The sequence below is a fragment of the Bartonella sp. AP1QHHD genome, from assembly GCF_042196265.1.
Taxonomy (GTDB): Bacteria; Pseudomonadota; Alphaproteobacteria; order Rhizobiales; family Rhizobiaceae; genus Bartonella.
The window spans coordinates 1-101,643 of record NZ_JBHIPW010000001.1 but is presented as its reverse complement, the minus strand read 5'-3'; the positions used below and the strand labels follow the sequence as shown (position 1 = coordinate 101,643).

The 101,643-nt window shown below is 37.5% G+C and carries 83 protein-coding genes and 4 pseudogenes; 38 read left to right on the top strand and 49 right to left on the bottom strand.

All coding sequences use genetic code 11. From position 1 onward, the window contains the following. The 3 genes from ACFIME_RS00435 to ACFIME_RS00425 all read right to left on the bottom strand — a co-directional run. Window positions 1–738 (bottom strand): BA14K family protein (locus tag ACFIME_RS00435; RefSeq protein ID WP_375684339.1); only part of this gene is annotated, 738 nt, incomplete at its 3' end. A gap of 628 nt (window positions 739–1,366) precedes the next feature. Continuing rightward, a complete protein-coding gene (gene uvrB, locus ACFIME_RS00430; RefSeq protein ID WP_375684338.1) occupies window positions 1,367–3,676 on the bottom strand; it encodes an excinuclease ABC subunit UvrB in 2,310 nt (769 codons plus the stop codon). A gap of 260 nt (window positions 3,677–3,936) precedes the next feature. Further along, the gene (locus tag ACFIME_RS00425) at window positions 3,937–4,251 is read right to left on the bottom strand and encodes an SH3 domain-containing protein (RefSeq protein WP_375612971.1); all 315 of its coding nucleotides are present in this window, start codon (window positions 4,249–4,251) and stop codon (window positions 3,937–3,939) included. 338 nt (window positions 4,252–4,589) lie between these two features. Between ACFIME_RS00425 and greA the strand changes: the two genes are divergently transcribed. Together greA and ACFIME_RS00415 are read left to right on the top strand one after the other, a co-directional pair. Then, entirely contained in the window at window positions 4,590–5,063 is a 474-nt protein-coding gene (greA, locus tag ACFIME_RS00420) for a transcription elongation factor GreA (protein WP_375661803.1), read from the top strand. Window positions 5,064–5,080: 17 nt separating this feature from the next. After that, complete coding sequence (locus tag ACFIME_RS00415) at window positions 5,081–6,139, top strand: glycosyltransferase family 4 protein (RefSeq protein ID WP_375661804.1); 1,059 nt, start codon at window positions 5,081–5,083, stop codon at window positions 6,137–6,139. 1,208 nt (window positions 6,140–7,347) lie between these two features. Here the strand turns inward: ACFIME_RS00415 and ACFIME_RS00410 are convergent. After that, entirely contained in the window at window positions 7,348–8,742 is a 1,395-nt protein-coding gene (locus tag ACFIME_RS00410; RefSeq protein WP_375634194.1) for a TrkH family potassium uptake protein, read from the bottom strand. 310 nt (window positions 8,743–9,052) lie between these two features. Between ACFIME_RS00410 and trxB the strand changes: the two genes are divergently transcribed. Together trxB and ACFIME_RS00400 are read left to right on the top strand one after the other, a co-directional pair. Next, window positions 9,053–10,009 (top strand): thioredoxin-disulfide reductase, encoded by a 957-nt coding sequence (trxB, locus tag ACFIME_RS00405; RefSeq protein WP_375684337.1) that lies wholly within the window; start codon window positions 9,053–9,055, stop codon window positions 10,007–10,009. 42 nt (window positions 10,010–10,051) lie between these two features. Then, complete coding sequence (locus ACFIME_RS00400; RefSeq protein ID WP_273791217.1) at window positions 10,052–10,957, top strand: LysR family transcriptional regulator; 906 nt, start codon at window positions 10,052–10,054, stop codon at window positions 10,955–10,957. A 1,060-nt stretch (window positions 10,958–12,017) separates the two neighbouring features. On the opposite strand, the gene ACFIME_RS00395 is transcribed toward ACFIME_RS00400, so the two are convergent. The 4 genes from ACFIME_RS00395 to ACFIME_RS00380 form a co-directional block, all read right to left on the bottom strand. Further along, window positions 12,018–13,220, bottom strand: a complete 1,203-nt coding sequence (locus tag ACFIME_RS00395) for a pyridoxal phosphate-dependent aminotransferase (RefSeq protein ID WP_375661805.1) — start codon at window positions 13,218–13,220, stop codon at window positions 12,018–12,020. A 321-nt stretch (window positions 13,221–13,541) separates the two neighbouring features. Beyond that, on the bottom strand, window positions 13,542–13,751 hold the full coding sequence (locus tag ACFIME_RS00390; protein WP_012754908.1) for a cold-shock protein: 210 nt from the start codon (window positions 13,749–13,751) through the stop codon (window positions 13,542–13,544). A gap of 247 nt (window positions 13,752–13,998) precedes the next feature. Then, window positions 13,999–17,484: a carbamoyl-phosphate synthase large subunit gene (gene carB / locus ACFIME_RS00385; RefSeq protein ID WP_375636246.1), complete on the bottom strand. Its 3,486-nt coding sequence runs from the start codon at window positions 17,482–17,484 to the stop codon at window positions 13,999–14,001. Between the two features lie 167 nt (window positions 17,485–17,651). Continuing rightward, a complete protein-coding gene (locus tag ACFIME_RS00380; protein WP_375654985.1) occupies window positions 17,652–17,852 on the bottom strand; it encodes a hypothetical protein in 201 nt (66 codons plus the stop codon). A gap of 447 nt (window positions 17,853–18,299) precedes the next feature. Between ACFIME_RS00380 and ACFIME_RS00375 the strand changes: the two genes are divergently transcribed. Beyond that, complete coding sequence (locus ACFIME_RS00375) at window positions 18,300–18,821, top strand: methylated-DNA--[protein]-cysteine S-methyltransferase (RefSeq protein ID WP_375661806.1); 522 nt, start codon at window positions 18,300–18,302, stop codon at window positions 18,819–18,821. On the opposite strand, the gene ACFIME_RS00370 is transcribed toward ACFIME_RS00375, so the two are convergent. From ACFIME_RS00370 to thiC, 9 genes are all read right to left on the bottom strand, one after another. Continuing rightward, complete coding sequence (locus ACFIME_RS00370) at window positions 18,818–21,139, bottom strand: ATP-binding protein (protein ID WP_375661807.1); 2,322 nt, start codon at window positions 21,137–21,139, stop codon at window positions 18,818–18,820. The two genes, ACFIME_RS00375 and ACFIME_RS00370, sit on opposite strands and share 4 nt — an antisense overlap. Before the next feature lie 286 nt (window positions 21,140–21,425). Then, the gene (pepN, locus tag ACFIME_RS00365; protein WP_375661808.1) at window positions 21,426–24,053 is read right to left on the bottom strand and encodes an aminopeptidase N; all 2,628 of its coding nucleotides are present in this window, start codon (window positions 24,051–24,053) and stop codon (window positions 21,426–21,428) included. A 73-nt stretch (window positions 24,054–24,126) separates the two neighbouring features. Beyond that, window positions 24,127–24,966, bottom strand: a complete 840-nt coding sequence (locus ACFIME_RS00360; protein ID WP_375661809.1) for a uracil-DNA glycosylase family protein — start codon at window positions 24,964–24,966, stop codon at window positions 24,127–24,129. A 454-nt stretch (window positions 24,967–25,420) separates the two neighbouring features. Next, window positions 25,421–26,179, bottom strand: coding sequence for a hydroxymethylpyrimidine/phosphomethylpyrimidine kinase (locus tag ACFIME_RS00355; RefSeq protein ID WP_375661810.1), 759 nt, complete (start codon window positions 26,177–26,179; stop codon window positions 25,421–25,423). Then, on the bottom strand, window positions 26,170–26,775 hold the full coding sequence (locus ACFIME_RS00350) for a thiamine phosphate synthase (RefSeq protein WP_375634178.1): 606 nt from the start codon (window positions 26,773–26,775) through the stop codon (window positions 26,170–26,172). The genes ACFIME_RS00355 and ACFIME_RS00350 overlap by 10 nt, the downstream gene beginning before the upstream one ends. Then, a complete protein-coding gene (locus ACFIME_RS00345; RefSeq protein WP_375617625.1) occupies window positions 26,772–27,545 on the bottom strand; it encodes a thiazole synthase in 774 nt (257 codons plus the stop codon). The genes ACFIME_RS00350 and ACFIME_RS00345 overlap by 4 nt, the downstream gene beginning before the upstream one ends. A gap of 4 nt (window positions 27,546–27,549) precedes the next feature. Then, window positions 27,550–27,747 carry a sulfur carrier protein ThiS gene (gene thiS / locus ACFIME_RS00340; RefSeq protein ID WP_273791115.1) on the bottom strand — a complete coding sequence of 66 codons (198 nt, stop codon included), beginning with the start codon at window positions 27,745–27,747 and terminating at the stop codon, window positions 27,550–27,552. Window positions 27,748–27,750: 3 nt separating this feature from the next. Continuing rightward, window positions 27,751–28,701, bottom strand: coding sequence for an FAD-dependent oxidoreductase (locus ACFIME_RS00335; protein WP_375642831.1), 951 nt, complete (start codon window positions 28,699–28,701; stop codon window positions 27,751–27,753). Next, window positions 28,698–30,533 carry a phosphomethylpyrimidine synthase ThiC gene (thiC, locus tag ACFIME_RS00330; protein ID WP_375661811.1) on the bottom strand — a complete coding sequence of 612 codons (1,836 nt, stop codon included), beginning with the start codon at window positions 30,531–30,533 and terminating at the stop codon, window positions 28,698–28,700. The genes ACFIME_RS00335 and thiC overlap by 4 nt, the downstream gene beginning before the upstream one ends. Before the next feature lie 1,856 nt (window positions 30,534–32,389). Here thiC and ACFIME_RS00325 point away from each other — a divergent pair. Next, the gene (locus tag ACFIME_RS00325) at window positions 32,390–33,364 is read left to right on the top strand and encodes a tail fiber protein (RefSeq protein ID WP_375679824.1); all 975 of its coding nucleotides are present in this window, start codon (window positions 32,390–32,392) and stop codon (window positions 33,362–33,364) included. Between the two features lie 1,124 nt (window positions 33,365–34,488). On the opposite strand, the gene ACFIME_RS00320 is transcribed toward ACFIME_RS00325, so the two are convergent. From ACFIME_RS00320 to ACFIME_RS00300, 5 genes are all read right to left on the bottom strand, one after another. Continuing rightward, complete coding sequence (locus ACFIME_RS00320; RefSeq protein WP_375661812.1) at window positions 34,489–35,322, bottom strand: heme ABC transporter ATP-binding protein; 834 nt, start codon at window positions 35,320–35,322, stop codon at window positions 34,489–34,491. Then, entirely contained in the window at window positions 35,319–36,416 is a 1,098-nt protein-coding gene (locus ACFIME_RS00315) for a FecCD family ABC transporter permease (protein WP_375661813.1), read from the bottom strand. Before ACFIME_RS00315 ends, ACFIME_RS00320 begins: the two co-directional genes overlap by 4 nt. A gap of 5 nt (window positions 36,417–36,421) precedes the next feature. Beyond that, a complete protein-coding gene (locus ACFIME_RS00310; RefSeq protein ID WP_375634174.1) occupies window positions 36,422–37,324 on the bottom strand; it encodes a hemin ABC transporter substrate-binding protein in 903 nt (300 codons plus the stop codon). 18 nt (window positions 37,325–37,342) lie between these two features. Further along, window positions 37,343–38,386, bottom strand: coding sequence for a hemin-degrading factor (locus ACFIME_RS00305; protein WP_375661814.1), 1,044 nt, complete (start codon window positions 38,384–38,386; stop codon window positions 37,343–37,345). Window positions 38,387–38,649: 263 nt separating this feature from the next. After that, window positions 38,650–40,827, bottom strand: coding sequence for a TonB-dependent hemoglobin/transferrin/lactoferrin family receptor (locus ACFIME_RS00300; protein WP_375684336.1), 2,178 nt, complete (start codon window positions 40,825–40,827; stop codon window positions 38,650–38,652). A gap of 243 nt (window positions 40,828–41,070) precedes the next feature. On the opposite strand from ACFIME_RS00300, the gene ACFIME_RS00295 reads away from it, so the two are divergent. Then, complete coding sequence (locus ACFIME_RS00295) at window positions 41,071–41,841, top strand: energy transducer TonB (RefSeq protein WP_375661839.1); 771 nt, start codon at window positions 41,071–41,073, stop codon at window positions 41,839–41,841. Window positions 41,842–42,854: 1,013 nt separating this feature from the next. Here ACFIME_RS00295 and ACFIME_RS00290 read toward each other — a convergent pair. Next, window positions 42,855–44,945, bottom strand: coding sequence for a lytic transglycosylase domain-containing protein (locus ACFIME_RS00290; RefSeq protein ID WP_375661816.1), 2,091 nt, complete (start codon window positions 44,943–44,945; stop codon window positions 42,855–42,857). 251 nt (window positions 44,946–45,196) lie between these two features. Between ACFIME_RS00290 and dapA the strand changes: the two genes are divergently transcribed. Both dapA and smpB read left to right on the top strand, forming a co-directional pair. After that, window positions 45,197–46,081, top strand: a complete 885-nt coding sequence (dapA, locus tag ACFIME_RS00285) for a 4-hydroxy-tetrahydrodipicolinate synthase (protein WP_375612952.1) — start codon at window positions 45,197–45,199, stop codon at window positions 46,079–46,081. Window positions 46,082–46,099: 18 nt separating this feature from the next. Beyond that, the gene (gene smpB / locus ACFIME_RS00280) at window positions 46,100–46,576 is read left to right on the top strand and encodes an SsrA-binding protein SmpB (protein ID WP_012231306.1); all 477 of its coding nucleotides are present in this window, start codon (window positions 46,100–46,102) and stop codon (window positions 46,574–46,576) included. A 48-nt stretch (window positions 46,577–46,624) separates the two neighbouring features. Here the strand turns inward: smpB and ACFIME_RS00275 are convergent, their stop codons facing one another. Continuing rightward, window positions 46,625–47,293 (bottom strand): uracil-DNA glycosylase, encoded by a 669-nt coding sequence (locus tag ACFIME_RS00275; protein ID WP_375684341.1) that lies wholly within the window; start codon window positions 47,291–47,293, stop codon window positions 46,625–46,627. 566 nt (window positions 47,294–47,859) lie between these two features. Here ACFIME_RS00275 and rpoZ point away from each other — a divergent pair. From rpoZ to panB, 11 genes are all read left to right on the top strand, one after another. Further along, window positions 47,860–48,258, top strand: a complete 399-nt coding sequence (gene rpoZ / locus ACFIME_RS00270) for a DNA-directed RNA polymerase subunit omega (protein ID WP_375617635.1) — start codon at window positions 47,860–47,862, stop codon at window positions 48,256–48,258. A 128-nt stretch (window positions 48,259–48,386) separates the two neighbouring features. Continuing rightward, entirely contained in the window at window positions 48,387–50,612 is a 2,226-nt protein-coding gene (locus ACFIME_RS00265) for a RelA/SpoT family protein (protein WP_375684335.1), read from the top strand. A gap of 16 nt (window positions 50,613–50,628) precedes the next feature. Next, on the top strand, window positions 50,629–51,207 hold the full coding sequence (pyrE, locus tag ACFIME_RS00260) for an orotate phosphoribosyltransferase (protein WP_375661840.1): 579 nt from the start codon (window positions 50,629–50,631) through the stop codon (window positions 51,205–51,207). Between the two features lie 92 nt (window positions 51,208–51,299). Beyond that, window positions 51,300–51,890: a DUF2062 domain-containing protein gene (locus ACFIME_RS00255; RefSeq protein ID WP_375661818.1), complete on the top strand. Its 591-nt coding sequence runs from the start codon at window positions 51,300–51,302 to the stop codon at window positions 51,888–51,890. A gap of 20 nt (window positions 51,891–51,910) precedes the next feature. After that, entirely contained in the window at window positions 51,911–52,312 is a 402-nt protein-coding gene (gene acpS, locus ACFIME_RS00250; protein ID WP_375634162.1) for a holo-ACP synthase, read from the top strand. Between the two features lie 79 nt (window positions 52,313–52,391). Then, the gene (lepB, locus tag ACFIME_RS00245; RefSeq protein WP_375611213.1) at window positions 52,392–53,204 is read left to right on the top strand and encodes a signal peptidase I; all 813 of its coding nucleotides are present in this window, start codon (window positions 52,392–52,394) and stop codon (window positions 53,202–53,204) included. Then, window positions 53,185–53,892, top strand: coding sequence for a ribonuclease III (gene rnc, locus ACFIME_RS00240; protein WP_375634160.1), 708 nt, complete (start codon window positions 53,185–53,187; stop codon window positions 53,890–53,892). The genes lepB and rnc overlap by 20 nt, the downstream gene beginning before the upstream one ends. Then, window positions 53,885–54,790 (top strand): GTPase Era, encoded by a 906-nt coding sequence (gene era / locus ACFIME_RS00235; protein ID WP_012754937.1) that lies wholly within the window; start codon window positions 53,885–53,887, stop codon window positions 54,788–54,790. Before rnc ends, era begins: the two co-directional genes overlap by 8 nt. 25 nt (window positions 54,791–54,815) lie before the next feature. Beyond that, the gene (gene recO, locus ACFIME_RS00230; RefSeq protein ID WP_375617640.1) at window positions 54,816–55,562 is read left to right on the top strand and encodes a DNA repair protein RecO; all 747 of its coding nucleotides are present in this window, start codon (window positions 54,816–54,818) and stop codon (window positions 55,560–55,562) included. 23 nt (window positions 55,563–55,585) lie between these two features. Further along, window positions 55,586–56,446, top strand: a complete 861-nt coding sequence (gene panC, locus ACFIME_RS00225) for a pantoate--beta-alanine ligase (protein WP_375684334.1) — start codon at window positions 55,586–55,588, stop codon at window positions 56,444–56,446. Beyond that, window positions 56,443–57,258 carry a 3-methyl-2-oxobutanoate hydroxymethyltransferase gene (gene panB, locus ACFIME_RS00220; protein ID WP_375661820.1) on the top strand — a complete coding sequence of 272 codons (816 nt, stop codon included), beginning with the start codon at window positions 56,443–56,445 and terminating at the stop codon, window positions 57,256–57,258. The genes panC and panB overlap by 4 nt, the downstream gene beginning before the upstream one ends. Window positions 57,259–57,350: 92 nt before the next feature. Here the strand turns inward: panB and ACFIME_RS00215 are convergent. The 3 genes and pseudogenes from ACFIME_RS00215 to ACFIME_RS00205 form a co-directional block, all read right to left on the bottom strand. Continuing rightward, window positions 57,351–57,499 (bottom strand): annotated as a pseudogene (locus tag ACFIME_RS00215) (integrase); the annotation flags it as partial. A 351-nt stretch (window positions 57,500–57,850) separates the two neighbouring features. Then, complete coding sequence (locus ACFIME_RS00210; RefSeq protein WP_375661821.1) at window positions 57,851–58,468, bottom strand: YfbR-like 5'-deoxynucleotidase; 618 nt, start codon at window positions 58,466–58,468, stop codon at window positions 57,851–57,853. Then, entirely contained in the window at window positions 58,461–59,333 is an 873-nt protein-coding gene (locus ACFIME_RS00205) for a YgfZ/GcvT domain-containing protein (protein WP_375661822.1), read from the bottom strand. Before ACFIME_RS00205 ends, ACFIME_RS00210 begins: the two co-directional genes overlap by 8 nt. Window positions 59,334–59,397: 64 nt before the next feature. Between ACFIME_RS00205 and ACFIME_RS00200 the strand changes: the two genes are divergently transcribed. After that, window positions 59,398–60,726 (top strand): dihydroorotase, encoded by a 1,329-nt coding sequence (locus ACFIME_RS00200; protein ID WP_375684333.1) that lies wholly within the window; start codon window positions 59,398–59,400, stop codon window positions 60,724–60,726. Window positions 60,727–61,136: 410 nt separating this feature from the next. Here ACFIME_RS00200 and ACFIME_RS00195 read toward each other — a convergent pair whose 3' ends face one another. After that, the gene (locus ACFIME_RS00195; RefSeq protein WP_375617646.1) at window positions 61,137–61,505 is read right to left on the bottom strand and encodes a TIGR02301 family protein; all 369 of its coding nucleotides are present in this window, start codon (window positions 61,503–61,505) and stop codon (window positions 61,137–61,139) included. A gap of 498 nt (window positions 61,506–62,003) precedes the next feature. On the opposite strand from ACFIME_RS00195, the gene cysS reads away from it, so the two are divergent. The 5 genes and pseudogenes from cysS (at window position 62,004) to pssA (ending at window position 67,887) form a co-directional block, all read left to right on the top strand. Further along, a complete protein-coding gene (gene cysS / locus ACFIME_RS00190; protein ID WP_375661824.1) occupies window positions 62,004–63,512 on the top strand; it encodes a cysteine--tRNA ligase in 1,509 nt (502 codons plus the stop codon). 39 nt (window positions 63,513–63,551) lie between these two features. Beyond that, window positions 63,552–64,222 (top strand): annotated as a pseudogene (locus ACFIME_RS00185) (DUF421 domain-containing protein). 117 nt (window positions 64,223–64,339) lie between these two features. Beyond that, a complete protein-coding gene (locus tag ACFIME_RS00180) occupies window positions 64,340–66,223 on the top strand; it encodes an ABCB family ABC transporter ATP-binding protein/permease (RefSeq protein WP_375634144.1) in 1,884 nt (627 codons plus the stop codon). A gap of 117 nt (window positions 66,224–66,340) precedes the next feature. Next, entirely contained in the window at window positions 66,341–67,039 is a 699-nt protein-coding gene (locus ACFIME_RS00175; RefSeq protein ID WP_375661826.1) for a phosphatidylserine decarboxylase, read from the top strand. Window positions 67,040–67,047: 8 nt separating this feature from the next. After that, on the top strand, window positions 67,048–67,887 hold the full coding sequence (pssA, locus tag ACFIME_RS00170; RefSeq protein ID WP_375661827.1) for a CDP-diacylglycerol--serine O-phosphatidyltransferase: 840 nt from the start codon (window positions 67,048–67,050) through the stop codon (window positions 67,885–67,887). Between the two features lie 70 nt (window positions 67,888–67,957). Here pssA and ACFIME_RS00165 read toward each other — a convergent pair whose 3' ends face one another. The 10 genes and pseudogenes from ACFIME_RS00165 to rpsF all read right to left on the bottom strand — a co-directional run bounded on the left by ACFIME_RS00165 (window position 67,958) and on the right by rpsF (window position 78,411). Next, window positions 67,958–68,707: an SDR family NAD(P)-dependent oxidoreductase gene (locus ACFIME_RS00165; protein WP_375641507.1), complete on the bottom strand. Its 750-nt coding sequence runs from the start codon at window positions 68,705–68,707 to the stop codon at window positions 67,958–67,960. A gap of 2 nt (window positions 68,708–68,709) precedes the next feature. Further along, window positions 68,710–70,203 (bottom strand): amidophosphoribosyltransferase, encoded by a 1,494-nt coding sequence (gene purF, locus ACFIME_RS00160; RefSeq protein ID WP_375661828.1) that lies wholly within the window; start codon window positions 70,201–70,203, stop codon window positions 68,710–68,712. An 82-nt stretch (window positions 70,204–70,285) separates the two neighbouring features. Beyond that, the gene (locus ACFIME_RS00155; RefSeq protein ID WP_375634135.1) at window positions 70,286–70,861 is read right to left on the bottom strand and encodes a CvpA family protein; all 576 of its coding nucleotides are present in this window, start codon (window positions 70,859–70,861) and stop codon (window positions 70,286–70,288) included. Between the two features lie 127 nt (window positions 70,862–70,988). Continuing rightward, complete coding sequence (radA, locus tag ACFIME_RS00150; RefSeq protein WP_375612937.1) at window positions 70,989–72,365, bottom strand: DNA repair protein RadA; 1,377 nt, start codon at window positions 72,363–72,365, stop codon at window positions 70,989–70,991. A 6-nt stretch (window positions 72,366–72,371) separates the two neighbouring features. Beyond that, window positions 72,372–73,316 (bottom strand): annotated as a pseudogene (locus ACFIME_RS00145) (DnaB-like helicase C-terminal domain-containing protein); the annotation flags it as partial. A gap of 603 nt (window positions 73,317–73,919) precedes the next feature. Beyond that, window positions 73,920–75,410, bottom strand: a complete 1,491-nt coding sequence (locus tag ACFIME_RS00140; protein ID WP_375617652.1) for a replicative DNA helicase — start codon at window positions 75,408–75,410, stop codon at window positions 73,920–73,922. Window positions 75,411–76,003: 593 nt separating this feature from the next. Continuing rightward, the gene (rplI, locus tag ACFIME_RS00135) at window positions 76,004–76,600 is read right to left on the bottom strand and encodes a 50S ribosomal protein L9 (protein ID WP_375617653.1); all 597 of its coding nucleotides are present in this window, start codon (window positions 76,598–76,600) and stop codon (window positions 76,004–76,006) included. A 25-nt stretch (window positions 76,601–76,625) separates the two neighbouring features. Next, on the bottom strand, window positions 76,626–77,606 hold the full coding sequence (locus ACFIME_RS00130) for a hypothetical protein (protein ID WP_375634326.1): 981 nt from the start codon (window positions 77,604–77,606) through the stop codon (window positions 76,626–76,628). 149 nt (window positions 77,607–77,755) lie between these two features. Then, window positions 77,756–78,004: a 30S ribosomal protein S18 gene (gene rpsR, locus ACFIME_RS00125; protein ID WP_012754957.1), complete on the bottom strand. Its 249-nt coding sequence runs from the start codon at window positions 78,002–78,004 to the stop codon at window positions 77,756–77,758. Further along, window positions 78,004–78,411, bottom strand: a complete 408-nt coding sequence (gene rpsF / locus ACFIME_RS00120; RefSeq protein ID WP_375612935.1) for a 30S ribosomal protein S6 — start codon at window positions 78,409–78,411, stop codon at window positions 78,004–78,006. The genes rpsR and rpsF overlap by 1 nt, the downstream gene beginning before the upstream one ends. Before the next feature lie 335 nt (window positions 78,412–78,746). On the opposite strand from rpsF, the gene ACFIME_RS00115 reads away from it, so the two are divergent. The 7 genes from ACFIME_RS00115 to gmk all read left to right on the top strand — a co-directional run bounded on the left by ACFIME_RS00115 (window position 78,747) and on the right by gmk (window position 85,163). Further along, window positions 78,747–79,334 carry an undecaprenyl-diphosphatase gene (locus tag ACFIME_RS00115; protein WP_375679821.1) on the top strand — a complete coding sequence of 196 codons (588 nt, stop codon included), beginning with the start codon at window positions 78,747–78,749 and terminating at the stop codon, window positions 79,332–79,334. A 77-nt stretch (window positions 79,335–79,411) separates the two neighbouring features. Next, on the top strand, window positions 79,412–80,356 hold the full coding sequence (gene fabD, locus ACFIME_RS00110; protein WP_375612933.1) for an ACP S-malonyltransferase: 945 nt from the start codon (window positions 79,412–79,414) through the stop codon (window positions 80,354–80,356). Window positions 80,357–80,374: 18 nt separating this feature from the next. After that, window positions 80,375–81,112 carry a 3-oxoacyl-[acyl-carrier-protein] reductase gene (fabG, locus tag ACFIME_RS00105; protein ID WP_375684332.1) on the top strand — a complete coding sequence of 246 codons (738 nt, stop codon included), beginning with the start codon at window positions 80,375–80,377 and terminating at the stop codon, window positions 81,110–81,112. 260 nt (window positions 81,113–81,372) lie between these two features. Continuing rightward, complete coding sequence (locus ACFIME_RS00100; protein WP_004860281.1) at window positions 81,373–81,609, top strand: acyl carrier protein; 237 nt, start codon at window positions 81,373–81,375, stop codon at window positions 81,607–81,609. A 101-nt stretch (window positions 81,610–81,710) separates the two neighbouring features. Continuing rightward, window positions 81,711–82,973, top strand: a complete 1,263-nt coding sequence (fabF, locus tag ACFIME_RS00095) for a beta-ketoacyl-ACP synthase II (RefSeq protein WP_375631722.1) — start codon at window positions 81,711–81,713, stop codon at window positions 82,971–82,973. A 96-nt stretch (window positions 82,974–83,069) separates the two neighbouring features. Then, window positions 83,070–84,179: an endolytic transglycosylase MltG gene (gene mltG, locus ACFIME_RS00090; RefSeq protein WP_375634125.1), complete on the top strand. Its 1,110-nt coding sequence runs from the start codon at window positions 83,070–83,072 to the stop codon at window positions 84,177–84,179. 306 nt (window positions 84,180–84,485) lie between these two features. Beyond that, entirely contained in the window at window positions 84,486–85,163 is a 678-nt protein-coding gene (gene gmk / locus ACFIME_RS00085) for a guanylate kinase (protein WP_375684331.1), read from the top strand. A 29-nt stretch (window positions 85,164–85,192) separates the two neighbouring features. Here the strand turns inward: gmk and rsmA are convergent, their stop codons facing one another. The 6 genes from rsmA to lptF all read right to left on the bottom strand — a co-directional run bounded on the left by rsmA (window position 85,193) and on the right by lptF (window position 92,732). Next, window positions 85,193–86,023, bottom strand: a complete 831-nt coding sequence (rsmA, locus tag ACFIME_RS00080; RefSeq protein WP_375684330.1) for a 16S rRNA (adenine(1518)-N(6)/adenine(1519)-N(6))-dimethyltransferase RsmA — start codon at window positions 86,021–86,023, stop codon at window positions 85,193–85,195. Further along, window positions 86,014–87,027: a 4-hydroxythreonine-4-phosphate dehydrogenase PdxA gene (gene pdxA, locus ACFIME_RS00075; protein WP_375684329.1), complete on the bottom strand. Its 1,014-nt coding sequence runs from the start codon at window positions 87,025–87,027 to the stop codon at window positions 86,014–86,016. Before pdxA ends, rsmA begins: the two co-directional genes overlap by 10 nt. Next, on the bottom strand, window positions 87,027–87,983 hold the full coding sequence (locus tag ACFIME_RS00070; RefSeq protein ID WP_375634117.1) for a SurA N-terminal domain-containing protein: 957 nt from the start codon (window positions 87,981–87,983) through the stop codon (window positions 87,027–87,029). The genes pdxA and ACFIME_RS00070 overlap by 1 nt, the downstream gene beginning before the upstream one ends. A 109-nt stretch (window positions 87,984–88,092) precedes the next feature. Then, window positions 88,093–90,453, bottom strand: coding sequence for an LPS-assembly protein LptD (locus tag ACFIME_RS00065; RefSeq protein ID WP_375661834.1), 2,361 nt, complete (start codon window positions 90,451–90,453; stop codon window positions 88,093–88,095). Then, on the bottom strand, window positions 90,454–91,545 hold the full coding sequence (gene lptG / locus ACFIME_RS00060) for an LPS export ABC transporter permease LptG (RefSeq protein ID WP_375634113.1): 1,092 nt from the start codon (window positions 91,543–91,545) through the stop codon (window positions 90,454–90,456). Beyond that, window positions 91,542–92,732, bottom strand: coding sequence for an LPS export ABC transporter permease LptF (gene lptF, locus ACFIME_RS00055; RefSeq protein WP_375634111.1), 1,191 nt, complete (start codon window positions 92,730–92,732; stop codon window positions 91,542–91,544). The genes lptG and lptF overlap by 4 nt, the downstream gene beginning before the upstream one ends. A gap of 405 nt (window positions 92,733–93,137) precedes the next feature. On the opposite strand from lptF, the gene ACFIME_RS00050 reads away from it, so the two are divergent. From ACFIME_RS00050 to ACFIME_RS00040, 3 genes are read left to right on the top strand one after another with little or no spacing between them, the layout of a single operon-like run. Next, window positions 93,138–93,584, top strand: a complete 447-nt coding sequence (locus tag ACFIME_RS00050) for a DNA polymerase III subunit chi (RefSeq protein ID WP_375634109.1) — start codon at window positions 93,138–93,140, stop codon at window positions 93,582–93,584. Next, entirely contained in the window at window positions 93,584–93,763 is a 180-nt protein-coding gene (locus ACFIME_RS00045) for a hypothetical protein (RefSeq protein WP_375661836.1), read from the top strand. The genes ACFIME_RS00050 and ACFIME_RS00045 overlap by 1 nt, the downstream gene beginning before the upstream one ends. Beyond that, entirely contained in the window at window positions 93,753–94,016 is a 264-nt protein-coding gene (locus tag ACFIME_RS00040; RefSeq protein ID WP_375661841.1) for a hypothetical protein, read from the top strand. The genes ACFIME_RS00045 and ACFIME_RS00040 overlap by 11 nt, the downstream gene beginning before the upstream one ends. On the opposite strand, the gene ACFIME_RS00035 is transcribed toward ACFIME_RS00040, so the two are convergent. Next, window positions 94,013–95,302, bottom strand: coding sequence for an MFS transporter (locus ACFIME_RS00035; RefSeq protein ID WP_375634107.1), 1,290 nt, complete (start codon window positions 95,300–95,302; stop codon window positions 94,013–94,015). The genes ACFIME_RS00040 and ACFIME_RS00035 overlap by 4 nt on opposite strands. A 573-nt stretch (window positions 95,303–95,875) precedes the next feature. Here ACFIME_RS00035 and ACFIME_RS00030 point away from each other — a divergent pair. Both ACFIME_RS00030 and ACFIME_RS00025 read left to right on the top strand, forming a co-directional pair. Beyond that, the gene (locus ACFIME_RS00030; RefSeq protein WP_375684328.1) at window positions 95,876–97,951 is read left to right on the top strand and encodes a pertactin-like passenger domain-containing protein; all 2,076 of its coding nucleotides are present in this window, start codon (window positions 95,876–95,878) and stop codon (window positions 97,949–97,951) included. A 215-nt stretch (window positions 97,952–98,166) separates the two neighbouring features. Continuing rightward, window positions 98,167–98,926: pseudogene (locus tag ACFIME_RS00025) on the top strand (portal protein); the annotation flags it as partial. A 157-nt stretch (window positions 98,927–99,083) separates the two neighbouring features. On the opposite strand, the gene ACFIME_RS00020 reads toward ACFIME_RS00025, so the two are convergent. The 4 genes from ACFIME_RS00020 to ACFIME_RS00005 all read right to left on the bottom strand — a co-directional run bounded on the left by ACFIME_RS00020 (window position 99,084) and on the right by ACFIME_RS00005 (window position 101,601). Next, window positions 99,084–99,407, bottom strand: coding sequence for a helix-turn-helix domain-containing protein (locus ACFIME_RS00020; protein ID WP_015856199.1), 324 nt, complete (start codon window positions 99,405–99,407; stop codon window positions 99,084–99,086). A 1-nt stretch (window position 99,408) separates the two neighbouring features. Continuing rightward, window positions 99,409–99,759, bottom strand: a complete 351-nt coding sequence (locus ACFIME_RS00015) for a type II toxin-antitoxin system RelE/ParE family toxin (RefSeq protein ID WP_041581387.1) — start codon at window positions 99,757–99,759, stop codon at window positions 99,409–99,411. A gap of 577 nt (window positions 99,760–100,336) precedes the next feature. Further along, entirely contained in the window at window positions 100,337–101,050 is a 714-nt protein-coding gene (locus tag ACFIME_RS00010; RefSeq protein WP_375684327.1) for a hypothetical protein, read from the bottom strand. A gap of 110 nt (window positions 101,051–101,160) precedes the next feature. Next, window positions 101,161–101,601, bottom strand: coding sequence for a hypothetical protein (locus tag ACFIME_RS00005; protein ID WP_375684340.1), 441 nt, complete (start codon window positions 101,599–101,601; stop codon window positions 101,161–101,163). Between the last annotated feature and the right edge of the window lie 42 nt (window positions 101,602–101,643).

Sequence of the window (101,643 nt, the reverse complement as noted above, 5' to 3'; positions counted from 1 at the left end):
GTCTCGAAAGGTCCCTGTTTTAGGGTTAAAGGAACGGTATTTTTTCTTGCAATATTGAAGCCAATCAGATTCTAATGATTGCTGGAGTGGCTCATATGCCACCGTTTGCTGCACTTGATAAACTCTTTGATTTTGCGGAACTTTTTGATAAATTACCTGATTTTGTGGTACTATTTGATAAATCACTTGTGGCTGTTCTGGTTTTTTTAAAATTGTACCAAGAATCGTACCTGTTGCAAGACCAAGAATACCCACCGCTAAAGCATCTCCTGAGTTGTCTATATGAATATTACTGTGTTTTGTCTTTTTGCGCTCGACGTAATGATATGTTTTGTTTTCAACATGATGATAATGGTGGTGGTGATGATGATGTTGTTGTTCCGTCTTACTATGTTTGGCTACAGACCTTTCATGTTTGGCTTTAAATCTTCTCTTGTCGTCATCAGAACTCTTGTGGAAATCATCAACAAACTTTTGGAAATCATCAGATAAAAAGCTACGTTTTTTATCAGAACAATGGGAGCGAGAAAAACCGCAAGGCAGAATATCAGCTTTCTTCCTCATTTCCCTTATCGCATCATCTGTTTCTTTACGCATCTTCCTCATCATATCATCTATTTCTCTCGAGATAGAGTCACTACGATTCCATGCCATATCCGCAAGCGTTGCATTTAGCGGCATCAAAACGGTCACAGTTGACATTGCTGATAATACCGCTAACCTGATCACTTTTTTCATAATGATGCTCCTTGTGTAAATTCGTATTTTTCACATCCTACACGTTTCAAACTGAATAGAGCCTGAACAATTTTGGACTTTATTGTGACAAAAAAAATAAAAATTTATTTAGTTAAATCTGTCGCGGAGACAGTAAAATGAAATCATAACAGAATTTTGATTTCAATTAATGTACTCTGCTTGAGGTTAAATAATAAGTTTGTATTGATAGTACCCGATTTTTACTATGGGATATAAACTCTTTATTTATGGGTACTTTTTTATTGTTTGGTACAATATGAATTGAACAATAGATGTATGAATAAAAGTTATCATTTTTTATCATAGGCTTATGGTGCTATGATAAAGTCTTGTTTTACTTTATTTGTATTATAGAACAGTGTCTTATTTGAATATTTTCTTGTAAGGACAAATAATATTGAGTTAGATATCAGAGTATAACTGTATAAGATAATATATTTTAGGATTTTTTTGTAAAATGTTCTTTCTCATGTTGTCTTAGACAAATTGGAGCACCCTTGATGTTGGAGGTTGTCTATTTTTCGGATAACGCTGTTTGCTTTTGAGCTTTCGTCTTTTTTTAGAAGAGCTGAAGATTATTTTATGCGGTTTGAAATTTTTTGCTCCTTCATTGATTGCGTTTTTTTCGTTTTATTGTTGCTTGATTAGGGGTGTTTTTACGAGATTTTCCTTTTTGATTTTCCAAAATACCAGTGTCCATGGTTGGTCCCATGTGTGCAAGGTCTGGTTTGGAGAAAAGACTTGGTTGTAATACGCGCTCATGGGTGGATTGTTCGCTATGATGTGTTAAGGGATTTTCCGCGAGTTCTAGTTCTATCTTTTGTAATTGTTTGATTTCATCGCGAAGGCGTGCTGCTTCTTCAAAATTAAGATCAGCAGCTGCTTCATGCATTAATTTTTCGAGGTGTTTAATATGAGATGCTAAATTGTTGCCAACCATATTTTTTTTCTCGATGACATCAGGGATATTTGTATGAATATGGTTGTTTTCATAGCCTGAATTAAGAATATCTCCGATATTTTTTTTGATACTTTTCGGTGTGATATGGTGTTCTTCATTATAGGCTATTTGTTTTTGTCGACGTCTTTGTGTTTCCAGTAAGGCTCGTTCTATGGAACCAGTGATCGTATCTGCATAGAGGACAACACGGCCATCTACGTTACGTGCAGCACGTCCGATTGTTTGTATGAGGGAAGTTTCAGAGCGCAAAAAGCCCTCTTTATCGGCATCTAGAATGGCAACAAAACCACATTCTGGAATATCTAAGCCTTCTCGGAGCAAGTTAATACCGATGAGGACATCAAAGGTGCCAAGCCGAAGATCGCGTAGAATTTCAATGCGCTCTAATGTATCAATGTCAGAATGCATATAGCGGACACGAATGTCTTGTTCGTGGAGATATTCAGTTAAGTCTTCGGCCATACGCTTTGTGAGAACTGTCACCAATGTACGGTAGCCTTTTTGAATTGTTTTACGAATTTCATTCACAACATCATCGACTTGATTTTTGGCTGGACGAACCTCTGTTGGTGGGTCAACAAGCCCTGTGGGGCGAATAACTTGTTCTGCAAAAGTGCCGTGAGATTGTTCTATTTCCCACCGTCCAGGTGTTGCGGAGACAGCAATCGTTTGTGGGCGCATAGCATCCCATTCTTCAAAGCGCAAAGGACGGTTATCCATACAAGAAGGGAGGCGAAAACCATATTCTGCTAAGGTTGCTTTTCTACGAAAGTCACCTCGGTACATGCCACCAATTTGGGGAATGGTTACGTGGCTTTCATCGATAAAAACAAGAGCATTATTTGGAATGTATTCGAACAAGGTTGGTGGTGGTTCTCCGGGTTTTCGTCCCGTTAAATAGCGTGAATAATTCTCGATTCCAGAGCATGAGCCGGTAGTTTCCAACATTTCTAAATCAAAAATTGTACGTTGTTCTAAACGTTGTGCTTCTAAAAGACGTCCAGCCGCATTTAATTCATCGAGGCGTTGAACGAGTTCCATTTTGATCGATTTCATCGCTTGGTTAAGTGTTGGGCGTGGTGTTACGTAGTGTGAGTTGGCATAAATTTTAATCGATTGAAGATCACCTGTTTTTTGACCCGTTAGAGGATCAAATTCCGTAATTGTTTCCACTTCATCGCCAAAGAGCGAAATACGCCAAGCACGATCTTCGAGGTGGGCAGGGAAAATTTCGATTGTATCCCCTCGAACACGAAAGGAACCACGAATGAAATTGATATCTTGTCGATAATACTGTTGAGAGACTAAATCAGCCAAGAGTTTTCGTTGATTGAGTTTGTCCCCTTTTGCTATTTGGAAGGTCATAGCAGTATAAGTTTCTACTGAACCAATCCCGTAGATACAGGATACAGATGCGACAATAATGACGTCATCACGCTCTAAGACAGCACGTGTTGCAGCATGGCGCATACGGTCGATTTGTTCATTAATTGAGGATTCTTTTTCAATATAGGTATCAGAGCGTGCAACGTAGGCTTCTGGCTGATAATAGTCATAATAGGAAACAAAATATTCGACGGCATTATGGGGAAAAAAACTTTTAAATTCCCCATAAAGCTGCGCTGCTAGAGTTTTATTGGGAGCTAATATTAAAGCTGGACGCTGTGTTTTTTCAATGATATTGGCCATTGTATAGGTTTTTCCTGAGCCGGTAACACCCAAAAGCACTTGTGTACGTTCATTTTTTTGAATTCCCTCAACCAGAGTTTTAATGGCTTGAGGTTGATCCCCCGCTGGTTTAAAAGATGTTTCGAGTTGAAATGGAATACCACCTTCAGATTTTTCGGGACGAATAGGGCGGTGAGGTGTCCATAATGCACCATTCTTAAAAAGAGGATTACCTGAAGCAATAAGAGCAGAAAGAGCTTCTACTGTTGCAGTAACACCATTTTTCATTGTTGTATCCTTTGATAGAAAAGTGCTGGTGATTTTAAAGAAAATACTAATTTTTACAATTTCATTACGACAACAGCAAAACGTTATTGAACAGATTTGTTTTGGTTTATTGAAGCCTTCATTAGGATATTGATCAAGTTTTTTCTATGAGACAAATTCTTCGAAGTATTTCTTTGGAGGGAGCATATTTGTGGTTGTTCGTGAACACTATTGCATTTTTACCATGATGATATTCAAGAGGGCATAAGTTATTATGGCTGTTATGGAGAATAATCGGTACGTTTGGGCATTAAAGACATTGTATATGTGTGATAAAGATCATTTCCATCTTTAAATGAAAGATAACGAGATGACACCCAACCTATTTGAGTGTTATATCGGATATGGCACCAATTTCCTTCACAGTTTTTAACAAAAACTAATTCTCCAGCAGAGATTAAGCCGCAAAGTGCATACTGAGTGCTGGGACCTGTTCTAAAATTAAGATTTCTCGTAACAAAAGCATCTGCTGCCTCTGATATTGTTGTGGCTAAAAAGAAAGAGCCAAACATAAAAAAAATGACGATTTTTTTCATTTTTCTGTAAAGAATTTCTTTAGAGATTTTCTATCCTTCTCTCTTCATATTCCATATAATTTCTTTTACTAGATTATGATAAAACAGAAAAAAATACAATTCTTTCTTCTTTAGGATACTTTAAAGAGAAGAGTGAAGTTTAACGTTTTAAACACCAAAATGAGATGTTTTAATCACTATTTGTGCATGTTTTGTTTCCTTTATTTATTTTTGTATGGAAAACAGCGATACTGTACTATATAATAAAAAAGATCGTAGTTTTCGGATTCCAAAAGTAATTTTGGAAGCCGTTTTTTGTATTTTTATTAAACCTTCCGTGTAATAGAAAGGGACGGATTATGGAAAAAGTTCCGATGACTACAGCTGGTTTTGAGAGTCTTAAAGAAGAGTTGCGTTGGCGTCAACAACAGGAGCGTCCGCGAATTATTGAAGCAATTTCTGAGGCGCGTGCGCATGGTGATTTATCTGAAAATGCTGAGTATCATGCAGCTAAAGAAGCGCAAAGTCATAATGAGGGGCGTATAAATGAGCTTGAAGATTATATCGCACGAGCAGAAGTTATAGATGTCTCGCGTCTTTCAGGTAACAAAATAAAATTTGGCGCAACCATTAAACTCTTGGATGAGGACACTGAAGAAAAAAAAGTGTATCAGATCGTAGGAGATCAAGAAGCTGATGTAAAGGTTGGTAAAATCTCTATTTCTTCGCCTATCGCACGTGCACTTATTGGCAAGCAAGAAGGTGATGTGATTGAGGTGAATGCACCAGGTGGTGCGCATAATTACGAGATCATTAAGGTTCAGTACATCTAAATAACATATGGATTATTATGCGTGTATCTTTGGACGAAACTGAGATTATTGCGCCTCACTTGAAAAGGCGTTTATCGGGAGTAACATCTACGATTATTCAGCTTATTCCACTGCAACGCGAACAGGGTGTGCGTATATCCACTTTGGGGTTTGGTTTACCACGAACTTTACCGACACTTGCCTTTAAGGACCTTTTCGGACTTTGGAAAAGTCCGAAAGGGAAGCCATTTCGTATTTGGCATGCACGACGCAATATTGAGATGCTTTGCGGGGTGTTTTTACGCGATGTTTTGCGAATGAAGCTTAAACTCATCTTTACTTCGGCATCTCGACGCGAACACAAGCCTTTTACCAAATGGTTGCTTCGTCGTATGGATAAAGTTATCGCTACTAGTGTATGTACGGGAACCTATCTAGAAGTGCCTCATAAGGTTATTATGCATGGAGTGGATATTAGGCGTTTTTCACCCCCCAAAATTCCTGATGATTACTTTCCAGCAACTGGGGTGCCAGGAAAATATGCGGTAGGATGTTTTGGGCGCGTGCGCTATTTAAAGGGTACTGATTTGTTTGTGGACGCGATGATAGCATTATTGCCTGACTATCCCGAATGGACAGCACTTATCGCTGGTCGGACTACAGAACAGCATTATGGTTTTGAAAAGAAATTACGACAGAAGATTGCTGAAGCTGGTTTAAACGACCGCATTATTTTTCTTGGTGAAAGGCTTGATATACCTGTGTGGTATCGCCGTTTATCACTTTATGTAACTCCTTCTCGTTTGGAAGGTTTTGGTCTGACACCATTGGAGGCAATGGCATCACAGACGGCTGTAGTGGCGAGTGATGTAGGAATTTTTAAAGAATTGGTGGTCGAGGGAACAGGAACGGTTGTTCAAGCAGGAGATGGAGCGGCTTTAACAGCAGCAATTGAACCTTATTTTGCTGATGTAGAAAAAACATTGGCAGCCGGAAAGAAAGCTTTAACCCATGTTCGTACTCACTTTCCTTTGGAAAAAGAGGCAAGCAAGATTGAAAGTGTTTACAAAGAACTGTTTGCAGAAAAAACACTTTGATTATTATATCAAAAATCTTTTTGAGGAATGATAAAAGTATTTTCCTTAAAGGTTTTTCATAGTCATCAAGAAAACAGCTCAATGATATAAATGTTATTTTACAAAATTTATATTGTCTTTAGTAGCACGCTATAAAAAGTTCTCAAAATTTTGGATAAAATATTAAAAATGTATACGCTTGAGAGCGATATGTAGTTTATGATAAAGCATACTAAGAGAGAGGAAAGCTACTTTTATTCATTGATATTTTAGAATAAGAAAATAATGCTTTAACTCAAGTCTGGGGATTTATGCACTATCTTATACGGTGTCGTACTGATATTGTTCGTTTTGTAAGACTTAAATAGATAGCAAAAAAACGTTTTCTTGTCTTAAAAAGATAATGATGGTATCTCCATGAATAAAATAGTCGTACATATTTTCAATAAATTCATAATAAGATGGATTTAAGATCAATATATATATATGATTTTTATAGATAATTTACCTTTTCAATTTGAATAAGAGCTTTGAGTACCGTAAGATTTTCTCATGTAAAATCTGTTGATATTAAATTAATGAGAGCTATCTTCTTGTACATCACAATTGGAAGAAGGCATGTGGTGGATAAAAACTATTGAAGACAGGGTGTAAAGAGATTTCTTATAAATTGTCTGAAATGCAGGCTGTTACGATATTAGCAGAAAGAAAATAATATGGTGGTACTAATTTATATCTTGTTTTGTAGTAGCGACTTGCACCTTTATTATTTAAGTAAAAATGATGGTGCCCATTTTATATCTTTCATAAGGGCTGTCGTGAAATGGGGGTGATGAGTATTGTGAGATGTTTTTTACAAGCTTGTGAGTTCGTAATATAATAGCATTTTATTTTCTATAAGGGTGTAACTCTATTAAAAAGAAAAACACTTTTATCAGCAAATGTTCATATTTTTTCATGAGAGATTATTCGTAAAAAAGAATGTTCTATGCGTCCACTTTATTTGATAAAGAAGATCAATAAAGTGAAGTTTTATATGTTATGGCTTTGAGAATATCGGTATTTGATTGTTTTTGTTGAATTATTTTTATATCATTGATATGATGTTTTGTATGAAATTTTAGGAAATCTTCAGTAGATTGGGTGAGGAGTGAATATTATGACGCATACTGTTCTCGCCTTTTTATCTTGTCAATTTTTTATCATGGTAGCATAAAATACTCTATACATTAGAATTGTTCACGCCAGAAAGCGGGAATAAAAAGGACGAATATTGTTATGATTTCAAGGCGTCCAGCTAACATTAGAAAACTTAAAATCCATAAAGCATGATCGTTGATTGTAGAGAAATTACCAGTAGGGCCAATAATATCTCCAAAGCCTGGACCAACATTTGAAAGTGCGGTTAAGACCCCCGTAAAGGCAGAGGTAAAGTCAAGACCGGTTGTAAGCAAAAGTGCAGTGCCGATAACAAGGCAAAACATATAAAGACAGACAAAAAACAAAACGGCTTGAGCAACATCATTTGATATATTTGAGTGATCGTAGCGCGCTTTTACAACGACATTAGGAGAAAGAAGTTTTTCTATATTTGTTTGTGTAATACGCCAAAGAATAATGAGGCGATTGATTTTCATGCCACCAGAAGTAGAACCAGCACATCCGCCTGTAAAAGAAACAATAAAGAAAATTCCAAGCGCAAACGCTCCCCAAAGTTGATAATCTTCAGCGCTGTAACCGGTGGTGCTAATAATGGATGAAAGGTGAAAAATGACATCAAGAAAAATCAAGTAGAACGCGCGATGATCATAAAACCGTAGCCATGCCGCTAAAGCAAAGCTGAAAAGGAGAACGATATGGAGAAAAACAATCACTTGTGGGTCAAGGAAGCGTTTGGAGTGTCCAGGAAGGACTAATTTAACATAAAGTACGAAGGGTAAAGCAGAAAGCAACATGAAGATTGTTGAAATAATTAAGATGGCTGGTGTATCAGAAAAATAGCCAAAAGAAGCATCATGCGTTGAAAAACCAGCTGTTGCTACTGTACTCATTGCATGGTTAATGGCATCAAATAAATTCATGCCTGCAGCAAAATAAGAAAGCATACAAGCCAATGTTAACCCAACATAAGCGATGATAATTCCGTTAGCAATTTGGTTGATGCGAGGCAATATTTTTTCAGATTTATCAGATGATTCCATATGAAAAAGCCGCACGCCACCCACACGCAGTGAAGGCAAAATTAAGAGGGCTAAACCGATAAAACCAATGCCCCCAATCCAGCATATAAGAGAACGCCATAATAAAATACTTCGCGATAAATTATCAAGATCAGAAAGGACTGTGGAGCCTGTTGTTGTAATTCCAGAAACAGATTCAAAAATGGCTCCTGCTAGAGAAATGGGAAGAGGAGAAAGATAAAGAGGTAAGGCACCTACGATGCTTCCTGTAAGCCAAAGACAAACAGTGAGCATAAAGCCAAGTCGTGCTGAAAAACGACAAGTAGCTCCCTTAGTTGCTAGAAGAATCAGCGTTGCTAACATGGTGGTTATGGCACAAGAATAGAGAAAGCTTATCCAATTACGATTGTTGTCGTGCAAATCCACAAAAATTGGCAAAAGCATTGCTCCTCCCATGATTAAGGCAAAACGTGCACAGACATTGATAATAAATTGAAAAATGATCGTTCCCTATCTTTGTATCTCTTTTTATTATGGTTTTGTGCTCATAAGAAGTTACATTTTTCTCTTTATAGGATAAGGATTAATTCTTAACATTAGCGTGCCTTGATGAATTAGTAATCAGACCTTTTCATAAAACTTGAAAAGAAGTATACATAACATAATTAGGGCTCTTGAAAAATATTTTTTTAAAAGGCTGCATTCCGTTATCATTTATAGAATAATTAAGTTATAATAAAGTGAAGGGGATTTAATGGTACAATCGCATATTCGTCTGCTGATTATTGGCTCAGGTCCGGCTGGTTATACAGCGGCGATCTATGCAGCAAGAGCAATGCTTAAGCCTGTTTTGGTGACGGGCTTGCAGCAGGGGGGACAATTGACAATTACAACTGATGTTGAGAATTATCCAGGTTTTGCAGATCCCATTCAAGGACCATGGTTGATGGAACAAATGGCGAAACAAGCTGAGAATATGGGGACAAAAATTGTCTATGATACAATTATAAAGGCTGATTTGTTGAAGTATCCTTTTGTCTTATATGGGGATTCAGGAACACAATATTCTTGTGATGCACTGATTATTGCAACAGGAGCTCAAGCGCGCTGGCTTGGTTTAGAAAGTGAACAGACCTTTATGGGCGGAGGTGTTTCTGCTTGTGCTACATGTGATGGCTTTTTTTATCGTGATAAGGACGTTATTGTCGTGGGAGGAGGAAATACGGCTGTTGAAGAAGCACTTTATTTATCGCATTTGGCTAAAAGTGTAAGCGTGGTTCACAGGCGGGGGCAGTTTCGGGCAGAAAAAATTTTGCAAGATAGGTTGCGGGCTTGTAATAATGTACGTGTTCTTTGGGATCATGTGGTTGAAGAAATTGTGGGGCTGCCAGCTCAAGATTCAATGGGCGCTGTTGTAACAGGGGCACGTCTGAAAAATGTTAAGACAGGTCACGAGATGAAAGTGAATGCAGAGGGCATATTTATTGCCATTGGGCATGATCCTGCTGTTTCTCTGTTTGAAGGACAGCTGAAACAAAAACGAGGCGGCTATTTATGGACAGCACCGGACTCAACAGCAACAAGCATTGCTGGTGTTTTTGCTGCTGGGGATGTGACAGATGAAACATTCCGCCAAGCTGTAACAGCTGCGGGAAGAGGATGTATGGCAGCGTTGGAAGCAGAACGGTTTTTGGATATACCCAAGCGTTAGTCACTCATTGAGAACATAGAGAATATAGAGGTAGAATTAATTGTGGCGCCACCGTTGGATTGGGATAAGTTAAGGGTTTTTCACGCTGCAGCAGAAGCGGGATCTTTTACGCATGCTGCTCAAAAACTTCATTTATCTCAATCAGCCGTTTCACGACAGGTTTCGGCTTTAGAACAAGAGGTTGGGGTATCCTTATTTCAACGTCATGCGCGTGGTTTGATTCTTACAGAACAGGGAGAAACTCTTTATCGTACAGCTCATGATGTTTTGATGAAGCTTGAAAGTGTGCGTTTGCAATTAAGTGAAAGCTATGCAAAACCAACGGGGCACTTGCGTGTGACCTCGACCTTTGGAATGGGGGCAGGGTGGATTGCAGAGCGTATGCCAGAATTTCTTAGTCTTTATCCTGATATGCAGGTTCAGCTTTTGCTTTCCGATGAAGAGCTTGATTTGACAATGTGTCATGCGGATTGTGCTGTTCGCTTGCATCAACCCAAACAACCTGATCTTATACAAAGAAAACTCTTTACAATTCATATGCATGTTTATGCTTCGGAAAAGTATATTGCAAATTATGGAAAGCCGGAAAAATTGTCTGATCTCGATGAGCATCGTATTATTTCGTTCGGTGAACCTGTTCCACCTTATTTATCTGGTTTAAATTGGTTGGAAAAGGCTGGTAGAAGTGATGGATCATTGCGCGTTTCAGTTCTACAAATCAACAATATCATCTCAATAAAGAATGCGCTTATGCGTGATCTTGGGATTGCTGTGCTTCCTGATTATATCGTCAATAATGATGAGCATTTAGTGCGTCTTTTTCCTGATATGGTTGATATTCCTTCTTTTGATACTTTTTTTTGTTATCCTTATAATTTAAAGAATTTGGCAAGGTTAAATGCTTTTCGAGATTATATTTTTTTAAAAGCTCGCCAGTGGTCTTTTTAATATTAATATCTTAATTTATAAGGAATAATTAGCTGTGTGGGTAAATATTTTTGAAAAGAGGGATAAATGTTTTTTCTGAATACTAGCAACCATGAGGGCTATTATATATTGAAAAATGGACAATCGTGTGATGGTGTAGTTAACATTTTTACTATTTAATTAAAGAGAGTGGTACATGATGGAGACAAATTTAAAGCTATGTGTTTATTGCATAGCAGATACGCTTAAGTCTTTGTTGTGCTTTTCCTTATAAAATGACATAGAATACTATCTCTTGATTATGTTGCCTCCCAGTTTCGTTTTCTTGAGTGTTCCCTTACGAAGATCTATCAGATTGATTTTATCTCTGAGGATTTTCCAAATTTGCCGGACATATGTCCGGCTTTTTTTTAATTTTTGAAAGAGTCCCTAGAAATTGCAATATATGGGAAGATGATAAAGAAAAAATTTCGAAACTGGTGGATATCCAACAATTTTTTAAGAATACTAAAATTCAATGAGGAGTTTGAGAGGGGGTATTCTATTGTACTGTAAAAGTCTGTCTTTTAGGGGCGTGATATAAAATATTTAAAACCTTATACATGAAGTGCTTTTTATTAGAATGTGAGGTGAATATTTAAGGCAGGTCTTGTTCATAAAGCCTATGAAGTAAATCAAGTAGTTATTAAATAGAACTTAAAGGAAACTGGATTGTTTACACAACGATGGGAGGTGGCTTCTTCTTCGTTTTAGGACGAAGAAGAAGCTGAGAAATAGAAGAGATTTTATTGTAAGGGCCTTTGATTATAAGGGCAATTGTGTTTAAAAGTGCTCGGTCTTTTTTAGAGTTATAAATTGAATGGAGAAAGTAGAATAGGCTTGTCATCTCTTATGATAATAGACCGATTCATTTATTTGATAGCTAAATTTTTTTGATCTTTATCTACAGCATCTATTTTTGTGTTTATTCATAGATATTTTTGCTGAATCGATAGATTTAGACCATGACACAGTTTCAGATATTTTCTCGGATATACTAACATTCGGCAAAAAACAATCACAAGAGATGATATTAAAAATTTTAAATTAAACTGTTGCAAAAACGCTGTATACGTATACAAGCTTTTTCAAGTAATTCTTCTGATGTTGCATAAGAAATACGAAAAGCTGATCCAAGTCCAAAAGCAGATCCTTGGACGACAGCAACAGCTTCTGTTTCTAGAAGCGCTATGGCAAAGTCTTCATCATTCGTAATACGTTGACCATTGGGTGTTTTCTTTCCAATAAGTCCGGTGCAAGAAGGATAAACATAAAAAGCACCCTCAGGCGTTGGACAGTGAATGCCAGGAGCTTGATTTAGCATGGAGACAACGAGATCACGGCGTGCTTGAAAAATATTTTTATTTTTAGCAATAAAGTCTTGTGGCCCGTTGAGTGCTTCAACCGCAGCCCATTGTGAAATGACACTTGTTCCAGATGTTTGCTGTCCTTGAATGGTATCCATGGCTTTAATTAATTCTTGTGGTCCGCCTGCATAACCGATTCTCCATCCCGTCATCGCATAGGCTTTAGAAACACCATTCATTGTGAGTGTACGCTCATAAAGCGCTGGTTCTACTTGAGCTGGAGTCACAAAGGTAAAACCCTCATATGTGAGATGTTCATATATATCATCGGAAAGGATATAAACATGAGGATATTTTACTAAAACATCTGTGAGTTTTTTCAATTCATTATGTGTATAAGCGGCACCTGATGGATTTGAAGGAGAGTTAAAGATGAACCATTTGGTTTTGGGGGTAATGGCAGCTTCTAGCTCTTGTGGTTGGAGTTTATAAGAAAATTCGGCTTTTGTTTCTAAAAAGACAGGCGTACCATCGTTGAGTGCGACCATTTCTGGATAACTAACCCAATAAGGGGATGGAATGATGACCTCATCTCCTTTATTCAAAGTTGCCATGAATGCATTAAAGAGAATTTGTTTTCCACCAGTACCAACAATAATTTGTTCTGGTTGATAAAGAAGGTTATTTTCTCTTTTAAACTTTGCAGAAATTGCTTGGCGCAATTCTGGAATTCCAGATATGGGAGGGTATTTTGTTTCTCCCCTTCGAATAGCTTCAATAGCCGCGTTTTTGATGTTGTCTGGGGTATCAAAGTCTGGCTCTCCAGCACTTAAAGCAATAACATTGCACCCTAATGCTTTTAAATGACGGGCCTTTTGAGAAGCAGCAATTGTTGCAGAAGGTTTGATACGAGACAGTTTGTCGGCAATAAAAGCCATAATTTTAAATCCTTATATTATATCAACAAATGGTTATTGCTTTAAGGATATTCTATAAGAGATTATATTGTATGCAATAAAAAACTTCCAAAATACTCTTACACGGGCTTTATATTCTTCTTTTTTGAGATATTTTACAAGATAATCTCTTCGTAGATTTTATGAAAGTTTTTGAGGAAGTATAAAAGAGGTTTGATGAATTGTGCAAAGGAGATAAACAGTCTTTTATTTTAACAAGGTAAAATAATGCTTTATACAAAATAAAAAATCTTCGTCGTTACAGACGAAGATTTCTAAATAAAATATTGCAGAATTTAAACTTTAAAGTGCTGCAAGGTTACCAGCGGCAAATTTTCCTGAACGACGATCTTGAAGAACATCATAAGAGATTTTTTGCCCTTCATTAAGACTGTTTAGACCTGAACGCTCGACGGCAGAAATGTGTACAAATACATCTGCACTACCATCACTAGGCTGAATGAATCCGAAACCTTTTGTTGTATTAAACCACTTAACTGTTCCTGTAGACATAGGAAACTCCTTAGAATATATAATTATATTGAGCATTGAAGCTTTTATTCCTTCAATACGGTTGTAGATCGAAATTAGGTGGGAGAAGTTTCGTCGAAAGTGCAGATTGCACAGGAAAGAAAGTCACGTAACCGAAAATTCGATGAAACCTCTATAAAAGTTTTTAGAACAAAAAGCAAGTCTTAATCAATTTTTATATAAAGAAAAAATAAGAAAACAGTGTACATTTTGCTAAGTAGAAAAAAATTCAACTAAAATAACTTTGTAGTGAACGTACCTCAAGGTGCCTTTTTTTGAGTGCTTTGATCGCTTCTACGACGGCTTCGGCTCCAGATATTGTTGTATAATAGGGAACATTTTGCATGAGTGCTGCATAACGTAATGATTTTGAGTCTGAGATGGCACTGGCAGTGCTAGTTGTATTAAAAATCAATTGAATTTGGCGATTACGAATAGCATCTTCAATATGGGGGTGTCCCTCTAGAACTTTGTTGATTTTTTTTGCTTCAACGTGGTGTTCGGTGAGAAATTTTTGTGTTCCACTTGTGGCGACAACAGAAAAGCCAAGCTCAGTTAAACGTTTTACAGGATTTAAGATGCGTTTTTTATCTTCATCCCTTACAGAAACGAACAAAGTTCCCTCTTTAGGGAGTTTTACACCAGCTCCAAGTTGGGCTTTAGCAAAAGCAAGCGAAAATTCATAGTCAAGACCCATAACTTCACCGGTTGAGCGCATTTCTGGACCAAGAAGTGTATCAACACCTGAAAAACGAGCAAAAGGAAACACTGCTTCCTTGACAGCAATATGTTGTTTTTTCTGCAAAGAAGGTAATCCACCATAAGCTTGAAGAGCATCATGAAGCGTTTCTCCTGCCATAATACGTGCAGCCATTTTAGCAATAGGGCGACCAATCGTTTTTGCAACAAATGGGACAGTACGTGAAGCACGGGGATTGACTTCTAAGACATAAATGGTGTCATCTTTTATAGCATATTGTACATTCATTAAGCCGCGAACATGAAGTGCTTGTGCTAATGCTTTGGTTTGGCGCTCTAATTCAGTAACTATTTTATTTGAGAGCGTATGGACTGGTAAAGAACATGCTGAATCACCAGAGTGGATACCAGCTTCTTCAATGTGTTCCATAATACCAACGATTAGTGTTTCTTTGCCATCACATAGACAATCGACGTCTACTTCAATTGCTTCTGTTAAATAGGTATCAAAGAGAAGCGGATTTTTACCAAGCAATATATTGATTTGTCCTGTTGTGTCGTTAGGATAACGGACTTTGATATCTTCTGAAATTAATTCGGGGACACTCTCAAGTAAATAATTTTGTAAGCTACGTTCATCACGGATAATTTGCATAGCACGTCCTCCTAAAACATAAGAGGGACGTACAACCAAGGGGAAGCCTAGTTCGTGGGCAATGAGGCGTGCCTGTTCAATGGAGTGGGCAATACCATTTTTAGGTTGTGTTAAATTAAGTTTAAATAACAGTTTTTGAAAGCGATCTCTATCTTCTGCTAAGTCGATAGCGTCAGGTGAAGTACCTAGGATGGGGATGTTGTGTTTTTCTAGAGCGCTTGCCAATTTCAAGGGTGTTTGTCCGCCAAATTGGACGATGACTCCAACCAAATCTCCTTTTTCCTGTTCTGCTTCTAAAATAGCGATAACGTCTTCTGTTGTTAAAGATTCAAAGTAAAGGCGATCAGAGGTATCATAGTCGGTTGAAACTGTTTCAGGATTACAGTTAATCATAATCGCCTCAAATCCTGCATCACGCAGTGCAAAAGCAGCGTGGCAGCAACAGTAATCAAATTCAATACCTTGCCCAATGCGGTTTGGTCCACCGCCTAAAATAGCAATTTTTTTGCGTTCAGAAACGTGTGCTTCCGAGTGCTCTACACCTGCAAAGGGAACTTCATATGTTGAATACATATAGGCTGTAGGAGAAGAAAATTCAGCGGCACAAGTATCAATCCGTTTGAAGACGTGTTTAACATTCAGTGATTTGCGTAAAGCTGCGATATAATCGGGTTCTTTCCCTGTAAGGGAGGCTAATCGCGCATCTGAAAAGCCCATAGCTTTTAACATACGTAAGTTATCTGCGTCTTGGGGTAATCCATGAATGCGGATACGCTGCTCCATTTCAATGATGGAGGCTATTTGTTCTAAAAACCACGGATCAATTTTGCTAATTTGGTGAATCTCATTTAAGGGTAAGCCTGTGCGCATGGCTTGAGCAATATAGCGTAGACGATCAGGGCTTGGTATGGCAATGGCTGAGCGTATAGAACTTTTTTCATCACCTTCAGCATGCTCTGGAATCACAATTTCATCAAGCCCCGTAAGCCCTGTTTCAAGTCCACGGAGTGCTTTTTGTAACGATTCTTGAAAAGTGCGTCCAATTGCCATGACTTCTCCTACAGATTTCATCGCAGTTGTTAGGACAGGTGATGAACCGGGAAACTTTTCGAACGCAAAACGAGGAATTTTTGTCACAATATAGTCAATAGAAGGCTCAAATGATGCTGGTGTTGCACCACCCGTGATATCATTTTTTAATTCATCAAGTGTATAACCAACAGCCAGTTTAGCCGCTACTTTAGCAATGGGAAACCCCGTTGCTTTTGAAGCAAGCGCTGAAGAGCGAGAAACACGCGGATTCATTTCAATAACAATGAGGCGCCCATTTTCAGGATTGACAGCAAACTGTACATTGGATCCCCCCGTTTCAACGCCAATTTCACGCAAAACAGCAATCGAAGCATTACGCATACATTGATATTCTTTATCGGTTAAGGTGAGAGCAGGTGCTACAGTGATCGAATCACCGGTATGAATCCCCATTGGATCAATGTTTTCAATAGAACAAACGATGATACAATTGTCGTTCTTATCACGAACAACTTCCATCTCATATTCTTTCCACCCTAAAACACTTTCTTCAATTAATACTTCTGTTGTTGGTGAAGCTTCAAGCCCACGTTCAATAATTTCATAGAATTCAGAGCGGTTATAAGCGATTCCACCACCAGTTCCACCAAGGGTAAATGAAGGACGAATAATAGCTGGAAGCCCAACAACATCAAGAGCTTGAACTGCTTTTGCTGTTGCATGGGCGATATAATGTTGTTTGCGATCAGCTTCGGTATGTCGCCAGTTGCGCTCAAGTTCTTCGAGTGCTTTGTCAAGCGCAGCACCAGAAAGCTTTGCTTTAAGTTCAGCACACGTTTTTGCGTGTTGTTGGCGATTTTCTTCTTTCAGTTCTGTTGCATTGGCTAACATAGAGCGTGGCGTTTCCAAACCGATTTTTGCCATCGCTTGGCGGAATAAAGCACGATCTTCAGCTTTATCAATAGCATCAGCATTGGCTCCTATCATTTCAACATGATAGCGGTCTAAAATACCCATACGCTTTAATGATAAAGCAGTATTGAGGGCTGTTTGTCCTCCCATAGTGGGTAAAAGGGCATCGGGACGCTCGTGGGCAATAATTTTGGCAACTATTTCAGGAGTAATGGGCTCTATATAAGTTGCATCAGCTAGATCTGGATCTGTCATAATCGTGGCAGGATTAGAATTTACCAAAATAATTCGGTAACCTTCTTCTTTTAATGCTTTACAGGCTTGAGTGCCTGAATAATCAAATTCACATGCCTGACCAATGATAATAGGTCCTGCTCCAATGATAAGAATAGATTTTATATCTGTGCGTTTGGGCATGACTTTTTCCTATGACAAATATCTATGTGCGATTGTTGCGGGCAAAATATTTCAGTTCTGAGGCTACAATCATTTTATAAGTTAAGTGACAAAGAAAGTAAGCATTAAAATACCTTTTCCATGCTTTTTTTCATAAAATTGAAGATAAATTTCTTTTTTGAGTTGAGTCATCTCATCAGTCTATCAAAAGTATGACCTTTGATAAAAAAATAATAACAGTGCTCCAACAAATTAGAATATTCAAGCATACGTGGAGCATAAAAAGCCAGAACATCTTTCCAATCCATTGCCTGCATATTTTGTGTTTTATGACGTTTTTTGCCTAAGAGAGCACGCGCTTTTTCTGTTGCTTGTAAGACATAAGCCATTATTTATGGTTCAATGGGATTTCGTAAAATGAAATAGAAAGCTTATCGTGTTGTTCCGTAAAATACTGCCGTTTAGAGCTGTGATATAAGGTATGAAAATTTACCACATTAAGGTGTTTTTTGTTAGAGTGTATGATAGAATTCAGGACAGGATTTGTCTGTAGAGAGCTTATGAAATAAACCATATAAAATGGTTTCAGTTGGAATCTGTTATATAAAAAGCAAGATTGTTGATAGATCGGCTCTGGTCGAAGTTTCCGTTTTAGGGTAGGAAGACAGTCAATCTATGTATCTTTCCATTTCATAAAAGGGTGAGAGTGTATTTTAATACAATGGCTAAGGATATAATTTCAGAATGATTTTGTTTGTTTTTAAAAGATAGTGAATACTCTCCTTTTACTTTATTGATGATGTTCAAGACTTATTTAAAATATAAAGAAGGCTAAAATGCTGAACATTTCCCAAACGAGATTCTGTTTGAAAGATGTATCAATAGGAAAGCTTTTGGTGGCTAGGTCTCAAAAAGGGATTTGTCATATAGCGTTAGGAGACACTATAGAGCAATTATTACAGGAGTTTACGATACGCTTTGGTGATGCACAACAAGTTGTAGGTGACAATACATTTAAGAGAGAAGTTGCCCATATTATAGCCATGATAGAAACACCTAAGCTGGTAAGAAAATATAATTTTCCCTTAGATATAAATGGTACAGTTTTTCAACGACAAGTATGGGCAGTATTATGTGATATACCATGTGGTGAAACAATTTCCTATGAGATCTTAGCGTGCCGTATTGGTATGCCGAAAGCTTTTCGTGCCGTTGCTAATGCCTGTGCACGTAACGAATTGGCTGTTATCATTCCTTGTCATCGTGTTGTGCGTAAAAATGGTTTTATTTCAGGGTATCGTTGGGGGGACAAACGGAAACAGATTTTACTACAACGAGAACAAAATGGAGAAATTTAACTTTGTGTGATGGGCATTATAATCGTTACAGTTGTTCCTTTCATTTCTTTTGAAGTAATTTCAAGTTTTCCTTTGTGGAGTTCTAGCAAGGAGCGTGAAATGGCTAAGCCAAGACCTGAGCCCGTATGAGATTTAGTAAGCTGATTTTCAACTTGTTCAAAAGGTTGCCCAAGTTTTTTAATTGCTGATTGGGGAATACCAACACCTGTATCTGTAATTTTAAAAATAAGATTATTTTTTTTCTTGAAAGCGCAGACATCAATATTTCCACCAGAAGGCGTAAATTTAACGGCATTAGAGATGAGATTAAGGAAAATCTGTTTCATTGCACGACCATCAACTTCAGCATGAAGTTCTGGGGTAATGTTTGTTGTAACAACAATATTTTTTTCTTGAGCTTGAGGCGTTAATGTTCGTACTGCTTCACTAATGATGGGCTCAAGATCGGTATTTTTACAATCAAGCGTAAATCTTCCTGCTTCGATTTTTGACATATCAAGGATGTCATTGATAAGGGTTAGAAGATGGGTTCCTGAATTGTAAATATCATGCATATATTCCTTATAGCGTTGTGAACCAAGAGGACCAAAAGTTGATTGCAACATGATGTCTGAAAAACCAAGAATAGCATTCAGAGGCGTGCGCAATTCATGAGACATATTGGCTAAAAATTCTGATTTAGCCTTATTAGCACTTTCGGCGCGTTCTTTTTCTGCTTTCAAACTTTTATTAAGTTTTTCAACTTCTGTCGCGCGTTGTTGAGCACTCCCTCGCGCGCGCTTGAGTTCTTGAATGAAAGAAAAAAGACGCCTTTCACTGTCTTCAAATTTTTCCTGTTGTTGTTTAAGCTCAGAAATGTCAGTACCAATACAAACCAATCCTCCATCTTGGGTTCGTCGTTCGTTAATTTTGAGCCAACAACCATCTGCCGTTTGGCGAATACTGGTTAAGTTACCAGTACCATCATCTTTAAGGGGATATTCACTGAGTGCAGGGCGTGCCATGGCTTCGACGGTTGCACGTTGGATACCTGATTGTAGAATTTGTTTAGGAATAGCGGCATATTCGCAAAATTTGCTGTTGGACATGACTAAACGTCCTTCAGCATCCCACAAGACGAAAGATTCTGAAATGTTTTCAATCGCATCACGGATACGAAGGTCGGCTTGCGCCGTTTGTTCAGCCAATTGTTGCTGTTCACTAATATCGAAGGAAATACCAACCAAATGGGGTTCTTCTTCTTCAGTCACTTCGGCACGAATGCGCATCCATACATAATGACCATCAGCATGACGCATAGGAACGTTAATATCGATATGCTTTTTTTTACCGCTCATTAATTCCTGAGCAAGGTCAAAAAAATTCGCATCATTTGGATTGATAATGGCGCTAATTTGGGAAATTGAGAGCAATGCATCTTGAGGGACATAGCCGAGCATTTCGTACATTGCTTGTGACCAGTAGACGCGTCCACTTGCCATATTCCAATCCCATAGTCCACAGCGTCCACGCATCATTGCCATATCAATACGGTTTTGAATTTTTTCTGAAACAAGATCTGTTTTGCGTGCTCGTACAATTTGGTTATAATAAGCATAAAGAAGAGCGAGGATAACGCCACTAGTTCCAATGAACATGGTTATATTTAACGAGAGAGCTTTCCGCCATTCCATGTAAATATGTTGCATTTTTTCACTGATGAATACCCCATATTGTCCATTTTCTGTTTGCTGAAAGGAAGCAAGAGCAGGAATATCTTTTCCTATTGTAATTTTCATGATTCCAGCATGTTTTCCTAGAGCTTGTAAAGTAATGCTTTCAGAGGTAAAATCCTGTAAGGGTTTTCCTAAGACAATCTCGGAACTTGATGAAGCTAGGACATTGCCTTTTTGATCGACAATAGCAATAACAGCGCTGGTTTTTATAAAACCTTTGTTACGAAAATTGGTTAGGATATTTTGTAAATGATTATGAGAAAGAGCAGCAGCTTTTCCTTGTCGAGTGGCGGCAAGTAAGTCACGGTCGATTGTATTGGTAATATGAGAAGCTAAGAGAGTGATGGTAGAATGCGTGTTTTTATCAATTGTGTTGCGCCAATCATAGATTGATAGGAAACGGATTGCTGCTAGTATAACAAGAAATGCAAGAATTACAAATGGGAGTGAACGTCGCAGCCAAGGTTCAATAAAAAGAAGTTTTTTATAGGCAGAACCAGAAAATAGATTGGTACGCTCTGTCCGCTCCTTGCGACTTTGAGCGCTTGATTTTGAATCAGCATACACCTCCCTTGGCGCATTATATGCGTCCAATTTAGCCATCTCGCGTTCCTTTAATTCTGGAATAATGTGATTTAAAAACTGCTTCGATATTCATAGTAACCCCATCGAGTGCAATGAATCAAAACAGGAGTCTTCTGTCCAGTCTTTTTTTTAAAAAAAATAATTTTACTTTTATGATTTTGGAATATGAAAAGAAAAAAGTACTTTAAACGTGATCTATAAACAGGCTTAGATTGCCTGTTTATAGATTTAATGATGATCGAATAGTTTATAGAATTTATTTTAAAAAATATTATAGCATATTGATTTAAAATATTTTTTTGTTTCAAGTGAGCAGACGGTTGATGATATCAGCAACATCGCTTGATAATTTTGGCGCAGCAGCAATCATTTTTAATTCAGTTTCAAGTTTTTGTTGTCGAATAGGTTCTAATTGTCGCCAAGAGCGCATCATTGTTAATAATCGTGAAGCAAGCTGTGGATTTTTTTTGTCAATTTCCAAAATGACTTGGCAAAGAAAATGATAAGATGCTCCATCCATCCTATTAAAGCCCGTGAGATTGTTAGAGGCAAAAACACCGATTAGGGAACGTACACGATTAGGATTATCTTGTGAAAACAGCGGATGTTGCATAAGCTTTTGAACATTCTCGAGTGTTGATGTGCTAGCAACCATTGCTTGAATAGAAAACCATTTATCCATGACCAAAGGGTCATGCCGATAGCGGTTTTCAAAATCATTTAAGGAATTTTGTGCCTGCTCACTTTCATTAAAACGCTTCACGAGAACAGCGATACTCGCCATACGGTCAGTCATATTATCAGCTGTTGCATACTGTATAGCAGCTCGATTTGGATTGGCTTCAGCAATGGAAAGGTAATCCAGTATGATATTCTTTAATGCTCGCTTTCCAGCTTGTGCAGTGTTTGGTGAATAGGGCTCTTGGGTTTGCATTTGTCCATAGAATTTTGTTAAGAGCTCTTGATGAGTTTGTGCAAGTGAAGCTAAAAACTGATGGCGGACATAATGAATACGATCTGGATCAATATTTTTACCGATTGTATGAGCAAGCTCAACTTCACTAGGTAAATTTAAACAGAAGGCACGAAATTCAGGCTCTAAGGTTTCATCTGTTATGATCGTTTCAATCAGCTTTAGCAAAGCAGAAGGGAGTGTTGCTTTTTCTTGTGTTTTATCTTGAATGCTGTGAATCAAAGCTTGCGTCATTAAATGATTAAGAGATTGCCAGCGATTGATGTGATTGTCATCATGTTGTGCAAGAAAAATAAGTTCTCTTTCATTGAATGGAGTGTGTAGAATGATTGGTGCTGAAAAGTCTCGCAGCAGTGATAAAACGGGTTTTTCACGCAGTCCCTTTAATGTAAACGTTTGGCTTTCCTTGGATAAAAGCATAACATTTGATTGAATATCTGTATCTGCTTCATAGGTGAGGTTTTCTCCGTTAGATCCTAACAAGCCAAATACGATAGGGATAAGCATAGGCTTTTTTGTATTTTGTTGTGGGGTTGCGGGAATATGTTGCTTTGTATGAATTGTTAAAACACCATCGCTATAATGACTATCGATTTCTACATTGGGTGTTCCTGCTTGTTCATACCATAGCATGAATTGGGAGAAGTCTTGACCAGACACTTCAGCAAAACAGGTAATAAAATCTTCAATTGTACAAGCTTGTCCATCATGACGTTGAAAATAAAGATCAGTGCCTTTACGAAACAGAGTAGGACCTAAAATAGTTCGTATCATGCGAACAACTTCAGCACCTTTTTCATAAACAGTTGTGGTGTAAAAATTATTAATTTGGCTATATTGACGAGGACGTACAGGATGCGCAAGAGGTCCTGCGTCTTCTGCAAATTGCGTCGCTTTTAATGCTTTTACATTTTCAATTCGCTGTAGGCTGCGTACATTTTGATCTGATGAAAATTCCTGATCACGATAAACAGTGAATCCTTCTTTTAAACAGAGTTGAAACCAATCGCGACAGGTAACACGATTACCGCTCCAATTATGGAAATATTCATGTGCAATGACACGTTCAACATTTCTATAATCCTGATCGGTTGCTGTTTCAGGATCGACAAGAACATATTTATCATTAAAAACGTTAAGGCCTTTGTTTTCCATTGCTCCCATGTTAAAGTCGGACACAGCAACAATATTGAAAACATCAAGATCATATTCGCGCCCAAAACATTGTTCATCCCAACGCATGGAACGTTTAAGAGCATCCATTGCATAGGTTGCGCGTTTGGTTTTTCCTTTTTCTACATAGATACCAAGCTCAATACGTCGTCCAGATACAGTTGTAAAATGGTCTTCTAACTTATCAAGATCTCCACCTACTAAAGCAAAGAGATAAGATGGTTTGGGATAAGGATCTTCCCAAATGGCAAAATGGCGATTATTCTCTAAAGTTCCTGTTTCCACCAGATTACCATTTGAAAGCAAGATTGGGATTGTTTGGGTATCTGCTTCAATTTTCACTCTATAGGTAGAAAGAACATCTGGGCGGTCGTAAAAATAAGTAATACGACGAAAACCTTCCGATTCGCATTGTGAGCAATAAACACCATTTGAAAGATAAAGCCCCATAAGTTGGCGGTTGCTTTCAGGATTCAGTTCCGTAACCAATTTCAATGTAAAAGGAGCCGGTGGTGGCGTTGTAATTTCTAAACGTGAAGGCGTCACTTTATAAGTGTTTGGGGCTAATATCTCATCATTAATAGAAACGGAAATTAAAGTAAGATCATCACCAGAAAGAACAAGAGGTGTTAATTCTTTTGTATCGTGACGGGATTCAATAGACAATATGACTGTAACATAGGTTTTTGTCGGTGCCAATTGGAAAGAAAGTTGTGTTTTAGGGATAACGTAAGGGGTTGGTTGGTAGTCTTCCAAACGATAAATAGATGTTATTGGCTGTTTCATAGTTTTTTCCCATTTTTATTTTAAGGGTTAAAGAAGGGTGTTTTAATTTTAGAAGCAAGATAGGATTAAAGAATTACAAAAGGCTGTCGAGGCGATTTTTTACTTCTAAGAAGTCTATCCATGTAAGCTTCTTTTGACTAGGGGTTCTAAGAAGGTAAGCTGGGTGGAAAGTTGGCATAACAGGTATTTTTATATTATCCTCGCTTTCATAGATATGCCATTTCCCTCTTGTTCGGATAATCCCATTTTGAGATCCAGTAAGAAACTGTGCAGCAACGCCTCCCAGTGCTATAAGAACACGAGGACGCGCTAAATAAATGTGCCGTTCAATAAAAGGGCGGCACAAGGCAACTTCTCTTGGTGTTGGTGTACGATTTCCTGGTGGACGCCAAGGAATAGTGTTGGCAATGTAAACATTATTTCTTGTTAAGCCAATTGATGCGAGGATTTTATTAAGCAACATCCCAGCTTTTCCCACAAAAGGAATTCCTTGTATATCCTCGTCTCGTCCTGGTGCTTCGCCTATAAGCATCAGGGGGCTTCCTGCTGTTCCATCTGAAAAACAGGTATTTTTTGCTGTCAATTTTAATGAACAGCCATTAAATGCAAGGAGAGCAGATTTTAATTCATCAAGTGTCTTTGCACTTTTTGCACTCTCTATAGCTGTGGATTCATTTTGTATAGTCCTAGAGTTATGCAGCTGATGATGATCTAATTTTACGGTTGGAGATGTTTTGGGAGATGCTTGTTGATTATGAGAAATGTTAACAACAGGCGTTAATTTTCTCTCTGAACAAGCAGACTGCTTAAAACGATCAATAGGAAAATCTGTCAGAACGACATCCGCACCACTTTCTTTATAAAAGTTTAAGAGTTCTTCATAGGAAATTGAGCAAGGCGTTTGATTTAACATTTTACTTTTTCTAATGATCTAGCGATTATAGATCAAACAAAATTATCCTTCAAGTTTTATTAAATGTATTCGCTAGCCATTAATGTATAAGAACGCTGATAGGATTCTCTCTTTTCACAAAAAAGGCAAATCGTAAAATGCGAGTGTTCGCGATTATATGCATCTTTAAATGTATAATTTGTTTAAATTGCGCTATTTCAACTTCAACTTTTTAAACAGACTAAACGCACTCATAATAAAAGAATTTTTTACTGAATGCAAGTGGTGTGATAATATTTTTTATCATTATATTCTATATTTAATACTTAATGAAAGTGAATTTTTTAGTATTTTATTTATAAAATTAAGTATAAATTTTATATTATTATATTTTTTTAATAACTTTTATTAAAAATATTAAATATATTAATTGAAATATATAAATATTACTTTTATATAAGAAAATACTAAGACGTTATAAACTATTTTTATAATGGGTTAAAAGCAATGTGTGGATATATGCTTTTGCTTTTTTTACAGCTGAAATGAGAGGTTCATTTAATGCTAAATGCGCTGCAATAGCGCTTGAGAGAATGCAACCTGTTCCTCGCATTGTTCCTTTTAAACGTGGAGTAGAGATATTTATGACTTCAGTTTTGTCAATGAAGCTATCAATTGCAAGAGGACCTTCTGCATGTCCCCCTTTTACTAAAATAGAGCGAGCTCCCAATGACAAAAGTTTTTTTGCTTGTTGTATTGCTTGCTTATCATGAGATGCCAATGGACTTTGGCTAAGAAGAGCGAGTTCTTCTCTATTCGGTGTTAAAAGATCAACATGAGGAAGCAGTTTATCGATCATAGTGTCGATGATTGTTTCCGTTATTAGTTTTCCTCCTGATGAAGCGACAAGTACAGGGTCCAAAATAACTGGAACATGGGGATAGTCTTTGAGTACGTTACAGATTGCTGCTATAATTGCTTTTGTCCCCGTCATACCGATTTTTATTGCGCTTATTGGATTTGCTTCTAGGGCAGCACGCATTTGCGCAGCGACGATGTCTCCACGCATTGGAATGATTTCGACAACGCGATTATCATCTTGTACGTTAACACAAGTAATTGCTAAATTTGCTTTTATTTGAAAATGCGCAGTGGTTTCTATATCACGAACAATACCAGCACCTCCTGTTGGATCAGTGCCCGCAACAATAAGAATGGAAGGTATCAACGCCATGTTTGTGTCACTTTTATCCACTGCTGTACACGTTCTTCAGGTTTTTTATGGAGGATAATATCAGTCACAACAGCAGCACTATTTGCTCCTGCTTTTAAAACACCAACTGCGCGTTCTGGTGTTAAACCACCAATACCCACCAAAGGTAAAGCACCAATCCGCTTTCTCCATTGTTTGATTTTCTCTAGTCCTTGCGGCATCCATTTCATTTTTTTTAAGATTGTCGGATAAATAGGACCAAGTGCAATATACTCAGGATTAGCAGAGAGTGCGGTATCCAATTCATATTCATCATGTGTACTAAGACCAACTTTTATACCACTTTTACGAATTGCGTGAAGATCAGCATTGCTCAGGTCTTCTTGTCCCAGATGAATAAAATTACACTTTTCATCAATTGCTATTTCCCAATGATCATTAATAATTAATTGTGCTCCCAATTTATTGCATATGTTTTTTGCACGCTTAATATGTTGACGGATTATTTGTTGATTTTCATGTTTCATACGCAATTGTACGAGCTTGATACCAAGAGGAAGCAAACGTTCAATCCAATCAGCGTTATCAACGATGAGGTAAAATGGATCCAGTTTCATGAAAATACCGCTTTTCCAATGATTGGTGTTGAAGGGACTGCTACATTGCGTGCTTCGATCATGCCAGCTTTATATCCCATACGTCCTGCTTGAACAGCTTTAGAAAATGCTTCAGCCATTAAGACAGGATCAGCTGCTTTAGCAACTGCGGTATTAAGCAGTACTGCATCATAACCTAGTTCCATCGCAATGGCGGCATGTGATGGGCGTCCAATGCCGGCATCAATAACAAGAGTAGCATCAGGAAGGTAAGCACGGATAGAACGCAATCCATCAGTATTATGAGGTCCTTTGGCAGAACCAATAGGAGCACACCAAGGCATAATAACACGGCAACCAATGTCGAAAAGTTTTTCAGCAACAATGAGATCATCCGTTGTATAGGCAAAAATTTTGAAACCTTCATTGTTTAAAATTTGAGCAGCTTCGATTAAGGAAAAAATATTTGGCTGTAAGGTGTCTGAATTACCGATAATTTCGAGTTTAATCCAAGCTGTTTTAAAAAGATCTCTTGCTAATTGCGCTGTGGTTACGGCTTCTTTAACAGTATAACAACCAGCAGTATTAGGAAGCACTGTTACCCCAAGATCTTGAAGAAATTGCCAAAATTGTCCGCCTTGTTTTCCTCCTGCAGTTTCACGGCGCAAGGAAACAGTTACAATTTCCGTATTCGATTTATGAATAGCATCACGAAGGATTGCTGGTGAAGGATATTGCGCTGTACCTAATAGAAGACGGGAAGAGAATTGTCGTCCATAAAGATTCAGCATAATTTTAGCCTCCTTGCATTGGGCTTAAAATTTCAATTTTATCTCCTTCATGCAAGACAAATTGGCTTCGTGCATCTATAGGAACAACTTCAGCGTTAACAGCAGTTGCAAGCCAATTCCCTTCATACCCCAATTCTTCAAGCAAGAGACCGAGAGTCATAACTTCTGTTTGGACTGTTTCACCATTAACAAATATTTGCATGCTTTATTCCAATGCCAATTTCATTGCTCGTTTTGCCATTTCTGGAGACAACAGAAAACCATGTCTATAAAATCCATTAATAGAAATAAAGTTACCATCTTTATGCACAGAAGGGAAGTTATTAGGATAACATGGACGAACACCAACGCCAGATTCAATAATTTCTGCTTCAGCAAAAGCAGGATGTAAAGTATAAGCCGCGTTGAGCAGTTCCATCATTGATCTTACAGAGATTGCACCATCAAAGTCACTTTCAATCATCGTTGCACCAATCATAAAAATATTATCTTGTCGAGGTACAATGTAAAGAGGAAACCGTGGGTGAAGAAGACGAATTGGACGCGAAATTTTAATATCGGTGCAGCGCACGAGAAGCATTTCACCGCGTACGCCCCGTATATTTTTATCTTTTCCTAAACGTGCTATTCCTGTCGCATCAATAACAATATCAAAATTTTTTTCAGCCTTCTCTACATCAACAAAACAGGCTCCATTGTTGAGAAGCTTTTCTTTTAAAGCCATAAGTGCTTTGCGAGGGTCAATATGGGCTTCATTTTCATAAAAGAGTGCACAGTTAAAACGTTCAGCAAGATCTGGTTCAAGATGAGCTATTTCTGTATTATCTATGGTTTTGTGATTATGCGTACGCACAGAAAATCGTTCAAGCTCTCCTCTATCTCGTGTAGGTGCAACCACTAAAGTGCCTTTTTGTATGACAAGGTTGGGGAGCGTTTTACGCCACCATTGTATAGCTTGTACACCAAGATCTTCAACAATTTGTTCTGCACTTTCTCTTTCACAGTAAGGTGCGAGCATTCCTCCTGCATACCAACTAGCACTTCCTATAGGTGAATGAGGGGGGGCTGATACAGTAACAGAAGCACCTTTTTGCTTTAACATAAAGGCAGCTGTTAAGCCGCCTACACCTGCACCTTTGATAAGAATGTTCTTCAACTATTTACTTTCTTTTTTTGAGGAGGAACAATTTCCATATAAAGGTCACCATTTTTCTGATATTTTTCGGCCATGGCGATCATACCTTCCCCTTTTGTTTTTCTTATTGCTGCTGCCTCACGAATATCATGGGAAATACGCATAGAACAGAATTTTGGTCCACACATGGAACAAAAATGCACCAATTTATGGGCTTCTTTAGGCATTGTCTCATCATGAAAGGCACAGGCTGTTTCTGGATCAAGAGAAAGGTTAAATTGATCATGCCATCTAAAATCAAATCGTGCACGCGAAAGAGCATTATCGCGCAATTGTGCTCTAGGTAAACCTTTAGCGAGGTCAGCGGCATGAGCAGCAATTTTATAAGTGATCACACCAGTTTTTACGTCATTCCTATCGGGGAGTCCTAGGTGTTCTTTAGGTGTTACATAACACAACATAGCAGTTCCAAACCATCCAATCATAGCGGCACCAATTGCTGATGTAATATGGTCATAACCAGGAGCAATGTCCGTTGTAAGAGGCCCCAAAGTATAAAAAGGCGCCTCATGACAAAGATCTAATTGTTGCTCCATATTTTCTTTAATTTTATGCATTGGGACATGCCCAGGACCTTCAATCATAACCTGTACATCTTTTTTCCAAGCAATTTTTGTCAATTCTCCCAAAGTTTTAAGCTCTGCAAATTGGGCTTCATCATTGGCATCGGCAATAGAGCCAGGGCGTAATCCATCTCCTAATGAAAGAGAGATATCATATGTTTTTGCAATATCACAAATTTCATCAAAATGTTCATAGAGAAAGCTTTCTTTGTGATGATGGAGACACCATTTTGCCATAATAGAACCGCCTCGTGAAACAATACCTGTTACACGATCAATGGTCATAGGAATAAATGATAATCTTAATCCTGCATGAATGGTAAAATAATCAACACCTTGCTCTGCTTGCTCAATAAGGGTATCACGGAAAATATCCCATGTTAAATTTTCGGCAATACCCTGTACTTTTTCGAGTGCTTGATAAAGAGGAACTGTTCCGATGGGCACAGGAGAATTTCGGATAATCCATTCACGAATATTGTGAATATTTCGTCCTGTAGAAAGATCCATAACTGTATCTGCTCCCCAGCGAATGGCCCAAACCATTTTATCAACTTCTTCTTCCATAGATGACGTTACTGCTGAATTGCCAATATTGGCATTAATTTTAACACGGAAATTACGCCCAATAATCATGGGTTCGCACTCTGGATGATTAATGTTTTGTGGAATAATGGCGCGTCCACAAGCAATTTCATTGCGAACAAATTCCGCAGTATAAATTTCTGGTATTGCTCCAGCAAATGTTTCATTTGATGGTACATTCTGCCGTTCTTTTACTACTAATCCTTCATTTTCTCGTATAGCTACATATTCCATTTCTTCGGTAATAATGCCTGCGCGTGCGTAAGCTATTTGTGTAATTGCTTTGCCATTTTTTGCTCGTAAAATAGAACGTTTTTGCTTAAAGGCTGGTGTAAGGTTTTTATCAGAAGTCAATCCATTATCTTCAGGTTTAACTAATCGTGCAGGATAAGTTTCAGTATCATCCCGCTTAGAGAGCCAAGGCAAGCTAATTGCTGGCAGGCCTTTTGTAATATCAATGATCATATCTTTATCTGTGTAGGGGCCAGAAGTATCGTAGACGTTTAAAGGTTTTTCACCACTGCCATCAGCCAGTGAAATTTCACGCAATGGTACGCGCACATCAGAAAAGAGAAGGCTCTGTTGATAAATTTTGCGTGAAGCGGGAAAGGGGCTACAACTGATTGATGGAGTATTTTTCTGCACAAACTTTTTCCTTATAGACACGGAGTTCAAAAATAGGTTACGATGTTAATGGAGATGTATTCAAATTATCAATCACGAGCATTCAGATGAATAGGGATAGTATTGCTTTGTAGCAAAGAAAACCCAATACAGCTCAAGAAAAGTTATTTTGAAAAACTGATACAATATCTATTCTAATATTTGCATGCCTCCTCCCACTTGAAGTATTTTTGTTAATACGAATATGGTTGGCTTAAATATCTATATTGTCAATCATAAAAATATATTTTAAACGATTTTGGTGTGTTTTTAAGAGTGAAAATAGATATTATGAAGTGATAAACTATGATATTGAAGCTTTTATAAACCAGAATAAAGTTAAAAACGGATTATCAGGGAAAAGTAGATAGTTTATGGCTCTGATTGAGATTTTTTTCATATTAAAATAATAACTCAGAATACCATAAGATCCTCTCATCATATATCTTTTCATATAAAAACACTTCCTTGCACGTCATAAGTGGGAGCGTATGGGGCAAAACACTTGAAGAAAGGAAGCCAAATGTCATTTAATGAACATTCTAAGATGTGAGGCTGTCAAAACGTGGGGGACAACAAAATGTATGATGGATTCCACTTGTATCTTCAAAAGCTTAAAGCTGATGATCTATAATGGCTTTCTATTGTATCATTTGTATCATTGACGTGCGCTGTCATAAAATGAAAGGAGTATATTTTGAGCAATATTTCTTAAAAAGTGCGTAATATGCAATATCATTATATTTTGTTTGGGGTACTTTATTCTTTATGAGGGGGATGTTCCCATTAAGAATGCGATAAACAAAAGCGTGAAACAATACCTAATCTTTATTATAAAAATAATATTGCCTTGAATTAAGAAGAACACCAATAATTGCAAGATGTTGTTTAGAATGATTTATTGTTCTTGCAAAAAAAATATACATATAATAATATATAGAGGGAGATGTGTTAACTGTGGGAGGGGAAAAGTTGGTTATGGGGCGTTTAAAAAACAAGGATATTGTTCATAAAAATTGGGGGAGAGGCTAGGTTGTGCTTTTTAATTTTTTCGGGATCGGATACAACCTTCAAATTTTGTGAAGGTGTGTGATATTTAATATTTCAAAGTATTTTATTTCCAGTTTAATGAAAGTGTGGAGCAAATGTCCATATTGAATATATTCTCTGTGATACATTTAGATTGAACAAAAGCTTATTCAAAAAAAACATTGGTGCTAATCTTGTGACACAATTTCAGAAATCAATTGAATAAAATAGAACAAACTATCTGCATGTGAATAAAAACATAATGAAGCATGCAAAAAATTTGAAGCTAATTTTTAAAGTTTTAATACAAATGATAGCCAAAAGATAGAATTTCTTTGTTTAAAATATATGGTATAAAATATCGACGAGATAGATTTAAACTATTGAAAAAAATAAAAAAAGATAATGTTTAAGTCAGAAACTTTTTATGTGGATGATAAGTTATTACATTCAGTAATGGTTATATGAAATCCATAATAAGGAAAAATTTGAATAGTATTTATAAATTTTGCAACAAGATGCAAGATTTGAAAAATAATTATATAACAACAGCAAAGCAACAAAACAAGATATTAAGTAACATCAGATGAGGTGGTTACATTATACATTAGAAGAGAAAGCATTAATACTAATGTTATGAAAAGCATCTGGTGAATTTAGGTTATAAAATTGGAAGGAGTGAAGAGAGATAAAATGCGTAAATAAGGATGGTGCAGTGGTTATGATGTACCAATAAACAGCGGCAGCACATTTTAGTGCACAGAACGAGAAGTTGTTAGAAAAACTATGAAAATAATGGGGGATTTAAAATGTCTAATATTTACGATTGGTCTCTAAAGGCTGATGAAAATGCTTATTCAGATAGTATCATTAATTGGGCAGAAGGACAGCCGCCTAGTTCTGTTAATGATAGTGCACGGGCGATGATGCAGCGCGTGCGCGAATATCTTGCAGATAATGGTGGATCTATTAATTCAAGCTTTATAGTAAATTTGGAAGATAAAACAACATTAATTACCTTAAAGACAGTTTCGCCTATAAAGAAATACAACAATGATATCGTCATACGTTTTAAAGCTTGTGGTGTAAATATTGGCGTGACAACAATAACTGTTAATAATATAGGAGAAAAGCTTATCTATAAAGCCACTGATGCGGGGATTATACCATTAGAAGGTGGAGAATTTCAAACAGATGGCATTTATGAAATGGTATACAATAATGGTGTTTTAATAAAAGAGCATGAGGGTTGGTATTTATTAAACCCTACACCACCAAAGATAGAAAGTTTCCCCTCTGGATTCATTGCAACATTTGCTATGCAAAATGTGCCAAATGGTTGGCTTTTATGTGATGGTAAGGCCTATAAGCGTGAAGATTATCCGCAGTTATTCGAGGCAATAGGTGATAAATGGGGAAAAGACAGCAATAAAACTTTTAAAGTTCCTGATTTTAGAGGCATGTTTTTACGCGGCTTTGATAATGGTCGGGGTTTAGATGGTGGTAGAAAGTTTGCAGATGAACAACAAGATAGCATAAAATCACATACGCATATTGGGAGTATTGAAAACGCAGGCGAGCATGCGCATAATTTTGAGTATCAAGGGGTAGGATGGCCTGTTGGTGATATTGGGAGACTCCCGAATCATTATACTTATAATGCAACCCTGAAAGGGAGAACAGCTTCTGCTGGTGCACATACACACAAGGTAACTCTTTCCCATACGGGTGAGGCAGAAACGCGCCCTGTTAATACAACCGTTGTCTATGCTATAAAATCATGAGTATGTTTAAGTAATAATAGTCTATACACCTTGATAATTTTGTTAACGCGGAGCAATTCCGCGTTATTTTTTATGCATATGAAAAGGAAATCTATATTGTTAATAGGATACTTGAGAGAGTCAAAAAACAATTTAAAAATGATTGAAAGAAAGAGTTAAGGATATAATTTATTTTATAATTATATGATAACATAGGGAAAATATGTAAAAATCATTTAAACTGTACCGTGAAGTGATCTAGAGATACATTTTTTCATAAGGTGTTTTGATAGGGGGTAAGGTGATAAAATTATTCAACCTGAGGCATAAATAAAGTACAATATTTTAACGTTTTTTTGTGCAAAAACAGCATACCTCCGTATGAGTTAATTCATCTTATAAAGATATCTCTCACCTTGTTGTCGATTTCATTTCTTTGCATTGCCATGGTGGAGGCTTTATCTGTAAATGATAGTACTCCTTGAGTGGAATCATCATTATGCTTGTGAAGCAGAAGACAAACGCTATTTCTATACTCTTTCCTCATCCCTATATTCCGCATTGTTTTTGCATTAGGGGGCTTACAAAAAGCGTTATTGAGTTTATTTTAAAGTTTTTATTCAATAGTTTAATTCTTTGTGATATGCCAATAAACAATTTTTTAATAGAGAGAGAAAAGTAAAAAATATTAGTATAAATTAATATTTATTTATAAAAAAAGCTAAATTATATGTGTTATAAAGAAGACATTACTATTAAAGCTATAAACAAGTATTTTGTGGAGGGGAGAAAAGTACTTGATTTCTGTATGGTTCTTAGAAGATATAAATAATACACCCGTTATTATAACAAAGGCATTTGTACGCATTTCTTGAATCATTTTTATAAAGATAAAAGTGATAGAAAGAGTGGGAAAACGCATATTTATGTTGGATAAATTCGTATTATCTAACAGTTTGATAGCAAAACAAAACTTCACATGTTTTTAGTTACGTAAAATCTTGAAAGATTTTAAACTGGTAGTTTTTTCAAAAAATATCTTTAGGGTGCTTGGTCTTCTTTTTTAATGATAGATGACAAAAAGGAGTTCATATAAAAATAAAAAAGATTCTTGAATATTTGCGTGTTTTATTTTGCTATGGACTTTAGTTTTTAGATTGAAGCCGATAGCTTAGAGATCTAATTTCATAGGAGGATGCCGTTTGAGGGAGTATAAAAGGGATATCTTCTTTAGGTAATTCAGAAACGTTTAAAGAACAATGATAAACATTGCGGAGATTTTGTGTTGTCAACACATTAGTTGCATTTCCTTCGCAATAAATCTCACCTTCCTTGAGCAAGATCATGTTATCTGCATAATGTGCTGCGAGATTGAGGTCATGAAGAACAGCAAGAAGTCCGCCACCAGAATGAGCAAATTGTTTAGCAATATCCATAACGATGATTTGATGTTGAATATCGAGGCTAGCAATAGGTTCATCTAATATCATCCAGCGAGGAATCCCATTATGAACAGGTTTCCAGACTTGGCAAAGTACACGGGCAAGTTGTACTCTAGCTTGTTCTCCGCCTGATAATTGGTGATAATACAGGTTGCCATAATCAGAAAGGTCAACGCACTCTAAAGCTTTCTGGATAAGATTTTGCAATTCGGCTTTGGCAATGCTAAATTGGTTTACAGAAAGGCCAAGCCCTACAACTTCATGGACTAAGAATGGAAATACGAGCGTTGTTGATTGTGGTAGTACAGCGCGCATTTTTGCCATTACATGAGTTTTTGTTTGGCATACATTATAACCATTTAAGGTTATTTTTCCACTGTAAGGAATTTCACCACTCAGAGCTTTGATAAAAGTACTTTTTCCTGATCCATTAGGACCAATAATAATGGTAAAAGCACCACTTTTAGCTTGAAGATTAATGTGTTTAAGAATCTGCTTCTTTCCGCGCTGAACACAAATATTTGTCGCTTCAATCATGAAAAGTCTGTTCCTCGTTTGCATATAAGGATCCATAGAAAGAAAGGTGCACCAAAAAGTGCTGTTACAATCCCAATCGGCAATTCTGCGGGGGCAACAATTAAGCGTGCAAACATATCAGCAAAAATAAGTAATGCTGCTCCCAAGAGAGCAGAGCAAGGAATGAGATAGCGATGATCAGGACCTATGAGCTGACGTAAAATATGAGGAACAATAATACCAATAAAACCAATACCACCACTGACAGCAACAGCACTACCGCACATAAGAGCAACAAGGGGAATAGCAATATTTTTGACGCGTTGAATATGGAAACCAATATGGCCAGCAACAGCTTCTCCAAGAGCAAGGGCATTAAGTGCTCGTGATAAAAAGGGAGAGAAAAGAAGACCAATAACGATAAAAGGGAGAACGAGCCATACTTTCAACCATGTAGCGCCCGCAAGAGAGCCCAGACTCCAAAAAGTGATATCACGCAGTTGTTGGTCATTTGCGACAAAAATCAATGTTCCGACAACAGCACTGCTTAATGCACCAAGAGCAATACCAGCAAGCAGCATGGTTGCAATAGAGGTAAAGCTGTTATGCGTTGCTATTATGTAGAGAATAATCGTTGATAAAAGTCCACCAAAAAAAGCACCTATGATAACTTTATAAGGCTCTAGAAAAGGTGCAAAAGAAACAGGAAAAGCAATGCCGACAACAATTGCTAAGACTGCTCCAAGTCCAGCACCTGCTGATACACCTACAATTCCAGGATCTGCAAGAGGATTACGAAAAAGCCCTTGCATAAGAACACCGGAGACAGCTAAAGCTGCTCCAATCAATAATCCCAAGATAACACGGGTAAGCCTTATGTCGATGAGCACGAGGTAATCACGCGTTTTACTACTTACCGAAAAATCTTGTGTAAGCATCACATGGAGGAGATCAACGAAAGAAACCTTTGCTGCACCATTCAAGAGCCCACCAAAAATACTGAAAATAAGGAATATTATTAAGCTTAATAATAAAATCTTCCCCTGTTTTGAACGGTTTATTTTTTTACCTTCTTTTTCTTTAGGTAAATGCATCCTGGATGTACCGTCTACCATTTTTATCAGCTCTTACCGTTTTGATGTGCACCATAAAGTATCTCAATAAGTTCTCTTGATGCGTCTGCAGTACGTGGACCAAATCCCAAAAAATACATAGCATCCATCTGTTTTATGGCATGATTTTTCGCTGCAGTTGTTGCTTGAACTGCCGGTATGGCTAAAATCTTATCAATGCTGGTTGATCTTGCACCATGTTTTACAAGCAAAATAACATCAGGATCTGATTTCAATAATGCTTCGCCGTTGAGAAGTTTATATCCTTTATAATCGGTGATAGCATTGATAGCGCCTGAAAGTTTGATCATACTATCAGCTGCAGTACCTGTTCCAGATGCCATGACGCGTCCATTTTGCACAGAGAAAACAAAAAGAACACGCTTTGGTGTTGTTACTTTCGCCAAAAGCGCATCGTTGTCTAAAAAATTACGCTTCAATTTCTCAATTAACGCTGCGGCTTGCACTTCCCGATGAATGGCTTGACCAACGAGGCGAATCTTTTCTATCACATTTTCACGGGAGTAGTCTTCTGGTATGATCACCAGAGGTATCGATGTTTTTTTGAGAATATCAATTGTTGAAGCGGGACCACTTCCTTCAACAAGCAATATACCCTCTGGAGCAAGTGATAAAACCCCCTCAGGTGAAAGAGCACGCATATATCCAAGCACAGGAAGCTTGAGCGCTTCTTGTGGGTAGACGCTTGTACTATCACGGGCGACAAGTTGATCTTGGGCTCCCAATGCATAGACAATTTCTGTAAGTGCTCCGCCGATAGAAACAATTCGAGCATTTTCAGGAAAACGCGTTGCAGGTTCAGCAATTACTTGTTTAGAAAAACAAGTAAGAGAGAGCAGTAAACACATAAGAAAAAGGTTTGATAACCTATGTAAAAGAGATATGAACATGTCTAACCTTATCTTATCTTAGTTACTGCTGTTTTCTTGGCATGATGGCAAACTATTCAATAAAGAACGCCAATCTTCACGTTCTTTTTGACCCTCCTTGCGTACGCCAAAGAATTGAATAACCATCTCATCATCTTTATCGAAAACTTCAAGTGAACTGACATAACCATCACGGGTAGGTTTGCGAACATGCCATACTCTAGCAATTCCGGACGTGAGTAAATGAAGGTCAAATCTTGGATCAAGAACATTAAGCCAAGGTCCCATTTGCTTAATATTTTTTACAGTCCCACTAAAAATTTGAATACACCCTTTATTCCCAACAAAACACATGATTGGCAGTTCTTGTTGTGCGACTTGGTTAAGCATTATTTCAACAGCATTTACCTGTAATTCATCGGCAAATTCATTACCAACATATTTTACAGCATGATGTCGATTAATTTTAAATTCGGAAATAATTTTGTGAAGTTGGTGTACATCTGTCATTTTCCGCCAACGATCCCGAAAACTCTCAATATCCAATTCTGTTATGTCACATTGGGCTGGGAGAGAAACGGGAAGAATGTTAAGAACAGGAGACTGATCTTCAAGAAGGAGCTTTTCAACAAGTTTATTCCACTCTTCCATATTTGTCATATCTTTAGAATAGACCTTTAAAATAGCAACGCCATGTTGATCAAAGAATTGCAGACTTTTTGTAGGTTTTCCAAGAATAACGACATCATATTCAAAACCGAACTTCCATTGTTTTGTAAAAATACGCAAATCAATTTCACCAAGTGTGATAGGAATATGTTCGTTTTGAACAATTTTTTCAAAGCGTCCCGTTATTTCGTGAACAGCATATTCATTGCGAGTTAAGACCATGACGGTTCCAAGTCGAGGTGCATTTTTCAAGAGAGTAGCAACATCAGTTTGTAGCCTTTTTGCTTTTCCAATGGTACAATAAGCCGCAATAAGCTCTGCTTCAGATATACCAATCGAAACCGCAAAATCGCGGTTTCGCATTTCTTTTTTTTCTTCACGCAAACGAAGAATCATTTCAGCTGTATGTGCCATGAATTTACCTTATGTTACTTAACTCAAAAACTAACTTTCAAATTTTACAATTCCAAGGCAATAAATTAAATTCTTTTAAGAGTTCAATCTATCACAAAATAACACTCTATCGCCAACAGCTGAGCAATCAAAAAACGATAAAACAGAAAGAATTAAAACTTTTCTACCAAATCTTTGTAATTTAAAAGATGTTGAAAATAGAAACACAATAATTAATCCTTTTATCAATACGATTTTATTGACCGAATAATTAACAGAAGTGACTAAAACTTTTGTACAAACGACACCTTAAAGTTACGACCAGGCTGGCTATAATAATCTTTTGGTGTTGAACTTTTACCTGAAGGAAGTTCAGATACATTCCAATATTTTGTATTGAAAAGATTATAAACACCGGCTCTTAGAATAGGTCCCGTTTCACCGAATGGTTTCCACCACCCTGTCATATCAACGACATGATATCCTGGAATTTTTTGGTAATCAGATTCTCCGGCTACTTTGTCACGTTTAGCTGCCAAAGTAAGGATAATATCGCTTCCCCAAACCTCTTTTGCATATCCTAATCCGATAACTGCTTTCAAAGGAGGAATTGAGTTAAGATACTCCTTTTTATCAAGATCTTTTCCTTGTGAATAAGCAAGAGCAACATTGCTATGAAAACCATTTTTAAGAACTAAATGGGCTTTTGTCTCAACACCAAAAATTTGCACGTGAAAACGATTCATGTAATGCCGACGCGCAAATCTAAATTCCTCTGATGGACCTCTATCCTCAGTATCTATGAAATTCTTATATTGATTGAAAAAGGCATTGAAGGAACCACCGAAATTTACATTTCCATACCGTAGACCAACATCATACCCATTGCTTGTTTCTGGTTGAAGATCAGGATTCCCTTTCACATAATAAGCAGAAGGTTTGATATAAGAGACGTAAAGTTCTGAAATACGTGGTGCACGAAAAGCCTGTGCCCACTGAGCATAGAGCGTTACTTGATTACGAACATCCCACTCCACGCGTAATTTAGGAGAAAAGCGTGAGCCACTTCTTTCTGGAGGGAATTTATCAGAAATCAGTGCTTTCTCATAAGAAGGTGTTTTCTGAGGAACATATTTGTACCAATCATACCGGATTCCCGGTGTTACACGAAAACGATCATCAACCAACCCAATTTCATCTTCAAAAACAAAACCTAAATTGTAACCATTTGTGTCTGGTGAATCTGATCGATTCGCAGGAACAAAAAGACATCCCCGAGCGTATTCTTTTATATGACAATTGTCTTTACCTAACAAATAGTGATGAAATTTAGATGACGAAACATTTATTACAAACTTTAACGTATGGTTTATAGTGCCAAAATCCACTTTTTTAAGGGCATCAGCATTGAAACCATAATTGATATTACGCAAGAAATTATCTCTCAAATAATCCCCTTTGGGGGCTGAAACACGAACGCCTGTCATAACGTAACGACTTGATTGCTTTTGCCAATAAAGCTGCCCATTAAACGCATCAAGAACTGCATCACCATTACCATTATAATTATAAGAAAGAGAAAAGCGCTCACGAAGTTTATTATCCTGCTCATAAACCGAACCTGGAGCGTATCTTTTAGACGAATTTAATTCATGTGTGTTACTATTATGACCAAAACGCTCTGCGGTAAAACCAAGGCGGTGATTATCACTCAAATATTGATGAATTTTAAAAAGCAAGTTATTTTTATCAAAGTGAGAAGGGTTTTTGCGCGTGCGTTCCTCATACCCTTCTACTGTTCCCATATTTTTGCGCTCATGACCTTCTACATAAGATCCTTGAAAAAGTAAAAATGTCCGGTAATTACGCACAGCAAAAGTTTGATCGATGCGCCAGCTGTTATCAACAGAATTATAACCACCTTTTATAAGGCTTCCCCAATTCTTTTCTTCCACGATCAGGTCTTCAGGATCAAGAGTACGCAACGCAATGATTCCCCCTAAGGCGCCAGAACCATAAAGACTAGAATCTGATCCTTGAATAGTATCAAACGTAGAAAGAGCATTGAAATCAAAAGTTGTGTTTCCACCTCCACCACGGAATATATCATTAAACCATGGAAGAGAAATACCATCCATTGTCGTAAGAACACGGTTTGCATCTAAACCCCGAATAACGAAACTGTTATTTTCTGAGTTATAGGATACGGAAGGATTAAGACGACTCACATCATAAACATCAGTTATTTGTCTTTCATCAATATTCTTGTTGGTCTTACGATCAGTCAGAATGGTTATTGAATTTGAAGCATCTTCTATTTTTTTTCCTTTAATAAGGATTGGTTTAAGTTCAGTGACAGCACTTCCATCTTTATTTTGTGCAAAAACAAATGAAGGTATACAGACCGATAATGCACTTAAAATTACACAGCTTTTATAGATATTTTTTCGTCTTATTTGCATAACACATCATAACCCTTTTAACCATCCCCTCTCTGTTTTGAAATTTTTTTAATACAAAAAGGCTGGACTCACTGATTAAAACTTGCCAGCCAAGTAGGAATGATTTTGACAACGGCACAAAATCATTAGAAGACCATATTAAACATGATAAAATCAGTCAAGAAAAAAGTTGCAATTTCAAAATAGCCTGTTTTAATGAGATTGAACACCAATATTAAGCTTAAAATAGTGGCAGAAGAAACGATGAATTTTGCAAATACGAAACAATTATTAACTCTTTGGATTGGTGCATTTATTGGGGCTTTCTTTTTGCATGTATTATTAGCAGCACAGTTTTATTTTCAAAGTACTGGTATAAGTAATGGTTTGCTCTCGTCGGAGATTATGCTGAATTTTGTGCAAGAAACTGTATATCCGGATGTTGATACAGATTTGCCAGATATTCATAGAGAGTCGGATATTAATACAGAGCAAGAAGTATTACAGTCTGATCTCTTAGAGCAGGAGTCAGAAGGATTGGAATCCGTGGATGAAGTTCAATCGGAAGAACCTCAGCATATAGTAGAACAAGATGACTTAAAGCCTTTGGAAGAACCCCTACCTCAAAAAGTGGAGCATAAAGCGTTTATCAAAAAAACAATACCGATGCCAAAGGCTGTAGTAAAGCGCTCCAATGCAAAGGCGGTACGTTCTTCTTCCATCAACAAGGGCGGCGGTACAGCAGGGCTTGAAGATATGTTGTTAATGGAGTGGTTAGCAAAGGTACAGTCACAATTAGAAAGGCAAAAAAATTATATTGTGGGACAGCGCACCAATCGTACAAAAGGAACGGTGAAGTTAGAATTTATGGTGCATGAGCAGGGGAGTATTTTTTCTAGTCGTGTAGCAGTCTCTGCTGGTGATCCGGAACTTGATCGATTAGCGATGGCAGCCCTTCAACGCGTTGGTTCTTTTCCACCACCACCACCATCAAAAGTGAATAAAACAATTAGAGTATCCCTAATATTTAGCTGATTTTTTATGCGGGGCGCTTTTCTTATAATATATTGATTTATAATGATTGTTTATAATTTTAATGAAAGTTCAAATATAATTTATTCGAATTTTTTTGATGTTGAATCAATCAAAACCATCTGCTTACTTATGATACAAGTTGAGGAGGAGCATGAATAAAAAACTTCTAAAAAGCAGTGAATATACTTCTTATGAGTGCTCTAAATGAAAGGGTTTTTGCAATATTGGGAGTTAAGGGGTGATAGAGCTATAGCTTTTATTAATTAAAGGTCTAATCGATTTTTATACCATTCGTGAGAGGATTTTCGTAAGTACTTTTCAGATACACCGTTGTGAAATGGACTTAGAAACATTAAAATAAAACAATAATATAAATAAGAAAAACATACTATTTGGGGATACTCTGTTTTGTGTGAAGGATGTGAGCTTATATGTAAAAATGAGAAAAAAAGCAAAGCTTCATCTTCATCATTAAAAGATATTGACATATTTAAAAGTCGTAAAACCGAATGAAAAGGGAAGGGGCAGAAGAGAATTGTTTGCTTTAAGGATTTCTAACTCAATGTGTCTGTCTTTCTATTATCAGAAATAATCCAAACGATATATATAATAACGTGCTCTTATTTGGTATAGAAATGTTATAAGCAGGAAAAAATAGTCTTAAAAGATGCTGTTTCACAAGATTTGAATATTGACTAATAAGCAACAGTAAAAGGATGAGCTATTTGTTTCACTCTTCTCTTATATTTGTAATCTCTATGATATTGTCGTCTATGTTGAGAAGAAATGAATTATTTGTACTACCTGTTGATTTATAATGATAATTCATCATTTTGTATTTAAAATAAAAGACCCAAATAGCGGAGGGTTTTCTCATTTCGAATTTATTAATACTGAATCAATTAAAATTACTTTCTTATACGTCCTAAGAAAGTGGGTATGGTACTATTTAAAAAGGAATAAAAACACTTCTTATCAACGCTTTCAAATGCTATTTGGGAAGTTAAGGCATATTATTTCCGTCGACCAGAAAGCAAGTCGGTTTTTATATCTATTTTCCCAGTGAGTCTTGCTTTGTAGACACCATAATTTTCCATGACACGCATCACGTAATTACGTGTTTCTGTATAAGGAATACGTTCAATCCAATCAATGACGTTATCGAGAGATTGTCCTCGAGGATCGCCATAACGTTTTATCCATTCATTGACTCGACGGGGACCCGCATTATAGCCAATAAGAGTTAGTATATAGGATCCATTAAAACGTTCTAATTGTTCATTGAGAAAATGGGCACCTAATGTTGCATTATAATGAGCATCACTGCTAAATTTTTTAGGAGACCATGCGATTGAGTATTTTTTTGCCAGTGCTTTTGCTGTTGTAGGAAGCAATTGAAGTATACCTTGTGCACCTGCTTTTGATATGGCTGTTGGATTAAATTCGCTTTCTTGGCGTGCAATGGCATAGATAAGCGATTTTTCTTCTACAGAAATATTAGCAGAAGCTGGTATAGCTCCCAGAGGATGAGAGAGTGCACCGACATTTTTCCCCTGAAAAACAGCCATTTTTCCAATTTTGAGGCTGGTATAATAGTCTCCATTTTTTTCTGCCATAACAGCCAGAAGAGCTAATTCACCGGGGCTTTCTATTTTTTTTCCGAGCTCTCTATAAAAAATTTTAGCAAAATCAGCATAGCCGGCTGTTTCAAGACGTTGAATTGCTTTGATCGCTTTTCGTGCACTAAAATGTTGTCGCTCAGCGGTTGTTGGTTTGGGAAAGAAAACTTTAAGCTTTTTTTGGTTGAGTCGTGCAGCGGCTAATTGACCATAGTAAGTTGCACCAAAATGAGCTGCGCGATGAAAGTATTGCTGGGCATTTTGATGTTCTTCTAGCGTTTCTGCTGTTCGTCCCATCCAGTAATATCCACGTGATGCATAAAAAGGTAAAGAAGAGAGTTGAGGAATACGTGAAAAATGCTGCATTGCCAATTTAGGGTTATGAAGAAACCGTAGTGCATACCATCCTGCATGAAACTCAGCATCGACGGCTAATGCAGATGTTATACCAGTGTGCATTGCAACAAGTTGATAAGCAATTTTTGGTTTGTTTAAATCGAGCATTTCACGAGAAAGGGCGCGTTGTTCTTTCCACAATGAATGAGGGTTCATAAGGCGGAATGCATCTTTAGATGTTTTCATCATGAGTGCTGCTGCTGCATCATATTGCTCTGTTCGTCGAAGATGGCGTATTCGAGCAAACTGAAAAAGAGGATCTTTTTGCCATGATCTCTCTACAGCTTTTAATTTTTGTGTAGCTCTAGGATCATTTTTTTCAACGGCTACAAAAGCATTAAAAAGAGATTGAGCATGGGCTAATTTTGCAACGCGTGCTGCTGAATCAAAACGATGTGCATACAGCATAAACTGCATGCGTTTCAAATGATCAATAGGTTTTAATATAGCGTTTGCATTTTTAAGAACAAATACTTCTTCTTTTGCATTAAGCTGTGTTTTATGCCACCATGGCGCAATAACGTGTTGAGCACGAGTGGTTTGTCCCGTTGCGATAAGTGCTTTAGCGAAGAGAGCCATCCCTTGTGCTGTTTGGGGCGGGTGATGAGAAAATTTTTGGATGATTGCGCGTGTGACGTTGGTTTCGTTAAGAAAAGCACGTTCAGCATTGCGTTGCATCGTTTCTATACCTGGCCATCCTTTTAGCATGTTGATTGCATTAAATATTTCAGAACTGGGTATATTAGCTTGGTTTGACACCCCCAGCGCCCATGTCAAAATATGACGATCAAGGCTATGTTTTTCCATTGAATTACGAAGATTTATTGTTTTTGCAATATTGTTGTTTGCTAGTGCATCTAGCCCAGTTTTCAGTTGCTGAAGTGTAGCAGTATTGTGTGATGTCGTGTGTATCTGTTGAAGAGATTCTTGAGCTTCTTTTGCGGTAAAGGGAGTAGGGCGAACCAAAGGGATTGGTACGTTTCCTTGCAAAAGGGGTGTTTGCGCGTATGCACTTGAAAATAAAATTCTTATTGCCAGTATAAGTGCAGTAAAGGTTGATACGAAAAGAGAGGTGGAAAATACACGCATAGAGAAAAGACCTTGAGACCTTGCTTTTTGTAAAAACTTAAGGATTTATAGAACACAAGCATGAAAAACGCGTTAATATAGACGGCTTATTTTAAAGAAATGTTCAACATTTAAGGAGGGACATTTTCATCTTATGGGGGCTTTTTTTGAAATTCATCTTGCTTCAATGATAGAGCAAGATTATGCTCTATTTAAAATTTATAAAAGGCGATTATAAAAAAAATAAAAGCAAACATTATAGGGAGTTTATCATGCTCAAGGGAGCTATAACTGCGCTTATCACACCGTTTGATAACAAGGGCGCGATTGATGAGAAGGCGTTTTGTGATTTTGTTGAATGGCAGATCACACAAGGGATTAACGGTGTAAGCCCTGTTGGGACAACAGGTGAATCAGCAACGTTAAGTCATGAAGAACATAAGCGGATTATAGAATTGTGTGTTGAGCAGGTTGCAAAGCGTGTTCCTGTTGTTGCTGGAGCGGGATCAAATAGCACAAGTGAGGCCGTAGAGCTTGCACAATACGCGCAAAAAGCTGGTGCAGATGCAGTTTTGGTTGTCACTCCCTATTATAATAGACCAAATCAATCTGGTTTATACAAGCACTTTTCTTCCATTGCCAAAGCTGTTTCTATTCCAATTATAATTTATAATATTCCTGGTCGTTCTATTATCGATATGGCTGTAGAAACGATGAAAGACCTTTATCAAGATTTTAACAATATCATTGGTGTTAAGGATGCAACGAGCAGAATTGAGCGCGTTAGTGAACAAGGTGAAAAGTGTGGAAAAGATTTTGTGCAGCTTTCCGGTGATGATTGTACGGCGTTAGGTTTTAATGCACATGGAGGTATGGGGTGTATTTCAGTTTCCTCTAATGTTGCTCCAAAGCTTTGTGCAGAGCTTCAAGCCGCTTGTTTTCGTGGTGATTATAAAACAGCACGAGAATTAAATGATCGCTTGATGCCTCTTAATCGTGCTGTATTTATTGAACCTAGTCCAGCAGGTATTAAATATGCTGCTGCAAAATTAGGATTTTGTGGTGATACTGTGCGTTCTCCTATTGTTCCATTAACAGAAAGAACAAAGAAGATTATTGATGCAGCCCTCAGTCATGCTGGTCTTTTAAAAGCATAAAATGATATTGACAAAGCCATGAATAAAAAAAAGAACGCGCCCGTACGGAAAATAATTGCTGACAATCGTAAAGCACGTTTTAATTTTGAAATCCTTAATAATCTCGAGGCTGGTCTTGTCCTTCAGGGAGCGGAAGTGAAGTCCTTACGTTCTAATCATGCCAATATTGCTGAAAGCTATGCGAGTTTTGAGAATGGGGAATTATGGTTAGTAAACAGCTATATTCCTGAATATACGCAGGCTAATCGTTTTAATCATGAACCACGACGTTTGCGCAAATTATTACTTTCAAAACGTGAGATGGCACGTTTTTTTAATGCAACGTCTCGTGAAGGAATGACACTTGTTCCTCTCAAACTTTATTTTAATGAACGAGGGCGCGTTAAGTTGGAGATCGCTCTAGCGCGAGGGAAAAAGCTTCATGATAAGCGCGAAACGGAAAAAAAACGCGATTGGGGACGTGAAAAAGCAAGACTTTTAAAAAGGTATGGCTAATGGATGCGATCTAGATATTCTTTATTCATAGCGCTGTTTAAAACAGTTTTAGCATTGATCTAAGTATGTTTTTGCTGCTTGAAAGATTTGATGAAACATGGCGTCTGTCAAACGTCCAGTATTTGTATTATAACGAGAACAGTGATAGCTCGAAAAGATGCGTAATCTGCCGATGTTATTGATTTCGCCGTGTCCAAAAGGGTGAGCTAAAACTTTTGCATTAAGGGCACGTATCGTTGAATGGTGCGCAATGGTGCCTAAGGTAATAACGGCTTTAAGTTTGGGAAGATTTGTTAAAAGAGGTGAGAAGAAATAGCGGCACGTGTTAATTTCTGCACCGGTGGGTTTATTTTCTGGTGGAACACAACGAACAGAGTTAACAATTGCTGCATCAATAAGTTCAAGAGTATCGTCTGCTCTTTCTTCAAAGGTTCCTTGGGCAAAACCAAACTTTTTTAAAGTTGAATAAAGTAAGTGCCCAGCATAATCACCAGTAAATGGACGTCCAGTTCGATTTGCTCCGCGTAATCCAGGAGCAAGCCCAACAATAAGAAGGCGTGTTGTATCTGGCCCTTTATAAGGAAAGAATGGGCGCACCGGTGCGTTATACCAACTTGGTTCTTTTGCACGCCAGCCAGTGATAAATTGATGAAGCCTCGGACATAAATTGCAATTTTTGGGTGGTTCTGGGCACAGTGATGTTAATTGGCTATTCATGGTGTTAGGCATCAATCGTTTTTCTATTTTTTGAGTCTTTATAGCGTATATGACGGGTTATGTTTTGATAAACAATCTATAATGAATATAAATAAACTTTTTTAGAAGAAAGTTTAATATAAACTTATTGCTCATTATTGTGTAAAGAGAGGTCATTTTTCAGTAATTTATTCGATGAATAAGAGTGCGATACACATGACGTTCAAAGAAAAAAAGTTCTCTCTTTAGATGAAGATATTATCATAAAAAGTATGTATAAGGCTGTTGTTATTGCAAAGGGTTTAAACAGCAGGTATTCCTTTTAAAAGGATAAGGACTCCAGACAAGTATTTTGTCAAGAAAGACCTCCCTTTGTTTGAAGTCAATCTATTGGAATGCTTTTAAAAGAAATTTTGATAACGAGCATGGATAGGTTATACATTTTTATAAATTTTCCAAGAATTTTTTTAAATAAGTTCTTTAATCAAAAAATATAAAAGTTTGTGTTGTTTTTCTTGTGTTTTATTTTGATTATTGTATATACTCCTTTATCCGCTATTATTTTTTTATTTGAGAAAGAGGCATAAATGGCCCGCGTAACGGTAGAAGATTGTATTGATAAAGTTGACAACCGCTTTGAATTGGTACTTTTAGCAGGTCATCGGGCGCGTCAGATTTCACAAGGAGCGCAGATTACGGTTGATCGTGATAATGATAAAAATCCAGTTGTTGCTTTGCGTGAAATAGCAGAAGAAACATTGTCGCCTGCTGATTTAAAGGAAGACCTTATTCATTCGCTGCAAAAGCATGTGGAAGTAGATGAGCCAGAAATGGCAAGTGGATTTATTACCCATTCAGGTGAAGCTGAAAGTGTTTTTAATACGTCGTCGCAAGAAGAAGGTACTTCATTTGATCATATGTCAGAAGAAGAGCTTTTAGCGGGTATTGAAGGTTTGGTTGTTCCAGAAAAAAGTGACGATTATTAATTGCAGCAATTTATGTTAGAGGGGTAAAGATACTTTGTCATGTGAGGAGCAATTATTTTTCGTGTCTTTTATTAATAGGACGTGTTCAATAAAGATTAGGGGTGTGAAAAGATAAAGGATATGCTCGTATGATGCGTCAGTGTGAGCTTGTTGGACGTGTTCAACGTTACAAGTCTGACGTAGATGAGGCTCTTTTAAACAGGGCCTATGATTATGCAATGAAAAAGCATGCACATCAAAAGCGTGCGTCAGGTGATCTTTATTTTTCTCATCCTTTAGAAGTTGCTGCTATTTTGACAGATATGCGGTTGGACGAGGCAACGATTGCTGTTGCTCTTTTGCATGATACAATTGAAGATACAAGCGCTACACGAGCAGAAATTGATCAGCTTTTTGGTTCTGAAATTGGAAAGTTGGTTGAAGGGCTTACAAAGCTTAATAAGCTTGATCTTGTATCAAAGAAAGCCGTACAAGCAGAAAATCTTCGTAAACTTCTTATAGCTATTTCTGATGATGTTCGTGTTCTTTTAGTCAAACTTGCTGATCGTCTTCATAATATGCGTACCCTTGGTGTTATGCGTGATGATAAACGTCGGCGAATTGCTGAGGAGACGATGGATATTTATGCGCCGCTTGCTGGTCGTATGGGTATGCAGGATATGCGCGAGGAATTAGAAGATCTCTCTTTCTTTTATTTAAATCCAGAAGGTTATCGTACGATTACCAATCGTCTTTCTGAGTTATCAAAACGCAATCGTGATTTGCTTTCCACAATTGAAAACGAGTTGACAAAACTTTTTTTCGAGCATGGCATTAAAGCGAATGTTAAAAGCCGTCAGAAAAAGTCGTATTCCGTCTTTCGCAAAATGGAAAGCAAGGCGCTCTCTTTTGAACAATTATCCGATATTTTTGGATTTCGTGTGATTGTTGAAACAGTGGATGATTGTTATCGCGCTCTTGGTGTTATTCATACGACTTGGCCAATGGTTCCAGGTCGTTTTAAAGATTATATTTCTATACCAAAGCAGAATGATTATCGTTCCATTCATACAACGATTGTGGGACCATCGCGACAACGTGTTGAATTGCAGATTAGAACTGCTGCTATGGATGAAATTGCTGAATATGGCGTTGCGGCACATTCTATTTATAAAGAGAAAGGTTCTAATTATTCGGCTTCGAGGTTATCAAATGAAACAAATGCGTATGCATGGTTGCGTCAAACGATACAATCTTTGTCTGATGGAGATAATCCAGAAGAGTTTTTAGAACATACAAAACTTGAGCTTTTTCAAGACCAAGTTTTTTGTTTTACGCCGAAAGGTCGATTAATTGCTTTTCCTAAAGGAGCTACGCCTATTGATTTTGCTTATGCCGTCCATACAGATATCGGTGATTCTTGTGTTGGTGTAAAAATCAATGGTCGTATTATGCCTTTAATGACCAAATTAAAAAATGGTGATGAGGTTGATATTATTCGCTCACACGCTCAAATTCCGCCAGCAGCATGGGAATTTCTTGTTGTCACGGGTAAAGCACGTTCAGCTATTCGACGAGCAAGTCGTGCAGCGGTACGTAAACAATATTCGGGTTTAGGATATCGTATTCTAGAGCGTTCATTTGAATATATGGGAAAGCAATTTTCAAAAGACCTTTTGAAGAAAGTTTTGCCACGTTTAGCACGTAAAGATGTAGAGGATGTATTGGCTGCTGTTGGGCGTGGAGAGCTGTTTTCCGCTGATGTGATTAAAGCGGTTTATCCTGATTATCAAGATCACCGTGTGGTACAAAAGTCATCTTTTAAGCCTGGGGAAGAAGGTTGGTTTAATATTGAAAATGCTCAAGGTATGATTTTTAAAGTTCCAGAAAATGAAAAGAATGGAATGGTCGAGAATCATCAATCTAAAGCCTTGCCTATTAGAGGAACCCGTGGAGATATACCCGTACGTTTTTCACCGGAAGGAGCAGTACCTGGAGATCGGATTGTTGGTATTATGCAGCCAGGAGCTGGGATCGTTATTTATCCAATCCAGTCTTCAGCTTTGATGGCGTATGATGATCAACCAGAACGATGGATTGATGTCCGCTGGGATATTGATGCCCAAATGAATGAACGTTTTCCTGCACGGATGAATATTTTAGTTGTAAATAGTCCTGGTTCTTTGGCTGAAATTACACAAATAATTTCTGCTAACGATGCCAATATCCAAAATTTATCTTTTATCCGTACAGCACCAGATTTTACAGAAATTATGATTGATTTGGAAGTGTGGGATTTAAAACATTTGAATCGTATTTTTTCTCAGTTAAAAAAGGCAGGTTCAGTAAGTACAGTACGGCGGGTTCATGGATAAAAAGAAAGATTTTGCAATGAATACACAAGATGTCATTGATATTTTTAAACAAGCAGATGCTATTCTAGAAGGGCATTTTATTTTAACATCGGGGCGCCATAGTGCGACTTATATGCAAAAAGCGAAAGTATTCATGCATGCTGACTTGACGGAAAAGTTATGTCGTGGATTGGCTGAAAAAATCAGAAAATCTATCGAGGGAAAAATTGACTATGTTGTTGGTCCCGCAATTGGCGGTCTTATTCCTTCCTATGAAACTTCACGTCACCTTGGTGTTCCTTCTCTTTGGGTAGAGCGTGTAAATGGCATCTTTGAATTGCGTCGTTTTGAAATCAAGAAGGGTGCACGGGTTGTTATTGTTGAAGATATTGTAACAACGGGTCTTTCCATTCGTGAGACTGTTGAAGCGCTTGTTGCAGCAGGAGCAGAGGTATTGGCCAGTGCATGTATCCTTGATCGTTCTGGTGGTAAGGTCAATGTTGGAGTTCCATTGATTGCGCTTGCTGAATACGAGATAACCTCTTATGCTAGTGATGCACTTCCTGCAGAGCTTTCTGTTCTTCCCGCGATTAAACCAGGCAGTCGAAATATTTAATTGTCGTTCTATTTTTTTGTGCAAAAGCTTAAAAAGATTAATTTGGATGATATAGATTATTTCATCATCAAAAGATGTATATTGAGAGTGATATGCTTTTTCGTCGTCGAAAACCAATAGATTTTGTAACGCGTATTCGACTTTGGTTATGGCCACGTCGTTCATTTTCTCGCTCATTTTGCTACATACATAAACGTATTTTGCGTATATCAGCAACACCGCATGAAGTAGCATTAGGGGTTGCTGTTGGCGTTTTTTTAGCTTGTTCCCCTTTCTTTGGGCTGCATATTATTTTGGCAATATTTTTTTCTTGGCTTTTGCGTGCAAACTTTGCTGCCGCAATCATTGGGACAATTTTTTCTAATCCACTCACATTTTTATTGATTGTCATGGCTGATTATAAAGTAGGGTATTTTTGTTTATCACTTTTTAGCGATGTCAAAGAGATTTCTCTTTCGCAAATTCGTGCTCTATTTAATGGTTTGACATTGTCAAATCTCTCTCTCCTCTTTAAAGGCGCATGGGACACAATTATGAGTCCTATGATTTTAGGGGGAACTCTTTTAGGTATTGTTTTTGGTGGTTTATCTTATATAGGTGTTTACAGAGCAACGGTTCGTTTTAAACAAAAGCGATATCAAAAGATTATAAAAAAAAGGCGTTTAAAGAAGCGCTCATCGTAAGAAAGATCGGGTAATATCTTATGATTATTGGTCTTGGAAATGATCTGGTTGATATACGACGTATTGAGAAAATGTTGGTTCGTTATGGTGAGCGTTTTATCCAACGTATTTTTACGGATATTGAAAGGAATAGATCTGAAAATCTCAAAAAAAGCTCCTCTTCTTATGCAAAAAGATTTGCTGCTAAAGAAGCATGTGCTAAAGCCTTAGGAACGGGAATCGCTTGTGGTATCAATTGGAAAGACATGGGGGTCGTTAATTTGCCATCTGGTAAACCAATAATGCAATTAACAAATCGTGCGCAAATACAACTTCAAAAGTTATTACCTCCTCATCATGATGCAGTTATTCATCTTAGTATAACAGATGATTTTCCTTGGGCACAGGCATTTATTATTATCGAAGCACTTCCACGTGGATAGATGGCGTGAGAGATTGTGCTTTTGTTATTTGAATATTATGATGAAAAAAATTATATCTGTGATGAGAAGGCAGTTGGTGATGATCCAAAAAGATAAAGTGCATAAAAAAGAAAAAAAAGGTGGGCTTCGTGAATTTATTTCTGTTTTAATACAGGCTTTGCTTTTAGCAGCGTTTATTCGGACACTTTTTTTCCAGCCGTTTAGTATTCCTTCCGGTTCAATGCGTCCTACTTTGTTGGTGGGAGATTATCTGTTTGTTTCTAAGTATGCATATGGGTATTCTCGTTTTTCCATCCCCTTTTCTCCTCCTCTTTTTTCTGGACGGATTTGGGCATCTCAACCTCAACGTGGAGATGTGGTCGTTTTTCGCTTACCAAGTAATCCGAAGATTGATTATATAAAACGCGTTGTTGGGCTACCAGGTGATCGTATACAAGTCCGTCAAAGTGTCCTTTATATTAATGATGAGGCTGTTTCACGTCACTTTATGGGGGAGATTGATAATTCTGATATAACGGAAGTGAACTATCCTGTTGAGGTTTATCGCGAGACAATGCCTAACGGTGTCAGTTATGATACACTTGATTTAGCTTTCATCCCGAAAGTTGATGATACAGAAGTCTTTGAAGTTCCTCAGGGACATTACTTTATGATGGGGGATAACCGCGACAATTCAGATGATAGTCGTTTAGATGTAGGCTATGTTCCAGAAGAAAATCTTATTGGTCGCGCGAGCGTGATTTTCTTTTCTATCAGTAATGGTTCAAGTGCTTGGCAGATTTGGCGTTGGCCATTTGATGTGCGTTGGAAACGTTTGTTTTCTTTCATAAATACGGTTCATGATTTGCCGCTTATCAAGCAAGGAAACAACGATGAAACGTCTCATGATTGATCAGCTTTTCAAGCTGACGGGGCATCGTTTTAAAGATGAAGAGAGGTTAAAGAAGGCATTAACACACTCGAGTGTACAAGATTCGGAACAGGGGAATTATGAACGACTAGAGTTTCTAGGGGATCGGGTTTTAGGGCTTTTGATTGCAGAGATGCTGTATCAACTTTTTCCTCAGGCAAGTGAAGGTGAATTATCAGTCCGTTTAAATCATCTGGTCAATGCACAGACATGTGCTGATATTGCGCGTGAAATGAGACTTCCTGATATGATCCGTGTTGGTTTTGAGATGAAAAATTTTGAGGGGCGTCGACTTATCAATATGCATGCAGATGTCGTGGAAGCTTTGATTGCCGTAATATATCTCGATGGAGGATTGGAAAGTGTTCGCCCTTTTATTCAAAAATATTGGCAAAGTAGGGCAAAGAAAATGGATGCTGGTCGACGTGATGCCAAGACAGAATTACAGGAATGGGCACATATCCAAGGCAATGCACAACCACATTATCAGGTTATAAAACGTTCAGGTCCAGATCACGATCCTGTTTTTATGGTAGAGGTCAGTATTTCTGGGTTTGCTTCAGAGATTGGGCAGGGAAGCTCCAAAAGATATGCTGAAAGAATGGCAGCTGAAAAAATTTTGCGACGAGAGGGTGTATGGAAAACAGTGGGAAAAAATAATCATGAGTGACGTTATGAAAACGCGTTCTGGGTTTGTTGTGCTTATTGGGATGCCTAATGCCGGTAAATCGACATTGGTTAATCAATTGGTTGGAACAAAGGTTTCAATTGTAACACATAAGGTACAAACAACACGAACTTTAATCCGCGGTATTGTCATTCATGATGATGTGCAAATTGTGTTGGTCGATACACCGGGTGTTTTTCGTCCCCATAAGCGCTTAGAACGAGCCATGGTCTCTGCTGCTTGGGGAGGGGCTAAGAGCGCTGATGTTCTGCTTGTTTTAATTGACGCTCAAAGTGGTCTTTCGGATGAAGTTGATATGATGTTAGATATTGTAAACAATATGAAACAAGAAAAAGTTCTTGTTCTTAATAAGGTTGATACAGTTGTTAAATCATCTCTTCTAGCGTTAACCACTAAAATAAATGAACGTGTAAAGTTTGCGCAAACATTTATGATTTCTGCTCTAAACGGTTCTGGTTGCAAGGATTTACTTCATGCGTTGAGTAACATGATGCAGGAAGGGCCATGGTATTATCCGGAAGATCAAATTTCTGATATGCCTATGCGTCATCTTGCTGCTGAAATTACGCGTGAAAAACTTTTTCTTCGTCTTCATGATGAACTTCCTTATTCCTCAACGGTTGAAACAGAAAACTGGGAAGAGCGTTCAGATGGTTCCGTTAAAATTAATCAAGTTATTTATGTCGAGCGTGAGAGTCAGAAAAAAATTGTCTTAGGAGCAAAAGGCGATACAATTAAAGCGATTGGTCAAGCAGCACGTAAAGAACTCATGGAAATTATGGATCAAAAGGTTCATCTTTTTCTCTTTGTGAAAGTGCGCGATAATTGGGATACCGATCCAGAACGTTATCGTGAAATGGGATTGGATTTTTTAAAATAAGATTTTTAAAAATAATTAAAGTAAAATGAAGTGGAAAGAACAAGCCGTTATACTTGGTACGCGCCAATATGGTGAAACAAGTGTTATTCTTGAGATTATGACACGTGAACATGGTCGTTATATGGGAGTGGTAAAAGGGGGGCGCTCGCGTCGCATGGCAGCTCTTCTTCAACCTGGAAATTTTGTGGAGGCTGAATGGTGGGCTCGTTTAGACGAACATTTGGGACTTTTTCGGCTTGAAGCTCTTGATTTACATGCGGCACGATTAATCTGTCTACCAGAAGCACTTTATGCTTTGCAATTGATAGCTTTTCATTTGCGGCTTCTTCCCGAACGTGATCCGCACCCCATTTTATATGATATTTTACACCTTTTTATGCAGAATTTTGATGAACCATTTGTAAATGCAGAATTGCTTGTACGTTTTGAAATGCGGCTTCTTGAAGAACTTGGTTTTGGTCTTGATTTATCTTGTTGTGCTGCAACAGGTCGTCAGGAAAGGCTTCATTACGTATCACCAAAATCTGGTCGGGCTGTCTGTGAAGAAGCAGGAGAACCTTGGAAAAAAAAGCTTCTTATTCTACCACAGTTTCTTGTACAAAGAATGACTCGTCCTGCTGATTTTAGTGATATAATAAATGGTTTTATACTGACGGGTTTTTTTCTTATGCGTCATGTCTGGGAGCCACGAGATATAAAGCAGCCGTCAGTGCGCATGAATTTGATACAATTGTTTGAGCGCCAATTTGGTGTACAGGCATTAATTTGTTGATCTGATGATAATTGAATGGGAAAATGAGAATTTTAAAGACAATTGCTGAAGTTCGCCAATATACTTCAGAGGAACGACGTTTAGGTTTTTCGATTGGTTTTGTTCCAACAATGGGGGCATTGCATGATGGTCATCTTGCATTAGTACAGTATGCAAGAGCAATGTGTGATCGCGTAGTGGTTTCTATTTTTGTCAATCCAAAGCAATTTGGACCTCATGAAGATTTTTCTCAATATCCAAGAGATTTGAAGGGCGATTGTGCTTTGTTAAAAGAAGCAGGTGTTGAATGTGTTTTTGCTCCTTCTGTAGATGAAATGTGGCCACCAGGAAATGACACAATTGTACAAGTGAAAAAATTATCACGTATTTTGATGGGAAAATTACGTCCAGGGCACTTTTGTGGTGTAACAAGCGTTGTTGCTAAACTTTTTAACATTGTCCAACCAGATAAGGCTTTTTTTGGGGAAAAAGATTTTCAACAAATTTTAATTATTCGGCGTATGGTTGAAGATTTGGCTTTTCCTATTGAAATCGTTGGAGTTCCTATTCTACGGGAGTCAGATGGTGTAGCTTGTTCTTCACGCAATCAGCTTTTAACATTAGAAGATCGTAAAGCTGCCAAAATTCTTCCTGAAAGTGGAAAAGCTGCTGAAAAGCTTTACCATGAAGGTGAACGGTCGGTTGATAAATTATGCAAAACTGTTCATGATATTTTACAACAAGAAACGCGTGCAATCATTGAAGCGATAGATTTACGGGATATGGAAACTTTATGCGTGATTAGAGGAACATTGAATAAACCAGCAGTTTTACTTCTTACTGTCCGCTTTGGTGAGGTAAGGCTGATTGATCAATATATATTGCAAGAGAAGGGTGGAAAATGAGTGTACATAAAACCGTAAAGCGTATAACATCTTCCGAAATACGTGCAAGAAAGAGACAACAGCCAATTGTTTCTTTAACAGCTTATCAAGCTTATACTGCGCGGATTGCTGATCCATATTGCGATATCCTTTTGGTTGGTGATAGCGTTGGGATGGTTGTGTATGGGTTTGAGACAACGCTTCCTGTTAATTTAGATATGATGATTTTACACGGGAAAGCCGTGGTGCGTGGATCTCAAAAAGCTCTTGTGGTTATTGATATGCCTTTTGGTTCTTATGAAGAAAGTCCAGAACAAGCTTTTTTTAATGCATCGCGTATTCTTGCTCAAACGGGGTGTGGTGCAGTTAAGCTTGAAGGGGGGAGTTATATAGCAGAAACAATAGATTTTTTGTGTAAACGTGGCATTCCAGTGATGGGGCACATTGGTCTTACACCCCAGGCGGTGAATCGTTTTGGTGGCTTCAAAACACAAGGACGCAAGGAGAATGATTGGCAAAGAATTGAAGCAGATGGAGCAGCGATTGAAGAGGCAGGTGCTTTTGCTATTGTTTTAGAAGGGATTGTCGAACCTTTAGCGGTGAAACTGACAAATAAGCTTTCTATCCCTACGATCGGTATAGGGGCGTCTAATCAATGTGATGGACAAGTATTGGTTATGGAAGATATGTTGGGCTATGGTTCTCATGTGCCAAAATTTGTACGCCGTTATGGAGACCTTGAACAAGCCATGGAAACTGCAATAAAGAATTATGCAGAGGATGTCACATCTCGTGCTTTCCCAGCGGATAATGAAGTTTATAAACTAAAATAAACTTCAGTTTAAGATGAAAGGTTTGACAAGAGGACATTTGTTGTTTTGATAATAAATGTGCATTATTTAATATATTTTGTATACAATTTGAGCTGTGATTTTTCCATTTCTTGAATGGAGTCACGCCTCTCATGCAAAACAGAACGCCATTGGGTCGCTAATTCACGTGCTTTTTTAAAAAGAGCTTTCTTAAGGCACCCAATCCTATTTCGCGACGGCGTTCGTGAATAGTATAGTGGTAAGTCCCTTATGAAGTGTATAAAATTTATAGAGCACTCCCGTCTTTACGCTTCATAAGAGAGCAAGCCGGCATCATCACACACTTTGCCAATTTTCAATGCTGCGACAGCGCTTAGCACTTGAGATGGTTCATAAGAAGCATTTTAACTCTTTCTTTAAAAAATTTTACCCACACGCCAGCCGCGCTTGTGGTGTGCAAGAGAATGATTTTGATTGATTCAATATAAACAGATTTGAAATGAGTGAAGCTTACGATATTAGGAGCTCTCATTCAAAATGAAAAAACAATGAATTATTATTATAAGTCAGTGTGATGAGTCTGTAATGACAAGGAATCAACAATGCGAAGAGTCTATAATCTTTGGGCATCTAAGTCATTAAAGCGCGTTAAAAATGCGTTTTCAATGTGTTGTGTAGAATAGGGGGATAAATTAAGATCATCGGGTAGAATATTATTGGGAGAGCCAAAATAGCGAAGGGCTTCTTCTGTATTAAATCCAGCAAGCGTAATCGCTTCATAATAGGCAGCAATACGGTCGGCTTGTTTAATTTTTTTTAAAAGTTTTTGAGAAAGATCAACGGGAAGAGAAAAGCGCATGTGGATAGCATCTTGGATGCGCTTTTCAACGCGTTCATATTGTTTTCCTATGACAGCTTTAAAAGGGGAAATCATATCGCCGATGACATATTCTGGAGCATCATGAAGAAGGGTATAAAGACATTCGTTGCTTCCCGATTGTGGAAAAAGTTTTTGAAATATTTGTTCAACCAAAAGTGAATGTTGTGCAACAGAATAGGCATGCTCTCCTCGTGTTTGACCGTTCCAACGTGCTACGCGAGCAAGTCCATGGGCAATATCTTCAATTTCAACATCAAAAGGAGAAGGGTTGAGAAGATCAAGTCGCCTTCCAGAGAGCATTCTTTGCCAAGCGCGGGCTTCTCCATTTTTTAATAATTCAGCTTTAGCCATGCGTGTTTTCTATAGTATTTTCAGGAAAGGTAAAATTCATATTTTCAGCAATGCTTATAGTGACAGGAATGTTTTTTACAGTAAAGGGGATGTTATGATCCATAGCATCTTTGACGTGGTCAATACGCATTAAAGCAAGAGCCTCATTTTCTACACATGTTCCCAAGTAGCCAAGCACTTTTGTTCTTGCTTCAATGCTAGATTGAGGGGTTAATTTACACTGGCCTTTTACAATAAAAATACGGCGACGTGCTGCACGGCGGTGGTGCATTCGTGAAACAATTTCTTGTCCAATATAACATCCTTTATTGAATGCAAGTCCATTGATTTGATCGTAATTAATATCATGAGGAAAGACTTTGCCAATTTCATAGTCTTGATCACTTTCCGCAATTGCATAACGGATACGCAATTGATTCCATGTGTCATGATATTCTGAAGTCAAAAAAGGTTTTTTGCCATAGATTCGTATTATTTTTTCTTGTTGTGGGAAGCGTTTATCAACAAAACTTGAATCAAAATTTAAAGCATCTGATTCATTATTCAAAGAAACTGTAACAAGCTCTTGGAATGGTTGTGTAATTTCTACTTTTTTGCGCAGCTTATAGAGCAACAGACGCTTATGGAGCGTATCAGCTAAAGGCATTCTGATATCAATCAAGTAACCATCTTCTTTTTTTCCGATAAGAAAATCAGCAAGAACCTTTCCTTGTGGGGATAAAAGGGCTCCAGGGAAAAGTTCCTGTGGACTGATTTTTTTTACATCTGTCGTGATCAGGGATTGTAGAAAATCTGTTGCTTCTTCACCTGTAATTTGAATAAGCCCGCGGTTTTTTAAGCAAATGGCATTTTGTTTTTCAATCATGGTTCTTGCCTTTCTGCTCAAAGTTACATAATCGATAAGTGAGCAATATGTAAGGAGCGTGGTTATGTTTAAAACATTTGATACAATTTTTAAAGGTGCAACACTTGTAAATCATGATGGAAGAAGCAAGCGTGATATTGGTGTTACAAATGGTCGTATTGCTGAAATAGGTAACCTTACATGTGCATCGGCTAGTGAGGTCATTGATTGTACGGGGCTTCATATTTTACCAGGAATTATTGATAGCCAAGTGCATTTTCGTGAGCCAGGAAATGAATATAAGGAGGATTTGGAAAGTGGCTCGTATTCTGCTGTTTTAGGGGGTGTTACGGCAGTTTTTGAAATGCCTAATACCAATCCATTGACAACATCAGAAGAAACATTAAGCGATAAGGTTCAACGTGCATTTCATCGAATGCATTGTGATTTTGCATTTTGGGTTGGAGGAACGCGTGAAAATGCTCATGAACTATCTGAATTAGAAAGACTTCCTGGTGCGGCTGGAATTAAAGTCTTTATGGGGTCCTCTACCGGTGATCTTTTGGTTGATGATGATGAAAGTGTACGCCTTATTTTGAAGAATATACGCCGTCGTGCGGCTTTTCATTCTGAAGATGAGGCGAGGCTCAAAGAGCGTAAAATATTGCGTATTGAAGGGGATGCATCGTCACATCCGATTTGGCGTGATGAAGTTGCGGCATTAAAATGTACGCAGCGTTTGGTAAAAATTGCTCATGAGACGAAGGCTCGGATTCATGTGTTACATCTTTCGACAGAAGAAGAAATTGATTTTCTAAAAAAACATAAGGATGTTGCAACAATTGAAGTGACACAACATCATTTGACTCTCACGGCTGATGATTATAAGAAGTTTGGTACATTAATTCAGATGAATCCGCCTATTCGTGAGCCGCGCCACCGTGAAGCTCTTTGGTACGGTGTTCAACAAGGAATTATTGATGTCTTAGGTTCAGATCATGCGCCTCATACTCTTGAAGAAAAACTTCAACCTTATCCCTCTTCACCTTCAGGTATGACAGGCGTGCAAACAACAGCAGCAATTATGTTGACACATGTGAATGCAGGAAAAATATCTCTTGAACGTTTTGTTGATCTCACTTCACATGGCCCTAGTCGTATTTTTGGTATAAGTTGTAAAGGGCGCATTGCTGTTGGGTACGATGCTGATTTAACCATTGTTGATCTTAAGCGAGAAGAAATTATTACGAATAGCTTAATTGGTTCGCGTACCGGTTGGACACCTTATGATGGTCAAAAAGTTAAAGGTTGGCCTGTTGGGACTATTATCCGTGGTATGCGCGTTATGTGGGAAGGTGAAATTGTCACACCTTCACAAGGAGAGCCTGTTAAATTTATGGAAACTTTGGTGTAAAAAAATTAAAATTATAAGTATGCCGTAAAATACCATCTTTTAGAGTGGTGATATAGGGTATGTCAGCCTCTTTGGCACATAAGTGTTTTTTTTATGCGTGGTGAATATTTTTAGGCTTGTTTTTAGAAACTATGAAGCAAAAGTGGGAAGCCAAGAGGAACCTTATTCAACAAGAACCTAGATTATTTACAGAGCAAATTTAGTTAAAAATCTTTGTCCTTTGAGGTGTGGGGAGGAAGCCAAAGAACGGTTTTATATGGGGAAAAAGGCGCATATGAATAAAAGCGTATCAAGACATTATTCTTTAAACGTCTCTCTATTTTCAGAGCTGGTTTATTGCTCCCCGCATTTGTGAAAGGAGTATCATTGATATCGCTAAAATTGAGAGAGCTACTTTTTGTATAGATTAATTATTTATAATGCATGAGGAGGTTTTCAGATAAAATTCTTCCTTCCTCAATGTATTTTTGATTGGCTTCAATGGCTGCTTGTGTACAATGATGATAATTTTCTGAGAAAGCACGATATGCTTCATTAAACGCTTCATAAAAATAAGCACGTCTTTGTGGAATGGGGTGTTCTGCTTCAATCAGTGCATTCATATAGTCATACCATTGGTTTGTTGGAGGCTCGCAAAGATTTTGGAGAGAATGCAATGATCCCAAAATTTCTGCTAGTCGGAGTAATTTTTTTTCATAAGGTGGAGATTGTTGTGCAAAGGCTGGCATTGAAATGACAAGAAATATTAAAATAATGATGTTTATCAATCTATTATGCATTATTTTTATTGCTTTCTTTGAATAAAACTCTGTAAAGATAAAATAATTTTGTCATGAGAACGGTGTAAAAAATAAAGTTAATTGCTACATTATTCTCAATTATTGATTATAAAATATAGGGCGTAAGAGGCAGTAAGGAACCCATTGTGGAATATTGAAAATACTGACGAAGCTTTGTGTGGTTAAAAATTTAAGATTTTCTGCCTCCAAGCTATCTATTTTTCACATAGATTTATATTGTATTGCCTATAGATTTTTTTCTAAGCTCATTTTCTTTAAGGAGGGAAAGCATCTCTAATGATAGAACGCTTTTGTCCAATCAAATAAAATAGATTGTTTTTATGATAAACGATGAATACAGCCGTAAATACAATGGGAAAATGGTAAGAAGAATTTACTATAAGATACAAGTTTTTAGCTTAAACCGCGTAATACAATGATTTGAGATAAGATACATCTAAAAGGATCGGTGCATAATATCGTCCATGGAGTCAATAAATGAAAGAGTTGCGATTTTATAATACGCTAACACGTAAAAAAGAAAAATTTACACCAATAGATGCGACAAGAGTACGTCTTTATGTTTGTGGACCGACAATTTATGATTATGCGCATATAGGAAATGCACGTCCTGTTATTGTTTTTGATATTTTATTTCGCTTATTGCGTCATGTTTATGGCAATGAGCATGTTCTATATGCGCGTAATATTACAGATGTCGATGATAAAATTAATGCACGAGCAGCTAGCGAATATCCAAACGTATCATTGAATGAGGCTATTCGTCACTTAACAGAACGTACATATTCTCAGTTTCAACAAGATACCATAGCACTTGGTTGTCTGTTGCCAACCAGTCAGCCACGCGCCACTGAGCATTTAGAGGAGATGCGCTCTTTAATTGAAAGGTTGCTTGAAAAGGGGCACGCTTATGAAGCGGAAAATCATATATTATTTTCTGTAAGTAGCATAAAAAATCCTCCCCATTATGGGGCATTTGCAAATCGTTCTTTAGATGAAATGAGGGCGGGGGCGCGTATCGATGTTGCTGCTTATAAAAGGGAAGAGATGGATTTTGTTTTGTGGAAGCCTTCTGTGGAAGGAGAACCAGGTTGGGAATCACCGGGCGGAATTCCTGTTTTAGGTCGTCCAGGTTGGCATATTGAATGTTCTGCAATGTCAATGGCAAAGTTATTAGCGCCCTATGGCGGTGGTTTAACCTGTGATGATCCGACCGCCAATGTTTTTGATATCCATGGTGGTGGAATTGATTTAATTTTTCCTCATCATGAAAATGAGATTGCACAAAGTTGTTCAGCTTTTGGGACGGAGCGAATGGCTAATTTTTGGATGCATAATGGTTTTTTACAAGTTGAAGGCAAAAAGATGTCGAAAAGCTTTGGCAATTTCATAACTATTCGTTCTATTTTAGAGAATAATTTGGGGGAGTTTAATGGTATTTTAACCGATGAAATGAAGCAAAATTGGGCTGGTTTGTCTGCGCGTTTTTCGATGTTGCAAACGCATTATCGTGAACCATTAAATTGGACAGCACAGCGTTTAATACAATCGAGCAGCGAACTGTATCGTTGGTATGAATGGCTTCGCAGCAAAAAGAGTGAGATGAAAAACAATGAAGCAATTGATGATACTTTGATAGATGCACTTAGTGATGATCTTAATACTCCAAAAGCACTGACTCTTTTGCGAAAATTTTATAAAGAAGGAAATGCTTTGGCTCTTCTGAATGGGATGAATTTATTAGGACTGTTAAGACAAGAATGGATTAAAGAAATAGATTGCCCATTATTTATGAGAAAAACTTTCCTTGATACAAAATTTATTGATCAGCGCATTGCCGAAAGACTAAGACTTATCCATAATAAAGAGTGGGAAGCTGCGGATACAATTCGTGATGAGCTTGCAGCTGAGGGGGTTCTTTTAAAAGACAGTAAGGATCCGCAGAGTGGTGAGCGCATAACTGTGTGGGAAATAAAACGATTTTAATTTCTCTATTCCAGCAGCTTCATAAAAAAGGAGAATATGATGGAATTTTTATATCATTATGGATATATCGCGCTTAAACTGGCTGTAGGTCTTGTTGCCTTCTTATTTATTTTAAGAACGACGGGGCGGGGGAGTCTTAGTCAGATGACACCAGTTGATTTGGTCAGTAATTTTGTCATGGGAGGTATTATTGGAGGAGTTATTTATAATCAGAATATTAGTAGCATTCAATTATTGCTTGTTTTATTCATCTGGCAAACCTTGATTACATCTTTTAATTTTATTGCACGCTATTCAGTTTTTTTTCGTCGTCTTATTGCAGGGCGGAATGTCACATTAGTTTTAGATGGAGTTTTCCAAATGGATAAGATTAAGAGCTTAGGGATCAATATTAATGATCTCATTACGATGTTACGTCTTAAAGGGTGTCACTTACATGAAGCTGCTTTTGTTCGTTTGGAAACCAATGGTGATTTCACTGTCATTAAAAAGGAAGAGGGAAAGAAATCGACGATTTTAATAGAAAATGGTGAAGTTATTGATGAGGGACTTAAAGAGATTGGTAAAACAAAAAAGTGGCTTCAGGCAGAATTGAAAAAAAACATGTAAAAGTTGAAAGTTTATTCGCAGCAGAGTGGTATGAAAATATAGATCAAAATAATAAATTATATAGTGGATTATTTCTTGTTCCTTTTTCAAAAACAGTCTAACTTCAAAAAACGGGTAGGTATAGCTTATTGGAAGCTCCGTAATGAAGAGATGAATCTATAAACAACCACAGAGGGTATTTTGCCTGTTTGTGCGGATGATAGAGAAGTAAGGACTTTATGAAACGCAATGAAATGACAAAAACTGTATCATCAGATACAGGGAGAACTCTGCACACACTTTACAATTTATGGCCCTATATGTGGCCAGTAGGTCGGCGTGATCTAAAAATGCGTGTGTTGTGGGCAATATTTTATCTTGTTTTGGCTAAGCTCGTTCTCATATCTGTACCGTATTTCTTTAAATATTCTACGAATGTGCTTGATTCAAGCTTTCAGCCACCTAAATGGTTCCCATCCAGTTGGATTATTCCCATCATGCTCGTTTTGGCATACAATGTCGCGCGTATTATGCAGGCTGGATTAAATCAATTACGCGATTCTCTGTTTGCCACTGTTGGTCAATACGCTGTTCGTCAATTAGCTTATAAAACCTTTGTACATATGCATGAGTTATCTTTGCGATTTCATTTGGAACGCCGAACAGGTGGGCTTTCTCGTGTGATTGAGCGTGGAACAAAAGGAATTGAAGCGATCGTAAGATTTTCAATTCTTAGTACAGTACCAACAGTTTTAGAATTTATATTAACGGCACTGGTATTTTACATAAGTTATGGGTGGCATTATCTTCTCATCGTTGTTGCAACAGTTGGATTATATATCGTGTTTACCATTAAGGCGAGTGATTGGCGTATTCGCATTCGGCAAAAAATGAATACAGCGGATACTGAGGCGAATACTCGCGCTGTTGATTCTCTTTTGAATTTTGAAACGGTCAAATATTTTGGTAATGAAACTCTAGAAGCCGATCGATTTGATGCTTCTATGGTAGGTTATGAAAAAGCCGCAACAAAGATTTGGACATCGTTAAGCTGGCTTAATTTTGGTCAGACTCTTATCTTTGGTATTGGAATGACGATCATGATGCTGATGTCAGCTTATGAAGTTTTTTATAAGACACAAACTTTAGGAGATTTTGTTTTTATTAATGCGCTTTTAATGCAACTTTCCATTCCACTAAATTTTATTGGTTCAATGTATCGTGATATTCGACAAGGTTTAACGGATATTGAAGCAATGTTTGATCTTTTAGATGTTCAGAAAGAGATCGTTGATAAATCGGATGCTAAACCGTTAGAGATAAGCGATGGGACCATTTGTTTTCATCAGGTAAAGTTTTCCTATGATTCGAGACGTCAGATTCTCAGAGATATTGATTTTGAAGTTCCTGGAGGAAAAACAGTCGCTATTGTCGGTCCATCGGGTGCCGGTAAATCTACTATTTCTCGGTTGCTTTTTCGGTTTTATGATGTTGATGCAGGCTCTATCACAATTGATGGGCAGGATATTCGTGACGTAACACAAAAGAGTTTGCGTGAAGCGATTGGCATGGTCCCACAAGATACGGTGTTATTTAATGATACAATTGCCTATAATATTTGCTATGGGCGTCCAAGTGCTACAGATGAAGAGATGCGCAAAGCTGCTGAAATGGCACAAATATCAAAATTTATTGAAATTTTACCGGAAGGTTTTCAGTCTATGGTAGGAGAGCGAGGTCTCAAATTATCAGGTGGTGAAAAACAACGCGTGGCTATTGCGCGGACACTTTTAAAAGCTCCTCCACTTCTTATTCTAGATGAAGCAACGGCGGCTCTTGATACGGCGACGGAACAGGAAATTCAACAAGCATTGGATATTGTAAGCCGTGGACGTACAACATTGATTATTGCTCACCGTCTTTCTACTGTTATCAATGCGGATGAAATTTTAGTTCTTAAAAGTGGTCGTATTATTGAAAATGGGACGCATACAGAGCTTTTACGCAAGAAAGGTCTTTATGCTTCAATGTGGAATAAGCAGCTTGAAGCATCGCAAGCGGAAGAAAAATTACGTAAAATGCGTGAAGAAGATGAGACGAGTGTTGTTAATCGTAAAAAATAAATAGAGCAAAATGTAATCTATATCTTTATATGGAGTGATTGATTAAATACATAAAAAGACACAAGAGGAACAAAAAGCTTTGTTGCTTGTTTAAGTTTACGATGAATAGGAAATTATATGAGTATTCTGCAATCTTTCCATAATAGCTTTGTACCGGTTCATAAAGAAGGTTATCCTTTTATTGTAGCGTTTTTTGTTATTTCGCTCATTCTTGGTTGGATATGGAGTCCGTTGTTTTGGTTTGGTCTCGTTCTCACGGTGTGGTGTGTATACTTTTTCCGTGATCCAGATCGTGTGATCCCTTTGAATTCAAATTGGGTTATGTCGCCTGCAGATGGGCGTATTTCATTTGTGGAATCATGTGTTCCACCTGAAGAATTAGGATTAGGGAAAGATGAAATGATCCGTATTTCCATTTTTATGGATGTTTTTTCATGCCATATTAATCGTATTCCTATCAGTGGTACAGTAGAGTCTATCGTTTATCATCCAGGTCGATTTACCAATGCTGACTTTGATAAAGCTAGTCAGTTTAATGAGCGTAATGGGGTGGTAATTGATAGCAAACATGGTAAAATTGGTGTCGTACAAATAGCGGGGATGGTTGCACGCCGGATTGTTTGCTGGTCAAAAGAAAACGATGCCGTTATGACTGGTGAGCGATTTGGATTGATTCGTTTTGGTTCTCGCCTTGATATTTATATACCAACTGAAATGAAAGTGCGTGTTGCAGTTGGACAGACAGCAATTGCTGGAGAAACAGTTTTGGGTTCTTTTGATGATAAGAGTGCCACAACGGACTTCAGATACGATTAGGATTCACAATGAAAAATTTTTCGCCATTTTCTTCATTCAATCCTGAGGGGCAGCATGATGAAGGTGCAAATCGGCGGCGTTCACCTACATCGATGCGGTATGTCATTCCCAATATCATTACTATTTTAGCAATTTGTGCAGGGATGAGCAGCATTCGTTTGGCTTTTGAACATCGCTATGAAGCTGCTATTTTAATGGTGCTTTTGGCCGCAGTTTTAGATGGTGCTGATGGTCGCATTGCCCGTTTAATAGATGGTAGTTCATCTTTTGGGGCACAGATGGATTCTCTTGCTGATGTTATAAATTTTGGTGTTACCCCTGCACTCATTGTTTATTCTTTTATCTTGAATCAAGCAAATCACATTGGTTGGGTTGCTGCCCTTGTTTATTGTGTTGCTTGTTGTTTGCGATTAGCACGTTTTAATGTGATGTTGGATAACCCCAATATACCTAAGTGGCAGAGAAGTTATTTTGTTGGTGTTCCAGCACCAGCAGGAGCATTATTACTTTTATTGCCTACCTATTTAGGCACTCTTGGTTTGGTCCCCAATTGGGGGTGGGCATTATTTTTTAGTCTTTATACTGTAATTATTGCTTTTCTTTTGATTAGTCGTTTACCGGTATGGAATGCAAAAACAATTGATCAAAATTTAAGGCGCGATATCGTTATACCGTGCATGTTGGTCATTGTTATTTATGTCGGTTTTCTTGCGACTTACACATGGGAAACTTTATTGATTACAGCTGTTAGCTATATGATTTTTCTCCCTTGTAGTTTTATCGCTTATAATAAACGTGCTACTTTAGAAGAGAAAAAGGCTGATGCTAAAGCTATCCAAGAATTATAAAGTGCTTCATTCTTCTGTCGAGAAGCACAGGAAAAAGAGAGAGTCGAACGATTTACTTCTCATATGATGATCAATCAGGTACGTGATAATCTACAAACCGATTTTTATGGACATTAAAGAGTTTTCCAGTTTCATTTAAATCAGGTGATAACAAATGGACTATCTTTTTTGCTACCTCTTGTGGTGAAGGGAGAGTTTGTGGATCTTCACCGGGCATAGCTTCAGCGCGCATGGCAGTGCGTGTCGCACCAGGGTTGACACAATTAATCTTAATAGGGGTTTGTTTGAGTTCTTCTGCCCAACAGCGGGCAATCACCTCTAAAGCCGCTTTAGAGGCTGCATAAGCTCCCCAGAAAGGGCGCGCAGCATGCGCAACGCTTGAGGATAACAGGATGGCTCGTCCAGCATCAGATTCACGTAATAAAGGCTCAACGGCTTTCATTAAGCGCCATTGGCTGAAAAGATTTATTTGAAAAACATCTTCAAATACCGTGTTTTCTATATGCGCTATTGGTGAGAGTGTTCCAAGAATTCCTGCGTTTGCAACGATAATATCAAGTTTTTTCCAGCGTTTGGCAATTGAGATAGCAAGGGTATCGATGTTTTCCATATGATGCAAGTCAAGGGGAACGAGGGTTGCATGAGCCCCTTTTTCTCGGATTTGATTATCTAATTCAGTAAGTCCACTGACTGTTCGTGCAAGAGCAATAATATGAGCGCCGCGTGCAGCAAGCTCGAGTGCTAAATAATAGCCAATCCCTCTTGATGCGCCAGTAACAAGTGCAACACGCCCATGGAGACTAAAGTCACGTTTTGTCATCATTAATCTCTTGTTTTAAGAACAAATGATTGATGAATTTTGGAGAGATTTTCTTGATCAACCAGATGCGTAGGATAATATCCAGTAAAATAATGGTCAGTAAATTGTGGGTCGGCGTTATTCCGTTTTTCCCCTGCTACAGCAAGATATAATCCATCCGTTGAAAGAAATTCTAATGAATCCGCTCCAATAAAATCACACATAGATTTTAAATCTGGATATTGATTTGCTAAAAGGTTTTCAGCTTTAGGTGTATCAATACCATAAAAGTCAGGATAAAAAATCATAGGGCTAGAAATGCGCATATGAACTTCTTTTGCTCCTGCATCGCGAAGCATTCGTACAATTTTAAGGGATGTTGTTCCACGTACAATAGAGTCATCAACCAGAATAACACGTTTTCCTTCAATCACAGGACGGTTTGCCGAATGTTTTAACTTGACGCCAAAAGCGCGAATTTGTTGTGTTGGTTCGATAAAAGTGCGGCCAACATAGTGATTACGAATAATACCAAGCTCGAAGGGAATTCCAATTTTTTGTGCATAGCCAATTGCAGCAGGCGTTCCTCCATCAGGAACAGGAACCACAACATCACCCTCACAAGGGGCTTCCTGTGCTAAACGGCTTCCCATATTTTTGCGTATTGTATAAACACTACGCCCTCCAACGATTGAGTCTGGGCGGGCAAAATAAACATATTCAAACAAGCAAAGTTTTTCTGGTTTTGTATTTTCTGGTTTTATAATTTTTTTCGTAATTTCCCCATTTTTTTGTATTTCACATATGATGATTTCTCCATTTTTAACATCACGGACATATTTTGCTCCAATAATATCAAGAGCACAAGTTTCAGAACAAAAGATAGGCTTACCATCAAGTTCCCCCATCACGAGAGGTCTAATTCCTGTTGGATCGCGTGCCGCAATAAGTTTTGTACGTGTGAGCGCTAACATAGCATACCCACCTTCTACTTGCCGAATCGCATCAACAAAACGATCAGAGGACGATTCATAACGTGAGCGGGCAATAAGATGGAGAAAAACTTCTGAATCCGACGTTGATTGACAGATAGCACCAGAAGCGATGAGTTCACGGCGTAATGTGAGACCATTGGTAAGATTACCATTATGCGCAATAGCAATACCTCCAACTTTCAATTCAGCAAAAAGGGGTTGAACATTGCGTAATGCCACTTCTCCAGTTGTTGAATAACGGGTATGTCCAATAGCACGATTTCCTGGTAAGCGTGCAAGTGTTGCAGGGTTTGTATAGTGATCTCCAACAAGACCTAAATGCTTTTCTTGATGAAATATTTTATTATGGTAAGAAACAATCCCAGCTGCTTCTTGCCCACGATGCTGAAGTGCGTGGAGTCCAAGAGCTGTTAATGTTGCGGCATCTTCATGCCCAAGAATACCAAAAACTCCACATTCTTCATGAAGGGTATCATCATCTAATGAAAATTCTTGACAGAAAACATCGCTTTTTATCATCATATTCTTTCAGTTGTGATATGGAGGAATCATTAATATCACATTTTACATCATTTAGTTCTCTTTCCTCATGAAAAACTATTCTCTATTTTTTGAAAATTATCTTTTCATGAGAGTGTTGCTCATACGTATGTTTATTGCTGTCTTTAAACAAATTTTCCGTCTTTTCGAGAACAGATCCAATATCTTTTGGGAGTATTTCCCAAACTTTTTGTCCCAATGAATCTAAAATAGGCCTTGTTTTTGCATTTTTTAACCAATTCGCTTGAAGCTCGGGTTTAATCAGTGCATTAAGCAGTAACATACCGATGACCATGATAAGTAAACCACGAAGTGCTCCAAAAATAAAACCAATAGTACGGTCAAGGATACCAATTCGACTATCAATAATAAAATCAGAGATCTTCATTGTAATAATTGAAGTAATAATGAGAACAATAATAAAAATTGTGACCAATGTTGTGATCAATGCAATCATTTTATTAGAGAGATATTGTTCAAAGAAAGGTAAGACAGGTTTGAATAAAAACAGTGTCGTAACAGCTGCAACTGCCCAAGAAATCAACGATAACACTTCACGTGAAAATCCTCGAAGCATAGCAAGAAAAGCGGACAACAGGATGATTACTACGACAATTCCATCAAGGATTGTTATGATCATTTGTTTGTTCCTTATACATAAAGTTATGTTCTTTTAAGTCTGTGTGCAAATATATTTTTTGTTCTTATAGCAAGGATCTTTTGTATTTTATAGAGTTTTTTCTATATTATCATATCTGTGGTGCAGATCATTTTTTACTTACGGTAAGAGTAGCAACGAGTTCGGGAAGGTCGGAGAAAGTTTTTTGTTGAAAGTTGAGCGACTTCATCATTTCGGTTGTTGTTGTGGGGTGAAAGGCTCCTTGAAAGCCGAGTTTTTTTGCTTCATTGATGCGCTGTGCTGAATGTGCAACAGCGCGGGTAGCTCCTGAAAGACTAACTTCACCAAAATATACATAATCCGTTGGCAATGCGATATTGGCAAGAGAAGATACCAAAGCAGCGGCTACAGCTAAATCAGCAGCGGGTTCTGATATGCGATATCCACCTGCTACGTTCAGATAGACATCATGCTGTCCAAAACGAATGCCACAATGGGCTTCTAAAACGGCAAGAATCATAGAAAGGCGATTTCCATCCCATCCTACAACCGCACGTCTTGGTGTCCCAAGGGAAGAAGGAGCAACAAGCGCTTGAATTTCTACGAGTATCGGGCGAGTCCCTTCCATTCCTGCAAAAACAGCAGCGCCTGGTGCTTTTTCATTACGTTCCCCTAAAAATAATTCAGATGGATTTATCACTTCGCGTAATCCTTTATCAGACATTTCAAAGACACCAATTTCATCTGTTGGTCCGAAGCGATTTTTTACAGTTCTAAGAATGCGATAATGATGTCCTCCTTCACCCTCAAAATAGAGAACGCCATCAACCATATGTTCAACGACTCGAGGACCAGCAATTTGTCCATCTTTTGTAACATGCCCAACAAGAACAACGGCGGCTCCTGTTTTCTTGGCAAAGCGGATCATTGCCTGAGCACCGATACGTACTTGTGTGACAGTGCCAGGTGCTGAATCTGCTGTATCTGACCATAGGGTTTGAATCGAATCGATAATCACCATATCAAGGTTTTTATGTTCGCTTAAGGTTGCCAGAATATCTTCAACATTGGTTTCAGCAGCAAGTTTCACTTCTGTATTGTTAGCTTCAAGCCTTTGTGCGCGCAGACAAATTTGCGCAATAGCCTCTTCACCTGAAACATAGATGACATTATATCCTTTACGTGATAAAGCAGCGGCTGTTTGTGTCAGCAATGTTGATTTACCAATACCCGGATCACCTCCAACAAGGAGTGCTGATCCACGGACAAAGCCCCCACCGGTAACACGATCAAGTTCAGCAATGCCAGAATGAATACGTGGAGCATCTTCGATATTTCCAGAAAGAGATGTGAGTGTGACAATGCGTCCTTTACGAGCATTCTGCTTAGGACCACTTCCTATACCGCTATTTATAGTTTCTTCGATAAGGGAATTCCATTCCCCACAAGCGCTACATTTTCCTGCCCAACGAGAATGGATGGTTCCGCAATTTTGACAGATAAATTGAATACGATTACGCGCCATGTCGATTTAACCAATTTGCTCTGGAAGATAATCATTATCTTCCAGGTCACTGAATCGTGTGAAAGAAGACTGAAAGGCAAGTGGCACGATTCCTGTCGGTCCATGACGTTGTTTTGCAACAATAACATCAGCTTTTCCAAAAACTTTGTCCATTGTCTCTATCCATTTCATATGTTCAAGGCTACCGAACTTTGGTTCTTCATTTTTGAGGTAATATTCTTCACGATAGACAAATAAAACGATGTCGGCATCTTGCTCAATAGAACCAAATCCACCTAAATCTGAAAGTTTTGGGCGTTTATCTGTTCTGTTTTCAACTTGATGTGAAAGTTGTGAAAGAGCAATAATAGGGATATTTAATTCTTTCGCTAAAGCTTTTAATTCTGCAGTGATTTCTTGAATACGATATTCAGATGTGTATTTTAAATCACTTGTCATGAGTTGGATATAATCAATAATTAAGACATCCAAACCATGTTTTTGCTTGAGACGCCGAGCACGGGCAGCCAGTTGTGAAACTGATATTCCTCCAGTTTGATCAATATAAAGGGGTGCCTTTTGGAGCTGATTTACCGTACGAATAATTTTTGAAAATTGTTCATCTGAAATATGACCACGTCGAATATCAGAAGAAGAGACTTCCGTTTGTTCAGAAATAATACGTGTTGCAAGCTGCTCTGAGGACATTTCAAGTGAGAAGAACCCTACAACGCCGCCTTCATTTTCTTGGATATTACCATTATGATTATAAGCATTGGCAATATTAAAGGCAATATTGGTAGCAAGTGAAGTTTTCCCCATACCAGGGCGTCCCGCAAGGATAATTAAGTCGGATGGTTGTAATCCTCCCATTTTTTCATCAAGTGTTTGAATATGAGTCGCTATCCCTGATATTTGCGAAGAGCGCTTTTTTGCAGCACTTGCTATATCAACAACTCTTTTTATAGCTTCATCAAGACTGTCAAATCTACTATCGCAGTCTTCTTTTTTTTCTAGCATAATTATACACTTTCCTTTTGTTAGATATCAGTTTTTATGCAATTTTATATCAAGAATATTTTGCATGTTGTAGAATTTTCTCTGTGCTGTAGTATTTAAAACACTGCTTGTTTTTTATATTGCGGTAATTAGGGTAATTTTTCAGATAGATTAGAAAATATTTTTGTTAAAAGGTTAGAGGTTGTCCTATAAAGAGGAAAGTTTCTGATATTCTACATAATAGTCAGCCTTGCACAACAGCAGCAATTATTTTTGAATTTAAAAACAAGAAAATGAGTGTCTTGTGAGAAGGAGTTTTCTAAAAGAAGGAACAATATAGAAAGATTTAGATTAGCTATGGATTTTAATATATGTACCCCACTTACAACATTAAGAGATGTGTTATCATTTCATGCAAGAAGAATGTTATTAAATAGCAAATAACGGCGGCTAGAATCATTGAAAAATGATTCTTTGTAAGAAATTTCATTCTTGATAAGAACTACATTTTTTAATGAGAAGAATGGTTTCACAATTTTGACAGATAAATTGAATACGATTACGCATCATGTTGATTTAACCAATTTGCTCTGGAAGATAATTACTATCGGCCAGATCACTAAAGCGTGTGAAGTCAGATTGAAAGGCAAGGGGAACGATTCCTGTCGGACCATGGCGCTGTTTTGCAATAATAACATCAGCTTTTCCAAAAGCTTTGTCCATTATTTCTAGCCATTTTTGATGTTCCAAAGTGTTTAGTTTTGGTTCTTCATTTTTGAGATAATATTCTTCGCGATAGACAAACAGAACGATATCGGCATCTTGCTCAATTGAACCAGATTCACGTAAATCTGAGAGCTGTGGACGTTTATCTGTTCTATTTTCTACTTGACGTGAAAGTTGAGAGAGAGCGATAATAGGAATATTTAATTCTTTCGCTAATGCTTTTAATCCTGTGGTAATTTCTGTGATCTCTTGAACACGATTTTCTGATGAACGCTTTGAACTGCTTGTCATGAGTTGGATATAGTCAATAAACAAGATATCTAAACCATGTTGCCGCTTGAGACGCCGCGCACGAGCCGCTAATTGCGTAATTGATATTCCCCCAGTTTGATCAATATAAAGGGGTGCCTTTTGTAGTTGGTTCACCGCACGAATAATTTTTGAAAATTGTTCATCTGAAATATTACCACGCCGAATATCAGAAGAAGAGACTTCTGTTTGTTCAGAAATAATACGGGTTGCAAGCTGTTCGGATGACATCTCAAGTGAGAAGAATCCCACAATGCCGCCTTCATTTTCTTGGATATTGGCATTACGATTATAAGCATTAGCAATATTAAAGGCAATATTGGTAGCCAGTGAGGTTTTACCCATACCAGGGCGGCCCGCAAGGATAATTAAGTCAGATGCTTGTAATCCTCCCATTTTTTCATCAAGTGTTTTAATATGGGTGGCTATCCCTGATAATTGTGAAGAGCGCTTTTTCGCAGCACTTGCCATATCGATAGCTTTTTTAATAGCCTCATTAAAATTTTCAAATCCACCTCCATATTTCCCTTTTTCTGCTAGCTCAAATAACTGATTTTCAACAGTTTCAATTTGTTGGGTAGGCGTGAGTTCTACAGGAGCATCAAAGGCTGTATTGACAACTTGAGTTCCAAGGTTAATCAAAGACCGTCGGATAAAAAGATCGTAAATGACGCGTCCATAATCTTCAGCGTTAATAATAGTAACTGCCTCTGTGGCTAAGCGAACAACATATTGGTATACAGTAATATCTCCAATTTTTTCTTCCATTTGGATATAGGGCTTGATTGTAACTGGATCTACACGTTTTCCTGTTTTAATAAGGTGAGATAAAACATGATAAATTTTTTGATGCAATGGTTCAAAAAAATGTTCTGGTTTTAGAAAATCTGAAACGCGGTCAAGAGAATCATTGTTGATAAAGATGGCACCAAGCAATGCCTGTTCAGCTTCAATATTATGCGGAAGTTGCCGAAAAGAAGGAGAATCCTCTTTCTTTGAAGAGCTGACATTAACAACGTTAGTTTCTTCCATAATATTTTTCCACTAAAATTCTAAGTCTAGCTACTTTAGGCGATAAATTGAAAATCGTATAATTAAAAGAATAGAGCGACAAACCTTCATTTTAAGTTAAAATTATATAATTTTTTAAAACTCTCTTTTCGTTTCTCATTTATCATTTGTGTATTATTTATATAACGTCTATCTATTCTATTTTATAATATGTGATTTTAAAGTGGAAGTTTTGCTACTCTAAATTTAAGTATTTTTAAGTTACTTAACCTTAAAATTCCAATATCTGTGTAAGTAGAATTATTTTTTTATAACTGAAATTATTTCAGATCATGTGAGGATGTAATCAACTTAACACTCATACAAACTTTAGCCTTAAGGGTAGAACTTTAAATTATTTTTGCTTTATATGCTTGAAAACAAAAGAAATTTCCTCTTAGTGATATTATCATTCTCGGCATGTAATGCCTTTAAATAGTATACTTCTAATTCTTTCATAAAAATAAGGTTCTTTATGTACGATAGCCATAAAATACTCACTTTTAAAGTGTGAGTATTTTATGAGCGATATTTATAATGGAATAAAAAATATAAAACAGAAAGAAAAATAGCAATTAAGCTTCTTGATGAGAACTGTTTATATCGTTGTCATTAATTTCTTCTGCCAATAATTCTTCCTGACTTTCTTCTAATAATTCTTCTTGAATATTATATATTTCTTTAGCCGAAGTGAGAGTTTCACCTTCTGCTTGGCGTTGTGCTTCACTGGTAGAACGCGCAACGTTAATAATCACAGAAATTTGAACCTCTGGATGTAAACTAAGAGTGATAGTGTGAAGACCGATCATTTTTATTGGATGATTAAGTTCGATTTGATTTCTTCCAATAGAAAAGCCTTCATCTGTTATGATTTCAGCAATATCACGTGTTGACACAGAACCATAAAGTTGTCCCGTTTCACCAGCAGAACGAACAACAATGAATGATTGTCCATCAAGTTTTTCAGAAATTTTTTGCGCTTCGCTTTTGCGTTCAAGATTACGTGCTTCAAGTTGTGCACGTTGTACCTCAAAATGTTTTTTATTAGCTTCATTTGCGCGTAAAGCTTTACCTTGAGGCAAGAGAAAATTACGCGCATAACCATCTTTAACTGAGACAATATCACCCATCTGACCAAGACGAGGAATGCGCTCAAGTAAAATAATATCCATAGTTTTTCCTTTCGAACAAATAAATTTAGTGGAGTTTTTTGCGTGATTGAAAATTGTATTGAATAGCAGCCCAAATTCCCATCAAAAGTACCATGAAAACAATAGGTGGAGCAAAAACGACTGTAAAAATAGCAATATAAACAAGAGAAAGTATAATAATTCGACCGTTTACCCCTTTTGTAATATTGTGAAGATATGCTAGACCGCTAATTAATATGATGACAATGTATGCAGTACTAAAGACAAGGGTACTCAAGTTAAGAGAAGCGCTCAGCTCAACCATCGATGTTATGCAAACAATAATGAAAATAATAATTCCAGAAATTGGAAGGCGGAGAGTTTGGCTCCAATCATCACGGGGTCTTTTCAGCCATTTCATATGTTGTGCTGCTATAATGGAAAAGTAAAGGTTACCAATGAGAAAAACCAAACTATAAATAGTCAAAGAAAAAGCAGTAAAAGTTGCTGTATGCGTCATTAAAAGCTCACTAAAAGCGCGTATATAGGCTTCTTTTATTGACTGTGTTTGTTGCAGAGTTTGTGCTATGTTTTCGGTGATTTTTTTTGCAACGATGGGTGTGGAAGGACGTGTTTGAACATAGAGCCCAATGAAAGTTGCTATAAGAGCGATAAAATTAGTTAAATGAAAAATAACCGATGATAATGGATACCATATCAGTTCATTTTCTTTTTGCGCTGGTCGTGCAAGCCCAAGAAGCCAAGAAGCATAGACAGCAGGAAGGAAAAATAAGACCATAAAGCCAAGAGCAATATAGGTATTAGTGGTTATGATAAGAACAACAGTAGCACTTATGAGGGCGATGAGACTGGCTAATGTTCCTTGACCGAACGCAACAATAAAAATTGGTAATGAAAGAAAGCAGCCAAGAAGAAGAGAAAAAAAGGGCACGATATTTGCAACACTGATGATTGCCAGCCCTATCACAACAGCAAATAATCCTGCTAAAATACCGGTTAATATCTCATAAGTACGATTTTTTTTCATTTATTGCTGTCCTGCTTTCTGCAGTTAGAGGCGTGTCAATACCCCAACTTTGACATTTAATAGCTTAACATAGGATACAACAAGCTATTTTTTAACCATATAAGAAAAGCAACTGGAGAAACTCTCCAGTTGCATAGCATATTGATTGCTTACTTTATAACGTACGGAAGTAAGCCTAAAAAGCGAGCACGTTTGATAGCATTAGCTAATTCACGCTGTTTTTTCTGACTAACAGCAGTAATCCGTGAAGGAACAATTTTCCCACGTTCGGAAATATAACGTTGTAACAACTTGATGTCTTTATAATCAATTTTGGGAGCATTGGTCCCTGAAAAAGGACATGTTTTACGACGACGATGAAAGGGGCGACGTGCAGAGTTTTGATTAGTATCAGTCATCATTCTACCCCTTCTATAGTATTTTCACGTTGACGACGTGGAAAACGAGGACGCTCTTCATCATGTCCAATGTGACTATTGCGATCAAGGTGTGAGAGCATAGCAGATTTTTCTTTTTCGTGTTTTTCTACGCGAATGGTCATATAACGCAAAATATCTTCATTGATGCGCATCTGACGCTCCACTTCAGCAATTGCTGAAGCTGGTGCATCAATATTGACTAAGACATAATAAGCTTTACGGTTTTTACGAATACGGTAAGCAAGAGGACGAAGTCCCCAATTTTCTATACGCCCAACTTTTCCACCATGCGCTTCAATGACACCTTTGTAGAGACTCAAAAGTTCATCAACTTGCTGCGGAGCAATGTCTTGTCGGGCAAGGAACATATGTTCATAAAGAGCCATTGTTTTGCCTTTCTTCAATTAAATTTCACCGGTTTTAGCGCAAAGCCTCTGCGACTTGTCTTTTTTGGAAATCCAAAGAAGAAAGGACGCGTTTACAATTCGAGACATCTCAGAGCGGAGATACGGGAGGCCGGAAACATTGTATTTCCTACTGATATTTTACAGCCCTCCGTTCAACCTCCAGCTAAAGTGCCGGCAACGAATATTTCATATCTACAGGTTATCTTTTAAAATAGCAAGTTTATGCACACAAAAAAATTGATTTGTTAAATCTTGATATATTTCCTTCTTCTACAAAAAGATAATACTGTAATATAAAGGCAAAGGAGGGAAAAATGGACTTTTTAAACCAGATTGATGTTACACTCTTTGAAATGTTTGTCGGCAATCATCAAGCTTGGTCGATTGTAGTTTTGTTTAGTATTTTTTGTGCAAAGTTTTTAATTTATATTATTCCTCTCCATCTTTGTGCGTTGTGGTTTTGTGGTGGGGAGAGGGAACGGTGTGTTGTGCTAAGCATTTGCATGAGTATTTGTGCATCTCTTTTCATAGGTTATCTCATTTCTCTTTTTTATTTTCATCCTCGCCCATTCGTGGTAGGGCTGACGACACCGCTTATTCAACATCGTGCAACAGCTTCTTTTCCTAGTAATCATGCCTTGACCATTGCATCTTATGCAGCTAACTTTTATTTTTACCGATACAAAGTTACTTTTAAATTTGCCACCGTGTTTTTGTGCTTGATCTGTTGGGCGCGCATCTTTGTGGGTGTACATTATCCCTTTGATATTTTAGCAGGTGCACTTTTAGGAAGTCTCATAAGTTTGGGTGTTATTCAGTTTATAGCACCCTATTTTCCTAAGTTTTTATATCAAATTCCGCCCTTAAAATATAATTTTAAGTGTGGTATTCGTTTTAAATAAAGGGCTTTATATTGATTTGTGCGGATGAATAAGGTCAAAAGAAAATAATTTAATTGTACAGTTTTAGGAGTTGATAAATGGGTGCAGCTTTTATTTTTCCAGGGCAGGGGAGTCAACTTGTTGGTATGGGGAAAGCGCTTGCAGAGCAATTTATTGTCGCAAGGATGGTTTTCGAGGAAGTTGATGATGCTTTGGGTGAGAAATTATCAAAGATCATTTTTGAAGGACCAGCAGATGTTTTAACGTTAACAGCAAATGCACAACCGGCATTAATGGCTGTATCTATGGCTGTCATTCGTGTGATGAAACAATTAGGGCTTCGTATAGAAGAAAAGGTAAGGTTTGTTGCTGGTCATTCTTTAGGCGAATATTCGGCTCTTTGTGCTGCTGGTACATTTACTCTCACAGATACGGCAAGACTTTTGCGTATTCGTGGCAATGCTATGCAGGCTGCTGTCGCGGTTGGTGAAGGTTCTATGGCTGCATTAATTGGTTTAGAAGAGCACATTGTGGAAGAAATTTGTGAAACTGTTTCTGGAGAAGGACTATGTCAGATTGCTAATGATAATGGTGGTGGGCAAATTGTTATTTCCGGTAAAGCAAAAGCAGTTGAGGCAGCGGTAGAGATTGCATCAACAAAAGGTGCAAAACGTGCACTTCTTCTTCCTGTTTCTGCACCTTTTCATTCATCTTTAATGCAACCTGCTGCTGATGCCATGAAGAAAGCACTTTTGACTGTTAACAAAATGTCCCCTATTGTTCCTTTGATTGCCAATGTTTCTGTTGCACCTGAGAGCAATCCAGAGCGTATTACTACTCTTCTTGTCCAACAAGTGACTGGGAGGGTGCGATGGCGTGAAACAATAGAATGGATCGCTGCTAATGGAGTTGATACGCTTTTTGAAGTTGGTTCTGGAAAAGTATTAACAGGTTTAACGCGTCGTATTAACAAAGATATAAAGGGGGTAACCATTGGAACAGTTGATGAAATAGAATCAGCGCTAGGTATGCTTGGCGTTTAATCTATAAGGAGTTAAAAGATGTTTAGATTAACAGGACGTAAAGCTCTTGTAACGGGGGCTTCGGGAGGAATTGGTGAGGCAATTGCACGCTGCTTTCATGCACAAGGAGCTATTGTTGGACTTCATGGAACACGCGAAGAAAAGCTCAGAGAAGTGGCGGCAGAATTAGGGCAGAATGTTTTTGTATTTCCCGCTAATCTTTCTGAACGCCAATCGATTAAACAATTGGCTGAAGTTGCAGAAAGAGAAATGGATGGCGTCGATATTTTGGTTAACAATGCGGGAAGCACTAGGGATGGTCTTTTTGTGCGTATGCAAGATAAAGACTGGGATGATGTTTTAGAAGTTAATCTAACAGCTGCTTCTCTTTTGACGCGTGAATTAATACATTCTATGATGCGCCGCCGTTATGGAAGGATTATTAACATTACATCTGTTGTTGGTGTTGTGGGAAATCCTGGACAAACGAATTATTGTGCTGCAAAAGCAGGCTTGATAGGTTTTTCTAAAGCATTGGCACAAGAAATTGCTTCGCGAAATATCACTGTCAATTGTATTGCTCCAGGATTTATTAAATCTGCAATGACAGACAAGCTTAATGAAAAGCAAAAAGAAGCCATTATGGCTGCGATTCCAATGAAGCGTATGGGAAGTGGGCAAGAAATAGCCACTGCTGCTGTTTATTTAGCAAGCGATGAAGCAGCCTATACGACAGGTCAAACACTCCATATCAATGGTGGAATGGCAATGATATGAGTATTTATTTTATTCCACATTGATTTATGAGTTGTATTATTTTAGATAGTAACGATTGAAATGGATAGATGCATCTATTTCTTTAATATGGTCGTTAATCAATTGATGTCGGAATGTCAGATTGGTTCATTTTGTAGGGGATATCCACAGGATGTTTTAAATCATTACTAAAATCTTTTAAAGTAATGCATCTATTGCTTGATTAGATGAACCGATATAGTTAACCAAATTATAGGAAATATAAATTCGAGGATTTCAACATGAGTGATACAGTAGAGCGCGTTAAAAAAATTATCGTGGAACATCTTGGGGTTAATGCTGATAAAGTTGTAGAAAATGCAAGCTTTATCGATGATCTAGGGGCTGATAGCCTTGATACGGTTGAACTCGTTATGGCTTTTGAAGAAGAGTTTGGGGTAGAAATTCCAGATGAAGCTGCTGAAACGATTTTTACAGTTGGCGATGCAGTCAAGTTCATTGATAAAGCTTCTGCGTGATTACTAAAGGGCAAAGGCATAAATTGCTTTTGCCTATATTCTTCGGAGCTCTTTTGAAAAGAGAGCTTTGAGAGGTGAAGTTTAGTTCAAGGTTAGAAGTTATGAGACGTGTTGTTGTTACTGGTTTAGGATTGGTATCTCCATTAGCTGGTAATATTGAATATAGTTGGAAACGACTTCTTGAAGGAAGAAGTGGTGTCCGACGTATCACTGAGTTTGATGTGTCAGATTTGCCATGCCAGATTGCTGCGCGTATCCCCTTAGGGGATGGAACAGAGGGGACCTATAATGCTGATTTGTATATGGAACCTAAGGAGCAACGTAAAGTTGATGCATTTATTGTTTATGCAATGGCTGCTGCTAACCAAGCGCTTGCAGATGCCGAATGGTTTCCTAAGAGTGATGAAGATCAGATTTGTACAGGTGTGTTAATTGGTTCGGGAATTGGGGGAGTTGAGGGTATTGTTGAAGCTGGTTATACGCTTCGTGATAAGGGCCCACGTCGTGTTTCTCCCTTTTTTATTCCAGGTCGTTTGATTAATCTTGCTTCTGGTTATGTGTCTATTCAATATGGTTTACGGGGGCCTAATCATTCTGTTGTAACAGCTTGTTCAACAGGGGCGCATGCGATTGGTGATGCGGCACGTTTGATTATGTTTGGTGATGCAGATGTCATGGTGGCAGGGGGGACTGAATCTCCGATAAATCGGATATCTCTTGCAGGTTTTGCAGCTTGTAGAGCTCTTTCTACTTGTCGCAATGATGATCCTGAACGGGCGTCACGTCCTTATGATACTGATCGTGATGGTTTTGTGATGGGGGAAGGAGCAGCTGTTGTTGTTTTAGAAGAGCTGGAACATGCCAAAAAACGAGGGGCGCGTATTTATGCTGAGGTTATTGGCTATGGTTTATCTGGTGACGCTTACCACATTACAGCACCTTCAGAAAGTGGTGAAGGGGCTCAGCGTAGTATGATAGCTGCTCTTAAGCGTGCACAAGTGAATGTGAGTGAACTTGATTATATTAATGCTCATGGTACATCTACGATGGCTGATTCCATAGAGCTAGCGGCTGTTGAGCGTGTTTTAGGGAGTTATGCACCACAAGTTTCTATGTCATCAACGAAATCATCTATCGGGCATTTACTTGGTGCAGCCGGTGCTGCTGAGGCTATTTTTTCTATTTTAGCTATACGGGATAATATAGCCCCAGCGACACTTAATCTTGACAATCCATCGATTGAAACAAAAATCGATCTTGTACCACACAAACCGCGTGAACGAAAGATTGATACGATTCTTTCTAATTCTTTTGGATTTGGTGGGACAAATGCATCGTTGGTGATGCGACGTTTTAGGGGATAATAAGTATTTTTATTTAATTTCTGCTTTTGAGTTTTCTACTTTATTATAAGGTGAATGAGAAATTATAATATTATCCTTAATCGCTATTGAGGGGTTATGTCCGATGTGAAAAATGGAAAATCATTAAAGGACGTAAGTGATTCCTCTTCGAATCATTTAGCAGATAGTTATGACATGTTAATACATAAAAAACGAAAGAAATCATCTATCGTCCGTAATCCGTTGGTCATTCTCGGTCATTTTTTTCTTATGCTGATTGTGATTATTCTTTTTGCCATAAGTATTCCTCTTTATATTGGAAAAAGTATTTTTGAAGAAAAGGGAAAAATTGAGGAAGAACAAATTGTTCTTATCCATCCTGGTACCGGAATTCGTGAAATTGCTTCATTGCTAGAAAAACGTGGTTTCATTCGATCATCAGATATTTTTGTTTATGGGGTTGGTTATCACCAAAAAACAACGCATCTGAAGGCTGGTGAATATTTAATTCCAGCTCATGCTTCGATGCAGGATATTATGGATATTCTTGTGAAAGGAAAATCTATAGAGTATACATTTACAGTACCTGAAGGTTTAACGGTTCAGCAAGTTTTCGATCGATTAGCTGCGAATGAAATTTTGATTGGAGACCTTCCAAAAATTTTGCCTCCAGAAGGCTGTTTAATGACGGATACTGTTCGTTTTATTCGGGGGACGACGCGTAAAGAGATTGTAAATAGATTGCGTGAAGGACAGACAAAATTAATTCATGCTATATGGGCTACGCGTTCACCTGGTTTACCTATTAAATCAATTGATGAATTTGTTATATTAGCCTCAATTGTTGAGAAAGAAACGGGAATTGCAGCAGAAAGACCAATGGTTGCTGCGGTATTTTATAACCGCCTTACAAAGCATATGCGTCTTCAATCGGATCCAACAGTAATTTATGGTCTCTTCGGAGGAAAAGGAAAACCATCCGGTCGTGCGATTTATCGTTCAGATCTTGAGAAGGAAACACCATATAATACTTATAAAATTAATGGTTTGCCCCCAACGGCTATTGCAAATCCAGGTCGAGATTCTTTGAAAGCGGTGGCACATCCACCAAGCAGTGATGCACTTTATTTTGTTGCTGATGGTTCAGGAGGGCATGTTTTTTCTCGAACTTTAGAAGAACATAATATGAATGTTCGCAAGTGGCGAGAATTAAAGGCAAGACATTGAATTTATAGTGATAACACATCTTTTTGCATCGTAAATGAAAATCTCAAATATAGTAAAATTTTTCTATTTAAACTTTTTATGAGAATGATAAAAAATTATTTTCTTGTCTGTCACAAGTGGGAAGTGGGATTAGCGTATGGATAAAAATATTTAAGAAAGAAGTGAATATACTGCTAATACCTTATCTCAAAAAAGAGCAGAATAACATTGAGAATTTCTAAGAAAACACATTGATTAGGGGATAGGTTGAGATAATATATAATTCAAACTTTGGAGAAACATTTATGAACAAAGTAGAGTGATGTAATGACAGTCTTTGAAAGTAAATTGAGTACTATAAAAATGAATCAACGCCGCGGTTTTTTATTTATTCTCTCTTCACCTTCAGGTGCTGGTAAATCAACAATTTCTCGATTACTTCTAAAAGAGGGACAATTAGAGCTTTCCGTAAGTATGACCACAAGGAAAAGGCGTCCTAGTGAAGTAGATGGGCTGCATTATTACTTTATTTCAAAAGAAGAGTTTGAATATAAGCGTGATAGGGATGAATTTATTGAGTGGGCAGAAGTTCACGGAAATTATTATGGCACTTTACGTGAAACTGTTGAAAGCGCATTGAATACTGGCCAAGATATGTTATTTGATATTGATTATCAAGGTACCGAGCAGCTGCAAAAAAAGATGCTAGGAGACACTGTATCTGTTTTTATTCTTCCACCATCAATGAAAGAGCTTGTTTCGCGTTTACATCGTCGAGCAGAAGATAGTCAAGATACTATCAATTTGCGATTGGAAAATGCACGAACGGAGTTAAAGCATTGGCTTTCTTATGATTATGTTGTGATTAACGAAGATTTAGATCAGTCTTTATCTTTTATTAAATCAATTTATTTAGCTGAAACCGTAAAACGTGAGCGTTGTTCTTATCTTGGCTCTTTTGTTGATGGGCTTATTGCTGAAAAAATCGATAAATGTTGTGATTAAAAAAGGTTTTATAACACAAAATGCATTTTTTAGAGCACTAGATGCGCTAAAGTTACAAATTCAGAAACCGAGAGCGTTTCAGCTCGGCGCGTTCCATCAATTCCAGCTTTTTCTAATAGCTCTTCACCTCCAAGTATTTTGAGATTTTGACGAAGCATTTTTCGTCTTTGTCCAAAGGCGGTTTTTGTGACGAGGCTTAGTTTTTGTGCAGAGCAGGCAAGAGGTTGTGTTCGCGGAATAATATGAACAACGGAAGACGTTACTTTAGGTATTGGTATGAAGGCTTGAGGGGGGACATCAAAAGCAATTTTAGCAGTGGTACGCCAGCCAGTTAAGACACTAAGACGTCCATAATGAGTAGATTGAGGTTTAGCTGTAATCCGTTTGGCAACTTCACGTTGAAACATCAATGTCATTGATTCATAAAAAGGAGGCCATGGTTCAGTCAAAAGCCAATTTAATAAGAGTTGTGTCCCAATATTATAGGGAAGATTTGCAATAATGCGCGGTTTTACAGGGCTTGTTTCAAAGAGTTTTGAGAAGTCTTGCTTCAGTGCATCATTACAAATAACTTTTAATTTTTTAGGATAGTGTTTTTCTATTTCTAAGAGAGCCGGTATGCAGCGCTCATCGCGTTCTATTGCTGTTACAATGGCACCCTTTGCTAGCAAGGCACGTGTGAGACCTCCAGGACCAGGACCAATTTCAAGAACAGGTTTTCCTTCTATATTGCCTGCTTGATGAGCAATTTTAGATGTTAAATTAAGATCAAAAAGAAAATTCTGCCCCAAAGATTTATGCGCTTTTAATCCATATATATCAATGACCTCACGCAGAGGAGGGAGATTATCTATTGGCATGGGTTTAAACTATTTTTTGCAAGTTGATTTGCAAGTTTAAGAGCAGCAATAAAGCTTTCGGGAGAGGCTATCCCTTTATCAGCAATGTTAAAAGCAGTTCCGTGATCTGGAGACGTGCGAATAAAAGGTAGACCTAACGTGACATTAACAGTGCTATCAAAGTCTAATGTCTTAATAGGGATAAGGGCTTGATCATGATACATACAAATGGCAACGTCATATGCTTTTCTTGCGCATTCATGGAACATTGTGTCGGCAGGCAGCGGGCCTGTAATATTGAGTCCTTTCTTTTTAAGATATTCAATAGCAGGAGTGATAACTTCAATATCTTCTTTTCCCATTGCACCTCCTTCTCCAGCATGAGGATTAAGACCAGCAACAGCTAGTCGGGGCGATGTTATTTTAAACCGTGTTTTTAAGTCATATTCAGTAATAAGTACCGTTTGAATAATTAAATCACGGGTAAGCTGTGAAGGAACATTTTTAAATGGAATATGAACAGTTATTGGTACTGTTTTTAATCGGGGTCCTGCTAACATCATAACTGGATGATAACATTTATGAAAAGCTTTATGGGCTAAATCGGCTAAAAATTCTGTATGACCTGGAAATTGAAAACCGGCATCATAAAGACTCTTTTTTGCAATAGGACAAGTGATAAGTGCACATGCATGGCCATTTTGAATCAATTGAACACAGCGTTTAATTGCTTCAATAATTCCAGCTGTATTTTTCGATGAAGGTATACCTAATTGATCACTTTGTTTGTTTTTTAACGGTATGATAGGAAGAGCGTTTTGAAAATTTTTTGCAGGATTATTGATTAAAACAGATTGCACCTCAACATCAATCTGTAAAAAACGAGCGCGCGAACGAATAACATCTGGATCAGCAAGAAGTACAAAAGGTGGAATTTGGCGCGTAACACGCAAATTCCACGCTTTTAGTACTATTTCAGGACCAATTCCGGCAGGATCACCACCGCTAACAATAAGAGCAGCCATTATGAATTTTGAATGCGTGCCACTCGGCGCAGTTCTCCTAAATATTTTTCGCTTAATTCTTCAAGTTTTTGCGGGCTTCTTTTTTTACTATCTTGAAGAGAAAATATCAGTCGAGCGACATAATCATCAGAAACTCTTTTTATTTTGCAGACAGCAATTGCTTCGATTCCATCAGATGTTTCTTGTAATTTTGTCATTTTTCCAGCAGGCGTTTCAAGAATAGCTTGTTCCCATGCATTAGGAAGTTGTGGCTCCAGAAACTTTCCTAAGTGGCGGATAGTAACGTCTAAAATACCTCTTGCTTGATTGTGAGCATTGGCACATCCACGGAAATGTGCGCGAAAATTACTTGCTTCTCTTTGACGTCTTTCAAAGATTTCTGAACGACGATGTGCAGGAATGACAAAAACAATTCGCTGTAATGTATATTCGTTGGTTGAAGGTTTTACACCACCATTTTTTAATATTCTGCGTACAGCTTCTTGTTCGCTAATCATACCAGTTTCAGCTTGATAGCGTGCACTAACAAGACGCCCCCATCCTATTTGTCCACGGATGTAATCTTTAAAGTGTTGCACAGTGATCTCAGTTTGGATCAGAATCTGGTTGAGCTGATCAATCGTCATATTATTTTGTGTCGCAAAATTCTCAAAAGCTCTATCAACTTCATCATTGCTTACTTCAATATTACGACGTTTTATTTCAATATTTTTTAGCTTTTCGTCAATAAGCTCTTTTTTAGCCTGTGCCACCAAATTGCTTTGCTTTTGTTGTAACCTGAGAAAAGCAAGGCGTCTTTGTATATCATAATTTGTGATGGGGTTGCCATTAACTGTAACAACAATAGAAGTCTGCGCAAAGACTGTCGGAATCAAAAATCCATTTATTAGCAGGCTACTTACGCTCAAAGATGCAATATAAAATAAAGCAAGAAAACGCTTTTTCAATTTATTCATGTAAATAGGCTTTCGCATTGTTTATTAATTCTCATCAACAACTTAAAATACACGCTTTCTTTCATAAAAACAATGATAAGTTAAATGACTGATACATTCCCTTTATAAATTAATCTATCTTTTTTCCGATATCTGCAATCGTACGCAATGAAAGAGAGAAATTAAAGTTTTGCAAGGGTGCTTTCCTGCCTGGATTCGTTACCTGTTGATAACCGAATGTTAACCCGAAACATTCATCCATATAACTCAAGCTAATTCCTCGCTTTATAAATGTACCAGATACTAAATCATAACCGGCGTTGCTATTAATGGACCAATAATCTGCCAATTTAAGTCCTGTTTGAAAAGAAATTTCTTGGCGCTTTTGAGAATATTCATAATCTGGTTGCTTTGCGATATAGGCATATTGTAGAGCCGCCCAAAAATTTTGCCATTTTTGTGATGCTTCGATTTCACTACGGCGGATTTTCCCTGTTTTTTTGTCAAAGCGTCCACGCGTTTCTAAGGAAAAACCACTTTTATGGGTTGTACCAAACATTGCAACATAGTCTGAACGTTTTGCCTCTAAGCTAGAATGAGTACCGACATTGATAAAGTCCTTTTCTGCAAAAGAATTCTTTCCTGCTAGATGAAAGGATTGTCCAATGAGACCATAAAGAGACCAATTATCATTAAGGCTTCCAGAATATCTTATACCTATATTGGCTCTTGTACCACCTTCTACACGATCATAACCAGAAAATTTGTCTCGTTGAAAGAGAGTGGTTGCATCAAAGACAAAGCTTTGAGCATTTTCATTAGGAATTTGTCCAATATATTGTTCATTATTGCGTATAAAAATTTGTGCAGTTGGTTCTATAATATGTGTAGAATGATCAGCTATAATGAGGAAGGGATAGCGTAGTTCCAACCCTGCTGTTGCCATGCCACGAATTGCTGAACCATGAATTGCGGATAAGGCATTGTTTTCTATAGAATCTGTATGATTTTTGCTTGCATTGGTTGTAATGATATCAGCTCGTAGAGAGAGAAGAGGGGTTAAGATGAGTCCATTGTGCGTGTTGAAGCGCTTTTTCCACTGAAGCTCATTTGTTAAACGCAAACTATTTCCAGCCATACCAGAAAGTCTTACTGTGTTGAGAGGGTTTCCGTTCTGGTCGGGTGAACTGAAGTCAGCATGGCGACGATAAACTGATTGTATATTACTATGGAAGGTAAGCTCTCCATTATAAATGGGTTCATCTGGTGTGAAAAAATAATCGATGCGTGGTAATACCCACGCTTGTCGAGAGTGACGTTCATAATGAGGATCATTCAGTATTGAATCTTGAACTTTAAAATGATAAAAACGCATATCAAAATAATTTTTTCCTGCAAGACCATTCAAATAGATCTGAGAAAGTTGTGTAGGATTGTTATAGTTTTCAAGTTTATAGGCACGACTAAAATGCCGATCCGATTGTGCAAGAATATCCCATCCATAAGTCCAGTGTGAGTTAATACGAAAATCCCCCTTTGTCGCCAGCATATAACGGTTTTTATGTTGGGCATCAATCGTATCATTATCAAATCTATGCGGTTTCATTTGATATATATGAGCAAAGCGAATGTTATAACGGCCCGTTTTTAAACGCTGACGCCATTCCCCTTCGGTTAAAAGCCCTTGTTGGGTATAAACCGTAGAAGAAAGGGTAAAATCATAATGGGGGGCGAGATTCCAGAAATAAGAATTCTTTATCCCCATACCGAGATAATCAGTATAAAAAAAATGAGGAGTAAGCAGACCGCTAGCACGCCTGACAGTTGGATCATAGATCTCAAAATTTGGAAATTTTATAACCGGTACACCAAAAACTTCAAAACTGCTATTTTCAAACCGAATTTTTTTGACGCTATTATTCCATATGATCTTTCTTGCTTTAATTTTCCATAGGACGTCTCGATCTGGTTTATAAGAGCAAGGTTCACAGGCTGTATAGGTTGCATTTTCAAAGACTGTTATGTGATTGTGTTTGCGTGTAGCATTTTGGGCTGAAAAGTGAACATTGTTGGCTGTATCAATACGTAAGGCGTTTACAAAACCCTCGCCAAGATCTTTGGTCATATCAATTTGGTTGGAATAAATTTTATTACCATCCTTTTGAGTAATTTCAACGTTCCCTTGTGCTATAAGCCGTCCTGTTTTTTGATTGTAAATAATTTTTTGAGCGATAACTTTATTGCCATCATATTCGATTTGGACATTACCGTTTGCAGAAACAGTGTTTTCATCACGATTGTAGATGAGTTCATCCGCAGAGAGCAAAAGAGGAGGTTCCGGATTTTGAATGCGACTTTGAGAAGGAGATTGAAGGCTTTGAGCGTGCGCACAATAAGATAAAGCACCTCCTAAAATAACCCCCACAACACTTTTAAAAGCGAGAGCACTTAATTTTGTTAAAATAGTTTTTTTAAGTGTTAATGCTTTCACTTAGCCATCCTCTTTATGAAGTAAAAAAGAGATTCCTAAGAATAACGCAATAACAACGGGTGTCCAAGCTGCAATAATTGGTGGAATATATCCAGCATTACCAAAAGCTTGAACAAGTACGGAAATAACATAAAGCATAAACCCAGCTATTACGCCACCAAGAATCAACATTCTAGATTGCCCAAAACGTGTAAAATTTAAAGATACAGTTGCTGCAATGAGGGTCATTGCCACAAGCAATGCCGGTAATGCAATCAAAGATTGGAAATACATATCAAAATTATTAGCAGAATAGCCAAATGAACGTGCAATCATAATTTTTTTTGGCAATTGGTAAAATGGAATAGTTGCGGGATTCACTAAACGTTCCGTTAAAAATTCAGGTTTTAGATTGGTTTTTATTTGCAACACGGTAAATTTTTCAGGAGGATGCCCTATTTTATAGATTGTTCCATTTGTTAATTGCCAAAATCCATTAGTCAAGGTTGCTTTTGGGGCGTTAATCCAATTTTTAACGGTTGCATTGTCATTGTATTGTACAAAGGTTGCATCGAGAAGAGAAAGTCCTTGATCGGTGATAGATTTAGCACCAATGGTTGTTCTGCCTAAATTTGTACGTTGTGTTAACCAGTGGATACTTGTATTGTGAAGAGGTGTTAGTACATTGTGATTGCGCCATTCAGTCATCTTTTTTTCTGCTTGAGAAAATCCCCATGCAGCAAGTGGATTAATGAGAAGAATTGAAAATAATCCTAAAAGAAAAGCTCCAAAACAAGCTGGCATAAGAAATTGCCATGCAGAAACACCGATTGAACGAGTCACCACAAGTTCAAGTTTTTTGTTGAGCGAGATAAGCGTTGCCATTGCAGAAAAGAGTGCAATGAAAGGGATAAGTTGTTGCATGATAAAAGGGATGCGTAAAACAGAGAGGAAAAATGCATCTTTTGCTGTATAATGCGGAAGGGAAGATAGCCTACCGGAATTCTCTGTGAAATCGATTAAAAGAGCAAGAACAAAAATGCTTCCCAAGAAATAACAAGTTATTTTAAGATAACGTATAAAAAAATATCGTCCAAGTGTCCACCCAATCATGATATTTTATCCGAGGAATCTTGAGATTTTCGATGTTCAAATTTGTTCATTATTTTTTGAAAAGCGATTTGAAGTATCTCATTAACTTTTGTGGGAAGCCCAATTTTATGATTCGTTAAAAGCATAAAAAAGACAAATGCACTTGTTCCTATAGGTATAATATAAAGGAGAGGAACGTATGCAAGATCGCTTTTTGATTTTTCTGCGAAAAAATATCCTATCCAATACACCAGAAAAGAAAGGGCAATTGCCGAGAGGTTTGCGGAATGACGAGCTTGTCGATGGGAGCGTACATCCCCTGCCGCTGCTAATGCAATAAGTGAAAAAACAATAGGGTAGAGCCATTGTGTTAATCTGCGGTGAAATTCAGCTTTATATTGGAGTGGTTTTCGTTGATAGTAGGGATCTTTTGGGTCAGGGTTTTGTAAATAAGAAAGAGACCGATCTTTTGGATAAAGAGTAGGTGTTTTATCACTGGGGATAAACTCTCCTAGGCTAAAAGTATATGAGCTAAATTGCACGATTGAAACACTGTTATTTTGATGATTGACTCTTTCTATTTCACCGTTATTGAGAACCAGAAAACTGCCGTTTTTATTATTCACAATGGATGCGTCTGTTGCATAATAAAAAAGATCAGTTTTAGGATCACGCTGGTCGGCAATGAAAAGGCGTTCAAGTGTTCCATTTGGATTTCGTTCGCCAATTTCTATGTAAAGGTTATTGGCGAGTTTTTGAAAGCTCCCTTCACTAATGAATAGATTAATAAGATCAAAATGAGCGCTTGCTAGCATTTGTCGCATATGAAGACGCGCTTGAGGAACAACAAAATTAGCTATAGAAAAGGAGATACAGGATGCAACAATAGCAAGAAGAAGGATAGGTTTCCAAACAGTACTTTTAGGAAAACCAGAGGCATTGATGACAGCAAATTCTGAGTCTTGATGCATTGCTGAGAGGATGGTTGTAACTGCGATCACTAATGCAAATGGAATGACAAGAAAAATAACAGAAGGAACCAATGAGAGTGAAAATTGTAAGACTGTGAGGAGTGTTTGTTTACTTGTTGTGAGAAAGTTTATCCGTGCAAGAATTTGTATAGTCCAACTAACGCCCACTGCTGCAATCATGACAGAACTAAACAAAACAAGGACACGTTTCAGGATGTAGAACTCAATAATACGCATAAATTGGGGAAAATCCTCAGTTTTTAATCGATAGCAAATATTCTTACTGCTTTCGGTTAAAATGTAATAAAGTTTGAAAAAATATCCTTTCATGAATTGGATATTTTTACCAAATAAATAATATAAAATTGCCTATGAGGTCCTCTTTAAATTTTCCGTACATTATATTTTATTTTCAACTATAGTCTACAAAGAAACTAGAAGAATCTAGAAGATAACTTAAAAAACTTTTTATTAACGTTGAAAATAAAAATTATTGTCTTTTAAAGACACGTGCAAAAAGATGATGCATCTCAATCAAAAAAGAGGGTTTATATCTTGAACCGTTTCCTTTGTATTAGGGATATAGAAGTTTTTTTTAAAAGATGTTAGCTTTTTTATAAAGAATGATGAAGGCTTAAGAGATTGGATATTTTATTCTATCATTTGACGCAGTCAACGCTGAAGGATATTTTGCCGACGCTTGTGGAGCGTGCATTGGCTCGTTTTGGTACAGTAACAATACAGTGTGTGAGTAAAGAACAACGCGATTCTATAGATATACATTTATGGGTTTATACTGATGAATCATTTATTGGACATGGAACGGAGTGTGATCAATATCCAAACTTTCAGCCTGTATTTCTTACGACAGGACAAGAAAATCCGAATGATTCAAAGATTCGTTTTCTCATAGAGGGAGCTGTTTGTTCGGATATTGATGCTTATCAACGACTTGTCGTGATATTTGATGGTAGAAGTGAAGAGCAGTTGAATCTCGTTCGTGCACAGTGGAAAAAATATAAAATGGAAAATCATAATTTAACGTATTGGCAACAGACTGAAGATCGTCGCTGGGAAAAACAGGTTTAATGCGTCTCGTATCTATTGTTCTGATTTTTATAGGATTACTGGGAATAGTAAATCCTACACTTTTTATTACGGAAGGCTCAGGGGGAGGGCGTTGGGTTTTTATTGTGATTTTTCTTTTAGGCATGTTAAATATATGGACTATAATTAAAAAAATGAAACGCCATAATGATGATTATTGATCGAATTTTGCTTGTTTTATGGGCTGTGATGTTGTCCTTCTTTTGCGTTTCATGGTTGGGGACAACGCATATCTTATCAGAAATGTTTGCTGTTTCTTATATAAGCAATATTGCAGATTTTTTATTTTTCTTTTTGAGTACCTTGTTCGCGGGAATATTGTGGTGGAAAATACCTCAACCCCTGTCTTTAAAAATGAAACTGGCAGCATTTTTGCTGCCAGTACTTATTTTATTCTTCTTTATTATATTTTAGTTGGATATTTCATCATCTGTAAATCCGACGAAGCAAATCAGTGAAATAAAAGAAGCAAGAAGCAAATAATAGCCGATATAAGATGTATCAAAATGTTGTACCAGATATTCTGCAATATAAGGCGCAAGAGAGGCTCCTACGATACCCGATAAGTTGAAAGTAATAGAAGAACCAGTATATCGAATTGCTGTTGGGTATGGTGAAGCCAAAACAGCACCAAGAGGACTGTATATCATCCCCATGATAGACAAACCGATAACAGACATTGCAAGGACTCCTATAACTCCAGAATTTAAGAAATAAGGAATTGCAAAAGAATAGATACCGGTGATGATTGTAACCCAAATCATCAAAGTTCGACGTCTAATACGATCAGCGAGTTTTCCAGTGATGACAGTAAAAATTCCACAGAAAATAGCACCAACAATTTCGACTTGAAGAGCTTGATAAAATGGCAATTGCAGATGGTTTGTTGAGTAGCTTAACAAATATGCAGTGACCAAGTAAAACAAAACAAATGTTGCCATACCAGAAAATATTCCAAGAAATAGGATTCGTGGACATTTTAAAAAGACATCGATGATAGGAACTTTGACACGTTCTTTACTTTCAAGAGTTTTTTTGAATTGAACAGTTTCATTGATTGAAAGACGGACCCATAATCCTATAATCATAAAAACAACTGAAGCAATAAAAGGAATGCGCCATCCCCAAGCTAAAAGTTCTTCATGATCAAGGAAATGCAACAGACCTAAATAAACGGCAATAGATAAAAATAAACCGATTGGAACACCCAATTGGGGGAACATCGCGTACCAGCCGCGCTTTTCTGGAGGGGCATTTTCTGTTGCGAGCAAAACAGCTCCTCCCCATTCTCCTCCTAATCCCATTCCCTGTCCAATACGGCACAAGGTCAAGAGGAAAGGGGCAAACCATCCAGCGGTTTCATAAGTAGGAAGAAAACCAATAATGACTGTTGAAAGCCCCATTGTGAGAAGAGAAGCAATAAGTGTTGCTTTTCTTCCAATTTTATCTCCAAAATGTCCAAAAACAATTGATCCAAAGGGCCGAGCAAAAAAGGCCGCTCCAAAGATCAGGAAAGATTGTAAAATGGCAATCTGATCATTTTGTGTTGGAAAAAACACATGAGGAAATATGAGAGCTGCGGCAGTGGCAAAGACATAGAAATCAAAGAATTCAATTGTTGGGCCAATAAGGCTTGCAAACAAAATGCGACGAGGGGAATTTCTGTTGCTTGTAGCTTTCATTTCTGAGTTTATAGACATGAATAGAATGTCCCTTTCAGTATATGACAAATCAAATGACGAGTTAACTGACTATAACTATAGAAATTTCAAATCAGTGTCGAGTCAATATTGTGACACTTCGTGATATATTAGAACAATGATTATGGACTGATGAGTATGAATAAGTGGTCTATATATTATCCATATTGAATAAAATAAAGACACTGCTTTAAATGCTGTAGAAGATGGCAATAGGTGGACATAAACGCAGCTCTCATTCACATTGCTGTTTCCTTTAAAGTTTAATGCTATTTTTATCTATTAAGGAATCAATCTTATTCGTAGATCGGTGTTTAGTGTCTTAAAATATTAAAAATATTTTTCATGGATGCAATTATAACACTTTTAAAGTGTATCTAAAACAAATTAAATCTTTTAGTTGTGCATGCATTTTAAAACACATGATGTATATTTGATCTGTCAGAGTTTAATCCATCGAATGCTTTGTTATCTTAAAAAAACATGAGGTTGAGCAATTGCATTGAGTTGTTTTGGTCTATGCACTTTTTTCTAAATGGGAGAATTTAAATTTAAAATTATGGAGTGTGAATAATGCAACGCAAATTGAAATTAAGTTTTTGTGTATTAATAACCAGTGGTTTTTTTGTCAAGATTGCGAGTGCAGATGGAGTAGCGACACCAAAAGAAAAGTTATTAACACCAGTAAGTGTCAGTGAACACCTAGAAGAGACAAGAAAGTTGTTATCGGAAGTGAGGGGACTAAAAGAAAAAAAGGGGGAATCAAAAAAGATAGAGAATAAACAGACAGTAGAAGGAAGTGATCTTTCAGAAGAGGAAAGGAAGAGATTAGAAAAGCTATTCTTTGAAGTCCTCACAAATTCAATAATAAGCGATGGTGCTGCGATCTATATTACTAACCGTGACTCTGAAGGTTCTGTAATAAATAGCTTTAACTATAAAGATGCAGCTTATTCCATTAATAATACGGTTAGAGAAGGGGGAAAACTCTACATTGATGCAGCAAGTGTTAGTAGAGATACAACAATTGAGCATGGTGGGATTGAGGTTGTACAAAACTTGAGCAGTTCGGAATATGCCACTGTAAAAAAAGGTGGTAAACAAATTGTTGAGAGTGGTGCAAATGCAGAAGGGGCTCAAATCCATGGTGGCGAGCAGATTATTTTTGGTAAGGGAAGCCTTGGATCTGGTTTGTCGCGAAAAGATAAGGCAAGTAGTGCTTATAACACCGAAATTTATGCTGAAAATGGAATGCTAGGACTACAAAGTGTCTATAGTGGTGGGATGGCTGTTGACACAAAGGTTATGAAAGGAGGTGTCCAGAATCTTGATGGTAAAGAGAATTCTAATAACGGCTTTGCAGAAGATACTGATATAGAGGGTGAGGATTTTACAATAAATGAAGGGGCTTTTGCACTGAGTACAGAACTTTTTAAAAATGGTGCGCAGAATATCTTAGCAGGAGGGAATGCGAGCGAAGTTACTTTATACGATAGAGCTACTCAGAAGATATATGATTCTGGATACGTGGATAATCTAACAATTAATCATCAAGCACAATCATGGGTTTTTGCTGGTGCAATATTAGATAAGGATACAAATGTTAATGATTTTGGCAACCTCTATCTTTATGCTGGAAATGGTGAAGCTGTTACGGAAGTAGACAATCTTAATTTAAATGGAGAAGATACCAAACTATACATTATTGCGTCTGAAGATAACAGCAAAAAACCTCAGGTTAATGTCCAGAATTTAACGGGAAGTGGCAGAGTTATTTTTACGTCTTTAGGGACTAATAAGCATTATTCTCAGCTTAATATTGATGATCTTTCAGGTTCTTTACATTTCAATTTTAATGTCAATTTTGCCAAGCACCTTAGTGATTATCTTGTCATTAAAGAAAGTGGTTCAGGTTATCATACAGTAAGTATTATTGATTCTGGGGGGGAGGTCACACCCCCTTCCCACAAAAGGTTTAAATTAATTTCTGATCATAGTGGAAACGCTTATTTTACTCTGGCAAACACTTTTGGTGAAAAAATCAAAGCTATTGATGCCGGAACTTACATGTACAGTTTGAAACATAGAAAAAATGAGAGCAATGGTAAAACTTGGTATTTAGATGCGAATTATGCTCTTGATGAGACAAATACCTCTTTGTTTTCTGATTTTAGCTTGCAACCATCTGCTATAGCTTCATTATCGAATGATCTCACAGAACGCACAATTGAAAAGGGAATGATTGTTACGATTGCTGATCCTAGCTTTGATAGTAACAGTGAGAAAGTTGAAAGCACTGGAGAAACTTCGATTAGTAGTACAGTTAAAGACGGTGGAAAGATCTCCGTTTATCACGGTGGTTTTAGCTTGTATACAACAATTCAAAGAGGCGGCACTGAGCTTATTAGAACACAGGGTCTTTCACAGGATAGTACAGTTAAGAAAGGGGGAAAACAAAAGGTTGAAGATGGGGGAAAAGCTGAAGGGGGTAAAATTTACGGTGGTGAGCAGTTTGTTTCAGGAAAGTCTGATATCAAAGGTGAGATGGTAAGAAGCAGTGCCTATGACACTATCGTTTCTGGTAAAAATGGAGTGCTAGGATACCAGAATGTGTACGATGATAATAACGCATTATATATAAAAACATAATAAAGTCAATAGTTTGTTTGTAATTATTTTATATGAATCCACTTAAGAATCCACACTTTTATACGTGATTCATTTGATTATTTTTTATATAAGATTGCCATGCATGAATAGACNGGGGCAGATGCCTTTGGACTGATGTGTATTTCATACAAACCACCAAAAGAAATACAAAAGCGACCAGCTTATAGCGGCAGAATGGAATATGAGAGTACCTCATGGATGGCAGAATGATGCATGATGATGAACGTTTAGAAAAAGACAGCAATGTATCTGATCTCTCTCATGAAGGTTTGTTTCGTAAGCTTGTGAGTTGGTACAAAGAAGATGTGGAGCATGTGAACAAATGGCGTGAACATGCGCGGGAGGATTTTGGTTTTTACAATGGTGATCAATGGAATGAAGAAGATTTATCGGCGTTAAAAAAGCAACGCCGCCCCGTTATGACTTTTAATCGTATTGCTCCGCTTGTGAATGCTGTTGTGGGTTCAGAACGCAACAATAAGCGAGAAGTGCAATTCATTCCTCGTCAAATAGGGAAGGCATTGCCAAGTGAATTGCTTACAGGAGCAGCAGAATGGTTTCGCGACATGGCACATGCTGAATATGCAGATAGTGATGCTTTCCAAGATGCTGTCATTTGTGGAATGGGGTGGACTGATACCCGCCTTGATTATGAGAACAGCCTCGATGGTGAACCGGTCATTACGCGTTTAGATCCTTTAAAAATGGTCTGGGATAGTGCGGCAGTGCAACCGAATTTAACCGATGCACAACGTTTGTGGTATGTAGACCGCAAGCCGTTAGAAGTAGCTAAGCAGATGTTTCCCAAATCTCATTGGACAGAGCTGAGTGCAGATTGGGCAAGGGATGGGAGCTCTCACGAAGGTGTTCACCATAATGATCTTGATTATTACAGCGATGAGGGGAGCATTGATGTTGAAAACGGTCGTCGGATGGTCACGCTTGTTGAAGGACATTATAAACAAAAATACAATAAAGTCAATAGTTTGTTTGTAATTATTTTATATGAATCCACTCAAGAATCCACACTTTTATACGTGATTCATTTGACTATTTTTTATATAAGATTGCCATGCATGAATAGATCCAAAAAAGCTAATCATAAAGAAGTTTAAGAAGAAAAAACAACTTCAAAATGTCCTTCAAGCGTTTTAACTTCTTTCGGATTAACAATAATCTTTATATCGTTTCCCAATTTTGCCAAACACTCAAGCATTTTCATTTCACTAATTCCTCGAAATTCTCCACTTAAGAGTTTAGACAGTTTTGGTTGAGTCATTTTCAAAAGTTGACTAGCCTGTTTTTGTGTTAAGTTCTTTTCTTTCAGAATTTGACTAATCTTATGAGCAAGTTGCGCTTTGATAAGCATCTCTCTGGAATCTGAAAAGCCAAGATCCGCATAAACATTGGAACTACCGTGAAAAACATTGATCATTTTAATTCCCTTCTAATTGTTCTGCTAACTTGAGACGTTCTTTAATCAGATTAATGTCTGGTTTTGGTGTTGCAATGCCACGGGTCGATTTTTTCTGAAAACAATGCAACACATAAAGAGATTTTTTATATTGTATCGTATAAACAGCGCGATAAGTTCCTTGAATATCGCGTTCAATAATTTCTAGAACATTGGCAGATCCAAACCCCTTGAGAACCTTAACATTTTCTCCTCTATCTCCTATCTGAGCAAGATAAAGAGCATAACCAATCCTTTGTTGAATAAGATCAGGAAGACTTTTTATATCTTTGAGTGAAGAACCAAGCCATATGATACGTTTTATTTTACTCATGATTATTAATATACCCATATGGGTATATTTTCAAGTGGTTATTCTAATTTTGTGATTTTTTAATAACTATTATTAATAAAATTGACTTGATAAAAATGGTAACAAAAAACCATAATTGTTTATTTATCTTATGAAAAGCTGCTTTGTAAAAACCAACGCTTCCAAATGTAAAAAGAACGTTTTTTGCAGATATTTATTGAATATGCATTTGCTTTTGATTGGATTGTTAAAGCTACCGAGCATTTTGATTTGTTTGATACGTTTGATAGCCATAACAAGCGTTTATAGGCTCTGTAATTCAAATGAGTGAGTAAAAATCAAACGCATCATTTACATTCCTTTTGATAAGTTTTCATATCTCTCATAGAGCGCTTGCAATATGATACGTTTTGTATATATGCATTCATTACTCCATTGTGGATGATTCATTTTAATCAATAAGAAACGCTATTTGAAAGCCGCGTCATATCATTTGGCACGGCTTTTTTTTATTTTACTCTCTCTTTTATGATATGTTTATAGCAATGCATTTTATATGCGTTTATAACCATAAAGAATGCACGCCCCATGCGTGTTTTTATTCTGTTTTATCAGTTATATTGACAACATTATCCCTTTCATAAACCTCACAATTTTTTGGAACCAACCTTACTTTGCTTTTTTTATTGATTTTTGCATTGCCATAAGCACGCCCCCAGATCGTTGCACAATATGAGATTTTTGCATTGCCATAAACAGAGCCATAAATCTCACAAGAGCCACTCACACAAGCATTCCCATAAACCTTGCCATAAATCTTTGCACGACCATTAATAACAGCATAATTATAAATTTTTGCATGGCTATAAATACAAGCCAAGCCAGAAACCTTGGCATGACCATAAACGCGTGCATAACTAAAAACCGTAGCATCATAAGAAACATGCGCATGGTCATCAATATGAGCATCAGCAAGAACGCGGGCACTACCATTCACATGAGCATTACCATAAACATGAGCCTTTCCATAGACTTCAGCATTGCCATAAACTTGACCACAGACTTGAGAAAAATGGCGTATTTTTGCATTTTCATACACCCTTGCATGACCGTAGACACAAGCCTCATCATAGACCCAGCAATTGCCATCATGGGATAGGTTAACTTCCTTTTCAATAAAGCCCCCTAAAGACCCTGCCTTTATATCATCGAAATCTTTTAAAGCTTTAATGCGATAAAGGTTTATAATATTTCGAGTAAGAGCATGTTTGATTTTTTTGATTTCACTGGTTAATTCGTATTTTTTGCACATAGAGATACCCTCACAATTTAATGTGATAAACGTTTGCTAAAATTTGGAATGGGAAATTTAAAAGAGGGGCACCCCCGCCGCGCCCGTGCTTTCATTTACACTGCTTTAGATTAGACCCAGACAATCTCTAATTCACTATAAGGAGAGAGACGTTCAGTATAGGTTTTTATTTTAGTAAACCCGCCGACATTTTCACGAATAACAGCAATTCCATGAATATAGGCATTATCATAAACATGTACGTTATTTGCTATACGAGCGTTTTCATAAACCCTAGCATTGTCATAAACATAGGCATTATCATAAACATAGCCAGCAATGATAGCATTGTCATAACCCCTTCCATTTTCATAAACGTGACCATTTTTAAACACAAGAGCCTCATCATACACCCAGCAATTGCCATCATGAGAGAGGTTATCTTCCTTTTCAATAAAGCCCCCTAAAGTACCTGCTTTGATATCAGAAAAGTCTTTTAATGCTTTAATGCGATAAAGGGTATGATTACCAAATACACGCGTTTCATTTGTGAGTGCAAACTTCTTTTGCATGAGCACAATTCCTTTATAGAGATTTAAATTTTTAAATGAGAT

What these genes read in the sequence shown, in the direction of transcription:
- uvrB (WP_375684338.1), bottom strand. Translation starts at nt 3,676, where the DNA reads ATGAAAAATGGTGTTACTGCAACAGTAGAAGCTCTTTCTGCTCTTATT.
- ACFIME_RS00425 (WP_375612971.1), bottom strand. Translation starts at nt 4,251, where the DNA reads ATGAAAAAAATCGTCATTTTTTTTATGTTTGGCTCTTTCTTTTTAGCC.
- greA (WP_375661803.1), top strand. Translation starts at nt 4,590, where the DNA reads ATGGAAAAAGTTCCGATGACTACAGCTGGTTTTGAGAGTCTTAAAGAA.
- ACFIME_RS00415 (WP_375661804.1), top strand. Translation starts at nt 5,081, where the DNA reads ATGCGTGTATCTTTGGACGAAACTGAGATTATTGCGCCTCACTTGAAA.
- ACFIME_RS00410 (WP_375634194.1), bottom strand. Translation starts at nt 8,742, where the DNA reads ATGCTTTTGCCAATTTTTGTGGATTTGCACGACAACAATCGTAATTGG.
- trxB (WP_375684337.1), top strand. Translation starts at nt 9,053, where the DNA reads ATGGTACAATCGCATATTCGTCTGCTGATTATTGGCTCAGGTCCGGCT.
- ACFIME_RS00395 (WP_375661805.1), bottom strand. Translation starts at nt 13,220, where the DNA reads ATGGCTTTTATTGCCGACAAACTGTCTCGTATCAAACCTTCTGCAACA.
- ACFIME_RS00390 (WP_012754908.1), bottom strand. Translation starts at nt 13,751, where the DNA reads ATGTCTACAGGAACAGTTAAGTGGTTTAATACAACAAAAGGTTTCGGA.
- carB (WP_375636246.1), bottom strand. Translation starts at nt 17,484, where the DNA reads ATGCCCAAACGCACAGATATAAAATCTATTCTTATCATTGGAGCAGGA.
- ACFIME_RS00380 (WP_375654985.1), bottom strand. Translation starts at nt 17,852, where the DNA reads ATGGCTTATGTCTTACAAGCAACAGAAAAAGCGCGTGCTCTCTTAGGC.
- ACFIME_RS00375 (WP_375661806.1), top strand. Translation starts at nt 18,300, where the DNA reads ATGCTGAACATTTCCCAAACGAGATTCTGTTTGAAAGATGTATCAATA.
- ACFIME_RS00370 (WP_375661807.1), bottom strand. Translation starts at nt 21,139, where the DNA reads ATGGCTAAATTGGACGCATATAATGCGCCAAGGGAGGTGTATGCTGAT.
- pepN (WP_375661808.1), bottom strand. Translation starts at nt 24,053, where the DNA reads ATGAAACAGCCAATAACATCTATTTATCGTTTGGAAGACTACCAACCA.
- ACFIME_RS00360 (WP_375661809.1), bottom strand. Translation starts at nt 24,966, where the DNA reads ATGTTAAATCAAACGCCTTGCTCAATTTCCTATGAAGAACTCTTAAAC.
- ACFIME_RS00355 (WP_375661810.1), bottom strand. Translation starts at nt 26,179, where the DNA reads ATGGCGTTGATACCTTCCATTCTTATTGTTGCGGGCACTGATCCAACA.
- ACFIME_RS00350 (WP_375634178.1), bottom strand. Translation starts at nt 26,775, where the DNA reads ATGAAACTGGATCCATTTTACCTCATCGTTGATAACGCTGATTGGATT.
- ACFIME_RS00345 (WP_375617625.1), bottom strand. Translation starts at nt 27,545, where the DNA reads ATGCTGAATCTTTATGGACGACAATTCTCTTCCCGTCTTCTATTAGGT.
- thiS (WP_273791115.1), bottom strand. Translation starts at nt 27,747, where the DNA reads ATGCAAATATTTGTTAATGGTGAAACAGTCCAAACAGAAGTTATGACT.
- ACFIME_RS00325 (WP_375679824.1), top strand. Translation starts at nt 32,390, where the DNA reads ATGTCTAATATTTACGATTGGTCTCTAAAGGCTGATGAAAATGCTTAT.
- ACFIME_RS00320 (WP_375661812.1), bottom strand. Translation starts at nt 35,322, where the DNA reads ATGATTGAAGCGACAAATATTTGTGTTCAGCGCGGAAAGAAGCAGATT.
- ACFIME_RS00315 (WP_375661813.1), bottom strand. Translation starts at nt 36,416, where the DNA reads ATGGTAGACGGTACATCCAGGATGCATTTACCTAAAGAAAAAGAAGGT.
- ACFIME_RS00310 (WP_375634174.1), bottom strand. Translation starts at nt 37,324, where the DNA reads ATGTTCATATCTCTTTTACATAGGTTATCAAACCTTTTTCTTATGTGT.
- ACFIME_RS00305 (WP_375661814.1), bottom strand. Translation starts at nt 38,386, where the DNA reads ATGGCACATACAGCTGAAATGATTCTTCGTTTGCGTGAAGAAAAAAAA.
- ACFIME_RS00300 (WP_375684336.1), bottom strand. Translation starts at nt 40,827, where the DNA reads ATGCAAATAAGACGAAAAAATATCTATAAAAGCTGTGTAATTTTAAGT.
- ACFIME_RS00295 (WP_375661839.1), top strand. Translation starts at nt 41,071, where the DNA reads ATGAATTTTGCAAATACGAAACAATTATTAACTCTTTGGATTGGTGCA.
- ACFIME_RS00290 (WP_375661816.1), bottom strand. Translation starts at nt 44,945, where the DNA reads ATGCGTGTATTTTCCACCTCTCTTTTCGTATCAACCTTTACTGCACTT.
- dapA (WP_375612952.1), top strand. Translation starts at nt 45,197, where the DNA reads ATGCTCAAGGGAGCTATAACTGCGCTTATCACACCGTTTGATAACAAG.
- smpB (WP_012231306.1), top strand. Translation starts at nt 46,100, where the DNA reads ATGAATAAAAAAAAGAACGCGCCCGTACGGAAAATAATTGCTGACAAT.
- ACFIME_RS00275 (WP_375684341.1), bottom strand. Translation starts at nt 47,293, where the DNA reads ATGAATAGCCAATTAACATCACTGTGCCCAGAACCACCCAAAAATTGC.
- rpoZ (WP_375617635.1), top strand. Translation starts at nt 47,860, where the DNA reads ATGGCCCGCGTAACGGTAGAAGATTGTATTGATAAAGTTGACAACCGC.
- ACFIME_RS00265 (WP_375684335.1), top strand. Translation starts at nt 48,387, where the DNA reads ATGATGCGTCAGTGTGAGCTTGTTGGACGTGTTCAACGTTACAAGTCT.
- pyrE (WP_375661840.1), top strand. Translation starts at nt 50,629, where the DNA reads ATGAATACACAAGATGTCATTGATATTTTTAAACAAGCAGATGCTATT.
- ACFIME_RS00255 (WP_375661818.1), top strand. Translation starts at nt 51,300, where the DNA reads ATGCTTTTTCGTCGTCGAAAACCAATAGATTTTGTAACGCGTATTCGA.
- acpS (WP_375634162.1), top strand. Translation starts at nt 51,911, where the DNA reads ATGATTATTGGTCTTGGAAATGATCTGGTTGATATACGACGTATTGAG.
- lepB (WP_375611213.1), top strand. Translation starts at nt 52,392, where the DNA reads ATGATCCAAAAAGATAAAGTGCATAAAAAAGAAAAAAAAGGTGGGCTT.
- rnc (WP_375634160.1), top strand. Translation starts at nt 53,185, where the DNA reads ATGAAACGTCTCATGATTGATCAGCTTTTCAAGCTGACGGGGCATCGT.
- era (WP_012754937.1), top strand. Translation starts at nt 53,885, where the DNA reads ATGAGTGACGTTATGAAAACGCGTTCTGGGTTTGTTGTGCTTATTGGG.
- recO (WP_375617640.1), top strand. Translation starts at nt 54,816, where the DNA reads ATGAAGTGGAAAGAACAAGCCGTTATACTTGGTACGCGCCAATATGGT.
- panC (WP_375684334.1), top strand. Translation starts at nt 55,586, where the DNA reads ATGAGAATTTTAAAGACAATTGCTGAAGTTCGCCAATATACTTCAGAG.
- panB (WP_375661820.1), top strand. Translation starts at nt 56,443, where the DNA reads ATGAGTGTACATAAAACCGTAAAGCGTATAACATCTTCCGAAATACGT.
- ACFIME_RS00210 (WP_375661821.1), bottom strand. Translation starts at nt 58,468, where the DNA reads ATGGCTAAAGCTGAATTATTAAAAAATGGAGAAGCCCGCGCTTGGCAA.
- ACFIME_RS00205 (WP_375661822.1), bottom strand. Translation starts at nt 59,333, where the DNA reads ATGATTGAAAAACAAAATGCCATTTGCTTAAAAAACCGCGGGCTTATT.
- ACFIME_RS00200 (WP_375684333.1), top strand. Translation starts at nt 59,398, where the DNA reads ATGTTTAAAACATTTGATACAATTTTTAAAGGTGCAACACTTGTAAAT.
- ACFIME_RS00195 (WP_375617646.1), bottom strand. Translation starts at nt 61,505, where the DNA reads ATGCATAATAGATTGATAAACATCATTATTTTAATATTTCTTGTCATT.
- cysS (WP_375661824.1), top strand. Translation starts at nt 62,004, where the DNA reads ATGAAAGAGTTGCGATTTTATAATACGCTAACACGTAAAAAAGAAAAA.
- ACFIME_RS00180 (WP_375634144.1), top strand. Translation starts at nt 64,340, where the DNA reads ATGAAACGCAATGAAATGACAAAAACTGTATCATCAGATACAGGGAGA.
- ACFIME_RS00175 (WP_375661826.1), top strand. Translation starts at nt 66,341, where the DNA reads ATGAGTATTCTGCAATCTTTCCATAATAGCTTTGTACCGGTTCATAAA.
- pssA (WP_375661827.1), top strand. Translation starts at nt 67,048, where the DNA reads ATGAAAAATTTTTCGCCATTTTCTTCATTCAATCCTGAGGGGCAGCAT.
- ACFIME_RS00165 (WP_375641507.1), bottom strand. Translation starts at nt 68,707, where the DNA reads ATGACAAAACGTGACTTTAGTCTCCATGGGCGTGTTGCACTTGTTACT.
- purF (WP_375661828.1), bottom strand. Translation starts at nt 70,203, where the DNA reads ATGATGATAAAAAGCGATGTTTTCTGTCAAGAATTTTCATTAGATGAT.
- ACFIME_RS00155 (WP_375634135.1), bottom strand. Translation starts at nt 70,861, where the DNA reads ATGATCATAACAATCCTTGATGGAATTGTCGTAGTAATCATCCTGTTG.
- radA (WP_375612937.1), bottom strand. Translation starts at nt 72,365, where the DNA reads ATGGCGCGTAATCGTATTCAATTTATCTGTCAAAATTGCGGAACCATC.
- ACFIME_RS00140 (WP_375617652.1), bottom strand. Translation starts at nt 75,410, where the DNA reads ATGGAAGAAACTAACGTTGTTAATGTCAGCTCTTCAAAGAAAGAGGAT.
- rplI (WP_375617653.1), bottom strand. Translation starts at nt 76,600, where the DNA reads ATGGATATTATTTTACTTGAGCGCATTCCTCGTCTTGGTCAGATGGGT.
- ACFIME_RS00130 (WP_375634326.1), bottom strand. Translation starts at nt 77,606, where the DNA reads ATGAAAAAAAATCGTACTTATGAGATATTAACCGGTATTTTAGCAGGA.
- rpsR (WP_012754957.1), bottom strand. Translation starts at nt 78,004, where the DNA reads ATGACTGATACTAATCAAAACTCTGCACGTCGCCCCTTTCATCGTCGT.
- rpsF (WP_375612935.1), bottom strand. Translation starts at nt 78,411, where the DNA reads ATGGCTCTTTATGAACATATGTTCCTTGCCCGACAAGACATTGCTCCG.
- ACFIME_RS00115 (WP_375679821.1), top strand. Translation starts at nt 78,747, where the DNA reads ATGGACTTTTTAAACCAGATTGATGTTACACTCTTTGAAATGTTTGTC.
- fabD (WP_375612933.1), top strand. Translation starts at nt 79,412, where the DNA reads ATGGGTGCAGCTTTTATTTTTCCAGGGCAGGGGAGTCAACTTGTTGGT.
- fabG (WP_375684332.1), top strand. Translation starts at nt 80,375, where the DNA reads ATGTTTAGATTAACAGGACGTAAAGCTCTTGTAACGGGGGCTTCGGGA.
- ACFIME_RS00100 (WP_004860281.1), top strand. Translation starts at nt 81,373, where the DNA reads ATGAGTGATACAGTAGAGCGCGTTAAAAAAATTATCGTGGAACATCTT.
- fabF (WP_375631722.1), top strand. Translation starts at nt 81,711, where the DNA reads ATGAGACGTGTTGTTGTTACTGGTTTAGGATTGGTATCTCCATTAGCT.
- mltG (WP_375634125.1), top strand. Translation starts at nt 83,070, where the DNA reads ATGTCCGATGTGAAAAATGGAAAATCATTAAAGGACGTAAGTGATTCC.
- gmk (WP_375684331.1), top strand. Translation starts at nt 84,486, where the DNA reads ATGACAGTCTTTGAAAGTAAATTGAGTACTATAAAAATGAATCAACGC.
- rsmA (WP_375684330.1), bottom strand. Translation starts at nt 86,023, where the DNA reads ATGCCAATAGATAATCTCCCTCCTCTGCGTGAGGTCATTGATATATAT.
- pdxA (WP_375684329.1), bottom strand. Translation starts at nt 87,027, where the DNA reads ATGGCTGCTCTTATTGTTAGCGGTGGTGATCCTGCCGGAATTGGTCCT.
- ACFIME_RS00070 (WP_375634117.1), bottom strand. Translation starts at nt 87,983, where the DNA reads ATGAATAAATTGAAAAAGCGTTTTCTTGCTTTATTTTATATTGCATCT.
- lptG (WP_375634113.1), bottom strand. Translation starts at nt 91,545, where the DNA reads ATGATTGGGTGGACACTTGGACGATATTTTTTTATACGTTATCTTAAA.
- lptF (WP_375634111.1), bottom strand. Translation starts at nt 92,732, where the DNA reads ATGCGTATTATTGAGTTCTACATCCTGAAACGTGTCCTTGTTTTGTTT.
- ACFIME_RS00045 (WP_375661836.1), top strand. Translation starts at nt 93,584, where the DNA reads ATGCGTCTCGTATCTATTGTTCTGATTTTTATAGGATTACTGGGAATA.
- ACFIME_RS00040 (WP_375661841.1), top strand. Translation starts at nt 93,753, where the DNA reads ATGATTATTGATCGAATTTTGCTTGTTTTATGGGCTGTGATGTTGTCC.
- ACFIME_RS00035 (WP_375634107.1), bottom strand. Translation starts at nt 95,302, where the DNA reads ATGTCTATAAACTCAGAAATGAAAGCTACAAGCAACAGAAATTCCCCT.
- ACFIME_RS00030 (WP_375684328.1), top strand. Translation starts at nt 95,876, where the DNA reads ATGCAACGCAAATTGAAATTAAGTTTTTGTGTATTAATAACCAGTGGT.
- ACFIME_RS00020 (WP_015856199.1), bottom strand. Translation starts at nt 99,407, where the DNA reads ATGATCAATGTTTTTCACGGTAGTTCCAATGTTTATGCGGATCTTGGC.
- ACFIME_RS00015 (WP_041581387.1), bottom strand. Translation starts at nt 99,759, where the DNA reads ATGAGTAAAATAAAACGTATCATATGGCTTGGTTCTTCACTCAAAGAT.
- ACFIME_RS00010 (WP_375684327.1), bottom strand. Translation starts at nt 101,050, where the DNA reads ATGTGCAAAAAATACGAATTAACCAGTGAAATCAAAAAAATCAAACAT.
- ACFIME_RS00005 (WP_375684340.1), bottom strand. Translation starts at nt 101,601, where the DNA reads ATGCAAAAGAAGTTTGCACTCACAAATGAAACGCGTGTATTTGGTAAT.